Source organism: Prauserella endophytica, assembly GCF_005146945.1.
GTDB classification, from domain to species: Bacteria; Actinomycetota; Actinomycetes; order Mycobacteriales; family Pseudonocardiaceae; genus Prauserella_A; species Prauserella_A endophytica.
Genome location: NZ_SWMS01000026.1, coordinates 1 through 98,141, shown reverse-complemented (window position 1 = coordinate 98,141; position 98,141 = coordinate 1). Strand labels below are relative to the sequence as shown.

Annotated in this window: 94 protein-coding genes and 1 pseudogene; 28 read left to right on the top strand and 67 right to left on the bottom strand. The window is 72.4% G+C overall.

The annotated features are described in order from the left end of the window. Positions 1-109: 109 nt before the first annotated feature. Positions 110-613, bottom strand: a complete 504-nt coding sequence (locus tag FCN18_RS31925; RefSeq protein WP_112267136.1) for a polyadenylate-specific 3'-exoribonuclease AS — start codon at positions 611-613, stop codon at positions 110-112. A 21-nt stretch (positions 614-634) separates the two neighbouring features. Next, positions 635-1,396, bottom strand: a complete 762-nt coding sequence (locus FCN18_RS31920) for a lysophospholipid acyltransferase family protein (protein ID WP_112267138.1) — start codon at positions 1,394-1,396, stop codon at positions 635-637. A 186-nt stretch (positions 1,397-1,582) separates the two neighbouring features. On the opposite strand from FCN18_RS31920, the gene FCN18_RS31915 reads away from it, so the two are divergent. Further along, positions 1,583-2,344: an alpha/beta hydrolase gene (locus FCN18_RS31915; protein WP_113643974.1), complete on the top strand. Its 762-nt coding sequence runs from the start codon at positions 1,583-1,585 to the stop codon at positions 2,342-2,344. Then, on the top strand, positions 2,341-2,877 hold the full coding sequence (locus FCN18_RS31910) for a hypothetical protein (RefSeq protein ID WP_112267142.1): 537 nt from the start codon (positions 2,341-2,343) through the stop codon (positions 2,875-2,877). The genes FCN18_RS31915 and FCN18_RS31910 overlap by 4 nt, the downstream gene beginning before the upstream one ends. Positions 2,878-2,927: 50 nt before the next feature. Here the strand turns inward: FCN18_RS31910 and FCN18_RS31905 are convergent, their stop codons facing one another. From FCN18_RS31905 to FCN18_RS31875, 7 genes are read right to left on the bottom strand one after another with little or no spacing between them, the layout of a single operon-like run. After that, a complete protein-coding gene (locus FCN18_RS31905; RefSeq protein ID WP_137096814.1) occupies positions 2,928-3,809 on the bottom strand; it encodes an NUDIX hydrolase in 882 nt (293 codons plus the stop codon). A 9-nt stretch (positions 3,810-3,818) separates the two neighbouring features. After that, positions 3,819-4,775 (bottom strand): ROK family glucokinase, encoded by a 957-nt coding sequence (locus FCN18_RS31900; protein ID WP_112267146.1) that lies wholly within the window; start codon positions 4,773-4,775, stop codon positions 3,819-3,821. Between the two features lie 9 nt (positions 4,776-4,784). Further along, positions 4,785-5,198 (bottom strand): hypothetical protein, encoded by a 414-nt coding sequence (locus FCN18_RS31895; protein WP_137096813.1) that lies wholly within the window; start codon positions 5,196-5,198, stop codon positions 4,785-4,787. After that, the gene (locus tag FCN18_RS31890) at positions 5,195-6,337 is read right to left on the bottom strand and encodes an ArsA family ATPase (protein WP_137096812.1); all 1,143 of its coding nucleotides are present in this window, start codon (positions 6,335-6,337) and stop codon (positions 5,195-5,197) included. The genes FCN18_RS31895 and FCN18_RS31890 overlap by 4 nt, the downstream gene beginning before the upstream one ends. Position 6,338: 1 nt before the next feature. Beyond that, a complete protein-coding gene (locus FCN18_RS31885; protein WP_112267152.1) occupies positions 6,339-6,779 on the bottom strand; it encodes an SRPBCC family protein in 441 nt (146 codons plus the stop codon). 26 nt (positions 6,780-6,805) lie between these two features. Continuing rightward, complete coding sequence (locus tag FCN18_RS31880; protein WP_137096811.1) at positions 6,806-7,594, bottom strand: metallophosphoesterase family protein; 789 nt, start codon at positions 7,592-7,594, stop codon at positions 6,806-6,808. A 9-nt stretch (positions 7,595-7,603) separates the two neighbouring features. After that, on the bottom strand, positions 7,604-8,017 hold the full coding sequence (locus FCN18_RS31875; RefSeq protein ID WP_206078021.1) for a polyketide cyclase / dehydrase and lipid transport: 414 nt from the start codon (positions 8,015-8,017) through the stop codon (positions 7,604-7,606). A gap of 108 nt (positions 8,018-8,125) precedes the next feature. On the opposite strand from FCN18_RS31875, the gene FCN18_RS31870 reads away from it, so the two are divergent. Further along, on the top strand, positions 8,126-9,922 hold the full coding sequence (locus tag FCN18_RS31870; RefSeq protein ID WP_112267156.1) for an AMP-dependent synthetase/ligase: 1,797 nt from the start codon (positions 8,126-8,128) through the stop codon (positions 9,920-9,922). Positions 9,923-9,991: 69 nt separating this feature from the next. Here FCN18_RS31870 and FCN18_RS31865 read toward each other — a convergent pair whose 3' ends face one another. Further along, positions 9,992-10,720 (bottom strand): TetR/AcrR family transcriptional regulator, encoded by a 729-nt coding sequence (locus tag FCN18_RS31865; protein WP_112267158.1) that lies wholly within the window; start codon positions 10,718-10,720, stop codon positions 9,992-9,994. A 90-nt stretch (positions 10,721-10,810) separates the two neighbouring features. On the opposite strand from FCN18_RS31865, the gene FCN18_RS31860 reads away from it, so the two are divergent. Beyond that, positions 10,811-11,794 carry an ATP-binding cassette domain-containing protein gene (locus FCN18_RS31860; protein ID WP_113643966.1) on the top strand — a complete coding sequence of 328 codons (984 nt, stop codon included), beginning with the start codon at positions 10,811-10,813 and terminating at the stop codon, positions 11,792-11,794. Continuing rightward, a complete protein-coding gene (locus tag FCN18_RS31855) occupies positions 11,791-12,606 on the top strand; it encodes an ABC transporter permease (RefSeq protein ID WP_112267162.1) in 816 nt (271 codons plus the stop codon). The genes FCN18_RS31860 and FCN18_RS31855 overlap by 4 nt, the downstream gene beginning before the upstream one ends. A 52-nt stretch (positions 12,607-12,658) precedes the next feature. On the opposite strand, the gene FCN18_RS31850 is transcribed toward FCN18_RS31855, so the two are convergent. The 8 genes from FCN18_RS31850 to FCN18_RS31815 form a co-directional block, all read right to left on the bottom strand. Further along, entirely contained in the window at positions 12,659-14,581 is a 1,923-nt protein-coding gene (locus tag FCN18_RS31850) for a peptidoglycan D,D-transpeptidase FtsI family protein (RefSeq protein ID WP_112267164.1), read from the bottom strand. A gap of 89 nt (positions 14,582-14,670) precedes the next feature. After that, entirely contained in the window at positions 14,671-15,345 is a 675-nt protein-coding gene (locus tag FCN18_RS31845) for a septum formation initiator (RefSeq protein ID WP_228714234.1), read from the bottom strand. Then, positions 15,345-16,301 carry a 16S rRNA (cytosine(1402)-N(4))-methyltransferase RsmH gene (gene rsmH / locus FCN18_RS31840; protein ID WP_137096809.1) on the bottom strand — a complete coding sequence of 319 codons (957 nt, stop codon included), beginning with the start codon at positions 16,299-16,301 and terminating at the stop codon, positions 15,345-15,347. Before rsmH ends, FCN18_RS31845 begins: the two co-directional genes overlap by 1 nt. Positions 16,302-16,496: 195 nt before the next feature. Further along, positions 16,497-16,928, bottom strand: coding sequence for a division/cell wall cluster transcriptional repressor MraZ (mraZ, locus tag FCN18_RS31835; RefSeq protein ID WP_110338725.1), 432 nt, complete (start codon positions 16,926-16,928; stop codon positions 16,497-16,499). Positions 16,929-17,610: 682 nt separating this feature from the next. Further along, a complete protein-coding gene (locus FCN18_RS31830; RefSeq protein ID WP_137096808.1) occupies positions 17,611-18,351 on the bottom strand; it encodes an ESX secretion-associated protein EspG in 741 nt (246 codons plus the stop codon). Then, positions 18,348-18,950, bottom strand: a complete 603-nt coding sequence (locus FCN18_RS31825; RefSeq protein ID WP_112267172.1) for a PE-PGRS family protein — start codon at positions 18,948-18,950, stop codon at positions 18,348-18,350. Before FCN18_RS31825 ends, FCN18_RS31830 begins: the two co-directional genes overlap by 4 nt. Next, a complete protein-coding gene (locus FCN18_RS31820; protein WP_137096816.1) occupies positions 18,947-19,537 on the bottom strand; it encodes a DUF3558 family protein in 591 nt (196 codons plus the stop codon). The genes FCN18_RS31825 and FCN18_RS31820 overlap by 4 nt, the downstream gene beginning before the upstream one ends. 4 nt (positions 19,538-19,541) lie before the next feature. Next, positions 19,542-19,907, bottom strand: a complete 366-nt coding sequence (locus FCN18_RS31815) for a hypothetical protein (RefSeq protein ID WP_112267174.1) — start codon at positions 19,905-19,907, stop codon at positions 19,542-19,544. 261 nt (positions 19,908-20,168) lie between these two features. Here FCN18_RS31815 and FCN18_RS31810 point away from each other — a divergent pair, with 261 nt between their 5' ends. The 3 genes from FCN18_RS31810 to FCN18_RS31800 all read left to right on the top strand — a co-directional run bounded on the left by FCN18_RS31810 (position 20,169) and on the right by FCN18_RS31800 (position 25,087). Beyond that, positions 20,169-21,239, top strand: coding sequence for an AAA family ATPase (locus FCN18_RS31810; RefSeq protein WP_112267176.1), 1,071 nt, complete (start codon positions 20,169-20,171; stop codon positions 21,237-21,239). A gap of 120 nt (positions 21,240-21,359) precedes the next feature. Beyond that, positions 21,360-22,592, top strand: a complete 1,233-nt coding sequence (locus FCN18_RS31805; protein WP_228714235.1) for a DUF58 domain-containing protein — start codon at positions 21,360-21,362, stop codon at positions 22,590-22,592. Beyond that, positions 22,589-25,087, top strand: a complete 2,499-nt coding sequence (locus tag FCN18_RS31800; RefSeq protein ID WP_137096807.1) for a transglutaminase family protein — start codon at positions 22,589-22,591, stop codon at positions 25,085-25,087. Before FCN18_RS31805 ends, FCN18_RS31800 begins: the two co-directional genes overlap by 4 nt. A 157-nt stretch (positions 25,088-25,244) precedes the next feature. Here FCN18_RS31800 and FCN18_RS31795 read toward each other — a convergent pair whose 3' ends face one another. From FCN18_RS31795 to FCN18_RS31785, 3 genes are all read right to left on the bottom strand, one after another. Next, entirely contained in the window at positions 25,245-25,649 is a 405-nt protein-coding gene (locus tag FCN18_RS31795) for a DUF3040 domain-containing protein (protein ID WP_112267180.1), read from the bottom strand. Between the two features lie 209 nt (positions 25,650-25,858). Next, a complete protein-coding gene (locus FCN18_RS31790; protein WP_112267182.1) occupies positions 25,859-27,100 on the bottom strand; it encodes a DNA polymerase IV in 1,242 nt (413 codons plus the stop codon). 106 nt (positions 27,101-27,206) lie between these two features. After that, positions 27,207-27,968 (bottom strand): class I SAM-dependent methyltransferase, encoded by a 762-nt coding sequence (locus FCN18_RS31785; protein ID WP_112267183.1) that lies wholly within the window; start codon positions 27,966-27,968, stop codon positions 27,207-27,209. 83 nt (positions 27,969-28,051) lie between these two features. On the opposite strand from FCN18_RS31785, the gene FCN18_RS31780 reads away from it, so the two are divergent. The 3 genes from FCN18_RS31780 to FCN18_RS31770 all read left to right on the top strand — a co-directional run bounded on the left by FCN18_RS31780 (position 28,052) and on the right by FCN18_RS31770 (position 31,397). After that, a complete protein-coding gene (locus tag FCN18_RS31780; RefSeq protein WP_112267185.1) occupies positions 28,052-28,957 on the top strand; it encodes a ParA family protein in 906 nt (301 codons plus the stop codon). A gap of 1 nt (position 28,958) precedes the next feature. Further along, positions 28,959-29,762 (top strand): Fpg/Nei family DNA glycosylase, encoded by an 804-nt coding sequence (locus FCN18_RS31775; RefSeq protein WP_112267187.1) that lies wholly within the window; start codon positions 28,959-28,961, stop codon positions 29,760-29,762. 576 nt (positions 29,763-30,338) lie between these two features. Further along, complete coding sequence (locus tag FCN18_RS31770) at positions 30,339-31,397, top strand: quinone-dependent dihydroorotate dehydrogenase (RefSeq protein WP_112267189.1); 1,059 nt, start codon at positions 30,339-30,341, stop codon at positions 31,395-31,397. Here FCN18_RS31770 and FCN18_RS31765 read toward each other — a convergent pair. The 7 genes from FCN18_RS31765 to rimO all read right to left on the bottom strand — a co-directional run bounded on the left by FCN18_RS31765 (position 31,363) and on the right by rimO (position 38,055). Next, a complete protein-coding gene (locus FCN18_RS31765) occupies positions 31,363-32,751 on the bottom strand; it encodes an allophanate hydrolase-related protein (RefSeq protein ID WP_228714233.1) in 1,389 nt (462 codons plus the stop codon). The genes FCN18_RS31770 and FCN18_RS31765 overlap by 35 nt on opposite strands. 157 nt (positions 32,752-32,908) lie before the next feature. Continuing rightward, positions 32,909-33,898 carry a phage shock envelope stress response protein PspM gene (gene pspM / locus FCN18_RS31760; protein ID WP_112267193.1) on the bottom strand — a complete coding sequence of 330 codons (990 nt, stop codon included), beginning with the start codon at positions 33,896-33,898 and terminating at the stop codon, positions 32,909-32,911. A 22-nt stretch (positions 33,899-33,920) separates the two neighbouring features. Next, positions 33,921-34,769: a PspA/IM30 family protein gene (locus FCN18_RS31755; RefSeq protein ID WP_112267195.1), complete on the bottom strand. Its 849-nt coding sequence runs from the start codon at positions 34,767-34,769 to the stop codon at positions 33,921-33,923. Between the two features lie 200 nt (positions 34,770-34,969). Next, entirely contained in the window at positions 34,970-35,425 is a 456-nt protein-coding gene (locus FCN18_RS31750; RefSeq protein ID WP_170200628.1) for a helix-turn-helix domain-containing protein, read from the bottom strand. A 94-nt stretch (positions 35,426-35,519) separates the two neighbouring features. Further along, a complete protein-coding gene (locus tag FCN18_RS31745) occupies positions 35,520-35,981 on the bottom strand; it encodes a CinA family protein (protein ID WP_112267199.1) in 462 nt (153 codons plus the stop codon). After that, the gene (gene pgsA, locus FCN18_RS31740) at positions 35,981-36,532 is read right to left on the bottom strand and encodes a CDP-diacylglycerol--glycerol-3-phosphate 3-phosphatidyltransferase (protein WP_112268261.1); all 552 of its coding nucleotides are present in this window, start codon (positions 36,530-36,532) and stop codon (positions 35,981-35,983) included. The genes FCN18_RS31745 and pgsA overlap by 1 nt, the downstream gene beginning before the upstream one ends. Positions 36,533-36,612: 80 nt before the next feature. After that, positions 36,613-38,055 (bottom strand): 30S ribosomal protein S12 methylthiotransferase RimO, encoded by a 1,443-nt coding sequence (gene rimO / locus FCN18_RS31735; protein ID WP_112267201.1) that lies wholly within the window; start codon positions 38,053-38,055, stop codon positions 36,613-36,615. Positions 38,056-38,118: 63 nt separating this feature from the next. Here rimO and FCN18_RS31730 point away from each other — a divergent pair, with 63 nt between their 5' ends. Next, positions 38,119-38,634: an amino-acid N-acetyltransferase gene (locus tag FCN18_RS31730; RefSeq protein ID WP_112267203.1), complete on the top strand. Its 516-nt coding sequence runs from the start codon at positions 38,119-38,121 to the stop codon at positions 38,632-38,634. Positions 38,635-38,739: 105 nt separating this feature from the next. Then, a complete protein-coding gene (locus FCN18_RS31725; protein WP_112267205.1) occupies positions 38,740-39,180 on the top strand; it encodes a phospholipase in 441 nt (146 codons plus the stop codon). 80 nt (positions 39,181-39,260) lie between these two features. Here the strand turns inward: FCN18_RS31725 and FCN18_RS31720 are convergent, their stop codons facing one another. Continuing rightward, entirely contained in the window at positions 39,261-41,768 is a 2,508-nt protein-coding gene (locus FCN18_RS31720; RefSeq protein WP_112267207.1) for an FtsK/SpoIIIE family DNA translocase, read from the bottom strand. Positions 41,769-41,885: 117 nt separating this feature from the next. On the opposite strand from FCN18_RS31720, the gene FCN18_RS31715 reads away from it, so the two are divergent. Continuing rightward, complete coding sequence (locus FCN18_RS31715; RefSeq protein ID WP_112267209.1) at positions 41,886-42,719, top strand: lysophospholipid acyltransferase family protein; 834 nt, start codon at positions 41,886-41,888, stop codon at positions 42,717-42,719. A gap of 41 nt (positions 42,720-42,760) precedes the next feature. Further along, positions 42,761-43,741: an EamA family transporter gene (locus FCN18_RS31710; RefSeq protein ID WP_113643955.1), complete on the top strand. Its 981-nt coding sequence runs from the start codon at positions 42,761-42,763 to the stop codon at positions 43,739-43,741. A 198-nt stretch (positions 43,742-43,939) separates the two neighbouring features. Here the strand turns inward: FCN18_RS31710 and FCN18_RS31705 are convergent, their stop codons facing one another. The 5 genes from FCN18_RS31705 to thyX form a co-directional block, all read right to left on the bottom strand. Continuing rightward, on the bottom strand, positions 43,940-45,637 hold the full coding sequence (locus FCN18_RS31705) for a ribonuclease J (protein WP_112267213.1): 1,698 nt from the start codon (positions 45,635-45,637) through the stop codon (positions 43,940-43,942). Continuing rightward, a complete protein-coding gene (gene dapA, locus FCN18_RS31700) occupies positions 45,634-46,659 on the bottom strand; it encodes a 4-hydroxy-tetrahydrodipicolinate synthase (RefSeq protein ID WP_137096805.1) in 1,026 nt (341 codons plus the stop codon). The genes FCN18_RS31705 and dapA overlap by 4 nt, the downstream gene beginning before the upstream one ends. 132 nt (positions 46,660-46,791) lie before the next feature. After that, positions 46,792-48,333, bottom strand: a complete 1,542-nt coding sequence (locus FCN18_RS31695) for a serine/threonine-protein kinase (RefSeq protein WP_137096804.1) — start codon at positions 48,331-48,333, stop codon at positions 46,792-46,794. Between the two features lie 58 nt (positions 48,334-48,391). Continuing rightward, a complete protein-coding gene (locus FCN18_RS31690; protein ID WP_137096803.1) occupies positions 48,392-48,787 on the bottom strand; it encodes an ACT domain-containing protein in 396 nt (131 codons plus the stop codon). Between the two features lie 3 nt (positions 48,788-48,790). Next, positions 48,791-49,543 (bottom strand): FAD-dependent thymidylate synthase, encoded by a 753-nt coding sequence (thyX, locus tag FCN18_RS31685; protein ID WP_137096802.1) that lies wholly within the window; start codon positions 49,541-49,543, stop codon positions 48,791-48,793. 124 nt (positions 49,544-49,667) lie between these two features. Between thyX and FCN18_RS31680 the strand changes: the two genes are divergently transcribed. Both FCN18_RS31680 and FCN18_RS31675 read left to right on the top strand, forming a co-directional pair. Next, positions 49,668-50,195, top strand: coding sequence for a toxin-antitoxin system HicB family antitoxin (locus FCN18_RS31680; RefSeq protein ID WP_112267224.1), 528 nt, complete (start codon positions 49,668-49,670; stop codon positions 50,193-50,195). Between the two features lie 2 nt (positions 50,196-50,197). Then, positions 50,198-51,118 carry a DUF4097 family beta strand repeat-containing protein gene (locus tag FCN18_RS31675; protein ID WP_112267226.1) on the top strand — a complete coding sequence of 307 codons (921 nt, stop codon included), beginning with the start codon at positions 50,198-50,200 and terminating at the stop codon, positions 51,116-51,118. 71 nt (positions 51,119-51,189) lie between these two features. Here the strand turns inward: FCN18_RS31675 and FCN18_RS39280 are convergent, their stop codons facing one another. Beyond that, positions 51,190-51,426 carry a hypothetical protein gene (locus tag FCN18_RS39280; RefSeq protein ID WP_158303202.1) on the bottom strand — a complete coding sequence of 79 codons (237 nt, stop codon included), beginning with the start codon at positions 51,424-51,426 and terminating at the stop codon, positions 51,190-51,192. A gap of 151 nt (positions 51,427-51,577) precedes the next feature. On the opposite strand from FCN18_RS39280, the gene FCN18_RS31670 reads away from it, so the two are divergent. Beyond that, positions 51,578-54,388: a helix-turn-helix transcriptional regulator gene (locus FCN18_RS31670; RefSeq protein ID WP_158303201.1), complete on the top strand. Its 2,811-nt coding sequence runs from the start codon at positions 51,578-51,580 to the stop codon at positions 54,386-54,388. A gap of 48 nt (positions 54,389-54,436) precedes the next feature. After that, complete coding sequence (locus FCN18_RS31665) at positions 54,437-55,819, top strand: MFS transporter (RefSeq protein WP_137096800.1); 1,383 nt, start codon at positions 54,437-54,439, stop codon at positions 55,817-55,819. On the opposite strand, the gene FCN18_RS31660 is transcribed toward FCN18_RS31665, so the two are convergent. Further along, the gene (locus tag FCN18_RS31660) at positions 55,809-57,011 is read right to left on the bottom strand and encodes a winged helix-turn-helix domain-containing protein (protein WP_407675804.1); all 1,203 of its coding nucleotides are present in this window, start codon (positions 57,009-57,011) and stop codon (positions 55,809-55,811) included. The two genes, FCN18_RS31665 and FCN18_RS31660, sit on opposite strands and share 11 nt — an antisense overlap. A 68-nt stretch (positions 57,012-57,079) precedes the next feature. On the opposite strand from FCN18_RS31660, the gene FCN18_RS31655 reads away from it, so the two are divergent. Next, complete coding sequence (locus FCN18_RS31655) at positions 57,080-57,640, top strand: GNAT family N-acetyltransferase (protein WP_112267232.1); 561 nt, start codon at positions 57,080-57,082, stop codon at positions 57,638-57,640. Positions 57,641-57,667: 27 nt separating this feature from the next. Here FCN18_RS31655 and FCN18_RS31650 read toward each other — a convergent pair. Continuing rightward, a pseudogene (locus FCN18_RS31650) lies at positions 57,668-58,054 on the bottom strand (GtrA family protein); the annotation flags it as partial. Between the two features lie 218 nt (positions 58,055-58,272). On the opposite strand from FCN18_RS31650, the gene FCN18_RS31645 reads away from it, so the two are divergent. After that, positions 58,273-58,788, top strand: coding sequence for a hypothetical protein (locus FCN18_RS31645; RefSeq protein ID WP_112268262.1), 516 nt, complete (start codon positions 58,273-58,275; stop codon positions 58,786-58,788). Between the two features lie 107 nt (positions 58,789-58,895). Here the strand turns inward: FCN18_RS31645 and FCN18_RS31640 are convergent, their stop codons facing one another. From FCN18_RS31640 to FCN18_RS31590, 11 genes are all read right to left on the bottom strand, one after another. Further along, the gene (locus FCN18_RS31640; RefSeq protein WP_137096798.1) at positions 58,896-59,345 is read right to left on the bottom strand and encodes a tetratricopeptide repeat protein; all 450 of its coding nucleotides are present in this window, start codon (positions 59,343-59,345) and stop codon (positions 58,896-58,898) included. Between the two features lie 7 nt (positions 59,346-59,352). Further along, complete coding sequence (dapB, locus tag FCN18_RS31635; RefSeq protein ID WP_113643946.1) at positions 59,353-60,108, bottom strand: 4-hydroxy-tetrahydrodipicolinate reductase; 756 nt, start codon at positions 60,106-60,108, stop codon at positions 59,353-59,355. After that, the gene (locus FCN18_RS31630; protein ID WP_137096797.1) at positions 60,105-61,478 is read right to left on the bottom strand and encodes a M16 family metallopeptidase; all 1,374 of its coding nucleotides are present in this window, start codon (positions 61,476-61,478) and stop codon (positions 60,105-60,107) included. Before FCN18_RS31630 ends, dapB begins: the two co-directional genes overlap by 4 nt. 92 nt (positions 61,479-61,570) lie before the next feature. Then, positions 61,571-63,838, bottom strand: coding sequence for a polyribonucleotide nucleotidyltransferase (locus FCN18_RS31625; protein WP_112267236.1), 2,268 nt, complete (start codon positions 63,836-63,838; stop codon positions 61,571-61,573). A 229-nt stretch (positions 63,839-64,067) separates the two neighbouring features. After that, complete coding sequence (rpsO, locus tag FCN18_RS31620; RefSeq protein WP_110338799.1) at positions 64,068-64,337, bottom strand: 30S ribosomal protein S15; 270 nt, start codon at positions 64,335-64,337, stop codon at positions 64,068-64,070. An 84-nt stretch (positions 64,338-64,421) separates the two neighbouring features. Continuing rightward, positions 64,422-64,976: a 2'-5' RNA ligase family protein gene (locus FCN18_RS31615; RefSeq protein WP_112267237.1), complete on the bottom strand. Its 555-nt coding sequence runs from the start codon at positions 64,974-64,976 to the stop codon at positions 64,422-64,424. Continuing rightward, the gene (locus FCN18_RS31610; protein ID WP_112267239.1) at positions 64,973-65,452 is read right to left on the bottom strand and encodes a helix-turn-helix domain-containing protein; all 480 of its coding nucleotides are present in this window, start codon (positions 65,450-65,452) and stop codon (positions 64,973-64,975) included. Before FCN18_RS31610 ends, FCN18_RS31615 begins: the two co-directional genes overlap by 4 nt. A gap of 132 nt (positions 65,453-65,584) precedes the next feature. After that, positions 65,585-66,550: a bifunctional riboflavin kinase/FAD synthetase gene (locus FCN18_RS31605; protein ID WP_112268264.1), complete on the bottom strand. Its 966-nt coding sequence runs from the start codon at positions 66,548-66,550 to the stop codon at positions 65,585-65,587. 10 nt (positions 66,551-66,560) lie between these two features. Beyond that, positions 66,561-67,460 (bottom strand): tRNA pseudouridine(55) synthase TruB, encoded by a 900-nt coding sequence (gene truB, locus FCN18_RS31600; protein WP_228714232.1) that lies wholly within the window; start codon positions 67,458-67,460, stop codon positions 66,561-66,563. Between the two features lie 30 nt (positions 67,461-67,490). Next, positions 67,491-68,828: an MFS transporter gene (locus FCN18_RS31595; protein WP_137096796.1), complete on the bottom strand. Its 1,338-nt coding sequence runs from the start codon at positions 68,826-68,828 to the stop codon at positions 67,491-67,493. A gap of 118 nt (positions 68,829-68,946) precedes the next feature. Next, positions 68,947-70,263, bottom strand: coding sequence for an MATE family efflux transporter (locus FCN18_RS31590; protein WP_112267243.1), 1,317 nt, complete (start codon positions 70,261-70,263; stop codon positions 68,947-68,949). An 81-nt stretch (positions 70,264-70,344) separates the two neighbouring features. On the opposite strand from FCN18_RS31590, the gene FCN18_RS31585 reads away from it, so the two are divergent. Together FCN18_RS31585 and FCN18_RS31580 are read left to right on the top strand one after the other, a co-directional pair. Then, positions 70,345-71,877 (top strand): NAD(P)H-binding protein, encoded by a 1,533-nt coding sequence (locus FCN18_RS31585; protein WP_137096795.1) that lies wholly within the window; start codon positions 70,345-70,347, stop codon positions 71,875-71,877. 71 nt (positions 71,878-71,948) lie between these two features. Next, positions 71,949-72,983, top strand: coding sequence for a TRM11 family SAM-dependent methyltransferase (locus FCN18_RS31580; RefSeq protein WP_113643943.1), 1,035 nt, complete (start codon positions 71,949-71,951; stop codon positions 72,981-72,983). A 94-nt stretch (positions 72,984-73,077) separates the two neighbouring features. Here the strand turns inward: FCN18_RS31580 and FCN18_RS31575 are convergent, their stop codons facing one another. The 7 genes from FCN18_RS31575 to rimP all read right to left on the bottom strand — a co-directional run bounded on the left by FCN18_RS31575 (position 73,078) and on the right by rimP (position 80,718). Beyond that, positions 73,078-74,667 (bottom strand): alkaline phosphatase D family protein, encoded by a 1,590-nt coding sequence (locus FCN18_RS31575; protein WP_137096794.1) that lies wholly within the window; start codon positions 74,665-74,667, stop codon positions 73,078-73,080. A 289-nt stretch (positions 74,668-74,956) separates the two neighbouring features. Next, positions 74,957-75,409, bottom strand: a complete 453-nt coding sequence (gene rbfA, locus FCN18_RS31570) for a 30S ribosome-binding factor RbfA (protein WP_112267251.1) — start codon at positions 75,407-75,409, stop codon at positions 74,957-74,959. Positions 75,410-75,443: 34 nt separating this feature from the next. Further along, positions 75,444-75,740, bottom strand: a complete 297-nt coding sequence (locus FCN18_RS31565) for a DUF503 domain-containing protein (protein ID WP_112267253.1) — start codon at positions 75,738-75,740, stop codon at positions 75,444-75,446. Positions 75,741-75,810: 70 nt separating this feature from the next. After that, positions 75,811-78,660 (bottom strand): translation initiation factor IF-2, encoded by a 2,850-nt coding sequence (infB, locus tag FCN18_RS31560; protein ID WP_112267255.1) that lies wholly within the window; start codon positions 78,658-78,660, stop codon positions 75,811-75,813. A gap of 89 nt (positions 78,661-78,749) precedes the next feature. Next, complete coding sequence (locus tag FCN18_RS31555; protein ID WP_233520324.1) at positions 78,750-78,992, bottom strand: YlxR family protein; 243 nt, start codon at positions 78,990-78,992, stop codon at positions 78,750-78,752. A gap of 140 nt (positions 78,993-79,132) precedes the next feature. Further along, positions 79,133-80,182: a transcription termination factor NusA gene (gene nusA, locus FCN18_RS31550; protein WP_112267257.1), complete on the bottom strand. Its 1,050-nt coding sequence runs from the start codon at positions 80,180-80,182 to the stop codon at positions 79,133-79,135. Next, positions 80,179-80,718, bottom strand: a complete 540-nt coding sequence (rimP, locus tag FCN18_RS31545) for a ribosome maturation factor RimP (protein WP_112267259.1) — start codon at positions 80,716-80,718, stop codon at positions 80,179-80,181. Before rimP ends, nusA begins: the two co-directional genes overlap by 4 nt. A 100-nt stretch (positions 80,719-80,818) precedes the next feature. Between rimP and FCN18_RS31540 the strand changes: the two genes are divergently transcribed. Beyond that, on the top strand, positions 80,819-81,766 hold the full coding sequence (locus FCN18_RS31540) for a ferritin-like domain-containing protein (protein ID WP_228714230.1): 948 nt from the start codon (positions 80,819-80,821) through the stop codon (positions 81,764-81,766). Positions 81,767-81,895: 129 nt separating this feature from the next. Here the strand turns inward: FCN18_RS31540 and FCN18_RS31535 are convergent, their stop codons facing one another. The 5 genes from FCN18_RS31535 to FCN18_RS31515 form a co-directional block, all read right to left on the bottom strand. Continuing rightward, positions 81,896-82,555, bottom strand: a complete 660-nt coding sequence (locus FCN18_RS31535) for a hypothetical protein (RefSeq protein WP_407675805.1) — start codon at positions 82,553-82,555, stop codon at positions 81,896-81,898. Positions 82,556-82,628: 73 nt separating this feature from the next. Next, the gene (locus tag FCN18_RS31530) at positions 82,629-83,657 is read right to left on the bottom strand and encodes an aminotransferase class V-fold PLP-dependent enzyme (protein ID WP_112267260.1); all 1,029 of its coding nucleotides are present in this window, start codon (positions 83,655-83,657) and stop codon (positions 82,629-82,631) included. A 10-nt stretch (positions 83,658-83,667) separates the two neighbouring features. Continuing rightward, on the bottom strand, positions 83,668-85,173 hold the full coding sequence (locus FCN18_RS31525; protein WP_137096793.1) for a PH domain-containing protein: 1,506 nt from the start codon (positions 85,171-85,173) through the stop codon (positions 83,668-83,670). Further along, on the bottom strand, positions 85,170-85,685 hold the full coding sequence (locus FCN18_RS31520) for a PH domain-containing protein (protein WP_228714228.1): 516 nt from the start codon (positions 85,683-85,685) through the stop codon (positions 85,170-85,172). Before FCN18_RS31520 ends, FCN18_RS31525 begins: the two co-directional genes overlap by 4 nt. A 20-nt stretch (positions 85,686-85,705) precedes the next feature. Next, positions 85,706-86,653 (bottom strand): threonine ammonia-lyase, encoded by a 948-nt coding sequence (locus tag FCN18_RS31515; protein WP_112267264.1) that lies wholly within the window; start codon positions 86,651-86,653, stop codon positions 85,706-85,708. A gap of 71 nt (positions 86,654-86,724) precedes the next feature. On the opposite strand from FCN18_RS31515, the gene FCN18_RS31510 reads away from it, so the two are divergent. Next, positions 86,725-87,654, top strand: coding sequence for a LysR substrate-binding domain-containing protein (locus tag FCN18_RS31510; protein WP_112267266.1), 930 nt, complete (start codon positions 86,725-86,727; stop codon positions 87,652-87,654). Here the strand turns inward: FCN18_RS31510 and FCN18_RS31505 are convergent. Together FCN18_RS31505 and FCN18_RS31500 are read right to left on the bottom strand one after the other, a co-directional pair. After that, complete coding sequence (locus FCN18_RS31505) at positions 87,608-88,744, bottom strand: CapA family protein (RefSeq protein ID WP_137096792.1); 1,137 nt, start codon at positions 88,742-88,744, stop codon at positions 87,608-87,610. The two genes, FCN18_RS31510 and FCN18_RS31505, sit on opposite strands and share 47 nt — an antisense overlap. 63 nt (positions 88,745-88,807) lie before the next feature. Next, positions 88,808-89,914: an MBL fold metallo-hydrolase gene (locus FCN18_RS31500; protein WP_137096791.1), complete on the bottom strand. Its 1,107-nt coding sequence runs from the start codon at positions 89,912-89,914 to the stop codon at positions 88,808-88,810. Positions 89,915-90,031: 117 nt separating this feature from the next. Between FCN18_RS31500 and FCN18_RS31495 the strand changes: the two genes are divergently transcribed. Continuing rightward, positions 90,032-90,973: an AraC family transcriptional regulator gene (locus tag FCN18_RS31495; protein ID WP_112267272.1), complete on the top strand. Its 942-nt coding sequence runs from the start codon at positions 90,032-90,034 to the stop codon at positions 90,971-90,973. A gap of 36 nt (positions 90,974-91,009) precedes the next feature. Then, the gene (locus FCN18_RS31490; RefSeq protein WP_113644020.1) at positions 91,010-91,762 is read left to right on the top strand and encodes a maleylpyruvate isomerase family mycothiol-dependent enzyme; all 753 of its coding nucleotides are present in this window, start codon (positions 91,010-91,012) and stop codon (positions 91,760-91,762) included. Between the two features lie 6 nt (positions 91,763-91,768). On the opposite strand, the gene FCN18_RS31485 is transcribed toward FCN18_RS31490, so the two are convergent. The 4 genes from FCN18_RS31485 to FCN18_RS31470 form a co-directional block, all read right to left on the bottom strand. Continuing rightward, positions 91,769-93,319, bottom strand: a complete 1,551-nt coding sequence (locus FCN18_RS31485; RefSeq protein WP_137096790.1) for an AMP-binding protein — start codon at positions 93,317-93,319, stop codon at positions 91,769-91,771. Positions 93,320-93,454: 135 nt separating this feature from the next. Beyond that, positions 93,455-93,913 (bottom strand): MaoC family dehydratase, encoded by a 459-nt coding sequence (locus FCN18_RS31480; protein ID WP_137096789.1) that lies wholly within the window; start codon positions 93,911-93,913, stop codon positions 93,455-93,457. Then, on the bottom strand, positions 93,910-94,788 hold the full coding sequence (locus tag FCN18_RS31475; protein WP_113644019.1) for an amidohydrolase family protein: 879 nt from the start codon (positions 94,786-94,788) through the stop codon (positions 93,910-93,912). Before FCN18_RS31475 ends, FCN18_RS31480 begins: the two co-directional genes overlap by 4 nt. Before the next feature lie 14 nt (positions 94,789-94,802). Beyond that, positions 94,803-95,711, bottom strand: a complete 909-nt coding sequence (locus tag FCN18_RS31470) for an SDR family NAD(P)-dependent oxidoreductase (RefSeq protein WP_137096788.1) — start codon at positions 95,709-95,711, stop codon at positions 94,803-94,805. Between the two features lie 102 nt (positions 95,712-95,813). On the opposite strand from FCN18_RS31470, the gene FCN18_RS31465 reads away from it, so the two are divergent. Beyond that, positions 95,814-96,239 (top strand): MarR family winged helix-turn-helix transcriptional regulator, encoded by a 426-nt coding sequence (locus FCN18_RS31465; RefSeq protein ID WP_137096787.1) that lies wholly within the window; start codon positions 95,814-95,816, stop codon positions 96,237-96,239. Here FCN18_RS31465 and polX read toward each other — a convergent pair. Then, complete coding sequence (gene polX, locus FCN18_RS31460; RefSeq protein ID WP_137096786.1) at positions 96,219-97,949, bottom strand: DNA polymerase/3'-5' exonuclease PolX; 1,731 nt, start codon at positions 97,947-97,949, stop codon at positions 96,219-96,221. The two genes, FCN18_RS31465 and polX, sit on opposite strands and share 21 nt — an antisense overlap. Positions 97,950-98,141: the final 192 nt, after the last annotated feature.

Below are 98,141 nucleotides of genomic sequence, written 5' to 3'. Positions count from 1 at the left end.
CCACGCCATCCAAGCCGACCTCGCCAACCTCACCACTTGACCTCTATAGGAGCATCCTTCACTGCGTTGAACGCAGTGAAGGTGGCCTTCACTGCGGACGGGTGGGCGGTCAGGCGGCGGGGAAGCCCTTGCGGCGGCGGACCTCCTCGATCACGCGCCAGCGTTCGAGGTTGTGCCGCGCGTCGGCGAGCGCGTCGTGCGCGTCCGCGGGCGGCGAGGGCAGCCGCGGCTTGCCGACGTCCTCCCAGCGCTGCCGGAGATCGCGGGTGAACCGGGGCAGCTGCCGGGGCAAGGCGGGCATCGGTCCCCACAGCTGGGCGAGCGCCACGTGGTCGTACGCGGCGAACCACGCCCACAGCTCGATGCCGCCGGGCGGGGAGCCGAGGAACTCGAGCAGGTCGGTACGGATGCGCTCCCGGCTCCGCCAGGCCGGGTCGCCAGGCGAGGGCAGCTTGTCGAGCACGTTCTCCCGCACCCACGGACCGGCCTTGCCGGGGTCGAACTCGGTGGACACGGCGTAGAACTCACGGCCGGAGGTGTCCACGACACCGATCGACACCAGGTCGATCGTCACGCCGTCCTCGATGAACTCGGTGTCGTAGAAGAATCGCACCGCAGCACGGTACTCGACCGCTCAGCCTGCCTTGCTCTGCGGGAGCCGGGCGGCGTCACGGGCGTCGGGCTGCAGCGGGACCGCGGGCCGCACCCCGGCGGCCTCGGCGGCGAGCAGTTCCTTGGCCTTCGCGGCGTAGATGTCCACGTACTCCTGACCCGACAGCTCCATGAGCGCGTACATGATCTCGTCGGTGATCGAGCGCTCGACGAAGCGGTCGCCGGAGAGGCCCTCGTAGCGGGAGAAGTCCAGCGGCTTGCCGAAGCGGATCTCCAGCCTGCGCGGCCGCCACATCTTCGAGCCGATGGGGTTCACGGACTCGGTGCCGACCATCGCGACCGGGATCACCGGCACGCGCGCCTCCAGCGCGATGCGCGCGACACCCGTCTTGCCCTTGTAGAGCCTGGCGTCCGGGGACCGCGTGCCCTCCGGGTAGATGCCAAGCAGGCGGCCCTCCCGCAGCAGCCGGATCGCCGTGTCGAGCGCGGCCTGCGCCGCCGAGCCGCCGGAGCGGTCGATCGGGAACTGGCCGACGCCGGTGAAGAACCACTTCTTGAACCTGCCCTTGAGCCCGGGCTCGGTGAAGTACTCCTGCTTGGCGGGGAACGTGACGCGGCGGGAAACGTAGAGCGGCATGAAGAACGAGTCGGCGACCGCGAGGTGATTGCTCGCCAGAATCGCGCCGCCGGTCTCGGGGATGTTCTCCAGGCCGGTGACCTTGGTCGGCCAGAAGAGCCGCAGCAGCGGCCCGAGCAGCACGTACTTCATGAGGCGATACAGCACCGCGTCAAGCCCTCCTCCACGAAACCCGGCCGCTCTGCAGCCTACGAACCCGCGCTGGCGAGGCACAACAGCGGACACCCGCTTGCTCGATCCCCGCGACAGATCTCACAGCCAGGCCGGTGCCCCACAGCCGCCGCCGCGCGTGCGAACATGGGACCACGAAGCTCGACGGGAGGGCGATCGGGCATGCCTGTGCTCGCCGGCGCGGAGCCGTTCTCGCACACCGACTCGACCGAGGTCGGCGTGCTCCTGTGCCACGGTTTCACCGGCTCCCCGGCGAGCATGCGTCCCTGGTGCGAGTATCTCGCGGAGCAGGGCTTCACCGTCCGCTGCCCCCTGCTGCCGGGGCACGGGACCACGTGGCAGGAGTGCAACCGCACCCGCTGGCCCGACTGGTACGGCTGCGTCGACGCCGAGCTCACCGAACTCACGGGGATCTGCGAGTCGGTGTTCGTGTTCGGCCTGTCGATGGGCGGCACGCTCGCGCTGCGACTGGCCCAGCAGCGCGGCGACGCGGTGGCGGGGCTCGCGCTCGTCAACCCGTCCGTGCTGACGTTGCGGAAGGACGCGAGGCTGCTGCCCCTGCTGGCGCGGGTGCTGCCCTCGGTCAAGGGCCTCGGTGGCGACATCGCGAAGCCGGGCGTCACCGAGCTGGCGTACGCGCGCACGCCCGTGAAGGCGACGGAGAGCCTGAGCCGGCTGTGGAAGATCGTGCGGCAGGACCTGCCCAGGGTGACCCAGCCGCTTCTCCTCATGCACTCGGTCGTTGACCACATCGTGGAGCCGGTGAACTCGAGGGTCATCGCCGAGGGGGTGCGCAGCACCGAATTCGAGGAGGTGCTGCTGCGCGACAGCTACCACGTGGCGACGCTCGACAACGACGCCCCGTTGATCTTCGAACGCAGCGCCGAGTTCGTACGGACGGTCAGGCAGGTGGGTGCCCGGTGAACAGAGCTGGTGGCTCCGACGGCCCGGAGGACGTGGACGCGACCTTCGAGGAGATCATCGCGGACCTGCGCGCCGAGGGCTTCGGCGTGGAGGCCGTGAGCGACCCCGAACCCGAACGCAGAGACTCCCGGCAGGCGACCGAGGCCGATCCCCGGCCGGAGTCAAAGCCGGAGCCCGAGCCACGCCGTCCCGCCACGGAGGATCCCGCGCCCGCGGGCACGGGCTGGCGCGACAGCGGCTCGGACTGGGACGAGACCATGCTCGGTCCCGACCCGGCCGGCGACGACGACGAGCACTACGTCCCGCCGGAGCCGCCGCCGCTGCCGAGACCGCGCAAGGGCGCGTTCGTGGTGCTGCTGTTCTTCGTGGTGGGCCTGCTGCTACTCATCGCTCCCCAGCTCATCGGGCTGACGAGCACGCTGGGCACGCCGCTCGGCATGCTCGCACTGGCCACCGGCATCGCGTTGCTGCTGCTGCGCGTGAAGCAGGGCCCGCCCGACGGGGCCGACCCGTCCAACGGCGCCCAGGTCTAGTAGTCGCGAATCCGCGACGCTGGACGGAGGGCTCAGGCCGCCACGAAGCGCTACACCGCGCAGGTGTCGAGCAGGGTCCACAGCGCCGAGGGGCCGATCACCCCGGCGCCTTCCGCGCGAACCCGGTCCCTCAGCAGCCGGTCGGCGGTCACCACCAGGACATGGTCACGGGGCCGATCGCGCAGCAACGCCGCCGTGGTCGCCACGATCGCGCTGTCGCCGTCGTGCTCGGCGGAGACGACCTCCACCGCGTCCACCGCAGCCGTCTGCCTCGCCTGGCCTTCCACGACCAGCACGATCCTGGGCCACCAGACCCACAGGCCATCGTGGTCCAGATCGAGGTCGGTGGCCTCGACGCCGGAGCTGCCCAGCACGGCGAGCCGGTCGCGCAGGCGCCCGGCCGCGGCGGCCCGGTCGCGCCACCAGCCGTCTGGACGGGCGCCCATCACGTTGGCGGCGTCGACCACGAGCACGAGCTCGCGGTCGAGCTGAGCGCGCAGGCTCGGCCAGGCGGCGGCGAAGTTGCGGTGCAGCGGGTAGCGCTCAACGTCGTCGGGGTCGACCCAGTCCAGCGCGGTGCTCTCGGCGTTGGCGACCCGGGGCCGCACCGAGCCGTCCACCGTGGCGAGCACCGTCGTGTAGCGCCACGTGCCGTGGTCCTCGGCACGTGCGGAGAGCACTCGCACGGAGCCGGCGGGCACGGCGGTCTCCTCCTCGGTCTCCCTGGTCGCCGCCTGCGCGGGCGTCTCGTCGGAGCGGATCGCCCCGCCCGGCAGCGCCCAGGTCTCGCCGTGGTGGGTCCAGCCCGCGCGGTGCTGGAGCAGCACACCACGCCGCGGGTCGGTCAGCAGCAGACCGGCGGCGCCGTGGAGCCCCCAGTGCCGCTCCCCGCACACACAGCTGACGAACCCGTCGCCGTCACCGAGCAGCATTCCGCCAGCCTAGTCATACGGGCCGGCGCTTTCCTCCCTCGCGAGGGTCGCGGCCCCGACGATCGCGGCCTCGTCGCCGAGCTGGGCCGTCCTGATCCGGGCGAGCGGGCGGTGCCCCGCGCCCGTGACGGCGTGCGCGTAGTGCTCCCGCGCCTCGTCGAGGAACAGCGGAGCCGACTGGGAAACCCCGCCGCCGATCACGATCACCTCGGGGTCGTAGACGTCGGCGACGAGCGCCAGGCCCTCCCCCAGCCAGCGGGCGAGCTCCGCCATCGCGAGCTGCGCCACCGGGTCGCCGTCGCGCGCGGCTCCCGCGACCCTCCGGCCCGTGACCGATCCGGGGTCCCCGGCGATCTCCCTCGCCAGCACGGTGGAACGGCCGGGGTGGCGGGCGAGGAACTCGATCGCCGTCGCCGCGAGCGCGGTGCCGCTGCAGTAACGCTCCCAGCAGCCGTACTTGCCGCACGAGCACGGCCTGCCGCCCGGCACCACGCACAGGTGCCCCAGCTCGGGCGCGACGCCGTGGGCGCCCCGGAAGATCCGGCCGTCGAGCAGCAGCCCCGCGCCGATCCCGGTACCGAGCGCCACGAGCGTCACCACGCGTGCGCCGCGCGCGGCGCCGAAGCGGTGCTCGCCGAGGGTCGCCGCGTTGGCGTCGTGTTCGAGGGTCACGGGCAGCCCGACACGCTTGGCGATGCGGTCGCCGACGGGGGCCGCGCGCCAGGCGAGGTGCGGCGCGAACAGCACGCCGCGACGGTCCGGCCGCACGAACGCCGCGACCGCGAGCCCGACCGCGCCCACCTCGTGCCGGTTGCGCAGCTCCTCGATCACCGAGGTGACGGCGTCCTCCAGCGCCACCTCACCGCTGGGCGTGCCCGTCCGCGCGGTGTCCAGCAGGGCGCCCTGCTCGTCCACGACCCCGGCCCGCACGCTCGTGCCTCCGACGTCGACGCCGATCGCCAGCATCCGGAACTCCTACTGCTCCCACTGCTCGCGCTGGCGCACGGCCACACGCTGGACGCGGACCGCGCCGTCACCGGGCGGCTCCGGCCTGGGCTCGGGCTGGAAGCCGGGCATGTGCACGCCCTCCTGCGGCTGCCAGCGATCCGCGAGCACGGCGCGCAGCAGTGCCACGAGCTGCGCGGCCTCCTCCAGCACGCGGGCGGCCAGCTCGGGCCGCTCACCACGCACCACGGCCACGACCGCGCACAGCGGGCACCACGTGCAGCCGCCCTGCCCGCCGGGGTGCTCGCCCCGCTCCCCCTGCTCGGCGTCTCCGTGCCCGGCGGCGATCACGCTCTCCAGCCACGGGGCGGCCCGGTCGATGACCAGGTCGACGAGCAGCCGGATCTCCTCGGCAAGGCGGGCGCCTTCGTCGTTGCCCGTCATTCAGGTCCTTCCAGGTGCACAAGCAGCCCTCGGGAGTCGGACTCGGCGTCGGCGATGCGGCACTGCCGCAGCGCCTCGGGCAGTGCGACGAGCCGCCGGAAGCCGTCCACGGTGATGGCCAGGTCGTCGTCGATCCGGGCCAGGTCGACGACGGTGTCCCTGGTGAGCGGCAGCGCCACCCGCAGTGAGTACCCCGTGTCCGTCTCCGACACCGTCAGCAGCGGCGCGAGGCCGTCCCCCGCGCCGGCGAGCGGCGTGGCGTCGCCGTAGAGCTCGTGGGCGATCTCGCGCAGTGCCGCAAGTCCCACCGGCTCGGCGGCGCGGTGCTCCACCGAGCGCAGCATGCCCTCGCCGAGCACGGAGCGCGCCAGCTCGGCGAGCACCTCCTCCTGCTGTGCCCTGCGCGTACGCAGCCACGACGCCGCGCCACCGCGCCACAGCCCGGGAGCGGGCATCAGCCGGTTGGCGATCAACCCGTCGACGTGGATGCCGCGCAGCGCGAGCGAGGTCAGAGTCCTGCGGGTCTCGGCCACCACCACGCGCTCGGGCGTGAGCACAAGCCGCACGCTGGTGACCGTCGGATCGGTGAGCAGCGTGCGCAGCGACTCCAGGTGGGTGGCGAGCCGCTCGACCGACCGGGCGAGCCCGGACAGCCGCGTCTTCCAGCCGTACATCCGCGTGAGGTACCCGGAGACCGCCTCGGGAAGCGCGAGCAGCCGCAGTGTCTCCGCCGTCGGTCCGCAGTCGACGATCACGGCCTCCCACGGCCCCGTCTCGGCGAGCCGCCGCACCTCGGTGAGCGCGAGCAGCTCGTCGACGCCGGGCAGCACGGTCAGCTCCTCGGCGTCGAGGCTGTCGAGGCCCGCGCCGGTGACGAGTGCGGAACGCAGCTGCGCCCGCAGGGTCTGCCAGGTGCTGTCCACGAGCGACCGGGAGTCGATCTGCGCGGCGTGCAGGCACGTGTCCACCTCGGCGGGCTCGCCGCTCAGCGGGCCGCCGAAGGCGTCGCCGAGCGAGTGAGCGGGATCGGTGGAGACGACGAGCGTCTTGCTGCCCCGGCCCGCCAGCGCGGCGGCGGTCGCCGCCGCGAGGGTCGTCTTGCCGACGCCCCCCTTGCCCGTGAACAGCAGGACCCGCACGCTACCCCTTGCCCTCGACGCGGCGCTTCAGCTCCTTGAGCGCCGTGTCCATGATCATTTTCTCGGCCTTGCGGCGCAGCAGGCCGATCATGGGCAGCACCAGCTCGACGGAGAGCGTGTAGGTGACCTTGGTGCGCTCACCGTGGGGCTCCAGCAGGTAACGCCCGTTCTGGGCCTTCTGCATCTGCCCCTTCACGAGGTGCCAGCTCACCGAGAGGCCGTCGGCCGCCCAGTCGTACTCGAGCGTGTAGACGTCCTTCACCGGGCCGGAGTCGAGCGTGAACCTGACCTGCTTGGCGCGGCCTTCGTCATCGGTGGCGAGGACCTCGGTCTCGCGGACGGCCTTGGCCCACTCCGGGTACGCGGGAAGGTCGGCGATGACCGCCATGATCTCCGCTGGCGCGGCGTCGACCTCGATGGACTGCGTGGACTGCTCGGCCATGGGCGTCAGCGTAGCGGTACGCCGGGCTACCAGCGCAGCACGTACGGGCGCGCCGTGTGCTTGAAATGGCCGACGTTGCGGCATTCGGTGCGCCCGGCGCGGGACCGGGCGGCGAGCGGCTGGTGGACGTGCCCGAACAGCGACCATCTCGGCTGCTCCGCCGTGATCAGGCCGAGCAGCGCGCCGGAGCCGAGTTCCGCGCGGCGGGCGACGACGTCGTAGGTGAGCTCCGGCAGCGCGGGCGGGATGTGGCTGCACAGTACGTCGATGCCGCGCAGCTCGGCGGCGGCCTTGTCGAACTCCTCGGGCGTGCGCAGGTAGGGCCGCCAGATCCCGTTGCGGCGGGGCACGACGCCGTCGGGCAGCAGCGCCCCGCCGATGAAGCCGAAGCGCAGCCCGCCGATCTCCACGACCTCGCCGTCGGTGAGATGGATCCCCGGCCCGGCGAACTCCGGCCACAGGGCTGGCGCGTCGACGTTGCCGGGCACCGCGTAGGTGGGAGCGGTCATGGCGCCGAACAGCTCGGCGTACTGCTCGCGGATCGCCTCGTCCACGGCGCTCGCGGGATCGTCGAGGCTCGCCCACAGCGACCGGGAGAACGCGACCGTCTCGTCGCGGGTGCCCTCGCGCCGCAGCCTGGCGAACGTGCGCACGTTGTCGGCGCCGAAGAGCGCGCCGAGGATTCCCTTGCCGTGGTCGTGGTAGTCGACGAAGTCGAGCAGATCGCCGAGCACGACGAGAGCGTCGGCGCCGTCACCGGCGCGGGCGAGTGCCTCCGCGTTGCCGTGCACGTCGGAAACGACATGAACCCGCACGTCGACAGCCTACCGAGCGGCGGGAGCGCGGGGCGGCACGCCCGGCTCGCGACCGTCCTCGAGCAGCTGCTTGAGTTCCAGCGCGATCGCCTTAGCGGCCCGTGCCCTGCGGTCGAACTCCCGGCGCAGCTCCCGAGGGCGCAACCGGGCGGGACTCGCGGGGGTCGCCCTGAGGAAATAGTGCAGCAGCGTGCCGTCCAGCACGGGCTCCAGCCACACCTCCATGGTGCCGACGAGCGCACCGCGCACCGTCCAGCGGAGGCCGGCGTCGCCGCGGTCGGTGTAAACTTCGAGCACCAGGTCGGGCCAGTATCTCGACCACGAGCGGGGGGCGGCGAACGCCGCGGCGACCGTGCTCGGGGGCACCGCGAGGAACGTTTCGTCAACGATGTCCAGCGCGGGCGCGTTATCGGATGCCAACACGGGTGCAGAATGACATGCTCACCCGATCACCGGGACCCGCCCATGGTCAAACGGACATATTGGGGCTAAGTTGACCGGCGAGTAACACAGTGGGACACGGAGGTTCACGTGCGCGAGTACAGCGCCCCCGCCAGCCGGACCGTCGCCGACGACGAGAACGCCTCGGACGTCGTGTGGGCCAACGCGGAGCGGTTCGGCGAAACCGTGAGTTTTCGGCGCCAGGTCGACGGCTCGTGGCGCGACGTCACCGCGCGCGAGTTCGCGGCCGAGGCGCTGGCCGTCGCCAAGGGCCTGATCAAGGCCGGGCTCAAGCAGGGCGACCGCGTGGGGCTGATGTCGAAGACCCGCTACGAGTGGACCCTGATCGACTTCGCGATCTGGGCCGCCGGCGGGGTCACGGTCCCCATCTACGAGACCTCCTCCGCGGAACAGGTCCACTGGATCCTCTCCGACTCGGGCGCCAAGGCGGTGTTCGTCGAGACGGCCGAGCACGGCAAGACGCTGGGCGAGGTGCGCGGCAGGCTGCCGGAGCTCGACCACGCCTGGCAGATCGAGGGCGACAAGCCCGCGGTCGGCGAGCTGAGCTCGCTCGGCGCCGACGTGTCCGACGACGACGTGCACACCCGCCGCCGCTCCGTTCGCGCCGACGACGTCGCCACCATCGTGTACACGTCGGGCACCACGGGCAGGCCCAAGGGCGTCACGCTGACCCACCGCAACCTGCTGGCCGAGGTCCGCGCCGACATCGCCGCGTTCCCGCAGCTGATGGGCGCGGGCAACTCGCTGCTGCTGTTCCTGCCGCTGGCCCACATCCTGGCGCGCGCCATCGCCCTGACGGCCTTCACCTCCCGGGCCACGCTCGGGCACACCGCCGACATCAAGGACCTTGTCGCCGACCTCGGCACGTTCCGGCCGACGTTCGTGGTGGCCGTGCCGCGTGTGTTCGAGAAGGTCTACAACGGCGCGAAGCTCAAGGCCCACTCCGAGGGCAAGGGCAAGATCTTCGACGCCGCCGAGGCCACCGCCGTCGCCTACAGCGAGGCGAGGGACGCGGGCGGTGCCGGCCTGGGGCTGAAGATCAAGCACACGGTGTTCGACAAGCTGGTCTACACCAAGCTGCGGGCGGCGCTGGGCGGCCGGTGCGTCGCCGCCGTATCCGGCGGCGCCCCGCTCGGCACCCGGCTCGCGCACTTCTTCCGCGGCATCGGCGTGCCGGTGTTCGAGGGCTACGGCCTCACCGAGACCAGCGCGGCCGCCAACGTCAACACCGAGGACGCGTTCAAGGTCGGCACGGTCGGCAGGCCGGTCGCGGGCACCTCGGTGCGGATCGCCGACGACGGCGAGGTGCTGCTCAAGGGCGACATCGTGTTCGGCTCCTACTGGAACAACGAGCAGGCCACCGCCGAGTCGCTCGAGGACGGCTGGTTCCACACCGGCGACCTGGGCGAGCTCGACGACGAGGGCTTCCTCAAGATCACCGGGCGCAAGAAGGAGATCATCGTCACGGCGGGCGGCAAGAACGTCGCGCCGTCGGCGCTCGAGGACACGCTCAAGGCCAACCCGCTGATCAGCCAGGCCATGGTGGTCGGTGACCAGCGCCCGTTCATCGGCGTGCTGGTGACGATCGACGAGGAGTTCTTCCCGGCCTGGAAGTCGCAGCACGGCAAGCCCGAGGGCGCTTCGGTGTCCGACCTCGCCGACGACCCGGACCTGAAGGCGGCCGTGCAGGCGGCGGTGGACGAGGCGAACAAGCTCGTGTCGCACGCGGAGTCGATCAAGAAGTTCACGATCCTGCCCAACGACTTCACCGAGGCGGGCGGGGAGATCACGCCGAGCCTGAAGCTCAAGCGCAACGTGGTGAGCAAGAACTACGCCGCCGCGATCGACTCCCTCTACGCCAAGTAGGACCCACTGCAGTGAAGGCCACCATCACTGCGTTGAACGCAGTGATGGTGGCCTTCACTGCGGTTGGGGTCACTCCGGGAGGGTGGCCTCGATGCCGGCGAGGATCCGGTCGAGGGCGCGTTCAAAACGGCTCTCCGCGTCCTGGTGGGGCGCCTTGGCCTCGGCGATCAGGCGGGCGAAGTACGGGTACTCGCCGCTCTCGATGACCGACTCGACGTAGGGCGCCATCGCCCGGTGCACCTCCTCGTCGTCGGCGTCGCCGAAGAACTCGCGGGTCGCCAGTTCGCTCTGCACGTAGCCGTCGACCCAGGTGTTGACCAGTGCGATGGTCTCGAACATGTCGTCGATGCCGAGGCCGAGACCGTCCAGGATGGACATCGAGCGCTCGAAGCCGCGCAGCATGTTCGGTCCCATCGCGGGCCTGCCCGACCACACGCGGGGCAACCACGGGTGCGCGAGCAGCGCCCGCCGCTGCCCACGCGCGATGTCGCCGAGGTCTCGCTTCCAGTCGCCGCTGGGCTCGGGCCACTCCTCCCTGCCGAATATCCGGTCGGCCATCAGCTCGACGAGCGCCTCCTTGTTCGCGACGTACCGGTACAGGCTCATCGCCCCGGTGCCGAGGCGCGCGGCGACCTTGCGCATCGTGACCGCGGCCAGCCCCTCCTCGTCGGCGATCTCGATGGCCGCGTCGGCGATCTGGTCCCGGCTGTAGGCGGGTGCGGGTCCACGCGTGCGCCGCTGCTGGTCGCCCCACACGCGGACCAAAGCCGACAGCCGTGCCTCGCCCGTGCCTGCCACCCGTTCTCCTTCGGCGAAACTCAGTTGCGTACGTCGTACTCGGTTGGCTACCTTTGTACTGCGTACATCGTACTCACTTCAGGGGTCTTCATGGGGAAACACACGGGTGACGCCGTCGTCGTCGCCGAGGGACTACGCAAGAGATTCGGGCAGACGCAGGCACTCGACGGGCTCGATCTGACCGTGCCCGCCGGGCAGGTCTACGGGCTGCTCGGCCCGAACGGGGCCGGCAAGAGCACGTCGGTGCGCGTCTTCGCCACGCTCACCAGGCCCGACGAGGGCCGGGCCACCGTGGCCGGCCACGACGTGGTGCGCGAGGCCGGCGCCGTCCGCCGTGAGATCGGACTGGCCGGGCAGCACGCGGCGCTCGACGAGCAGCTCACGGGACGGGAGAACCTGCGCATCTTCGGCAGGCTCTTCCACCTCGGCACCAAGCGAGCCAGGGAGCGGGCCGACGAGCTGCTCGAGCGCTTCGACCTCGCCCACGCGGCCGACCGGCTGGTCAAGACCTACTCGGGCGGGATGCGCCGCAGGCTCGACCTCATCTCGAGCCTGATCGTCTCTCCCACCGTCCTGTTCCTCGACGAGCCGACCACGGGGCTGGACCCGCGCAGCCGCAACGAGATCTGGGACACCGTCCGCGACCTCGTCGGACAGGGCACCACGGTGCTGCTCACCACGCAGTACCTCGACGAGGCCGACCAGCTGGCCCACAACATCGCCGTGATCGACACCGGCAAGGTGATCGCGTCGGGCACTCCCGACGAGCTCAAGGCGCGGATCGGGGGCCGGATCGACGTGACCGTGGGCGATGCCGCCGAGATCGCCGAAGCCGCGCGGGCGCTCGCCGTGCTCGCCGGCACCGGCGCCGAGCCCGACATCGACGCCGACCGCGGGCTGCTGAGCGTGCCGGTGGGCGCCGACTCACTGGCGCTGCCCGACATCGTGCGGCAGCTCGACCAGGCCGGGGTGAAGGCGGTGGACGTCGGCATCCGCAAGCCGACGCTCGACGAGGTGTTCCTGACCCTCACCGGCAAACCCACCACCACGACCCCCGAGGAGACGGCCCGATGACCGCGCCCGCGACCGCGTCCCCGTTGCGCACCGGGCTCTCCGACGGCCTCGCCGTCATGAGCCGCAACCTGCTCAAGCTCAAGCACCAGCCAGGTCAGATCGCCGCGACGTTCGCCTTCCCGCTCGTCTCGGTGGTGCTGTTCGGCTACGTCTTCGGCAGCGCCATCCCCATTCCCGGCGGCGGGAACTACCGCGAGTACCTCATGCCCGGCCTGTTCGTGATGAGCACCGTGTTCGGCGTGATGGGCGCCCTGACGGTGATCGCCAAGGACAACGGGCTGGGCGTCATGGACCGCTACCGCTCCATGCCGATGGCCCGCTCCGCCGTCCCGTTCGGACAGACGGCGGCCGATCTGGTGATCGCGGCGGGCAGCCTCGTCATCATGGCGGCGTGCGGCCTGCTGTTCGGCTGGCGGGCGCACAACGGCATCGGCGCGACGCTCGCCGGGTTCGGGCTGCTCCTGCTGCTGCAGTACGCCGTGTCGTGGCTCGGCGTGTTCCTCGGCTCGCTGGCGAAGAACGAGGAGACCGCGGCGAGGATCGGCCCGCTGATCATGCCGGTCACGATGATCTCCAACATCTTCGTGCCCACCGATGGCATGCCGGCCATCCTGCAGGCGATCGCCGACTGGAACCCCGTGAGCGCGGCGACGGCGGCCTGCCGTCAGCTGTTCGGCAATCCCGGGCTGCCCGTCGGCGACGTCGCGTGGCCCATCGCCAACCCGGTGCTCGCCACCGTCGGCTGGTGCGTGCTGCTGCTGGCGGTGTTCGTCCCGCTGTCGATCCGCCGCTTCCGCACCGCGGGACTGTAGGGATTCGGGAACGGCCCGGCATTCCTCGGGGATGCCGGGCCGTTCCCTTCGTTCAGCCGGCCTGGATCAGGGGCACGACCGGAGCCTGCTCGTCCGACAGCGGCAACTGGTAGCGCTGCGCCAGGTACGAGGCGATCTCGTGGAACAACGGCGCCGCCGAGGAGCCCTCCGGCAACGTCGTGTCGGGCGCGTCGAGCCGGATGCCCACCACGAACCGGGGGTCGTCGGCGGGCAGCATGCCGGCGAAGGTGATGTTGTAGAGGTGGTTGCTGTAGGCGCCCGTCTCGGGGTCCACCTGCTGGCCCGTGCCGGTCTTACCGGAGATCTGGTAGCCCTCCAGCGCCGCCTGCGGAGCGGTGCCCCGGTGGTAGGTGTCGCCGTCCTGCGTCACCGCCCGGAGCATGTCCTTGACCGTGTTGGCGGTCTCGGTGCTCACCACCCGCGACGACTTCGGCTTCGGCTCGGGCACCCGCGTGCCGTCCGGCGTGATCTTCGCGCTCACGATCCTCGGCTCCACGCGCACGCCGCCGTTCGCGATCGCCTGATACATGCTCGCCATCTGCACGACGGTCATCGACAGGCCCTGTCCGATCGGCAGGTTGCCGAACGTCGTGCCCGACCACTGGCTGCGCGGCGGCACGTAACCGGGGCTCTCGCCGGGCAGGCCGATGCCGGTGCGCTTGCCGAGCCCGAACTTCCGCAGCATGTCCAGGTACCGGTCCGGCCCGAGTTCCTCGGCGAGCATGAGCGTGCCGACGTTGGACGACTTCGCGAAGATGCCGGTGGCCGTGAACGGCTGGGTCCCGTGGTCCCACGCGTCGTGCACGACATGGTCGGCGACCTCGATCGAGCCAGGGACCTGCAAGACCGAGTCCGGCTCCACGATGCCGTGCTCGATGGCCGCCGCCGCGGTGACGATCTTGTTCACCGAGCCCGGTTCGAACGGGGTGGTGACCGCGGTGTTGTTCATCAGCTCCGGGTCGAGCGAGCCAGCGTTCGGGTCCAGCGTCTTGTCGTTGGCGAGCGCGTAGACCTCGCCGGTCTTGGCGTCCATGACGATCGCGCTGCCGCCCTGCGCGTCGGAGGCCCGGACGTACTCCGCGAGCTTGTTCTGCAGGTCGTACTGCAGGTCGGAGTCGATCGTCAGCTCCAGGTCCGAGCCCGGGGTGGCCGGCTGCAGATCCCGTTCGGTGCCGGGGATCACGACGTTGTCGTTGCCCTGCGCGGTGTCGACGATCTGCCGCCCCGGCGTGCCGGCCAGGTCGCTGTCGCGCATGTTCTCCAGGCCGGATAGTCCGTGGATGTTGTGCTTGGACACGTCCGGGTCGTCGGTGCGCCAGTTCGCGTAACCGACGAGGTTCGAGGCCAGCTCTCCTCCGGGGTACTCCCGCTTCGCCCGCTTCTCGTAGCCGATCTCCGGGTACTTCGCCTTGATCTCGTCGGCGATCGACGGCTCGACGCCGTCGACGAGATAGGTGAAGCTGGCGTCCTTGTGGAAGTCGGCCAGCAGCTCGGACTCGGTGGTCTTGTCCGGCAGCTTGGCGGCGATGAACTTCGCGATCTCGGCGACCCGCGTGCGGTAGTTCTCGCCCGACTCGGGGTTCTCGCGCGCGAACTCGTCCCACGTCTTGCGCATCAGCCGCAGGTTCGCCCACAGCATGCGCGTCTCCACGCTGAACGCCAGCTCCTGCCCATTGCGGTCCACAATGGACCCACGCTGGGCCGGGATGTCGATGGTGGTCGTGCGCTGCCGCTCCGCCTTCGCCGACAGTGCCTCGGCCTGGAAACCCTGCACCTGCACGAGCTTGAGGCCCGCCGCGACGAGCAGGACGACCAGGAAGATCCGGCCGACGACGAAGCGCCCTCGGTTACCGCCGTCGATAACGGGCGCGCCCCCTCTGCGCGCCCTGGCCGAGTAGGTGCGGCGCGTGCCGCCCCTACCGGCTCCTCCTCGCGATCGTGCCTGACCTGGCATCAATCCCCTCCGGTCGTCGCCTGCTCCTCCTGCGGCTAGCCGGCCGCGGCGTTCTCCGCCTGCCCGCCGGTGCCCTGGTCCTGCCCTGCCTACTGGTCCCGGCCCTCGTCCGGGCTCTGCCCCTGCTGCCCCTGCTGCCCTTGCTGGCCCGGCCGCGGACCGGCGGAGGCCGGGTCGGGTTCCGGCTCGGGTTCCGGGGCGGGGGGCGGCGCGGGCGCGGTGGCCTTGGTGGGCTCGCCGACGACGCGGATCGAGCCGTCCTCGTTCACGACGATGCGCGCCGGGTTGCCGCCGGGCACCATGCCGAGCGCCTTGGCACGCTCGGCGAGCGAGGACGGCGACTCCGCGCTCGCCACCTCACGCTGTAGCTGCTCCGAGTACTCGGCGAGGTTGGCGTTGCCCTGCCGCAGCTCCTCGAGCCGGTAGGAGTCGGCGATGGCCTGTGTGGACAGTCCCAGCGTGGTCGCCACACCCGCGGCCATCAGCGCCATCAGCAGCAGCACGAAGGACGCGCGCGAACGCGGCCAGCGCAGGCGCAGCCGCGGGCGCGGCCCGCCATCCTCGGGGGCGGCCTCACGCCGCAACTCCCGTGCTCGCTGGGCGCGCCGCGCGTAGGCGCGCTCAGCCGCCGAACTGCGCCGCCTCGGCGCGCCGCCGACCTCGGGAGCCTCGGGGACCGCCGTCGTGGTGGCGCGCATGCGCTGCCGGGTACGGGACGCGGACTGGGTGCGTGTGCGTGTACGTGTGCGTGCCGGCGCGGTCATCAGGCATCCGCTCCAATCCGTTCGGCGGCGCGCAGCCGCACCGAGGCCGCTCGCGCGTTGTGTTCGATCTCCCGCTCGTCGGCCTTCTCGGCACCGCGAGTCAGCAGGCGCAGCTCGGGGCCGTGGCCAGGCAGCTCCACCGGGAGACCCTCCGGCGTGCGCGAGGACGCCTTCTCCGCGAACGCGCGCTTCACGATGCGGTCCTCCAGCGAGTGATAGGACTCGACGACGATCCGCCCGCCGGGCGCGAGCGCGTCGATCGCCGAGGGCACGGCGGCCCTCAGCGTGTCCAGCTCGCCGTTGACCTCGATGCGCAGCGCCTGGAACGTGCGCTTGGCGGGATGCCCTCCCGTGCGCCTGCTCGGCGCGGGCACGGTGTCGTAGAGCAGCCGGACGAGCCGTTCGCTGCGCTCGAACGGCTCCTTCTCCCGCTCCGCGATCACGGCCTTGGCGATGCGGTGGGCGAAGCGCTCCTCGCCGTAGTCACGCAGGATCCGCGTGAGGTCGGCGAGCGGGTAGGTGTTGAGCACGTCCGCGGCGGTGCGCCCGGACGTCGGGTCCATGCGCATGTCGAGCGGCGCGTCGCGCGCGTACGCGAATCCCCGTTCGGCGAGGTCGAGCTGCATCGAGGACACCCCCAGGTCCATCAGTACACCGTCCACATGCGACAGCCCGTGCTCCTCGAGCACCTCCGGCAGCCGGTCGTAGACGGCATGGACGAACTCCACGCGGTCGCCGTGCCGGGTGAGCCGCTCGCGAGAGCGCTCGAGTGCGTTGGGATCGCGGTCCAGCCCGATCAGGCGCAGCGCCGGATGGGCCGTCAGCAGCGCGTCGGCGTGCCCACCGAGCCCGAGCGTCGTGTCGACGAGCACGGCCTCGCGGTCGGAGAGCGCGGGCTCGAACAGCTCGAGGACGCGGTCGAGCAGGACGGGGAGGTGCGCGGTGCCGTCGTTCACGGGCCCCGCCCCCTTTCGCCTCACCCGCCCCGTTGTCCTCGTCCGGTGCGGATGCCGTCAGGTTGCGGACCTGATACCGGGGAAGGTGCATCAGGGCCGCAGCCTGACGGCATCCGCGCCGGAACTCCCTCGTTCCGCCGGCACGGCCGGGGATACCCGCACCTGGAGACCACGCGGGTGTCCGGCCTGCCGCCGCTAGAACACGCCGGGCAGGATCTCCTCCTGCGCCTTGGCGTAGCTGTCCTCGTGCTCCTCCAGGTAGCCCTGCCACGCTTGGGCGTCCCAGATCTCCAGCCTGGTGATCGCGCCGATCACCACGCATTCCTTGTTGAGCCCGGCATAGCGCCGGAGCTCGGACGCGATCGCGATGCGCCCCTGCCCGTCAGGGCGTTGCTCGTCGGTGCCCGCGAACAGATACCGCTGGTAGGCACGCACCGACTCGTTCGTGAAAGGCGCCTCGGCCACCTTGCGGGCCATCTGCTCGAACTCCGCGCGCGGGAAGACGTACAGGCAATGATCCTGTCCCTTGGTGATCATCAGCCCACCCGCCAGCGCGTCACGGAACTTCGCGGGCAGCGTGAGCCGCCCCTTGTCGTCCAGCTTCGGGGTGTGGGTGCCGAGGAACATCGGCCACCACCTCCCCTACCGACCAGCGCCGAACCCACGTGCCCGCGGATTCCGCCGAGATCGGCCACGAGGCTTCCCTTCCGCCCCACTGGCCACCACCGTACCCCACTTTTCACCACAGTCAACGTCGAAACAGCTCGATCGTGGACTTTCACGCGGCGTTTACGCAGGTCACTGCGGTGGGGCCCGAGTGGGGTGCGGTGGGGGGAGATCGCCGCCGCGGGTGAGGGAACACGTGTGCCGCGACCCCGTCAATGCCCTCGAGAGCCCGTCCGTGGCGGAAAGTGGGGGCGGTGGGGAGCAGTGGTGGAGGGAGGTGGGTGACGTCCTCGCATCGGGCAGAGTCCGCAGACACCGCGCCGGAGAATGGCCACGGCCAGGTTCACCGTCCGTAGCATCCCGCCACGTGACGAGTGCCCATCCACCCCGAGGGGCCACGGGGCAGGACTGCTGCCCAGCTCATCGGCAGCCCTCTGCGCCGCGGCACTGGCCATGACCGCCTGCGCGCCGGGCGAGGCACGCCACCCGCCGGGACGACGACGTCCGGCGACGCTGCTGACGGTCGACACGCTGGGCCGGGCCGGGCTGGACCAGCTGGGGCCCTGGCCGAGCAGCTGCCGACCGGCCTGGAGCGGGCACTCGCGTAGCGCCCGCCGGATTCGGGTCCTGAGGTGACCGACGACTACGCCACCAGGTCCGCGAGCCGCGCGGCGAGGCGCTCGCGGTCGGCGGGTGCCACGCTCATCCAGTCCTCGTCGCCCCGGCCCGGCGCGACCGTCCCGAGGTAGGCGCCGACATCGGTGACGAACCAGCTCACACCACCGAGCCTGCGCAGCCGGTGCCCTTCGCGCACCCGCACCGAGAACTGGCCCGCGCCCAGCACGGGCCGCGCCTGGATCGCGAGCACCTCGCGCAGCTGCTTCTCGTAGGCCGCCGAGCCCGCGGCCTTCCCGTACACCGGGTCCTGCGCCGCCGGACCCAGCACGGACGCGGGCAGGCTCACGCCGTAGCCCGGTCCCGGTTCCAGTTCGGGCAGCACCCCGACGGCGGCGGAGAACAGCTCGCCCTCGCCGATGGCCGCCAGGCCGATGGTCTGCCGCGGCTGCACGGCGAGCACACCCCGCCTGCCGCGCGCGGCGGCCACGGCCCGCACCGGCTCCGGCTCCGCGAGGTCAAGCAGCGCCTCGCACTCGACGTACACCGACGCGCCCGCCAGCAGTTCGAGCCGGTCGAGCAGCTGCCCGTCGGGCTCGCCGCCGGGGAGGAGCCCGCGCTCGGCGAGGTTCTCGTGCACGGCACGGCGGATGTCGCGGCGCTCGCTGTCGGTGCGCCCGACGCTCGGCACGAGCAGCGGCGCCGGCGGGGCACCGTGGCCGAGATCGGACCAGAGGATGTCGAACGCCGAGGCGGATACGCGAATCACATCGGGACCGGCTTTCCCTGCTGACCCCGGTGTCCCCCGCCTCCCGTCAACGGGGGCGGCGCGGTGAACGACGAGGACGGCACGGCCGCCCGCAGCGCGGCGTCGCGCGCGTAGAGGACGTCGATCGCCTTCTGTCGCGCGGCCTCGGCCTCCTCCCGGCGGGCCGACAGCGTGTCGGAAAGCCCGGCGAGCGCGGCGAGGTCGCCGGTGGCGACGGCGTCGCGGATCATGCCCGCGGGGTCGTACGACACCGGCTCCGGCATCTCCGCCCGCGCCCGCGCGGCGGCCTCGGCCTGGCTGCCCACGGCCTCCCCCAGCGACGCCGACACGGCCGCGGCCTCCTGGGACCAGCCCGCCGCCTTGCCCAGCACCGCGCGCAGAGCGTCCCCGCCGGGGCCGCTCCACGCCTCCTCGCTGCCCGCGGACATGCCTGCGAGCGCGTCACCCGCATCCCGCAGCGCGCCGGCCAGCTCGGCCCACTCACGGCCGATCTCGCCGGCCTCGGCGGGTTCGTTGCCCGACTCGACCTCGGCCTTGAGCGCCTCGTGGCTGTACCACTCGTAGCGGCGGCCGGTGCCCGGTATCGCGCGCCCGCTCATGACAGCCCTCCCGGCAGTTTCGGCTCGATCAGCCCGGCCACCGTGTCCGCCCGCGTGCACGCCTCGGCGGTGCCGGTGAAGTTGGTGTTGGTGACGTCCACGTGCACGCTGGCCGACTCGCCGGTGCCCAGCAGCACGGCACACGTGCCGTCGTCGGCCTCGTGGTCGGCCACGCGCAGCGCGTCGTGGGCGCCGATGCGCACCTGCTCGGCCGTGCCCTCCTGCCCGGTCCGCAGTGCGGCGAGGCCGGAGGTCTCGTCGATGGTGATCGTCACGCCGTAGGAGCCCGGTTCGGTGTAGTCGCAGGCCCGTGCGCCGCCGAGGGACTTCTGCTCGCCCGTCGTCGTCAGTCCCGCGGTGGAGCGCTCCGCCGGGGACAGCAGGCCGCAGGGGTCGAGCGCGGCGGGCTGCGTGGGCGACATGGACGGCGTGGACGGCGTGGACGGCGTGGACGGCGTGGACGGCGCCGACGTCGGCGCCAGCGTTGAAACACCGTCGGTATGAGCGGGTTCGCCAGCGACCCTGCCGCACGCGGCCGCGAGGAGTACAAGGGGGACAAGGGAAAGAAGGGAGCCGGGGACACGCATTCGGTCAGCCGCCACCCACGCAGTCCACGCCGTCGGCCGCGGCCTCGTCCTCGGTCTGGTAACGCTCGAGCGCCACGGTGATCTGCGCCTTGAGGTCCTCCAGTTCCCTGCCGAAGCGGGTCAGCGAGTCGGCGGCGGAGTCCTCCCCGCCGAGGCCGTACTCGGCCATGAAGTCGCCGACCTCACCGGCGTACCCCGCGCCGAGCGGAACCGACCGGCCGAGCACCTTGGCCTGCCGCACCAGCTGTCCCACGACGTCCTGCAGCTCGCTGAGCCGCTTGAAGGCGTCGCCCGCCAGTTCCGGTGACACGGCGAACGCCTCCGCCGGCACCGGCGACACCCTCGGGGCCGCCATGTCCAGGTCGGTCATCGCGTTGCGCCTCTCCGTAGTCGCCTGGTTCCGGTTCGGAGCATAGGTCAGAACCGAGGGTCATCGGGACGCGTCGGCCCTGCTCACCTGATCGGGCCAACGGCGCTGGTGACCATGCGTGACCGCAGGGTTGAATCATGGAGTTCGCCCGCGTTTGACACACTTCGTGGGAGGCTTGTCGAGGGCGAGAACAACGCCCAGTCCCACGAATGATGACCACACGTTCGTGGCGCGCGCGAGGGTATTGGCACAGGAGGTCGTGTGACGTCGAGAGCGCAGTCTGCCGCCACCGCCGAGCTGAACGGCGAGCAGACCACCGAACACGTGCGGTACCCAGACGGCTTGCATGTCAACGGGCAGGGGCCGGCCGGGCTCGATGAGCTGCACGAGACCGTCCGGCGCATCGCGGCCAACGTCGAGCGGGTGCTCGTCGGCAAGCCCGAGGTCGTCCGCATCGCGTTGGTGACGCTGCTCGCGGAGGGGCACCTGCTGGTCGAGGACGTGCCGGGCGTCGGAAAAACCTCGCTCGCCAAGGCGCTGGCCCGCTCGATCGACTGCACGGTGAGCCGCGTCCAGTTCACGCCGGACCTGCTGCCCAGCGACATCACCGGCGTCTCGATCTACAACCGGCAGGCCGCCGACTTCGAGTTCCGGCCCGGCCCGGTGTTCGCCAACATCGTGGTGGGCGACGAGATCAACCGCGCCTCGCCGAAGACGCAGTCGGCCCTGCTGGAGTGCATGGAGGAGCGGCAGGTCACGGTGGACACCACCACCTACCACCTCGATGAGCCGTTCATGGTGATCGCCACCCAGAACCCGATCGAGATGGAGGGCACCTACGCCCTGCCCGAGGCGCAGCGCGACCGGTTCACCGCCCGCGTCTCGATCGGCTACCCCGACCCCAAGGCCGAGCTCGCGATGGTCGACGAGCACGCCGGCCAGAACCCGCTCGACCAGCTTGAGCCGGTGTCCGACGGCGCGACCGTGCACCGCCTCATCGAGACGGTGCGGAAGATGCACATCGCGCCCGAGGTGCGGCAGTACGCCGTCGAGCTGGCCGCCGCCACGCGCCAGGTGCCGGAGCTGCGGCTCGGCGCGTCGCCGCGCGCGACACTGCAGCTCGTCCGCGCCGCCCGCGCGCAGGCCGCGCTGTCCGGCCGCGAGTACGTGGTGCCGGACGACCTGCACGCGGTCGCCATCCCGGTGCTCGCCCACCGGCTCGTACTCACCACGGAGGCCCACGCCGCACGCCGCTCCGCGACCGACGTGATCCGGGGCGTCCTGCACCGGGTACCCGTCCCGCACGGCGGCAACGGGCTGGGCCACCGCTAGCCCAGAACCCGGACGAACACCGTGACCAGGTCATCTCCCGACGATCCTCAGCGGTCGCGCACGCCGAAGCGACAGGCCCCCTGGCGCACGCTCTCCGGCCTCACCACGAGGGGCCGGTGTCTGCTGGCCGCCGGGGTCGCGGCCGCCGTGTGCTCGGCCGTGCTCAACGAGCGCGACCTGCTGCGGGTCGCCGTGTTCGTGATCGCGCTTCCCCTGTTCGTGGCGCTGCTGGCCTCCGCGTCGAAGGTGCGGATCGGCGCGTCGCGCACGCTGCTGCCCGAGCGCGTTCCCGTCGGCGGGCACGGCGAGGTGCAGCTCGACATCTGGCGCAGCGGGCACCTGCCCGCTGGCGACGTGCTGCTCGAGGACGGCATCCCGTACGCGCTCGGCGCGCGGCCCCGGTTCGTGGTCGAGCGCCTGCCCCAGCACCGGTCCGTGGCGCTGCGTTACCCGGTGCAGCCCGCGCTGCGCGGAGTCCAGCAGATCGGCCCGTTGCGGGCGACGATCACCGACCCGTTCGGGCTCTGCGAGTTCGAGCGCGAGCTGATCTCGCACTCGCGGCTCATCGTCGTGCCCAGGGTGGTGCGGCTGTGGGGGCTCCCGATCGGCGCGGGGATCGGCTCCGGCGACGACGGCAGCATCCGGCTCCACGCCGGCCAGGGCGAGACCGACGTGATCGTGCGGCACTACCGGCAGGGTGACGACCTGCGCAAGGTCCACTGGCGTTCGACCGCCCGGCGCGACGAGATGATGGTGCGGGTCGAGGAGCGGCCGTGGCGCGGCGGCACGACGGTGCTGCTCGACCACCGGGCGGCGGCCCACCACGGCACCGGGCCGGCCGCGAGCCTGGAGTGGGCGGTGGAGTTCGCGGCGAGCGCGTGCCTGCACCTCGGCCGCGCCGGGCACCGCGTCCGGCTGGTGAGCGAGCACGGCCGCATGCTCGCCGACACCCCTGGCGGCGGCGGGCCGAACCACGACAACGTCGTGCTCGACGCGCTCGCGGCACTGCAGCCCGCGCACGAGCGCGACCTGACCACGGGCTTCGACCCGGCACAAGGGCAGGAGCTCATCGCCGTGCTGGGCACCATCAGCAACGACTCGGTGCACGAGCTCACGAAGTACCGGCCGCGCGGCACCCGCAGCCTCGCCGTGCTGCTCGACACTCCCGCGTGGACGAGCGGGGTGAGCGCTCCCGAGCACCGGGCCGCGGCCACGGACGAGTCGGCCGCGCTGCTGCGGGCCGCGGGCTGGGGCGTGGTGATCGCGACGCCCCGCACGTCCATGCCGCAGGTGTGGTCGGAGCTCTGCCGGACCGTCTCCCCCGGCGCGTCCCTGATCGGCGGCCCCGCATGACAGCGACCGCCCCGCCCCGGCCGCACGCCCCGCCGCCCACACCGCCGTCGGAGCCGCAGCAGTCGCTGTCGGCGCACACGGTGCTCACCCCCGCGCTGGCGGGGCTGGCCACGGTCAGCGCGGCGACCTCGCTCACGGGCGTGATCCAGGGCCTTTCGTGGCTGGGCTACCTCATCGTCGTGACGCTGCTCGTCGCGTGCACCGGACTGGCGCTGCGGACCCTGCGCGCCCCTGCGCCGCTCGTCGGCATCGCGCAGCTGCTGGTGCTGCTGTTCCTCGTCACCGGCGTGTTCACCCGCACCGGGCTGCTGGCGATCATCCCGGGGCCCACGGCACTCGTCGAGCTGAACGACGTGCTGGTCGCGGCGTTCGAACAGATCCGCACCGGCCTGCCGCCCGTGGAGGCGACCACGCCGATCCTCTGCCTGGTCACGATCGCGATCGGGCTCGTGGCGATCCTGGTCGACACGCTGGCGGTGTCGGCCTCGGCGCCGGCCGCGACCGGGCTGATCCTGCTCTGCGTCTACGCGGTGCCCTCGGCGCTGGCCGGCGACCTGCTGCCGTGGTGGACGTTCGCGTTCGGCGCCGCCGCCTTCGCCGCGCTGCTCGCCGCCGACGGCAGCCACCGGCACCGCACCTGGCGCAACCGCACCACACCGGGGCTCGGCGCCTCCCCCGGTTCCGCCTCCGCGCCGGTCGCCGTTGTGGCCGCGTCGCTCGTCGTGGGGCTCGTGGCCGGCTCCACCGTCACCGCCATCGGCACTCAGGGCAGCCTTCCGGGCTCGTCCTCCGGCGGCCAGAACGTGCCAGGCGGGCTGGGCGTCAACCCGTTCACGTCGCTGCGCGGGATGCTCGACCAGGGTTCCAACGTCGAGCTGTTCCGCGTGCGGGGCCTCGGCGACGACCGGCGGCTGCTGCGGGCGTTCACGCTCGACACGTACCGGCCCGGTCAGGGCTGGGGCCTGCCCGACGGCCCGATGCCGCCGGGTGTGCCCGCGAACGGCCCGCTGCCCGCGGCCCCCGGCGACGACGGCACCGGCGAGAGCCGGGAGATCCGGATCGAGCCGGTGAACTGGTTCGACCTGTGGCTGCCGACCTACGGCGCGCCACGCGGGCTGCGCAACATCTCCGAGGGCTGGTACTACGACCGCACGAGCGGCACGATCTTCCGCGAGCGCAGGCAACGGCCGGCGCCGTACGTCGAGATCGCGTCGCTCGAGGAGCCGTCCAAGGCGGAGCTGCGGGTCACCGATCCGCAGACCGAGGAGCTGCCACCGGTCTACACCACCGCGGACGAGGTCGACCCGCGCGTCACCGAGCTCGCCCAGCAGCTCACCGCCAACGCCACCAACAACTTCGACAAGGCCGAGGCGATCTGGCGCTACTTCAGCGCCGAGAACGGCTTCGTCTACGACACGCAGACGGCGCCGGTGAGCGATCCCGACGCGCTCGCCGACTTCGTGCTCAACGGCAAGCGCGGCTTCTGCGAGCAGTACGCGTCGTCGATGGCCGTGATGCTGCGGGCGATCGGGATCCCGTCGCGCGTGGCGATCGGGTTCACCACCGGCTACCCGACGGACAACGGACGCACGATCACCTCACAGGACGCGCACGCGTGGGTGGAGGTCTACTTCGGCGACCGTGGCTGGGTCAGCTTCGACCCGACACCGCTGTCGGACGGCCGCGGCTACGTCCCGCCGTACCTGGCGCCCGAGGACACCCAGAGCGAACCGACCCCGTCGGCGCAGGACGACGTGCCGACCGCCCAGTCGAGCCAGCAGGCCCCGCAGAACCAGCTGCCGGAGCCGCAGGCGCAGGGCGGCGAGGGCCAGACCGAGAAGCCGTTCTACGCGGCGCCGTCGTGGTCGGGCTGGGGCACGCTCGTGTCGGTGGTGCTGGCAATGCTGCTGACGGCCGCGGTGCTGGTGCTCGGCAGGCGGATGACGGGTGGACGGCACGCGCCGGCGGGCAAGCCGGTGCCGGGCTGGCTCGCCCCCGTCGCGGGCGCGTTCTGGCTGTTGTCCCTGCTGCTGCTCGCGTGGCAGTGGCACTGGGCGGCGGGGCTCACCCTGCTCGTGCTGGCGGGTCTGGGGCTCACGCCGTCGCTGCTGCGGGAACTCCGGCGCAGACGGCGCCTGCAGACGATCGAGGCCAGGGAACCGACCGCGGCGAACGCGGCGTGGGACGAACTGCTCGACGAGTGCGCCGACCGGGGCATCGAGATCCCGAAGAGCGACACGGTGCGCCTGGCGGCGCAGAAGGTGGCGCAGCGACACCATCTCGACGAGCGGGGCAAGAACGACCTGCGGACGGTGGTGGGCGTCGTGGAGCGGTCCTGGTACAGCCCGGCCGCCGGCGAGAACGATCCGGAGTTCGCGCGCGCGTTCCAGAGCCTGCGCGAGGGCCTGCACCGCACGGCGCCGATGTCGTGGCGGGGCAGGCTCTTCCCCCGCTCGCTCTTCCGCCGCGGCACCCCCCCGCTGACGCACGGCTGACTGTCCCCCAAGGCCACCTTTGTTGCGTTGAACGCAACAAAGGTGGCCTTGGGGGCCTGTGGGCATGGAGCGGGCACGGAGCGAGTGGGTGCGTACACGCGTAAGCAGGGTGCCGCGAGCGCGGCACCCTGCTTACGTCAACGCTGTGCGAGCGGAGCTAACGGTCCTCGAAACGCTGCCGGAAGCGTTCTTCCATGCGCTGGGTGAAGGAGCTGCGGCGCGTCGGTTTGCCGCCACCCCCGCCGCCCGCGCTCTTGGCGTCCTTCTCACCCGGCTCCCCCCGGGCTCGCATGGCAGTGACGGCAAGCAGAACCCCAAAGAACATCACGAGGAACCCGAGCACGCTGATCAACGGAATCTCGGCGACCCGGAAGGGCACCACGACGCCGAGCACCAGCAGCGCGACGCCCACCGCGAACAGGGCGATGCCCTGGATGCGCCTGCGGCGCGTGGGGCGACGCATCTTGGCGCCACGTACCGTGGATGCGAACTTGGGGTCCTCGGCATAGAGCTCGCGCTCGATCTGATCGAGCAGCCGCTGCTCATGCTCGGAGAGTGGCATCTTTCCTCCTCCGGCACAGCGTTGTCTCCGACCCCACTGGTGGGCGCCGGACCTTCGCAACGTCGTGGACCCAACGACCCCCCGTTCGGGGTGTCCCCACCAGGATACGAGCCCCGCGCTCCGACGACTACCCGATCTCGCATCAACCATGGAGAGATTTGCACCAAAAGCCCGGCTGGGGCCATCCACCCGGGTGAAGGCGACGAAGGTCACCCCTCTTCGGGTGACAACAGCGACGCAGGCCGGATGGCCCCCGCGCCGAACTTGGACCGGGCGACGTCGGCGGCGATTTCCGCCTCCCGCCAGCGCGGGGCGGGTGCCTCGAGGCTCAGCTGCTCCCCCGCGCCCTCCGCGGCGAGCCCCTCGACGCGCACGCCGATGAGCCGCACCGCCGCGCCCGACGACGCCTCGGCCAGCAGCGCGGCCGCCGTGGCGTGGATCTCGCGGGCGACGTCGGTTGCCGAGAGCAGCGTCCGCGCCCTGGTGATCGTCCTGAAGTCGGCGAACCGGACCTTGATCGACACGGTGCGCCCGCGCACGCCCTTCGCCCTGAGCGTGGCCGCGACCCGCTCGGACAACCGCAGCAGCTCCCGGTTGAGCAGCGCGCTGTCGTGCTGGTCGGTGTCGAAGGTGTGCTCGGCGCCGATCGACTTCTCCTCGGACTCCGGCACGACGGCCCGGTCGTCCCGGCCGTTGGCGAGCGCGTGGAGGTGCTCACCGAGCGCGGAGCCGAGGCTGCGCCGCAGGCGGTCGAGCGGGGCCTTCGCGACGTCGGCGATCGTGTCCAACCCGTGTCTGCGCAGGTTCTCCTCGGTCTTCTTGCCCACGCCCCACAACGCCGACACCGGCAGCGGGTGCAGGAAGTCCAGCGTCTGGGCCGCGGGCACCACGAGCATCCCGTCGGGCTTGGCCATGCCGGAGGCGAGCTTGGCGACGAACTTGGCCCGCGCGACCCCGACCGAGCACGTGATCCCGTGCTCGGCGGCCACCCGTTCGCGGATGAGCGCCCCGATTCCCGCCGGGGTGGTCGCGAGCCGCCGCAGCGCCCCGCTCACGTCCAGGAACGCCTCGTCCAGGCTCAGCGGCTCCACGAGCGGCGTCAGCTCCCGGAAGATCGCCATGACACCGCGGGAGACCTCGCTGTAGGCGCCCCGGCTCGGCGGGATCCACACCGCCTGCGGGCACAGCCGCCGCGCCGCGCCCACCGGCATCGCGGAGCGCACGCCGTAGCGGCGCGCCGGGTAGTTCGCCGACAGCACCACCGAGCGCGGGCCCGCGCCCGCGACGATCACCGGCCGTTCGGCCAGCTCCGGCCTGCTCCGCAGCTCGACGGCCGCGAAGAAGGCGTCCATGTCGACATGCAGCACACCGCAGCCGGTGTCGTCCGGTGTGGTCTCCCCCGTGGCGCGGAACCGCTCGAACCCCGCGGGCAGCGCCGCGTTTCGTCCCATGCGGGCAGGCTAGCCGGACCCACCGACATTCAGGTCGTGTCCCACGATCCTCCGCCGTCGCGAGCGGAGATCGGCGTGGACGCGGCGCGACGGAATCGCCGGGAACCTAGGCGGGGCGCCGCGCCAGCGCGTGCAACCTGCTCGCGATGTCGCGCAGCGGCGGCGTGCCAGCGGCGAGGGCCTCGAAGTCCGCCACGTCCTGTTCCCACGACGCGACCGCGTTCACCGGCTCGGCGGAGAGGCTGTGCACCACGTCGGACACCACGCCGTCGCCCTGCAACTGGGCGACCTCGAGGCCGGCACCCGCGAGCAGGGCCTCCAACCCGGTCGTGTCGAACCGGCGCAGCAGGGTCTCCGCGTCGTCGGTGAGCACGCCGTCGGGGTCGGTCAGCAGCTTGCGGGCCTCGGCGAGCCTGCCCGCCAGCGCGCGGTGCAGCGCGGCGGCGTGCCGGTTGGCGACCAGCACCGAGACCGCCCCGCCCGGCGCCACCACCGCGGCGAGCGCCGAGATCGTCACCGCCGGGTCGTCGACCACCTCGAGCAGCCCGTGCGCGAGCACGAGATCCGCGGAACCGGCGGGCACGCGGGCGCCGAGCGCGTCCGAGTCGTCGGCCACCACCGTGATCCGGTCGGACACGCCCACCTCGGCGGCCCTGCGTTCCAGCGTGGCCAGCGCGTTCGGGTTGGGCTCCACGACGGTCACGAGGCAGCCCTCGTACGCGAACGGGACCGCCCAGACCCCGCTGCCTCCGCCCACGTCGATCACGCGCGGCTCGGCAGCGCCCCGGTCACGCGCCGCGCGCAGCTCCGCCTCCAGCACCTTCCGGACCGCAGCTGAGGTGTGCCCGGCCGACGTCTCCGTTCGCATGGTCGGCAGCGTAGTTGGGCCGCTCGGGCGCACTCACCTCGACCGGCCACGATCGCGCTCCGGATACGACTACGCTCGCAGGCGTGCACACGGTGGCCGTACTGAGCCTCAAGGGAGGCGTCGGCAAAACGACGGTTGCGCTGGGTATTGCCTCGGCTGCGCTCCGCAGGGGAGCGAGGGCGCTCGTGGCGGACCTCGACCCACAGGGCAACGCCACCGCGACGCTGGACCCGCCGATGACCGAGGCGACGCTCACCGATGTGCTGGAGACCCCCCGGCTCGCGGTGATCAGGCAGGCCCTTGCGCCGAGCGGCTGGAGCGACGAGCTCGACGTCCTCGTCAGCTCCGAGGACCTGGAGCTGCTCAACGAGCCCGGCCCGGACAGCCGCCGGATGGACAACCTCGCCCGTGCGCTCGACGAGCTGACCGCGTCGCCGCCGGGCGACCCGTACCAACTGGCGATCCTGGACTGCCCGCCCTCGCTGGGCAGGCTGACCCGCTCGGCGCTCATGGCCGCGGACAGCGCGCTGCTGGTCACCGAGCCCACGATGTACGCCGTCTCGGGCGCTGAACGGGCGCTGGAGGCCATCGAGGCGATCCGCGCGGAGCACAACCCCCGGCTGCGGCCCGCGGGCGTACTGGTGAACCGCCTGCGGGTGCGCTCCTACGAGCACCAGTACCGCGTGCAGGAGCTGCGCGAGTCGTTCGGCAGGCTCGTGATGCCGACGGCGATCCCCGACCGGCTGGCGATCCAGCAGGCGCAGGGCGCATGCGTGCCGATCCACGAGTGGAAGTCGCCGGGCGCGCAGGAGATCGCGCTGACGTTCAACATGGTGCTCGCCAAGATCCTGCGGTCGAGCCGCGCGGGCAGGCACCGGCTGGCCGACGAGGAGCCCGAGCCCGCCTCAACTCCCGCCGAGCCCTCGCAGAACGAGACCACCTCGCAGTTCCCCGTGCTGCGCGAGCTCGCCGAGCGCGAGATCGGCTGAGATGCCCGAGGGCGACACCGTCTTCCTCACCGGGAAGAAGCTCGAACGGGCACTCGCCGGGCAACGGCTCACGCGCACCGACTTCCGGCATCCCGCACTGGCGACCACGGACCTCTCCGGACACGACGTGCTCGGCGTGCGCACCGTCGGCAAGCACCTGTTCCTCCGCTTCTCCGGAGAGCTGAGCCTGCACAGCCACCTCAAGATGGACGGCTCGTGGCGGGTGTTCGCGCGCGGCGCGCGGTGGAACATGCCCGCGCACCACGCGCGCGTGGTGCTGACCACCGAGACCACCGAGGCGGTCGGCTTCCGCGTGCACGACCTCGTACTGCTGCCGACAGACGAGGAACGGCGGCTCGTGGGACATCTCGGACCGGACCTGCTCGATCCGGAGTGGACGGACGAGCACGCGGCGATCGCCGCGCGGACACTGGCTTCCCGGCCCGAGCTGGAGCTCGGGCTCGCGCTGCTGGACCAGCGGGTGATGGCCGGGGTCGGCAATCTGTACAAGTGCGAGATCTGCTTCCTGCTCGGCGTCACACCGTGGACGCCCGTTTCCGAGGTCGACCCCGCCGAGACGGTGGCGCTGGCGCGGAAACTGTTGCGTGCCAACGCCTGGCGCTACGACCAGAGCACCACCGGCGAGACAGCGCGCGGCAGGCGCAACTGGGTGTACGAGCGCACCCGGCAGGGCTGTTTTCGCTGTGGCGGCCGGGTTCGCGTCGCCACGCAGGGAGCGGGCGTGCAGGGCAGGCCGACGTGGTACTGCCCGAACTGCCAGCGCGGACCCGCCCCCGCGCGTTAGCCCGGCGTCGTGCCGACCTCGAGCTGCCGGCCCCACGGCCTTGACCGGCGGCGCGCCGACCTCGCTCCCATCGCACTCGTGGCGTGTCCCACGCCGAACGTCCGCACCGGACACACGCTGAACGGGGAGTACCTCTCGGTGGCCACGACGCTGGGCCTGCGGGCGGCGTTCCTCCAGGATACCCGCACGGACGCGCTACCGGCCGCGATCGACGGCGTCGCGTGCGACACGGGAAAACCTGTTGCCGGGCAAGGGTTGCCTCGCTTAGCGTTGCGGCACACGAGAAAGGAGGTGGTCCGAAGTTGAATAGCTACAGGACTCGTGAGGTGGCTGTCCGCTGACGGGCAGCACACGGACCACCTGGGCAGGCTGACCGCGAGCGCGGTGCCCGCCCGAAGTACGTGTGCCTGGCAGTGAATACCAGGCAGTCACCGGCCCCCTGTCGCTTCCGGGTTCCGGTCCGACCCGGGCCCGAACGGCTGACGACGTTCGGGAGTCGCGCAGGGGGCTCTTTCACTTGCGGCTCACTCTCCGGGGCCTGTCCGGCCCCGCAGCGCGATCAGGCAGCATGGTCGCGTGCTCTTCGACAAGATCGCGCGGCCGGCGCTCTACCGGCTCGCCAAGTCCGATCCCGAGGTCGTGCACGAGCGCACGGTGCGCGCGCTGGGCAGGCTCGGCGCCGTGCGGCCCGCGCTGGCCGCCCTGCACCGCGTGTACGCCGTCGACGCCCCCGTGACCGTGTTCGGGATCCGCTTCCCCAACCGGGTCGGCCTCGCCGCCGGGATGGACAAGGACGGCCGCGCGCTGCACGCCTGGCCGGCGCTCGGATTCGGCTTCGTCGAGGTCGGCACCGTCACGCGGCTCGCCCAGCCCGGCAACCCCAAGCCCCGGCTGTTCACCCTCGCCGCCAGCGACGCCGTGATCAACCGGATGGGCTTCAACAACGCAGGCGCCGAGGCGCTGGCACGGAGACTCGCCGAGGGCGGCAAGCCCCGCGTCCCGCTGGGCATCAGCATCGGCAAGTCCAAGGTGACCCCGCTGGAGGACGCCGTCGAGGACTACCGGGCGTCCCTGCGGGCGCTGCACCCCTACGCCGACTACGTCGCCATCAACGTCAGCTCGCCGAACACTCCGGGGCTGCGGGAGCTGCAGGACCGTTCGGCGCTCGCCGAGCTGCTCGCCGAGCTGAGGGGCACGGCGGCGACACTCGCCGAGGAGGCGGGCACGACCGCGGCCCCGCTGCTGGTGAAGGTCGCCCCCGACCTCACCCACGAGGCGCTGGCCGAGCTACTGGAGGTGTGCCTCGAGCACGACGTCGCCGGGATCATCGCCACCAACACCACGCTCGGCCGGGAGGGCCTCGCCCCCGCCGACGCGCGCGTGGCCGAGGAGGCGGGCGGGCTGTCGGGCCGGCCGCTCGCCGAGCGAGCCAGGGAGGTCGTGCGCTTCGTGCGCGAGGAGACGGGCGACCGGCTGCCCGTGATCGGGGTCGGCGGGATCTCCGGGCCGGAGGACGCGCGGCGCATGCTCGACGCGGGCGCGAGCCTCGTGCAGGTCTACACGGCGTTCGCGCTGCACGGCCCCGGGCTGGTCCGGCGGATCAACCGGACGCTGGCCGGGGAGCCGGCACGGTAGGCCGCTGTGTGCTCAGATAGCGCAGGTAGGCGCGCCAGCAGCGGTACGACGTGATGTCGGTGCCTTCCGCGGCGGCGACCGCGTCACACAACACCGCGACCGCGTGCGCCCCGTCCTCGAGTTCCACGCTGCCGAGCGTCAGCGGCGCGGGCAGCCCGGCGAGGAACTCTCCGAGCCCGGCGGGGGAGATCAGCCACCGCTCGGCGAGCAGGGCCGCGCCGTCCCGCTCCGCGCGCAGGACGCCCGGCTGCGGCGGCGTGCCCGGCAACGCGACCATGCGATAGCGCGGCGCCGTCTCGACGAACCCGGTGAACCGCGCGCCCACGCCGGTGAGCTCGCCGTTGCGCGGCTGGCCGCGCAGGTAGGCGCCGAACACGATCAGCCCGATCCCCGTCGACGGGTACGGCGTGTCGGCCTGGATGCCGCTGAGCAGGCCGACCACGTCGATGCCCACCTGGTCGTCGAACGCCCTGGTGACCACGACGGCGCCGCCCGCGCGCCCGTCGGGGAACCCCACGGCCGCCGTGTCGAGGATGCTCGTGAGCTCGGCGGGTGACGGCGTGGTGCCGGTGGTGGGCAGGCACAGGGCATCGTGGCCGCGCAGGATCGTGGCGGGACGCTCGGCCCACTCCCGCGCTCGCTCGGCGAGCGGGATCTCCTCCACGACGGCTCCCGCGGCACGCAGAGTGTCGACGGTGACCGCGAACGAGGAGCGATCCACCGTGGACAGCGCGGCGAGATCGGCGCGGGAGGGCACCGCGATGCGCGGGTGCTCCCCCGCGCTCAGCCGCACCGAGGCGGGCCACTCCCGGCTCGCCGGGTCGCTCTCGTCTGGCCCGGTCAGCGCCGCGAGCACGAGCTGGCCCCGCTCGACGTCACGGGCCAGCACGGTCAGCCCCGAGTGCCCAGGCACGAGGCCCCGCGTGGGGCGCAGGGCCACCAGGCCACGGCAGTCGGCGGGCAGCCCGGTGCAGAGGGCCGCGTCCAGCACGTCGAGCGCGGGCGCGGCGGAGACTCCCACCGGGTCGGCGGTACCGAGCACCACCGCCCCGGCCCGCGCGAGCCGCTGGGCGAGCACGGGATCGTCGCCGATGCCCACGAGAACACCCGCCAGGGCCGGCGACTCACCGGCACGCAGGCGTTCGTCCACGGCTTTCGCGTCGACGAGAACGTCCTCCCGGGAACGGACGCTCAGCCACGGCGCGGAACCGCCGGAACGGGCGAGTGCCTCGAAGGCCGCGATGGCCCGCTGATAGGAACTGACCGGCGGAAACGACACGGTCTCTTCCTCGGTGAGAAACGGGTTCACGCCGCTGTCCTTTCCGCCGACGCCCAGGCAACCACGATTACCCACGTCCGGATGAAATCAATCCGGGCCGTTCTCGGTGCGGTTACCGTCCGAGGCTAGGAAGAGGCGTTTCCGGAATCGTGTCGGCGGCGTTACCCGACTATTTCCCGTGGTTACGCCTCCGCCATTCCGGCGGCGATTCCCCGTCGGGGCGGAAGCGTCGTCAGGACAGGTCGCGCAGCGCCAGCGCGAGCCCGGCGAGGCGGTCGGTGGCGTCGGTGAGCGCCTCCTTGGCGGGATGCACGCCCCCGCTGCTGGCGGCGACCGCCCGGCCGGCCGCGGCGACGAGCCCGCCGTAGCCCTCGACGCCGTCGTCGAGCTGCTCGGCCAGCGTGCGGATGGCGGAGTCCAGCGGCTGCCGCTCGCTCGCGGGCGCGGAGGCCCTCGCGCGCTCGATCGACTGGATCCGGCCCGCGAGCGCCCGCAGGGTCGCCGAGGCCTCGGCGGCGGTGTTCCGCGCGTCCTCGACGGACAGCTCGGGCACCGATGCCGGGGCGCCGTTCGCGGGTGAGGCCAGCTGGCCCAGCAACTCGGCGAGCGTCGCCTCGCTCTCCGCGAGCCGCTCCATCGGCTTGCGCGCGGCGGAGTTCGCCGAGGGCAGCCGCGGTGGCTTGGTGGAAGCCACCGCGGGCACCTCGGTGCGGTTGAGCTGGCGGAGCTTCACGCCGGACCGTACCGCCAGTACGCCGAAGATCACGGCGCTGGTGAGGCCGCCGAAGGCGCCGACGAAGCCCTCCTCGCCGCCCGTGACGCCGTAGAAGCCACCGACGGCCCACAGCACGCTCAGCAGCGTGATGATGGTCCAGAGGGTGAGCGCCTTGGAGGTCCTGCGCTTGCGGCGCTCCAGCTTGGCGGACGGCTCGTTCCAGCGCGTCCACTTGTCGCGCATGTCGGCGATCGCCGCCACCTCACGAGGCAGCAGCGGCGCGTCCGCCGAACGCGTCGGCTTGGACGGCCGCGTCGGCTCCTGTGGAGCGCTCTCCCGCTCCTCGCCGCCGTCGCGGGACTGGCCCTGCTGCTGCGGCGGAAGGTACTTCTGGAGCTTCTCCTGCGCCTTCTGGGCGTAGTCGGGCAACCGCTCGATGTGCTTCTCCAGCTTGGCGTTCAGCTGGCTGAAGTCCCGCCTGCCCGACTTGCCCGATCCCGCGGCCATGATCCCAGCCCGGCCTTGCCGCTCAGGCCTGGTTCTTCTGGCGCTCGGCCTCGACCCGCGCCTGGATCTCCTTCTGGACATCCGAGCCCGAGGACGCCGGTGCCGCCGAACCGGACGACGCGGAGCCGTCGGTCACCTGGGCCACCGACTCGCCCTTCATCGACGCGCGGATCTGCTCGAGGCGGTTGTGCCCGGCCAGCTGCGTCGTGGAGTGCTGCACCTCGAGCATGCGGCCCTGCACGGAGTTCTGCGCGAGCTCCGCCGAGCCGAGCGCGGTGGTGTAGCGCTTCTCGATCTTGTCGCGGATCTCGTCGAGCGACGGCGTGTTGCCCGGCGCGGCCAGCTCGGTCATCTGCGTGAGCGAAGCCGACACCTGCTCCTGCATCTTCGCCTGCTCCAGCTGCGAGAGCAGCTTGGTGCGCTCCGCCAGCTTCTGCTGCAGCATCGAGGCGTTGCGCTCGACGGCCTGCTTGGCCTGCGCCGCCGCCTGCAGCGACTGGTCGTGCAGCGTCTTGAGGTCCTCGATACTCTGCTCGGCGGTGACGAGCTGGGCGGCGAAGCCCTCGGCGGCGGTCTCGAACTCCTGCGCCTTCTTCTCGTCGCCCTTCGCGCGCGCCTCGTCGGCGAGGACGAGCGCCTGGCGGGTGGAGGACTGCAGCTTCTCGACCTCACCGAGCTGCCGGTTGAGCTTCATCTCCAGCTGCCGCTGGTTGCCGATCACCGAAGCCGCCTGCTGGGAGAGCGCCTGGTGGTTGCGCTGCGCCTCCTCGATGGCCTGCTGGATCTGCACCTTCGGGTCGGCGTACTCGTCAACCTTCGACGAGAACGCCGCCATGAGGTACTTCCAGAACTTCACGAAAGGGTTGGCCATCTCCTCCGCCTGCCTTCTCACGTCCCACGAGCTGTTGATCCGGTGCTGTCACCGTTCGCCGTGTCCTGGCAACGTGCGACCCCCGGTGTTGGGTTCCATCGTGTCAGGTCAACGGCCGTGGTTCCAGGCGACCCCGGGGGAATTCAGGGATGGCCCTGACCCGACCCGGGGCACGGTCCGGATGCCGCCCGTTCCGCAGGTCACGCGGCGAGGACGGCCTTGGACTTCGGCGGGTGGATGGTGGTCCGCAGCGTCGGGGAGAGCCGCAGGTCGGCGAGGTCGTTGCCGCCGACGTTCGCCACGATCCGGCCGCCCTCGAACCCGCTGTCCGAGCTCGTGGCCTTGGCGCTCGCGCGATCCCCGCGCTCGGCGGGCTCCACCGGCTCGCCGGGCTGGCCCATGGCGGCCGTGTCGACCTTGTCCAGCGCGGACACGTCCGCGGCGACGTTGTGCAGCAGCTCACCGAGCGGCAGGTCCAGCGCCTCGCAGATGGACGCGAGCAGCTCGCTCGACGCTTCCTTCTGGCCCCGCTCGACCTCCGAGAGGTAACCGAGGCTGACCTTGGCGGCGCGGGAGATGTCGCGCAGCGTCCGGCGCTTGGTGGTGCGGGCATGACGGAGCCGATCACCGATCGCCTCGCGCAACAGCACGGTCATCACGCGCCTCCCTTCAGCTACTGACCACGTTACCGAGACCAGCCGACAGAACGCAGGTGTTGACACGTGCGTCCGCCAAGGGCGAACGCGTGGATCAACCCAGTTGTTCCCCGAGCAGGCCCAGCGCGGCGGTCACCGACGCCCTTCGCACGGCGTCGCGGTCACCGGACATCCGCAGCGTACGCGCATCGAGCACCCCTTCGCCCGCCACCGCGAGGTGCACGGTGCCGGGCGCCACCCCGTCCTGCGGATCGGGCCCGGCGACCCCGGTGAGCCCCACGCCCCAGTCGGCGCCGCACCGTTCGCGCGCGCCCCGGGCGAGCTGCGCGGCGACCTCCGGGTGCACGGCGCCGTGCTCGGCCAGCAGTGCCCCGTCCACCCCGGCGAGCGTCCGCTTGAGATCCGTGGCGTAGACGATCAGCCCGCCGCGCACGGTCGCGCTCGAACCCGGTACCTCGGTCAGCGTGGCGCACACCAGGCCGGCCGTCAGCGACTCGGCGGTCGCGACGGTCTGCCCGCGCCGGATCAGCGCGGCGACCAGCTCCCGCGCCTCCATCAGCGCGAGCTTCCCGCACGCAGCCGCAGCGCCCTGACCACGTAGTCGAGGCCGGTGGCGACCGTGAGCACGAGCGCGATGCCCATGAGCCCCCAGCACACCGGGTCCGCCCACGCCCCGAGCGGGAGCAGGTAGGCGCCGATCGCGACGCTCTGGGCCAGCGTCTTGGCCTTGCCGCCCCGGCTCGCCGGGATCACGCCGTGCCGGATGACCCAGAATCGCAGCAGTGTGACGCCCAGCTCTCGGACGGCGATGACGATCGTGACCCACCACGGCAGCTCGCCGAGCACACTCAGCCCGACCAGCGCGGCGCCGATGAGCGCCTTGTCGGCGATCGGGTCGGCGATCTTGCCGAAGTCGGTGATCAGGCTGTACCTGCGTGCGACCCAGCCGTCGACCCGGTCGGTGAGGGCGGCGACGGCGAACACGGCCGTGGCGACATAGCGCCACGCCGGGTCGGTGCCGTCGGCCGTGAACAGCGCGAGGACGAACAGGGGGACGAGGACCAGCCGCGACAGGGTCAGCAGGTTGGCGACGTTGAGCGTCGGCACGTTCGCGACCGCCGGGGTGGACGCGACGTCGGCGGTGCCGCCGACCTCGGCGTCCCGATCGGCGCCGCCGGCCTCGGCGCTCACGGCGCCCTGTCCGCGACCGGCTCGAGTGGCCGGACGATCAGGTCGACGCCCGCGCTGTCCACCACCTCGCAGCGGAGCAGCTCGCCGGCCTTGCAGCTACCGGCGTCCAGCACGACGCACTCGCCGTCCACCTCGGGCGCCTGGTGCGCGGCGCGGCCGGTGACCTCGTCGGCCTCGTCGGCGATGGTCTCCACGAGCACCTCGACCACCGTGCCGATCCGGTCCTCGGCACGCTGGGCGGTGAGCTCCTCGACCAGCGCGGACACCCGGCCGACGCGCTCGGCGATGGTCGCCTCGTCGAGCTTGCCGTCGAAGCCCTCGGCCTCGGTGCCGTCCTCGTCGGAGTAGCCGAACACGCCCACGGCGTCCAGCCGCGCGCCGGTGAGGAAGCGCTCCAGCTCCGCGACGTCGGCCTCGGTCTCGCCGGGGAAGCCGACGATCACGTTGGTGCGGATGCCCGCCTCGGGCGTGTACTCGCGGATCTGGTCGATGAGCGCCAGGAACGAGTCCGTGGAGCCGAAGCGCCGCATGCGGCGCAGCACGGCCTCGCTGGAGTGCTGGAAGGACAGGTCGAAGTAGTCGGCGACGCCCGGCGTGGTCGCGATGACCTTCACGAGGTCGGGCCGGGTCTCGGCGGGCTGCAGGTACGACACGCGCACGCGGTCGATGCCGGCGACGGCGGCCAGCCGCGGCAGCAGACCCTCCAGCGCACGGGTGCCGCCGAGCTCGCGGCCGAGATCCTTGCCGTAGGACGTGGAGTTCTCGCTGACGAGGAACAGCTCGCGCGCGCCCTGGGTGGCGAGCCACTCGGCCTCCGCGACGATCTCGTCGGGGTGGCGGGACACGAAGGACCCGCGGAACGACGGGATGGCGCAGAACGAGCAGCGCCGGTCGCAGCCGGACGCGATCTTCAGCGCGGCGACCGGCGAGTCGTCGAGCCGGGAGCGCAGCACGCGTGGGCCCCACCCGGCGTGGCCGGGCACGGCGACCTGCTCGGCCGCGGCGGGCCGCTCGACAGGGCTGATCGGCAGCAGGGTCCTGCGGTCGGCGGGCGTGTGCGAGGCGATCGAGCGGCCCTCGGCGATGTCGGCGAGCCGTTCCGCCAGCTGCGGGTAGTGGTCGAAGCCGAGCACCGCGTCGGCCTCTGGCAGGTTGTCGGCCAGCTCGCGGCCGTAGCGCTCGGCCATGCAGCCGACCGCGACCACCTTGGCGCCCGTGTCCGCCGCCGCGAGCAGGGTGTCCACCGAGTCCTTCTTTGCCGCCTCCACGAAGCCGCACGTGTTGACCACGACGACGTCGCTGGCCTCGGGGTCGGCGGAGAGCTCCCAGCCGCCCGCGGCGAGCCTGCCCGCGAGCTCCTCGGAGTCGACCTCGTTGCGGGCGCAGCCGAGGGTCAGCAGGGAGACGCGGCGGCCAGGCGAGGAATCAGCGGAAGACACCCGACCAGGGTAACGAGGAGACCCTGGTCGGTGGTGCGGAGCCCGCCCGCTAGCGTCTGGAGGGTGGAGTCCCCGCTCATTCGCCGCGCGCGCGTCGCGGACGTTCGCAAGATCAAGGCGCTGGTCGACTCCGACGCGGGCAAGGTGCTCCTCGAGAAGGAGCTCGTGACCCTCTACGAGGACATGCAGGAGTTCTGGGTCGCCGAGCTGGCCGGCGAGATCGTCGGCTGCGGCGCCCTGCACGTGCTGTGGGAGGACCTCGCCGAGATCCGCACGGTCGCCGTGGAGCGCTCGATGCGCGGCAGGGGCCTCGGGCACCTGCTGGTCGGCAGGCTCGTGGAGCTGGCGAGGGAGCTGGGGGTGCCGCGGATCTTCGTGCTGACGTTCGAGACGGAGTTCTTCGCCAAGCACGGGTTCCGGGAGATCCACGGCACGCCCGTCCCGCGCGAGGTCTACGAGGAGATGCGCCGCTCGCTCGACACCGGCGTCGCGGAGTTCCTGGACCTGCCGTTCGTCAAGCCCAACACTCTCGGCAACACGCGCATGCTCCTTGACCTGACCGCGCCCACCGGTGCGTAGTCGGTAATTCACCCACTGTTCCCACCTTCGGAGGTGGTGGCGGCAACCGGCGGCACCCGAAGCTGATCAAGCCTGTTTCCTGCCTGCTCAGCGAGGGAGCCTGCCATGGCCACGTCAGTCCTGCGCCGCACTCTCCGTGGCGCCGTCGGATCCACCGCCGTCGCCGCCGCCCTGTTCGTCGGCGCGGGAACGGCGCCCGCCGTCGACGTCCGGGAGGTGACCGACGAGTACCTGTTCGAGCTGTCCCTGTCGCAGTTCGGCACCACGCGCGCCACGGCACCGCATGCCGACGTGCTCGACTGGTCCTCGGACGCGTGCTCGTGGTCACCGGACAGGCCGCTGGGCTACGACTTCACCCCCGCCTGCCACCGGCACGACTTCGGCTACCGCAACTACAAGAGGCAGAGCCGGTTCACCGAAGCGAACCGCAAGGCGATCGACGACAACTTCTACAGCGACATGAAGACGATCTGCGCGGGTCGCTGGCAATGCGACGGCGCCGCGTGGACCTACTACCAGGCGGTCCGCAAGTTCGGCGCCAGCTGACCCCCCGCCCCTGCAGTGAGGGCCACCTTCACTGCGTTCAACGCAGTGAAGGTGGCCTTCACTGCAGATGGGCACTCTGGCTAGTCCAGGTCCTCGTCGTCGTCGGCGGGGCCGGGGTCGCCGCCTCGGATGAGGGCCAGCGTTCCGGGCAGGTCCTCGGGCTTGACCAGCACGTCGCGCGCCTTCGACCCCTCCGACGGGCCCACCACTCCCCGGGTCTCCAGCAGGTCCATGAGCCTGCCCGCCTTGGCGAAGCCGACGCGCAGCTTGCGCTGCAGCATCGAGGTGGACCCGAACTGCGAGGTGACCACGAGCTCGGCGGCCTGCAGCAGCACGTCGAGGTCGTCGCCGATGTCGGCGTCGATCTCCTTCTTCTCGCCTGCCTTCGCCGCGGTGACACCGTCGGTGTACTCGGGCTCAGCCTGCTCCTTGGTGAAGTTGACGATCGCCGCGATCTCCTCGTCGCTGACGAACGAGCCCTGCACGCGGGTCGGCTTGCCCGCGCCCATCGGCAGGTACAGCGCGTCGCCCATGCCGATGAGCTTCTCGGCGCCCGGCTGGTCGAGGATGACGCGCGAGTCGGTGAGCGACGACGTGGCGAACGCCAGCCGCGACGGTACGTTGGTCTTGATGAGGCCGGTGACGACGTCCACCGACGGCCGCTGGGTGGCGAGCACGAGGTGGATCCCCGCGGCACGGGCCTTCTGCGTGATGCGCACGATCGCGTCCTCGACGTCACGCGGCGCGGTCATCATGAGGTCGGCGAGCTCGTCGACGATCGCCATGATGTAGGGGTAGGGCCGGTACTCGCGCTCGCTGCCGGGCGGAGCGGTGATCTCGCCGGAGCGCACCTTCTTGTTGAAGTCGTCGATGTGGCGCACCCGGTTGGCCTGCATGTCCTGGTAGCGCTGCTCCATCTCCTCCACGAGCCAGGCAAGCGCGGCGGCGGCCTTCTTCGGCTGCGTGATGATGGGCGTGATGAGGTGCGGGATGCCCTCGTACGGCGTCAGCTCGACCATCTTCGGGTCGATCAGGATCATCCGGCACTCCTCCGGCGTCGCCCGCGCGAGCAGCGACACCAGCATGGAGTTGACGAAGCTCGACTTACCGGAGCCGGTGGAGCCCGCCACGAGCAGGTGCGGCATCTTGGTCAGGTTCGCGGTGACGAAGTGTCCCTCGATGTCCTTGCCGAGGCCGATCACCATCGGGTGGTTGTCCTTGGCGGCCTTGGCCGAGCGCAGCACATCGCCGAGGCGCACCATCTCGCGGTCGGAGTTGGGCACCTCGATGCCGACGGCCGACTTGCCGGGGATCGGCGCGAGCAGGCGCACGTTGTCGGTCGCGACGGCGTAGGCGATGTTCTTGGTGAGCGCGGTGATCTTCTCGACCTTGACGCCGGGGCCGAGCTCCACCTCGTAGCGGGTCACCGTGGGGCCACGGGTGAACCCGGTGACCTGAGCGTCCACATTGAACTGCTCGAGCACGCCCGTGATCGCCTCGATCATGGCGTCGTTGGCCTTGCTGCGGGCCTTCGGGGCCTCGCCGAGCGTCAGCAGCTCCGGCGAGGGCAGCGTGTAGTCGCCCTCGACGGCGCGGGTCACGGCGAGCGCGGGCTGCTCGGGCTTGCTCCGGGGCTTGCGCTCCGGCACCTCGGCCGCCTTGGGCTTCGGCGCGGGGTCCGGGACGGGCGAGGCGGTCAGGTCGTCGAACAGGCTCGGGTCCTCGGCGCTGGTGTCCGCGCTGGCCTGGCGGCGCCGGGAGGGCTTGCGCAGCCGCACCGACGCGGGGTCGGCCTCGGCCACCGGATCGTGCCGGGCCTGCCGCTGGTTCTCCTCCTCTTCGAGGTCGGCGGGGTCGACACCCCACTCGCGGAGGCGGCGCGGGATCTCGCGCACCGGCGTCGCGGTGAACACGAGCACGCCGAACGCCAGCGTGAGGATCAGCAGCGGCACGGCCACCCAGATCGTCACGCCGCGGGCCAGTAGGTCTCCGGAGAACCAGCCGAGCCAGCCGCCCGCGTACATCTGGTCGCCGTGCTCCTGCGGGCGGGCGTTGAACAGGTGCAGCAGGCCGAGGATCGACAGGGTCACCAACAGCGTGCCGACGACCATTCGCGGCCTGGTCTCCGGTTTCGCCTCGGAGCGCATCAGCGCGACGGCGGACACCACGAGCGCCAGCGGGACCGCGACGGCACCGGCGCCGAAGACGCTGCGCATGCCGACGGTGACCCATTCGCCGATCGGACCCGCCGCGCGCCAGAAGACGCCGACGGCGGTGACGAGACCGAGCGCGATCAGGCCGAGCGCGAGTCCGTCCCTGCGGTGCTCGGGTTCCAGCTCGCGGGTGCGGCCGACCGCGCGGGCGAGGCCGCCGATGCCCTTGGCGAGCAGGTTCCAGCCGCCCCGGACGGTCTTGGCGAACGCGCCACCGGACGAGCCTCTGCTCTTGCGGGGCGGCGGCTTGCGGACCGAGGGGCGCGAGCGCGACGAGGACGACGGCCGCGACCGGCTCGCGCCCTTCGCGGGCGCCTTGCCTCTGCTGCCGCCACGTGCGGTGCTTCTCCCCTTTGTCACCGACCCGCTCGCCATGTCTCTACGGTAACCGCCACGCCACGGCAATCACATGTGCCACTCACGCCACCCGCGAAACATTTCCGGTGAGAGGCGCTCGCAACCACGTGTCACACCCGTGACATCCTTCACCCCATGGTGGCCCTGCACCCCGAGGAGAACACGACGACACGCCCCGACCGGGACGGCGCGACGCCGGCGATCTGGCGGGCGATGCTCGCGATCGACCAGCGCGTGGTCCGGCTGGCCGGCAAGCTGCGCGTGACCGGTGCCGTGCCCCGCTCCCTGCGCGGCAGGCCGCTGCTCATGGCGGCCAATCACATCGGCGTCTTCGACGCGTTCGTGCTCATGGCGGCGTGCAGGCGCATCGGCGTCGCCCCTCGGTTCCTGCTCGCGGGCGGGCTGCTGGACGCGCCGGTGCTCGGCCCCGCGCTCAAGGCGAGCGGTCACCTGCGGGTCGACCGGGGTTCGGCGTCGGCGGTGGAGCAGTTCGCCCACGCCGTCGAGGCGATGCGCACCACGCGCGCGCCGATCATCGTCTACCCCGAGGGCCGCATCAGCCACGACGCCGGGTTGTGGCCGGAGCGGGGCAAGACCGGTGCCGCGCGGCTCGCGCTGGCCTCCGGCGTGCCCGTGGTGCCGATCTCCCAGTGGGGCGCCCACGAGGCGGTCTACTGGGGAACGGAGCGGGTCGAGGGCGTCGCCGACGTGCTGCCGCTGCTGCGCTCGGGCCTCACCTCGCCGCTGCGCAGGCCGACGTTCAAGGTCCACTTCGGCGCTCCCGTCGACCTCTCGGAGTTCGCGGCGAGCAGGCCGGGCGACGCCGTGAAGGCGCACGCGGCCATCATGCGCGCCATCACCGACGGTCTCGTCCCCCTGCGCCGGGACGAGCCGGACGTCCCGCGGTTCTTCGACCCCACGCGGCCCACCGACACCCGCAGCCCGTGGCGGCCGTCACCGACGCCGTAAACCAGGCGAAATCTGTCGGTTCCCCGTCTTAAGGTCCGGGTGTGTCCGCCGATGTCTCCGCCAGCTCCACCACCTTCGTGGCCCGCCGTGGCCGCGGGACCGCACTGCTCCTGCTGGCCTCGCTGTCTTTCGGCAGCTCCGGGGTGATCGGCAAGCCCGCGATGCTCGCGGGCCTCGCGCCCGAGCAGGTGGCGACCGCCCGGATCGGGCTGGCCGCGGTGGTGCTGCTCGCGGGGGTGGCGCTGGTGCGGCCGAGCCTGCTGCGCGTGCCGAAGGGCCAGTGGCGGCTGCTGCTCGGGTACGGGTTGCTCGGGGTCGCGGGCGTGCAGCTGTTCTACTTCATCTCCGCGTCCCGCATCCCCATCGGCGTCGCGATCCTGCTGGAGTTCAGCTCGCCCGTGCTGGTGGCGCTGTGGGTGCGCTTCGTGCGCAGGGTGCGGCTGCCGTGGCCGATGTGGATCGGCATCGCGCTCGCGCTCGGGGGGCTGGCGATGGTGGCCCGCGTCGGCGAGGGCCTGCGGCTCGACGCGATTGGCCTGCTCGCGGGCGTGGGGGCGGCCCTGTGCTCGGCGGCCTACTTCCTGCTCGGCGAGCACGGCGTGGCCAACCACCACCCGCTCGGCATGGTCACGTGGGGCATGGTCATCGGCGCCGTCGCGGTGTGCGTGGTCTCGCCGCCGTGGACGCTGCCCGCCTCGGTGCTGGCGAGCCCGGCCGAGCTGGGCCCGTGGCGGCCCCCGGTGTGGGCGCTACTGCTGGCGGTGGCCCTGGTCTCCACCGTGCTCGCCTACCTCGCGGGCATCTCGTCGCTACGCCACCTCCCGGTCGCGGCTGCCAGCGTGCTGGCGCTGGTGGAGCCGCTCGTGGCCACCGCAGCGGCGTGGCTGCTGCTGGACGAGGCGCTGACCTGGGTCCAGCTGCTCGGCGCGGCCGTGCTGCTCGGTGGCGCGCTCCTGGTGCAGCTCACCTCGCCGGGCAAACAGCAGCCCACGGCGGGCGAGCCGCTCCCTCTCGAGAGCTAGCCCGGCGGCACCCGCGAGGGAGGCGCGCAACCGGCCGCGCCCGCGAGACTTCCAAGGCAAGGCAGGACAGGCAAGACAGGCAAGGACGACGACCGACTGGGGAGGTCACCATGAACAATCCGACCCGTGCCGAGCAGCGCCGCGCCCGCCGCGCCCTGCTGGTGCAGCTCGCGACCGTGGGGCTGGCGCTGCTCGCCGTCAGACGGAGATGACCGTGGGCACGATCATCGGCCGCCGCCGGTAGGTGTCGGCCACCCACCGGCCGACGACCCTGCGCACCGCCTGCGCGATGCGGTGGGTGTCGGTGATGCCCTCGATCTCCGTGCGCGAGAGCTCCATCTCCACGAGCGATACCGCGGCGTCGAGCGCCTTCGGGTCGTCGGAGAACCCGCGCCCGGACACGGTCGGAGGGCTCACCGCCCGGCCCGTCGCCGAGTCCACGGCCACGTTGATCGCGATGAAGCCGCCCTCGCCGAGGATGAGCCGGTCGGACAGCGTCGACTCGCCGACATCGCCGACGGAGAGCCCGTCGACGTACACGTAGCCGACCTCGACGCGCCCGGTGGTGGTGGCCTTGCCGTCGACGAGGTCCACGACGACTCCGTCCTCGGCGAGCACCACGTTCTCCGGCGCCACTCCGGTGCGCACCGCGAGCGCACCGTTGGCGCGCAGGTGCCGCCATTCGCCGTGCACCGGCATGACGTTGCTCGGCCGGATGGCGTTGTAGAGGAACAGCAGCTCACCGGCCGAGGCGTGCCCCGACACGTGCACCTTGGCGTTGCCCTGGTGCACGACGTCGGCGCCGAGCCGCACCAACCCGTTGATCACGCCGAAAACGGCGTTCTCGTTGCCGGGGATCAGCGAGCTGGCCAGCACCACCGTGTCTCCCGAGCGGATGGAGATCTGCCGGTGCTCGCCCCGCGCCATGCGCGACAGCGCCGACAACGGCTCCCCCTGCGAGCCCGTGGACACGAACAGCACCTTGGTCTCGGGAAGGTTCACGGCCTCGTCGAGGCTGATCAGCAGGCCCTCCGGGATGTTCAGCAGGCCCAGCTCGGCCGCGATGTCCATGTTGCGGACCATCGACCTGCCGACGAAGGCCACCCGCCTGCCGTGCCGCACCGCGGCGTCGAGCACCTGCTGGACGCGGTGGACGTGGCTGGCGAAGCACGCGACGATCACGCGCTGGCGCACCCGCGCGATCACGTCGTCGAGCACGGGCCCGATGTCGCGCTCGGGCGTCACGAACCCGGGCACCTCGGCGTTGGTCGAGTCGACGCACAGCAGGTCCACGCCCTCGTCGCCGAGCCGCGAGAACCCCGCGAGGTCGGTGAGCCTGCCGTCGAGCGGCAGCTGGTCGAGCTTGATGTCACCGGTGTGCAGCACCAGCCCCGCCGGCGTGCGGATGGCGACGGCCAGTGCGTCGGGGATCGAGTGGTTGACCGCGAAGAACTCCAGGTCGAACGCCCCGACCGTGCGCCGCTCGCTCTCGGTGACCTCCACCAGCTGCGGGCGCTGCTTGTGCTCCTTGCACTTGGCCGCCAGCAGCGCGAGCGTGAACCTCGAGCCGTACACCGGCAGGTCGGGCCGCAGGCGCAGCAGGAACGGGACGGCGCCGATGTGGTCCTCGTGACCGTGGGTGAGCACGAGCGCCTCGATGTCGTCGAGCCGGTCCTCGATCGCCCTGAAATCGGGCAGGATCAGGTCCACGCCGGGCTGGGCGTCCTCGGGGAACAGCACGCCGCAGTCGACGACCAGCAACCTGCCGTCGTACTCGAAGACGGTCATGTTGCGCCCGACCTCGCCGATGCCGCCCAGCGCGACGACACGCAGGCCGCCCTCCGGCAGCGGCGGTGGTGCGTTGTTCGGTCCGGGTCCAGATACCAGTTCCGTCACCGATGAATGGTCCCAACGCTCGTGTGTGTGGTCGGTGCGACGTACGCCGCCGCCGAGTCGGCCTGCGCGACGCGCGAGCCGGCCCAGTCGCTCGTCGGGTGCGCCTCCAGCGGGACGCCGGCCGCGGTGAGGTCGGCGGCGATCGCCTGGATCTGCTCTTCGACGGCGGGCACGATCGGCAGGCGCGGCTCGCCGACGTCGTAGCCGCGCAGCCGCAGGGCGGTCTTGCTGAACACCACGCCGCCGACGCGGGAGAACGCCCGGTACACGGCGAGCATGCCGCGGTGGTTGGTGCGCGCGGTGGACGTGTCGCCGTCCTCGTAGGCCTCGATCATCGCGCGGATCCGGCCCGCCACGACGTGGCCGATCACGCTCACCACGCCTGCCGCGCCCACGGACAGCCACGGCAGGTTCAGCGCGTCGTCGCCGGAGTAGTACGCGAGGTGCGTGTTGGCGATGACCTCACTGCCGGCGAGCAGGTCACCCTTGGCGTCCTTGACGGCCACGATGCGCGGGTGCTCGGCGAGCCGCCGCAGCGTGTCCACCTCGATGGGCACGATCGAGCGAGGCGGGATGTCGTAGAGCATCATCGGCAGCTCGGTCACGTCGGCGACGGCCGTGAAGTGGGCGTACAACCCGGCCTGGGTCGGGCGGGAGTAGTACGGGGTCACCACGAGCACGCCGTGGGCTCCCGCCTTTTCGGCGGCCTGGGCCAGCTCGACGCTGTGGGCGGTGTTGTAGGTCCCGGCGCCCGCGATCACGGTGGCGCGGTCGCCGACGGCCTCCACGACTGCCCTGATCAGGTCGGCCTTCTCGGCGTCGGTCGTGGTGGGACTCTCGCCCGTGGTGCCGTTGAGGACGAGCCCGTCGTTACCCAGCTCCAGCAGGTGCACGGCGAGCTCCTGCGCCCGCTTCAGGTCGAGGGCACCCTCGGCGTCGAACGGGGTGACCATGGCGGTGAGCACCCGGCCGAAGGGTCTGCCCGGCGCGGCGGTCGGCGGGGTGGACGGTGCGATCGACATGCTGCTGACGGTACCTCCTCAGGCCCCCGGTGAGTGCGCCGACCGCGCCGATCGAGGGCCCTGCGACGCGGATCGCGACGGCAGGCGGAGGATCGCCCGTCTCACCGGTCCGGGACGGGAATTCCTCCTGGTCTAGTTGACCTGGTTGGTCTGATAACCGTTGAGCCGGCCGTCGTTCGCGCCGACGACGAAGCAGTAGATGTAGCGCACCGGGTCGCTGGTGCTGTCCTCCGGCGGCTTCGCCCACTCGGCCCGGGACGGAACCACCGCCTGGTACTTGAGGGAGGACCGTGCCTCCGGCCGGATGCGGTTGGAGTAGAAGGCCACCGCGCACTTGGCCTCGGCGAACGCGTTCAGCCGCTCGGGGCCGGGATAGTCGGCCGCGTCAGCGCCCTCCTCGTCGGAGAGCCCCACGGGATACGAGCTCTCGTACAACTGGGCGTCGTGCTCCTCGTCCTCGCAGTCCACCCAGTTCTGGCTGCTGATCGAGCGGCCGGCGCCGATCGGGCTGTTCACGCACCAGTACGAGCTGCCGTCGAAGTAGTAGCTCTCGATGTCGCCGCCCTCGCCGTAGGTGAGGGTCGGCGCCATCGCCTCGTCGACCGAGGGGCTCCACACGGGCTTGCCGAGGAAGAAACCGCCCGCGAGGAGGGCGACGGCCGCCACCGTCCCGCCGACGAGCAGACCCTTGCGCTTGCCCTTGCGCACCGGGGGCCGCTGCTGGGCGAAGGCCGTTGGCGGGCCCATCATGGTCGGCGGCTGGCCGCCGTTCGGGTAGAGCGCGGTGTGCTGCCCGCCGGGCGGGGTCGACGGCGCGTAGCCGGGCTGCTGCGCGGCCATGCCCAGCAGTCCGCGAGCCTGTTCGGCGGTGATGCGGGCCTCGGGCGTGGAGATCAGCATGCCCATGATCGCCGACGCGAGCGGTCCCTGCGCGTGGGTCAGGAACGGCACGTCGTGCATGATCGCGTGCAGGGTCGCCGCCGTGGTCGAGCGTTCGAAGGGCAGCGAGCCCTCCACAGCGAAGAACAGCGAGGCGCCGAGCGACCACAGGTCCGAGGCCGGCAGCGCCTCGCGGCCCGCGACCCGCTCGGGGGCCATGAACGCGGGCGAGCCGACGAGCATGCCGCTGGTGGTGAGCCGGGGGTCGTCGACGGCCTGCGCGATGCCGAAGTCGGTGAGCTTCACGCGCCCGTTCGCGCCGACCATGATGTTGCCCGGCTTGACGTCGCGGTGGACGATCCCGGCGGTGTGCGCGGCCTGCAGCGCCGAGAGCACCTGGTCGCCGATCGCGGCCACCTGGTGCGGCGGCAGTGGTCCCTGTGACCTGATCACGTCCGACAGCGTGGGCGCCTCGACGAGCTCCATGACGATGAACGTGGAGTCACCCTCGCCGATCACGTCGTACACCGTGACCACGGCGGGGTCGTTGAGCTTCCCGCCGGTGCGCACCTCGCGCAGCACCCGCTCCTGGAAGACGCCGGCGTCCTCGGCGCCGTCGGGCAGACGCAGCTCCTTGATCGCGACGTGCCTGCCGATCACGGTGTCCTCGGCGCGGTGCACGACACCCATCCCGCCGCGGCCCAGCTCGCTCAGCAGGCGGTACCGGCCGGCGATGACGCGCGGCACCGCGGTCGCCTGCGTGGTCTGGATCTGCCGGAGCTGCTCGTCGGTCACCGCTTGTGTCCCCTCGTCGTGTGCGCCCAGATGTTAGCGGGCGGCCGATCACGGGGTGTCAGACTCCGTGAACCTCGTGCCCTGCGGCTTTGAGCGCGATCACGGCGCGGCCGAGGTCCGGCGCCTTGACGAGCACGTGGTCGGTTTCGAAGGTGGACAGGCTGAACAGCGCGACCCCGGCCGCGGCGAGTTCACTGGAGAGCGCGGCGATGATGCCGGTGAGCGTGAACGCGAGCGGCCCGCGCACGGTCAGCAGCCGCCAGTCCGCCTCCACCTCGGCGTCCTGGGGCGCGACCGCGGCCGGGCACACCACCGACAGCTCGGTGGCGGTGCGGGTGAGCGAGACCAGTTCGCCGTCGATGGGGTCGAGCAGCTGCGACGGCAGTGCCGCCGTCGCGTCCAGCCGGGCGACGGCGTACTCGCCCGGCTGGACGTCGATCACGAGACGGCGCACCCGTCAGCCCTCGAGGACCTTCGGGCTCGAGGCGACCTCGGTGCCGTCCGGCAGGGTCGAGATCGTGAAGTCGGCGAAGACGTTTTCCGCCGCCTTCTGCAGCTGCCGCAGGCATTCCACGGCGAGCGCGCGGATCTCGACGTCGGCGTGCTCGGTGGCGCGCATGGCGATGAAGTGCCGCCAGGCGCGGTAGTTGCCGGTGACGACGATGCGCGTCTCGGTGGCGTTGGGCAGCACCGAGCGGGCGGCCTGGCGCGCCTGCTTGCGGCGCAGCGTGGCGCTGGGCGCGTCGGCGAACTTCTGCTCGAGCCCGGCGAGCAGCTCGGTGTAGGCGTCCACGCTCGCCTGCGCGGCGGCGACGAACTTCTCGTGCAGCTCCGGGTCCTCGGCGATCACGTCGGGCTCCACGAAGGCCGCGTCGCGCTCGGGCACGTAGCGCTGCGACAGCTGCGAGTACGAGAAGTGCCGGTGCCGGATCAGCTCGTGGGTGAGCGAGCGCGAGATCCCGGTGATGTAGAAGCTCACCGAACCGTGTTCCAGCACCGAGAGGTGACCGACCTCGATGATGTGGTCGATGTACCCGGCGTTGGTCGCGGTCTTCGGGTTGGGCTTCTTCCACGACTGGTAGCACGCCCTGCCCGCGAATTCGGCGAGCGCCTGCCCGCCGTCCGCGTCCGTCGACCACGGCACGTCCTCCGGCGGGAAGAACTCCGTCTTCGCGATCAACCTCACCGTGGGTGACACCGTCTCGGCCACGTCCGACTCCCTCCACCTCTGCGACTGCGGGCAGCGTATCTCCCGCGCCCGACAATCCCGGTTGACGTCACCAGACGCCACGGCGACAGTTGCGTGATGTCAGAAGTGGCGTCATAGTGGTGTCATGGATTTGACGCCGTACCTCGACCGCCTCCGGGAGGACCTGAGCACCGCGGCCTCCGCTGGCGACGAACAGACGCAGCGCGCGGCGGCCGTGCTGGCGGCGGCGCTGGAGCCCGCCGCGAGGCTGACGCTGATGAACGCACTGGCCGACCTCGCCGCCGAGGTCACGGCCAACCTGCCGGACCAGGTGGTGGAGGTCCGGCTCGACGGCCGCGACGTGCGCGTGGTCGTCACCGGGACCGCGCCGGAGTCGCCCCGTGGCCCCGGCACGCCACCTCCCCCGCCGGCGCCACCTACGCCGCCGTCCGCCGACACCGGGGACATCAGCCGCATGACGCTGCGGCTGTTCGAGCAGATCAAGTCGCAGGCCGAGCAAGCGGCCGCGGCGCAGGGGGTCTCGCTCAACACGTTCGTCTCGCAGGCCGTACAGGGTGCCCTGCAGGGCACCCACCAGCACCAGCAGTGGACCGGGCCGAAGCACCGCGGCGGCGGTAGCCGGTCCCACCTCCACGGCTGGGTGGAGGGATGACCATGACCGAGCAACCACAGGACGCGCCCGAGGAGCTGGTGCGCAGCCAGACGTTCGACGCCGAGGGCCCGCTGGAGCTGGACCTCGACGTGACGGTGGGCCGCGTGGACGTCCGCCTCGGGGAGGGCGACGTCCTCGTCGAGATCCGGCACGATCCGTCCGCGCAGGCGCCGTGGACCGAGGGCGTGTCGAGCCTGCTGAGCTGGGTCGGGGAGCGCTTCGGGGGCCAGTTCGGAGGCGCGTTCGGCGCCGACCTCACCGGCTCGCCGAGCGACGCGGTGGAGCAGAGCCGCATCGAGAAGACCGGCAACCGGCTCGTGGTGAAGGGGCCCAGACCGCTGCCGCTGCGCAACACCCCGCTCGCGGTGACCGTGCATGCGCCGGAGGGCTCGCACCTGAACGTCCGCACGGGTACCGCGAACGTGACCGCGACCGGCACCGCGGGACGGGTCGACGTCTCCACCGGCTCGGGTGCGGTGGACCTGGAGGGCGCCGAGGGAGCGGCGACCGTGCGCACGGGCAGCGGCGCGGTGAAGCTCGGGCCGTTGCCCGCGGGACTGCAGCTGCGCTCGGGCAGCGGTGACGTCGAGGCGAGGTCCCTGCCGGGTCCCGCGACGCTGGCCACCGGGACGGGCGACGTGTGGCTCGGCGAGGTGGCCGGCGAGGTGCTGATCCGGACCAGCAGCGGCGACCTGTCCGTCGCCGACGCGGCGGCGGGCTCGATCGAGGCGATCACGGGCTCGGGCGACGTCCGCATCGGCGTCCGCGGCGGGGTCGCGGCCGAGATCGACCTGTCCTCGGGCGCGGGCCGGGTGTCGAGCGAGCTCGACGTGGCGGACACGCCGCCGGAGGGCGCGGTACCGCTGACGATCCGCGCCCGCACCGGCTCCGGCGACGCCATGATCACCAAGGCGGCCAGCTGACCGGCCGGGGGTGAGGAAACGGCGGCCCGGCCGTGACGGCCGGGCCGCCGCTCAGCGTTAGAGGGTCCTGTTCACGAGACGGACGGGAAGGCGCGTGCGCCGGGCGCGCCCGAGCGCGTGACCGTTCCGCTCGTCGCCCGCACCGGTAGAACCCGCGGGCACCGGTTGGACACCAGCGCCCGCAAGACGACGCGCTGCCTGCCGAGCGCGCCCGCCTCGCGCTCGCGCTCCATGATCGCGGCCAGGAGGCCCTCGCCGGGCGTGCTCGGGCCGAGCCAGGCGGCGCAAGACGACCGGCTCGCGACCACCCGCAGCAGGTTCCCCAAAGCGGGAGCGAGGGAGCTTCACTTCCGGAAAACGGGAGTAAAGCTCCCTCGCTCCCATCCAGCCGGGGCGCGAAAGGAGCCGTCACCACGCCGCGGCGGCGCTACGCTCGGCGTGGTCATGTGCAGTCAGGTCGTGAGCCCGGTCTTCGCGGGCCGCCGCGAGGAATCCGCCCGGCTCGCCGCGGCGTTCGCCATCGCGACGGCGGGCGACCCGGCCACGGTCCTGATCGGAGGCGAGGCGGGCGTCGGCAAGTCCCGCCTGGTCGAGGAGTTCCTCCGCACCGGCCCAGGGAACGTGCTCGTCCTGTCCGGCGGCTGCCTCGACGTCTCGGGTGACGGACTGCCGTTCGCCCCGTTCGTCGCCGCGCTCCGCGGACTGCCCGGCGAGCTCACCGGCACCGAGCGAGAGACGCTCGCCCCGCTGCTGCTCGCCCCCGCCCCGCGCTCCGGCGACGACGCGCGCCTGCGCCTGTTCGAGGGGCTGCTCGCGCTTCTGGCCCGGCTCGCGGCAGCGCGGCCCGTGGTGCTCGTCCTCGAGGACATCCACTGGGCCGACCGCTCCAGCCGCGACCTCATCGACTTCCTGGTGCGCAACCAGCGAGCCGCCCCCGGGACGCTCCTGCTCGTCACCCACCGCTCCGACGAGCTCGGCCGCGCCCACCCGGTGCGCGCGCTGCTCGCGGGCCTCGGCCGCGTGCCGTGGGTGGAGCGGCTGGAGCTGCGGAGGCTGACCAACGCAGCCGTCGTCGCCCAGGTCCGCGGAATCCTCGGCGACGAGCCCGATCCGGAGTCGCTGCGGGGGATCATCGCGCGCAGCGACGGCAACCCGCTCTTCGTCGAGGCGCTGGTCGACAGCGGTCCGGGGACCACGGTTCCGGCCTCGCTGGAGGACCTGCTGCTCGCGGGCGTCGAGCAACTGCCGAAGGCGGGGCGGGAGGTGCTGCGGGCCGCCGCCGTCGGCGGGGCCAGGGTGCCGCACTCCGTGCTGGCCGCCGTGCACCACGGCGACGTCACCGACGCTGTCCGCGCCGCCGTCGACGCCGGGACGCTGCTCGTCGACGGCGACGACTACGTGTTCCGGCACGCGCTGATCCGCGACGCCGTCCACGCGAGCCTGCTGCCGGGCGAGCGGGTCGCCCTGCACGCCCGCTACGCCGCGGTGCTGGCCGGCGTTCCCGGCGCGCACTCGCGGCTGGCCCACCACCTCTCCGCCGCGGGCGACGCACCCGGCGCGCTCGCCGCCGCGTGGGAGGCGGCCGGCTCCGCCCGCCGGTCGCTGGCCCACGCGGAGGAGCTCCGCATGCTCGAACGCGTCCTCGAACTCTGGCCCGACGTCTCGGACGGCGCCGAGCGCATCGGCCACGACCGGGCGGCGGTGCTGGAGCACGCCGCCCACGCCGCCGCGCTGGCCGGGGAGCCGGAACGCGGCGAGCGGCTCGCCACCGCCGCACTCGCCGAGCTCGACCGCGGCACGCACGCCGCCCGCGTGGCCCTGCTGCTCGACCTGCGCGCCCGGCTGCGCGGACGGCTCGGCACGGGCGGCGCGCTCGACGACCACCACGCCGCGGTCCGCCTCCTCCCGGCCGGGCATCCGACTCGCGGCGCCCTGCTGAACTCGCTCGCCGAACACCTGCTCGTGGTGCCGCTGCCCGACGAGGCGCGGCACGCGGCCGAGCTCGCGCGGGAGGAGGCCAGCGCGGCGGGCGACGACGCCACCGAGGCCTCAGCCCTGATCACGCTCGCGGTGCTCGCCGCCCGGATCGGTGACCTCGACGGCCAGCTGCCGCTGCTGGCCAAGGCCCGCGCGCTGGCGGAGAGCGCGGGCGCGGACGGGGTCCGGCTGCGGTCACTGCGGTTCGAGGCACACCTGCTCCAGGCCTACGGCAGGCTCGCCGAGTCCGAGGAGGTCGCCCGCCGCGGACTGGCCGCCGCGCACCAGGCCGGGCTCGCGCGGTCGGCGGGGCCCGAGCACGCCGTCGACCTGATCGGCACCCTGCTGCTGGCCGGGCGCTGGGCCGAGGCGGCCGAGTCGCTCGACCACGCTATGGAGCTCACCCAGCAGGGCACCACCCACACGAACCTGCTGGCCTACAAGGCCTACCTCGCGCTGCACCGCGGCGAGCTCGACACCGCGGCCGATCTCGCCGCACGGGCGAAGGCACACAGCACCGGGTCGGCGCCGCCGCCGACACTGTTGCTCGTGCCCCGGCTCGAGGCCGAGCTGGCTCTCGCCCGTGGTGAGCCCGCCGAGGCGGCGAAGATCGTCCCGCCCGCGCTGGAGTTCCCCCATCTCGCGGTCTCGTCCCGCTTCACGTGGCCGCTGCTGGTGGTCGGCGCGCGCGTGGCGGGCGCGGCCGGAGACCTCGCGCTCCTCGGGACGCTGATCGGCCAGGCGGCCGGCACCCGGATCGCCGGACCGGTCCAGGCGGCGGAGGCGCGCACGTTCGAGGCCGAGGCGGCGCGGGCCCAGCAGCAGCCCGACCAGGCGCTGTGGGAGACCGCGGTGGCGGCGTGGGAACCGCTCGGCCACCCGCTGCACCTGGCGACAGCGCTCCTGGGTCTGGCCGAGGCTCGGCTGGCCACGGGCGCCGGGCGCGACGCGGCGGTGGTCCCGTTGCGCAGAGCCGCAGAGCTGACCGAGGCCCTCGGCGCCCGGCCGCTACACGACGCTGTCACGGCGCTGGCCAGGCGAGCCCGGATCGGCCTTCCCGGCGAGGACGGCACCGGCGAGCAGCCCCGATTCGGCCTGACCGCGCGCGAGCTGGACATCCTGCGACTCGTGGCCGAAGGCCTGAGCAACCGCGAGATCGGCGAGCGGCTGTTCATCTCACCGAAGACGGCGAGCGTGCACGTGTCGAACATCCTCGGCAAGCTCGGCGTCGCCAACCGCGTCGAGGCCGCGGCCACCGCCCACCGGCACGGTCTGCTCGGCACGCCGGAATAGGGCTCGTGCCTCATGCGCGGGCGGGCACCTTAGCCCGACGCTCGGGTCATGGCCGAGACACCCACCACCGAACCACGCACCCGCTGGAGCGCCGTCGCCGCCGTCTCCCTTGGCGTGGTGCTCGTGGCACTCGACATGACCGTGGTCGCGGTCGCCCTGCCCGCACTAGGTGCCGACCTCGGCGCCGAACCGGCGCTCACCCAGTGGGTGCTGCTCGCCTACTCCCTGCCGCTGTTCGCCTTGAGCGTGCCGGCCGGGCGCTGGCTCGACCGCGCGGGGCCGCTGCCGGCGTTCGTGCTGGCGGTCTCCGGTTTCGGCGTCGCGAGCGTGCTGATCGCCGTGGCCCCGACGATGGGCGTGCTGCTGCTCGGCCGCGCCGTGCAGGGCGTGTTCGGCAGCCTCGTCAACGTCGTCGCGATGCCGATCGTGGCGGCGTCGGTCCGTCCCCAGCACCGGGCGCGGGCGATGAGCATCGTGCTCACGCTCATCCCGCTCAGCGGCGTCGCGGGCCCCGCGCTGGGCGGCCTGCTCGCCGACGCCTACGGCTGGCGCTCGGTGTTCCTGCTCAACGTGCCGATCGTGCTGGCCGCCGTGTGGGCGGGCGTGCGGGCCATCCCCTCCCGGCTGCCCGGTCGCGAGGGCCTGCCAAGGCCGGACCTGCGGTTCGCTCGCGAAACGTTCGTGCTCGGCCTGGCCGGGACGGCCCTGTTCCTGACGCTCGACCTGCTCGGACGCTCGGCGGGTGCCGCGCTTCCCGCGCTGCTCGGCGCTGTCACGGTCGTGGCGCTCGCCGCGTACACCCGGCTGCCGGAGTCCCGGCCGGTCCGCGGGCTGCTGACCCGGCGCACGCTGCGGCTGCCGTTCCTCGCCCTGCCGCTGATTCTCACGGGCGTGGGCGCGCTGAACTTCCTCGTGCCCTACTTCCTCACCGAGGTGCGGCACGCCTCGCCAGCGCGGATCGGTGTGGTGTTGCTCGCCCTCTCCGCGGGCATGGCCGTGTCCTCACCCATCGCCGGGGTGCTGGCCGACCGCGTCGGCAACCGGCCCGTGGCCTTCGCAGGCACGGTCGTGGTGCTGGCGGGCACCGTCAGCCTGCTGTTCACCGACGGCGACACGAGCGGCCTCGACCTGGCGTTGCGGCTGGCGCTGGTCGGAGTCGGCAACGGGCTGTTCGCCGGCCCCAACGCGGCCACGGTGCTGGCCCACACCCCACCCGAGCTGATGGGCACCTCCAGCGGCATCAGCGCGCTGCTGCGGACGCTCGGCTTCGCCCTCGGTCCCGCGCTCGGCGCCATGCTGTGGACGAGCGTGCCCGGCGCGGCGGGCGGCTTCACCGCGGGCATGACCGTCGTCGCGGCCGGGGCCGTCGTCGCCACCACCGCCACCGCGTGGTCACTCCGGCAGCGTGACCGGCGTGTCGTCAGCGCGTGAGCCTCCCCAGTGTCGTCGCGAGATCACCCCGCTCCCCCACCTCGACGCCGCCGAGCCCAAGCCAGCCGGCCATCAGCGAGAGCTCGGCGGCCAGCTCAGCGGCGACCCGCGCGTGGTCGGCGCTCGGCTCGGCGAACGCGCCCGGCACGCGCAGCACGCCGGCCGCCCGGTCGGCCTTGAGGTCCACGCGTGCGACGAGCTCGCCGTCGAGCAGGAACGGGAACACGTAGTAGCCGTGGACCCGCTGGGGCTCGGGCACGTAGATCTCGATGCGGTACCGGAAGCCGAACAGCCGCTCGGTGCGCGCCCGTTCCCAGATCAGCGGGTCGAACGGGCACAGCAGCGCCCGCCCGGTGATCGCCCTCGGCGCCTTCGCGGCGGCGTGCCGGTATGCCTGCTGCCGCCACGACTGCACGCGCACCGGCTCCAGCGTGCCTTCCTCGACGAGCTCCGCCACGGCCCGCCTGGTCACCTCGGGCCCGAGCCGGTAGTAGTCCCGCAGATCGGTCTCGGTCGCCACGCCCAGTGCCCGTGCCGACCGCTCGACGAGCTGCCGCGCGCCCTCCGCCGCGTCGACCCGGTGCGCCAGCACGTCCGGCGGCACCACCCGCTCGGTGAGGTCGTAGAGCCGTTCGAAGCCGCGTCGCGTGCCGGTGGTGAGCTGGCCCATCCCGAAGAGCCACTCGCAGATCTTCTTCACCTCCGAGCGGTCCCACCACGCGCCCGGCGTCCGGCCCGACTCGCCGACGATCTCCTTCTCGATCGCGCCCGCGCCCACCGGGCCCAGCTCCTTGACCACGGCCAGCACGTCGTCGACCAGCGACGGCGACCGCTCGGCGAGCCTGCCGTAGTTGCGCCACCAGCCCTGCCGCTTCGCGCCGGAGTGCAACAGCGGCCAGTCCCCCACCGGCACCAGGCTCGCCTCGTGGGCCCAGTACTCCACGAGCAGCCTCGGCTTGCGCGCGCTGTGGGACCACGCCGCGTCGTCGATCAGCGCCGGGTCGTACGCGCCGAGCCGCGCGAACAACGGCGCGTAGTGGGCCCTGACCGCGACGTTCACCGAGTCGAGCTGAATGAGCTGCACTCGCGACAGCACCCGCGCCAGATGTCGCCTCGTGGGCGGCCCCGGCGGGCGCGGGTCCGCGAATCCCTGCGCGGCCAGCGCGGTGCGCCGTGCCACGGGCAAGCTCATTGTTCTCACGGTCAGCCATGCTGCCAGGACCCTCCGACACTTTCCGCGCGAGCCGCTAGCGTGCGGGTATGAGCACCGCCGCGGTCCACCTCGCCACCATCGCCGACGCCGCCGAGATCGCCCGCATCCAGCGGGTCACGTGGCACGCGGCGTACGCGGAGCTCCTCGGCCCCGCCGCGCTCGACATGCTCGACGCGGACGAGCTGACCCAGCACTGGCTGGAGGCGATCGAGCACCCCGGCAGCGACGTCTACCTCGCGCTCGAGGGCGAGTTCGCGGTCGGCTTCTGCGCCGCCGGCCGGGCACCCGAGGAGGAGATCGCCGCCGCCGACGGCACGCTGCCGGCCGACGCCGCCCGCACCGGGCTGATCGCCACCGTGCTCGTCGAGCCGCGCTGGGGCCGCCGGGGCCACGGCGGTCGCCTGCTGGCGGCCGCGGCGGCCGGGTTGCGCGAGCGCGGAGCCGAGCGCGGCGTCACCTGGGCCGCGCAGTCCGACCCGGCGTCACTGGCGTTCTTCCGGGGCGTGGGCTGGCATCCCGACGGCACCGTCCGCACCCTCGACACCGGCGAGCGCACCGTGCGCGAGCTGCGCCTCACCGGTTCGCTCGACCTTCGGCTCCGCGACTGAGCCGCGAGGCTCGCGGAAGACAACCCAGCGCATCACGCTGTACATGAACACGCCCTCACAGCCGCCAGCGAGCAGCCGCGCGAGGTGGTAGTCGAGACCGAGCGCCGTGAGCCCCGCGCCCACGCCGAGGATGAACGCGACATAGTTGACCACCACCGCGATGGCGTACAGCACAGCCTGCCGCCCGACAGGGGCGTGCGAGCGGAAGTTGAAGGTACGGTTGAGCACGAACGCCAGCCCGAACGCGATCGCGTAGGCCACGCTCACCGAAATGGCGATGGGCAGCTCCAGCCCGCCGTGCAGGAGCGTGAGCAGGAGCAGGTCCACCCCGAACGTGCCGCTGTTGATGAGCGCGAAGCCGAGGAACGTCGGCGGGACGATCCGGGAGAGACCGAAGGGCAACCGGGACGTCACCGCCGAGCAGAAGACGGCGAAGCGGTGCGCGATCCGGGAGGCGGAGGGGTGCCGAGGGGCGGACGTGGCCACTGCGCTAGGTTGCCAGCCCAAGGTTTCCGGACACTGACGATCAAGTGAGCGTCCGGGGCACGCACTCCTTGAAGATCAAGCAAAACTCACTCGGGCGACACACGTTCGCGCTACCGTGAACCGATCACTTTTCCTGGAGGCTCTTGGTGCTTGCCTGGCTGGCTCTCACGCTCGGAGTCGCTTTCGGCTCCGCCGTGGTCCCGGTCATCAGCATCGAGGTGTTCGTCATCGGGCTCATGACCAGTGAGAACGGCATCCCGTGGCTAGCCGTCGGCGCCGCTGTGGCGATCGGCCAGATCGCGGGGAAGCTGCTGTACTTCCTCGCCGCGCGCGGCTCCATCCGCCTCCCGGACATGCTGCACCGCAGGCTCCACCGCGAGCGCCCACCATCGGCCCGCCGGTACCGCTGGCACCTGCGGACCAAGCGGCTGCGGGCGTGGCTGGAGGCGCTGCGCGAGCGCTGCCACCGCCATCCGCACTGGATGAACGGCACCTACGGCATCAGCGCGATCATCGGTCTCCCGCCGTTCATGGCGACGAGTGTGCTGGCCGGCCTCGTGCGGATGCGGATGGCGACATTCGTGGGCGCCGGGCTGCTCGGCCGGTTCGTCCGGTTCAGCGTGCTCGCCGCGTCACCCGCGCTGTTCGCCAACCTCATCTGACCCGTTCCAACCGCAGTGAAGGCCACCATCACTGCGTTGAACGCAGGCATGGTGGCCTTCACTGCAGGCATGGCTGCCGTGGCGCGAGGCCCACGTCTGACCCCTCGCTAGGCCCGGTCGGCGGCCTCGAGCTCGATCGCCTTGCGCATCGTCGCGCGGGCGCGGCGGCGGTCGCCGGCGATGTCGTAGGCGTGGGCCAGCCGGTACCAGCGCCGCCAGTCCTCCGGCTCGGCCTCCACCTCGGCCCGCCGTTCGTCGAACCAGGCGTCGGCCGCCTGACGGTCGACCCGGCCGGACGGCCTCCTCGGCAGATCCGACACGTCGGGAAGGCCACCCTCGGCGTCGAGCCTGCGCGCGAGCCGCTGCACCTGGTTGCCCGACCGCCAGGTGGTGACCAGCATCCACACGCCCAGCAGCGGCAGAACGAGCACCGCCACGCCGAGCAGCACCGGCACCGTCTCCCCCGTGCGCAGCAACGCGACCGCGCGGCCTGCGAGCAGCACGAGGTACACGGCCACCGCGACGGTGAGCGCGATGGCCACATTGCGAGCCCTCACCGTGCGCTCACAGGTCCAGCACGTGCTCGAGGCCGACGGTCAGCCCCGGCCGGGAACGGACCGCGCGCACACCGAGCAGCACGCCGGGCATGAACGACACGCGGTCCATCGAGTCGTGCCGGATCGTGAGTGTCTCCCCCTCGGCGCCGAACAGGATCTCCTCGTGTGCGACGAGCCCGGGCAGGCGCACGGAGTGCACGCGGACGTCGTCGACGTTCGCGCCGCGCGCGCCGGGCCGCTCCGACGTGGTGGCGTCGCTGCCCGGTGCGAGCCCGGCGTCGGCGCGGGCCTGCGAGATCAGCTGCGCCGTGTGCGCGGCCGTGCCGGACGGGGCGTCGGCCTTGCGGTTGTGGTGCAGCTCGATGACCTCGGCGGAGGCGTAGAAACGGGCGGCCTGCTGGGCGAACCGCATCGCCAGCACCGCGCCGAGGGCGAAGTTCGGCGCGATCAGCACGCCGAGGTCGGGCTTGGCGCCGAGCCAGCCGGTGACGGTCTCCAGCCGCTCGTGGTCGAAGCCGGTGGTGCCGACGACCGCGTGGATGTCCGAGTCGATCGCGAAGCGCAGGTTGTCCATCACCGCGTCCGGGTGGGTGAAGTCCACGACCACCTGGGCCTTGGCGTCCACGAGCGCTGCGAGGTCGTCCCCGGCGTCGACGGCGGCGACCAGCTCGAGGTCGGCCGCCCCTTCGACCGCGTTGACGGCCTGCGCGCCCATGCGGCCCCTGGCGCCCAGCACGCCGACCCGGATCAGTTCCTCACTCATGCGATCACCTCGTGCAGTTCCTTCGGCAGGTCGTCGTCGTGAGCGTACGGTCCGACCACGACGGCGGTCGTCGGGCCACCACCGGGCCTGCGCAGCAGCGCACGGGCGAGCGCGGCGACGTCCTCGGCGGTCACCGCGTCGATGCGCGCCACCGTGTCGGTCACGCTCAGGTAGTGGCCGTAGTTGAGCTCGTTCTTGCCGAGCCTCGTCATCCGGGACGCCGTGTCCTCCATGCCGAGCACGAGACCGCCGCGCAGCTGGCCCTTCGCGCGAGCCACCTCGGCCTCGGTCAGCCCATCCTCCGCGACCTCGGCGAGCACCTGGCGGGTCACTGCGGTCACCTCGCCCAGCCGCTCCGGCTGGCAACCGGCATAGACGGCGAGGTGGCCGGTGTCGGCGTAGCTGGCCACCGACGAGTAGACCTGGTAGGCCAGCCCACGCCGTTCCCTGATCTCCTGGAACAGCCGCGAACTCATGCCGCCACCCAGCGCGGCGTTGAGCACCGAGAGCGTGAAGCGGCGTTCGTCGTGCCTGCTCAGCGCGGGCAGGCCGAGCATGACGTGGGCCTGCTCGGTGTCGTCGGAACGCAGCACGAGCTTGCGCGGCGTGCGCACGCGCGCTCTGCCCTGGCGCGGCGCCACCGGGGTGCCCGAACCGGACAGCCGGTCGCGCAACGCCTTGCGTACCAGGCGGAGCACCCGGCCGTGCTCGACGTTGCCCGCCACGGCGAGCACCATCTTCGGCAGCCGGTAGCGGCGCTTGTAGAAGCCGCGCAGCGCGGCGGGCGACATGCCGGTGATCGACGCCTCGGTGCCGAGCACGGAGCGGCCCAGCGCGTGCCCGTCGAGGATCGCCTCCACGAATGTGTCGTGCAGCAGGTCCTCGGGGTCGTCGTCGCGCATGGCGATCTCCTCGAGCACCACGCTCCGCTCGGTGTCCACATCGGAGTCCGCGCAGCGCGCGTCGAACACGACGTCGGTCACCAGGTCGACGGCCAGCGGCAGGTCCTCGTCGAGCACCTGCGCGTAGTAGCAGGTGTGCTCCTTCGCGGTGAAGGCGTTGAACTCGCCGCCCACCGCGTCGATCTCCTCGGCGATCTGAGTCGCGTCCCTGGAGCCGGTTCCCTTGAACAGCAGGTGTTCCAGGTAGTGCGCGGCACCGGCGACGCTGGGCTGCTCGTCGCGCGAGCCGATGCCGACCCACAGTCCGACGGTCGCCGAGCGCACACCCGGAACGCTCTCGGTGACCACCCGCAGCCCTCCCGGCAGCACGGTTCGCCTCACCAGCGAACCGCCCGCACCGTCCGAAACGGACTCGAGGGTGCGGGTACTGCCCACGGGCTGCTCGTGCCCGGGAATCCTTCGTGCCATGGAACCTTTGCTCGCGTCGAGGAACGGCCCGCTTCCCGTGCTCAACCGGGAAACGGGCCGTTCGTCACAGTTGTTCGGCTACCGCGTGGGCCTTACTTGGCGGCGGTGTCCTCGGCCTTCTCCTCGGCCTGCTCGGCCTCGGCCGGCTTGCCGCCCTCGGCCTGCTCCTCCTCGTCGTTGACGAGGACGAGGCTGATCTTGCCGCGGTTGTCGATGTCGGCGATCTCCACGCGGAGCTTGTCGCCGACGTTCACGACGTCCTCGACCTTGGCGATCCGCTTGCCGTTGCCCAGCTTGGAGATGTGCACGAGGCCGTCCTTGCCCGGCAGCAGGGAGACGAACGCGCCGAACGCGGCCGTCTTGACGACCGTGCCGAGGAAGCGCTCGCCGACCTTCGGCAGCTGCGGGTTGGCGATCGCGTTGATCTTGTCGATCGCGGCGGTCGCGGACGGGCCGTCGGCGGCGCCGACGTAGATCGTGCCGTCGTCCTCGATGGAGATGTCGGCGCCGGTCTCCTCGGTGATCGAGTTGATCATCTTGCCCTTCGGGCCGATGACCTCGCCGATCTTGTCGACCGGGATCTTCACGCTGGTCACGCGCGGCGCGTACGGGCTCATCTCGTCCGGCTCGGCGATCGCCTCGGCCATCACCTCGAGGATCGTCAGCCGCGCGTCCTTGGCCTGGTTGAGGGCACCGGCCAGCACGTCGGACGGGATGCCGTCGAGCTTGGTGTCGAGCTGCAGGGCCGTGATGAAGTCCTTGGTGCCCGCGACCTTGAAGTCCATGTCACCGAAGGCGTCCTCGGCGCCGAGGATGTCGGTCAGCGCGACGTACCGCGTCTCGCCGTCCACCTCGTCGGACACCAGGCCCATCGCGATGCCCGCGACCGGCGCCTTGAGCGGCACACCGGCGTTGAACAGGCTCATCGTGGACGCGCAGACCGAGCCCATCGACGTGGAGCCGTTCGAGCCCAGCGCCTCCGACACCTGCCGGATGGCGTAGGGGAACTCGTCCCGCTTCGGCAGCACCGGCACGAGCGCCCGCTCGGCGAGCATGCCGTGGCCGATCTCGCGCCGCTTCGGCGTGCCGACACGGCCCGTCTCGCCCGTGGAGAACGGCGGGAAGTTGTAGTGGTGCAGGTAGCGCTTGGTCGTCTCCGGCGACAGCGTGTCGAGCTGCTGCTCCATGCGGAGCATGTTCAGCGTGGTGACACCCAGGATCTGGGTCTCGCCGCGCTCGAACAGGGCCGAGCCGTGCGCCCTCGGGATCACGGCCACCTCGGCGGCCAGCTGCCGGATGTCGGTGATGCCGCGGCCGTCGATGCGCACCTTGTCCCGCAGGATGCGCTGGCGGATCAGCTTCTTGGTCAGCGCGCGGAACGCGGCACCGACCTCCTTCTCCCGGCCCTCGAAGGCCTCGCCCTCACCGATGCCGACCTTCTCCAGCACGGCGGCCTTGACCTCGTCGGTGGCGTTGTCGCGGTCCTGCTTGCCCGCGATGGCCAGCGCCTTGGTGAGGTCCTCGGTCGCCACGGCGGCGACGGCGTCGTAGGCGTCCTGCTGGTAGGCGGGGAACAGCGGGAAGTCGCCGGTCGGCTTGGCGGCCGCCTCGGCGAGCCGCTGCTGCGCCTCGCACAGCACGCGGATGAACGGCTTGGCCGCGGCCAGGCCCTCGCCCACGACCTGCTCGGTCGGCGCGGTGGCGCCCTCGCCGATCAGGTCGAGCGTGTTCTCGGTGCCCTCGGCCTCGACCATCATGATGGCCACGTCGTCACCCACGATCCGGCCGGCGACAACCATGTTGAAGGTGGCCTTCTCGAGCTGAGCCCAGGTCGGGAACGCGACCCACTGGCCCTCGATCAGCGCGACGCGCACGCCGCCGATCGGACCCGAGAACGGCAGGCCGCCGATCTGGGTCGACGCGGACGCGGCGTTGATCGCGAGCACGTCGTAGGGGTCCTCGGGGTGCAGGCTCTGCACCGTGATGACGATCTGGATCTCGTTGCGCAGTCCGTCCGCGAACGACGGGCGCAGCGGCCGGTCGATCAGGCGGCAGGTCAGGACCGCGTCGGTGGAGGGGCGGCCCTCCCTGCGGAAGAACGCGCCGGGGATACGGCCCGCGGCGTACATGCGCTCCTCGACGTCCACGGTCAGCGGGAAGAAGTCGAAGTGCTCCTTCGGCTGCTTCGAGGCCGTGGTGGCCGAGAGCAGCATGGTCTCGTCGTCCAGGTAGGCGACGACCGAGCCGGCGGCCTGCTTGGCCAGCCTGCCCGTCTCGAAGCGGACCGTGCGCTTGCCGAACCGGCCGTTGTCGATCACGGCTTCCGATTCGTGCACGGTGATGCCGCTTGCTTCTGTCATGGGTGAATTACTCCTCGTATTACCTCTCGGACGGCGTACAGCCCCCACCCGTCGGGGGCGACGCTCGAGGTACGAGGCCGGTCATCGATCGAAGCCCTCGGGGATGTCCCGGGAGCCACTACCGAGGACCGGCTGTGGCGTCCTCGCGCGCGCTGCGTCCGTCCTGTACTTCTCTTGCTTCTTGTACCGAGGGGGAGCGACCCGGCGGGTCACTCCCCCTCGGAGCTCGTCAGCGGCGGAGGCCGAGTCGCTGGATCAGCGACCGGTACCGCTCGACGTCCACCTTCATCACGTAGTTCAGCAGCCGGCGACGACGGCCGACCAGCAGCAACAGGCCGCGACGGGAGTGGTGGTCGTGCTTGTGCACCTTGAGGTGCTCGGTGAGGCCGATGATCCGCTTGGTGAGCAGGGCCACCTGCGCCTCGGGCGATCCGGTGTCGGAGTCGTGCACGCCGTACTCGGACAGGATCTGCTTCTTCTCCTCGGTGGACAGAGCCACTCGCATACTCCTTGGTTATGTGCCGTGTAGGTAAGGACAGTCTCGGCCGCCACGGACCGCAGCCGGACTCAACTATCGAGGGTATCAGGAGGGCTCCCCGTCGACCGGTCGGCCGAGCGGGAACCGCACGACCGTGGTGTAGGCGGGCCCCCGTTCGCCCGGGTCGCTGCGCATGAGCACGGCTTCGTCCGCGATCCACTCCGGACTCCGGTACTCCGCGAGCAGCCGCGCCCACGCCACCAGCACCGCCGGTGCGTGCCCCCTCGCCAGCGTGAGGTGACCGTGGAAGGCCTGTTCGGCTGGAACGCTCTCGCCGGGCCTGACCGCCTCGGCCAGCTCGCCGAGGCCGCTCCCCCGTACCCCTGTCCAGAGTACCCCGCGGAACGTGCCCCCGGCTTCCAGCCGGAGGACCGGGGCCGAGCGGCCGGCCAGCCGCCGCCGAAGCCAGTCCGTCCTGGCCGCGATGTCGTCGAGGCCGTAGAAGCCGAGCGTGACGTGCCAGCTCTCCGGCGCCGCCCAGCGCAGTCTCCGCGAACCGGGCCCCTTCGGGTGCCGGGCCAGCTCCGCCCGCAGCGAGGCCAGCACCTCCTGCGGCGGCACCAGCGCGCTGAACAGGCGCGCGACGCCGGGCTCGCTCACCCCGACTTGCCCGCCCTGCGCAGCAGGTCGGCGATGGCGGGGAAGTCGGCGTCCAGCAACTCGGCGGCGTCGAGGAGGCTCTCGTCCTCCGCGACCTCGCGCAGTGCGGCGAGCACGGTCTGGTCGTCGGGAACCGCCCCCACGGGGAAGTTGTCCCTGCTCACGGTGGGCCGTGCGGTCTTGACGTCCTCGAGCGCGGCCCGGATGGCCTCCTTGCTGCCCGCCGCGACCTCGGGGGTCAGCACCTTGCGCTCGAGCATGATGAGGCGGGACAGCACCACGGGGTTGCCGATCTTGGCGCGGCGACCGCTCATCACCTGGCTCAGCATGGGCGCGCTGATGCCCAGCACCTCCGCGAGATAGGCCTGCGACACGTCGAAGGCGACCACCAGCCTGCGCACCCGGTCACCGAGTGGTTCCCCGTACCACTCACGCTGCAACGCGATGTTGCGCTGGACGATCCTGTGGTCCTCCACTGTCAGCCTGCTCCCCTCGGCACTTCTGTGCAGACCTCGTCGGCGGTTCGTGAAAGCATCTTGCCAGGTCGGGTCCGGCGGCCGGGCCGGAATGGACCAGCCGTTCGCATTTGCACCCGGCCGGGGAGCGGCTCAGGCGATACCGAGCAGCTCCCGCGTGCGGGCCACGTCGTCGCCGATCTGCGCGACGAGCCCCTCGACGCTGTCGAACCTGACCTGCCCGCGCAGGCGGGCGACGAAGTCGAGCGCCACGTGCTGGCCGTAGAAGTCCTCGTCGACGTCGAGCACGAACGCCTCGACGGTGCGCTCCCGTCCCGAGAACGTCGGGTTCGTGCCCACCGACACGGCACCGGGCAGCCTCTCGTCCGGCTTGGTGGAGCGGATGAACCAGCACGCGTACACCCCGTCGGCGGGGATCGCGGCGAAGCGTGGGGCCGACAGGTTCGCCGTGGGATAGCCCAGGTCGTGCCCCCGCCCGTCGCCGCGAACGACGATGCCCTCGAGCCGGTGCGGCCTGCCGAGCGCCTCGGCCGCGGCGGCGACGTCACCGGCGTCGATGCACGAGCGCACGTAGGTGGAGGAGAACGTGATCTCGCCGTCGTCCTGCGCGTCACCGGGCAGCGTCCGACCCTGCAGCTGCGCGCCGTGCGCCACGAAGCCGAACCGCCTGCCGAGCGTGCGCAGGGTCTCGACGTTGCCGGCGGCCTTGTGCCCGAACGTGAAGTTCTCGCCCACGATCACCGCGGCGGCGTGCAGCTTGTCGACGAGGATCTCGTGCACGAACTCGTCGGCGGTCAGCCGCGACAGCTCCGGCGTGAACGGCAGCACGGCGAAGACGTCGACGCCCAGCTCCTCGACCAGCTCGGCCTTGCGCCGCAACGTGGTCAGCTGCGCCGGGTGGCTGCCGGGGCGCAGCACCTCGGACGGATGCGGGTCGAACGTCAGCACCACGCTCGGCACGTCCCGCTGCCGGGCCGCCTCCACGGTCCTGCTGATCAATGCCTGGTGCCCCCGGTGCACCCCGTCGAAGACCCCGATCGTGACGACGCACCGACCCCAGCCACCGGGCAAGTCCGTCAAACCCCGCCAACGCTGCACGGTGCCCACCCTATGCCGGGGCGAGCACGACGACCGGGCGGGTGACGTCCCGCGCGTCGGCGGCGAGCGCGAGCACGTGGCCGCCGGGATCGAACACCCCGTAGGTGCCGGCGATCCCGGCCGCGGGGATGGCCTGCCCGTGCCGCACGGCCCTCGCGGTGGCGGCGTCGACGTCGCGCCGGGGGAATGCCGCGGCGACGGCCTCGTCCAGCGTCAGCGAAAGGCCGGGTTCGGCCTCGATCGACTCCAGCGTGCGCGCGGCCGCGAGCGTGAACGGTCCGACCGTGGTGCGGCGCAGTGCCGCGAGGTGCCCGCCGACGCCCAGCCCGGCACCGAGGTCCCGCGCGAGTGCCCGCACATAGGTGCCGGACGAGCAGTCGATCATCACGTCGAGCTCGATCCGACCGGTCTCCCGGCGCGTGGCGAGCAGGTCGAAGCGGTACACGGTGACGGGGCGCGGCGGGAGGTTCACGTCCTCTCCCGCACGGACCCGCGCGTAGGCGCGCTTGCCGTCGACCTTCACCGCGCTCACCGCGCTGGGCACCTGCTGGATCTCGCCGGTGAGCTCGGCCACCCCCGCCGCGATCGCCTCGTCGGTGACGCTCGCGACCTGCTCGGGAGTGGCCTCGGAGAGCGGCTCGCCCTCGACGTCGTCGGTGGTGGTCGCCGCGCCGAGGGCGAGCGTGGCCAGATAGGTCTTGCGGTCCAGCGCCAGGTGCCCGAGCAGCTTCGTGGCGCGCTCGATGCCGAGCACGAGCACTCCCGTCGCCATCGGGTCGAGTGTGCCGGCGTGGCCGACCTTGCGGGTGCCCATGATGCGGCGGGCCCTGGCGACCACGTCGTGTGACGTCATCCCGCTGGGCTTGTCGACGATCAGCAGGCCGGGAGGCGGAGGAGGCGGTTTGGGCACGGCCGCACACTGTAACGAAACGCCGTCACCTCACGCCGGGGCGGCCACCCGGTCCCGCTGGGGCGCGCGCACGTCCCACGGCCGCCTGCGCAACCGCACGGGCACCGGTTCGCCACGCTCCTGCGCCGCGAAGACCGCCGCCCGCGCCCGCCGGTACCACACGGCCATGCGCCACGTCCCCACCGCGAGCACGGCCACGACCGACAGCAGCGCGATCCGGAAGTTCCCGCCCGTCGCCTCCAGCAGCACCCCGATGAGCAGCGCGGTGACGGTGGTGGCGACGAAGCCGCCGACGTTGACCACCCCGGTCGCCGTGCCAACGCGGGGCAGCGGGTTGTAGTCCCTGGCCAGCGCGAAGCCGATGGTCGAGACCGGACCGCCGAAGGAGAGCACGGCGAACGCGGGCACGAGCAGGCCAAGCGGGATGCGGCCGGGCCAGCTCAGCAGTACCGCCCACGTGGCCGCGGACGCGGCGAGGAAGCCGAGCACGATCGGCATGCGGGCCTCGGGCCTGCGGCCGATGAGCCCGCCCACGAGCGGCCCGCCGATCATCGAGCCTGCGACGAACACCACGAGCAGCGAGCTCGCCGTGGTGGCGGCGTAGCCCTGCCCCTGCACCAGGAACGGCACACCCCACAGCAACACGAGCACGTTCTGGCTGAACATCGTGGAGAAGTGCGTCCAGAAGCCGAGCCGGGTGCCGGGTACCCGCAGCGCCGTGAGGACCTGCCCGCCGACCTCGCGCATCGAGACGGCCTCGGACTCGGTGGTGCGCGCGACCGGGCTGTCGTGGACGCGGCACTGGACGACGGCGACGAACAGCACGGTCACGAGCCCGGCGGCGAGGAACGTCGGCAGCCAGCCCGGACCGGCGAGCAGCAGCGTCAGCGGCAGCGTCGCGGCGAGGTTGCCCAGGAAGCCCAGCGCGCTGGTGAACGCCGTGACGAGCATGTACTGGCGGGCGGGAAAGTGGTTGGCGGCGAGGCGGAGCACGGAGACGAACGTGAGCGCGTCGCCGACGCCGAGCACGCCGCGGGCGAGCAGCCCGAGCGCGTAGGTGTGGGCGACGGCGAGCAGGATCTGCCCCGATCCGAGGAACAGCAGCGCTGCCGTCAGTACGGCGCGCGGTCCGAACCGGTCGACGAGCACTCCGGTGGGGATCTGCATGGCGGCGTAGACGCCGACCTGCAGGACGGTGAAGGTGCCGAGTGCGGCGGCGCCGACGCCGAAGCGGTCGGCGGCCTCGAGTCCCGCGACCCCGAGCGAGGTGCGGTGGAAGACGGCGAGGATGTAGACGAAGGCGGCGGTCAACCAGATCAGCCACGACCGCGCGCTGGCTCGCGCGGCCGCCGGACTCCGGGACGGCAAGAAACCCCCTTGGTGTTCGTGATCACGGACAGGCGAAAGGGACGGATGCCGTCCCAGTTACTGGTATCGGCTAACCAATGGCCGTTCATACCGTCCCGCGCGGTGCGATTGGCCACACTCACACGCGCACCGCGCCCTCGACGGCCCAGTTGCCAGAGCGCCAGCGCACGAGCACGAACCCGAGCCGCAGCAGCATGAACAGCGACAGGCCCGACCAGATCCCGACGAGTCCCCAGCCGAAGCCGAGCGAGGCCCAGATCAGCGGGAGGAAGCCGAGGATCGCGCTGGCGAGCGTGGCGTTGCGCAGGAACGCGGCGTCTCCCGCGCCGAGCAGGACGCCGTCGAGCGCGAACACCACGCCGGCGACGGGCTGCAGCGCCACGAAGAACCACCACGCACCGGGCATCTCGCCGAGCACGCCGGGATCAGACGTGAAGGCGTGTGGCAGGACCTGCGACAGGGCCGCGAAGACCACGCACAGCGCGCAGCCGAGAATCAGCCCGTACAGCGTGATCTGCGCGGCCACGCCCCGCGCCTTGCGCCCGGAGCCCGCGCCGAGCGCGGCGCCGACGAGCGACTGCGCGGCGATCGCCACCGAGTCGAGCACGAGCGACAGGAACGTCCACAGCTGCAGCACCACCTGGTGGGCGCCGACGGCCTCGGTGGACGTGCGGGCCGCGACCGTGGCCGCGGACAGGAAGCACGCCTGGAAGCCGAGGCTGCGCAGCACGAGGTCGCGGCCGAGCTTGAGCTGCGCCCACATCACCGACGGGCGCGGGCGCAGCCTGGCCCGTTCCCGCGCCAGCGCCCCGAGGAACAGCGCGCCGGAGACGGTCTGCGCCACGACGTTCGCGACGGCCGAACCCTCGAGGCCCATGCCGGCGGGGTAGACGAGCAGCGGGCACAACACGGCGGAGAGGCCGTTGCCCGCGAGGACGTAGCGCAGCGGCCGCACGGCGTCCTGCACGCCGCGCATCCAGCCGTTGCCCGCCATCGTCACGAGGATCATCGGCGTGCCGCAGAGCGCGATCCGCAGCCACGAGACGGCCTCGGCGGTGATCGCCTCGTCGCCCGACATCGCGCGCGCGACCGGTTCGGCCAGCAGCTGGCCGAGCCCCAGGATCACGCAGCCGACCGCGAGCGCGAGCCACGTCGCCTGCACGCCCTCCTCGACCGCCTCGGCGCGGCGCCCCGCCCCGTGCAGCCGCGCCGTGCGGGCCGTGGTGCCGTAGGACAGGAACGTCAGCTGCGTGGAGACCAGTGACAGCAGCACGCCCCCGAGCGCGAGCCCGGCCAGCGGCAGCGCGCCGAGATGCCCGACGACAGCCGTGTCCACGAGCACGTACAGCGGCTCGGCGGCCAGCACCCCGAGCGCGGGGACGGCGAGCCCGAATACCTTGCGCGCGGGGACGCGTTCGTCGAGCGTGCTTGCCACGCGCCGAGCGTAGCCAGTGGGTACGACAACCGGTCATCCGACAGATGCCGTGCCGGTAGCGCCGTTCCTACCGTCACGGGCATGAACGAACCGAGGACGATCCTGGTGAGCGGCGCGACCGGCACCGTGGGGCGGCACGTGACCGCCGGGCTGACGAGCCGAGGCGTGCGCGTGCGCGCCCTGACTCGCGACCCCGCCGCGGCGGACCTGCCCGCCGGCGTCGAGGCCGTGCCGGGCAGCCCGTTCGACCCGGCGGGGCTGGAACCGTGGCTGGACGGCGTGTCCGGGGTCTTCCTCATGCTGCCCCGCTTCGCCGACATCGCCGCCGTGCGCGAGACCGTCCGCGTCATCGCGCGGCACGCCGAGCACGTGGTCTTCCTGTCGTCGGGCGCGGTGCGGGACGGCGTCCCCGCGACCGGGCAGAGCGGTGCCATCGCCCGGGCGCACGCCGAGGTGGAGGAGGCGATCCGGGACTCCGGGATCGCGTGGACGTTCCTGCGCCCGTACCGGTTCGCGGCCAACACCCTGCACTGGGGTGAGGCCATCCGGGCCGGTGCGCCGGTGCCGGTGGTCCTGCCGCACGTACCGGTCACGCTCCTGGACGAACGCGACATCGCCGCCGTCGCCGTCCACGCGCTCACCGAGGACGGTCACGCCGGCGCCCGCTACGAGCTCACCGGTCCCGAGCCGCTGACGCCCGTGCGGCAGCTGGCGATCATCGGCGAGGTCACCGGGCGCCGCATCGCCTGGACAGAGCGGCCGGCCGAGGACTGGATCCGCACGGTCCTCGGCCGGGCCGCCACCGACGCCGAGGTGGCCGGCATGCGCGCGAGCATCGAGGACTCGGCGTCGTCGGTCACCGACACGATCACACGGGTCACCGGCAGGCCCGCGCGCACGTTTCGCGAGTGGGTGTCCGAGCACACGCACGAGCTCACCGGCCCACTGCCGGAGTTGAGGCGGGACGACGCGGGCTTCGTCCTGGCCAGCACCTGGCGGGTCGCGGACCCGGCGCGGCAGCGCGCGGCCGCGGCCGCCGCGCTCGACGACTGGCGCGACCGGCCGTGGCCGCCAGGGCTGCTCGCCCACAGCGTGCTGCTCGGCACGGACGGCCACACCCTGCTCCACTATTCGCAGTGGACGGACTCCGGCGCCGTCGAGGCCTTCCGTCGCGCTGGCCGGACGCGCCGCAACGACGACATCGACGCCGTCGTGTCCGGCATCGAGCGCCTCACGGCGACCGGCTACCGGCGCTACCGCAGCGCCGTGCCCGACCGCCCGATCGAACCCGGGATGGTGGTGCTCGTATCGTTCGCGACCGAATCGGCCGCGGTCGGCGCGCGATTCGTCGATGCGCTGCTGACCCGGCATCCCGTAAACACCGGTGAGCGGCCTCCGGACGGCATGGGCGGCAACCACTTCCACCTCGCGGTCGACGGCAGCCGCGTGCTCAACTACGCCGAGTTCACCGACGAGGCGGCACATCAGCGGGTCGTGGACACCCGACTCCGCGCCGGCGACGACGTCCCCGGACTGATCGCGGGCACACCGGGGCTTACGCCACTCGGATTCGAGCGGTTCCTGCCCTACGGCACCCGGTACGGACGCGGCTGAGCCCGCCACGCTCGCGCGTCCCCGCCCTGCCCGGGCGGGGACGCCGCGGGTCGCTGGCTAGTCTCTATCCGATGCCCGAGTACGCGATCCTGATCCTGCCGTCGGCCAACCGCGTCTACACCGAGACGTCGAGCCGCCTGCTGTGCGCCGAGCTGACCGTGTTCGGCGAGACGGTGGTCTCGACGGACGTGGCCGACGTCGGCGTGCGCACGATCGGCGGCGCCGACTACGTCACGTTCACCACCTCCTCGGCGCTGACGGGGGACGACGTCGCGGCGCTGTCGAACCTGTCGTCGGCCTACGTGCTGTTTGAGGTCGCGGGCGAACTGCTGCGGCCGCTGGCGCTGGCCCCGCGCGACCGGTTCGACTCCGACCTGCTGACGATCCAGAAGTACACGGGCAAGACCAACGAGCTGTTCACCAAGCTGCTGCTCAACCTCACCGTGCTCGCCACGGACCGTCCTCGCGCGCTGCTCGACGGGCGCCTGCACGTGCTGGATCCCTTGTGCGGCAGGGGAACCACGCTCAACCAGGCGATGATGTACGGCTACGACGCCACGGGCCTCGACGTCGACGGCAAGGACTTCGACGCCTACCAGCAGTTCATCAAGACCTGGCTGCGCACCAAGCGGATCAAGCACACCGCCGACGCGACCTCCTTGCGCCGCAACAAGGTCCGCCTCGGCAGGCGGCTCGACATCTCCTACGCCGCCACCAAGGAGGAGTACAAGGCGGGCGATACGCGCACGCTCACCTACCTCAGCTGCGACACGCTGCACACCGACGAGCTGCTACGCCGCGGCTCGGCCGACGTGGTGGTCACCGACGCGCCCTACGGCGTGCAGCACGGCAGCCGGACCCAGGACGCGGGCCTGGCGCGGAGCCCGAGGGACCTGCTCGCCGCGGCCGTGCCGGTCTGGACCAGGGTGCTGCGCACCGGCGGCGCACTGGGCATCTCGTGGAACACGCACGTGATCACGCGCGACGAACTGGCGGCGATCCTCACCAAGGCGGGGCTCACGGTGCGCGAGGGCGGCCCGTTCGATGGCCTGGCCCACCGCGTGGACCAGGCCATCGTCCGCGACGTGCTGATCGCGCGGAAGTGACGGGTGATCGCCCCCAGGGCACGCTGGTAGCGCACTGGGTCGCGGCGGTGGCCGGAGACGGGCGGGCGCGACCAGAGTGCCCCTGTGGGCGGTGTCAGTCCTCCACGTGCGCGACGCCGGGCCTGCCCGCCTCGACGTAGACGCTCGCTCGCGTGGTGACCGGCGCGCCGGGTGTGGTCACCTGGCCGAGCACGCGGTAGTCGGTGCGCAGCCGGCCCGGGGTCAGCTCGCAGCGCATGTACCCGCGCTGGGCGTTGTGGAAGCGCATGTGCGGGTTCTCCCGCAGCCAGGTGTGGCCGAGCGTGTCCATGTCCTGGCCGTTGCCGCCGGAGCTGACCGACGTGCCGAGGAATTCGGTGCCCACGGCGGGCGCGTCGGGGTCGTCGAAGTCGACCTTCAGGTCGGCGGCGACGCTGCGGTGGGCGTCGCCGGTGAGCACGACGAAGTTGTCGACCTTCCGGCGCCGCACCCCGTCCAGGAGGTCGCGCCGTGCCGCCGCGTAACCGTCCCAGGTGTCCATGCCGAAGCCCCGCTCCTCGCCGTCGAGGTGGTCGGCCTGCATCATGAACACCTGGTTGCCGAGGAGGTTCCACGTCGCGCGCGAGCGCTCGAGGCCGCGCAGCACCCAAGCCTCCTGCTCCTCACCGAGCATCGTGCGCGTGGGGTCGAGCCGGTCGGCGCAGCCGCTGCGCAGGCCGTCACCGCACGCCTGGTCGTCGCGGTACTGGCGGGTGTCGACCATGGTGAACTCGGCGAGCCTGCCGTAGGGCACCCGGCGGTGGAGCCGCATGTCCGGCCCGTGCGGGCGCTGCACGCGGCGCAACGGCTGGTTCTCGTAGTAGGCCTGAAACGCAGCCGCCCTGCGCTGCAGGAACACCGCGGGATCCTGGTCCGGCTCGGTGTCGGCCTGAGAGACGTCGCCGGCCCAGTTGTTCTCCACCTCGTGGTCGTCGAGCACCACGAGCCACGGGGCGGCCGCGTGCGCGGCCTTGAGGTCGGTGTCGCTCTTGTACTGGCCGTAGCGGATCCGGTAGTCGGTGAGCGAGAACGTCTCGGCCGCGGGCAGGTGGCCCCGGCCGATGCTGCCCTGGCCGCCGCCCTCGTAGATGTAGTCGCCGAGGTGCAGCACCAGGTCCAGGTCCTCCTCCGCCAGGTGCCGGTAGGCGGTGTAGTAGCCGTCCGGATAGCTCTGGCAGCTCACGACGCCGAAGGCGAGCGACGAGAGCGCGGCGCCGGCCCACGGCGCGGTCCTCGTGCGCCCGACCGGGCTCAGCTCGCCGCCCGCGCGGAAGCGGTACCAGTACTCGCGGTCGGGGCGCAGTCCCTCGGCCTCGACGTGCACCGAGTGCGCGAGCTCCGGCGACGCCTGCTGTGTCCCGGCGCGCACCACGCGGCGGAAGCGCGGGTCCTCGGCGATCTGCCACGCGACGTTGACGGCCTTACCTGGCATGCCGCCCGTTCCGTCCTCGGCCACCGGGTCGGGCGCGAGCCGGGTCCACAGCACGACACCCGAGGACGTGGGCTCCCCCGAGGCGACGCCCAGCGCGAACGGGTCCTCCCGGAACCGCGGGGTCGCCCACACCGGGCCCGAGGACGCCCCGGCCACGGCGAGCGCCGTGGCGAGCGTGCCACCGCCCGCGAGTGCCAGGAAGCGCCGACGGTCGAAGTCCGATTTCTCAGCCATGTCTCTCCCTCTGCCGTGGCGGATCCGGCTCATCCAGCCAGGGCAGGGCAACGCGAAGACCAGCGCCGCCGGAACGGGACGTGACGCGGCGGCCAACCTTCGGCGCCGTCGGCACGGACGAGAAGCGGGCAGCCGTGGTGCATCACGCTCCCGCGGTGAAGGCCACCTTCACTGCGTGGAATCGGGCACAGCGGCGCGCAGCGTCTCCGTCCGGGCGGTGGAGGGAGGCGGGCGGGCGCAGGCAAGGCGGCCTTCACTGCACGGCGGCCCGGGAGCGAGGCGGGGCTCGCTACTCGTCCTCGGCCTTCTCCTCGCGGGGAACGCGGTAGGGGTCGGCATCGCCCGCGGGCTTCGCGCCGGTCGCCTGGCGCGCGACCTCGGCGTCGGCCTCGCGGGCCCTGGCGAGCAGCTCGTCGATGTGGCGCGCGTCGGCGGGCACGTTGTCGGGAACGAACGTCAGCGTCGGCGTGTAGCGCACGCCGGTGCCCTGCCCGACCTTGGTCCGCAGGACGCCGCGGGCGGACTCGAGCGCCGCCGCAGCACCGGCGAAGTCCGGCGCGGAGTCGAGGTTCTCGCCGAGCACCGTGTAGTAGACGGTGGCGTCCCTCAGGTCACCGGTGATCTTGGCGTCGGTGACGGTCACGTTGCCGAGACGCGGGTCCTTGACCTCGTGCTCGAGCGCGGACGCGACGATCTGCGCGATCCGCTTGGCCAGCCTCCGTGCGCGAGCCTGATCGGCCACGACGCACCCCCTTACTCGTTTCGCAAACCAGCCACTAGTCGTCATCCGGGCCGAGCAGCCGGCGGCGGGCCGACAGCAGCTCCAGCTCGGGTCGTGCCGCGACGAAGCGTTCACACGCGTCGAGCACGTCTCTCACATGCTCGCCGTCCGCCGCCACGACGGCCACTCCAACCAGCGCGCGCCGGTGGAGATCGAGGTGGCCCGCCTCGGCCACGGACACGTCGAAGCGCTTGCGCACGTCGGCGAGCAGCGGCCGCAGGGCGGACCGCTTCTGCTTCAGCGACCGGATGTCGCCGAGCAGCACATCAAGCTCAAGGGAACCCACGAACACCGGTCGTCACCCCTCGCACGAGAGACCGCTGGGCGGGGACTCGCGTCCCCGCCCAGCCGATCCGTCCACGTCACTCGCGCGGCTTCTCGCGCTGCTCGTAGGTCTCGATCACGTCGTCGACCTTGATGTCCGAGAACCTGCCGAGCGTCAGACCGCACTCGTAGCCGTCCCGGACCTCCACCACGTCGTCCTTGAACCGGCGCAGCGAGTTGACCGGCAGGTCCTGGGCCACCACGACGTTGTCGCGGAGCAGGCGCGCCTTGGCGTTGCGCCTGATCTGGCCCGAGACGACGAGGCAACCGGCGATCGTGCCGTGCTTGGAGGACTTGAAGACCTCGCGAACCTCGGCGCGGCCGAGCTCGACCTCCTCGTACTCCGGCTTGAGCATGCCCTTGAGGGCCTGCTCGATCTCCTCGATCGCCTGGTAGATCACCGTGTAGTACCGGACGTCGACGCCCTCGCGGGTGGCCCGCTCGGTCGCCTTGCCCTGTGCCCGCACGTTGAACCCGAGGACGATCGCGTCGGAGGCCGTCGCGAGGTCGATGTCGCTCTCCGTGACGCCACCAACGCCGCGGTGGACGACGTTGAGCTCGACCTCGTCACCCACGTCGATCTGCATGAGCGACGCCTCGAGGGCCTCGACGGTACCCGAGTTGTCACCCTTGATGATGAGGTTGAGGGTGTTGGTCTCCTTCAGCGCGGAGTCCAGGTCCTCCAGGCTGACGCGCTTGCGCTTGGCCGCGTTCTCCGCGTTGCGGATGCGGGCCTGGCGGCGCTCGGCGATCTGCCGGGCCACCCGGTCCTCCTCCACCACGAGGAACGTGTCACCGGCGCGCGGCACCGAAGTGAAGCCGATGACCTGCACCGGACGCGACGGCGTCGCCTCGGTGACGTCGCGGTTGTACTCGTCGACCATGCGGCGCACACGGCCGTAGGCGTCGCCGGCGACCACGGAGTCGCCCATGCGCAGCGTGCCGCGCTGGACCAGCACCGTCGCCACCGGACCGCGCCCGCGGTCGAGGTGCGCCTCGATCGCGACACCCTGGGCCTCCATGTCCGGGTTGGCCCTGAGGTCCAGCGCCGCGTCGGCCGTCAGCAGGATCGCCTCGAGTAGCCCGTCGATGTTGATGTTCTCGCGCGCCGAGATGTCGACGAACATCGTGTCGCCGCCGTACTCCTCGGCAATGAGGTTGTACTCGGTGAGCTGCTGCCGGATCTTCTGAGGGTTCGCACCCTCCTTGTCGATCTTGTTGACCGCGACCACGATCGGCGCCTTGGCGGCCTGCGCGTGGTTGATGGCCTCCACCGTCTGCGGCATGACGCCGTCGTCGGCGGCGACCACGATCACCGCGATGTCGGTGGCCTGCGCACCGCGGGCACGCATGGCGGTGAACGCCTCGTGACCAGGGGTGTCGATGAAGGTGATGAGCCGGGGGTCGCCCTCCAGCTCGGTCTCCACCTGGTAGGCACCGATGTGCTGGGTGATGCCACCGGCCTCGCCCTCGTGGACCTTCGTCTTCCGGATCGTGTCCAGCAGGCGGGTCTTACCGTGGTCGACGTGACCCATGACGGTCACTACCGGCGGCCGGACCTGCAGGTCCTCCTCGTCACCGGCGTCCTCGCCGTAGGTGATGTCGAAGGCCTCGAGCAGCTCGCGGTCCTCCTCCTCGGGGCTGACCACCTGGACGTTGTAGTTCATCTCCGTGCCGAGCAGCTCGAGCACGTCCTCGGAGACGGACTGTGTCGCGGTGACCATCTCGCCGAGGTGGAACAACACCTGCACCAGCGAGGCCGGGTTGGCGTCGATCTTCTCCGCGAAGTCGGTCAGCGAGGCACCCCGCGGCAGCCGGATCGTCTCGCCGTTGCCCTTGGGCAGGCGGACGCCACCGACGCTCGGCGCCTGCATGTTCTCCATGTACTCCTGGCGCTTCTGCCGCTTCGACTTGCGGCCCTTGCGCGAGGGACCACCGGGACGGCCGAACGCGCCGGCCGCGCCACCGCGGCCACCGGGCCCGCCACGGCCACCGGGACCGCCGCGGAAACCGCCGCCACCGCCACCGCCGGCGGGAGCGCCACCGGGGCCGCCGCGGAAACCGCCGCCGCCACCGCCGCCACCGCCGCGGAAGCCGCCACCGCCGCCGCCACCACCGCGGGGTCCGCCGCGGCCGGCACCGGCGCCACCGCCGGGTCCACCACGGCCACCGGGGCCACCGCGGCCACCGGGACCGCCCGCGGGACGGGCGGGACGAGTCGGCATCATGCCGGGGTTCGGGCGCGGCGGCATGCTGCCGGGGCTCGGCCGGTTGCCACCGGGAGCACCGCCACGAGGGCCGCCCGCCGGGCGGTCGCCGCCGGGACGCGGGCCACGCTCACCCTGCTGGCCTCCGCCGGGACGCGGCGGGGCCGGGCGCGGAGCCGGCGAACCGGAGCCGACGCCGAACGGGTTGTTGCCCACCCTGGGCGGCCTCGGGCCCGGCTTCGGACCGGGCTTGGGGCCCTGCGGCTTCGGCGGAACGACCGAGCCGCCGGAGGGCTGCTGCTGTTGCTGCTGGGGCTCCTGCCTGGGCGGAGCCGCCTTCGCCGCCGGGGCCTGCTCTTCCGGGCGCTGGGCCGGAGGCTTCGGGCCCGGCTTGGGACCCGGCTTCGGAGCCGGGGGCCCTGGGCGCGCCTGCTGCTGCGGCCCGGACGGCTTCGCGGCGGGCGCGGAGCCGTTCCCACCGGCAGCGGACGACCGCCCACCGCGGCCACCCTTGCCTTCCCTGGCGGCGAACGCGTCGCGCAGCCGACGGGCGACGGGCGCCTCGACGGTGGACGACGCTGACTTCACGAACTCGCCCTGCTCCTTCAGCTTGGCGAGTACTTCCTTGCTCGTGACACCGAGCTCTTTCGCGAGCTCATGCACGCGGGCCTTGCCTGCCACTGCTCTCCTCAACTGATGAGGTCTGACAGGCAGCACCCGCAGACCTCGTCCTATCGTCGCGCGTTCATGGCTTCAGCTTCACGGCTGACTCATGACGGGTCGACCTGCTTCCTTGTTCCGACTCGGACCCGGGAAGGTCCCGTGTCCTCACTCTTCGCGAACCGCTCCAGGTGTTGCCGCAGGCCCTCGGCCTCGAGCGGCCCCTGGACCCTGAGGGCCCTGGGAAACGCCCGCCGCCGTTCGGCCTTGGCGAGACACCCCGGATCGAGATGCAACCAAGCACCGCGTCCCGGGAGGCGCCGACGTTCGTCGACGACCAGTGCCCCGTCCACCGCGACCACGCGCAGCAGCTCGCTGATCAACGCCCGCCGTCGACACCCCACACAGGTACGGATCGGTGTCTCTCCGTGACCCTGGCGTGCGGAATCCGACCGCGGGCGCTGCACCACTTCCCAGTTTAGCCCGTGGCCTGTCACTCAGCCGAACCGGTTGCCGCCGCGTGTGGCGACTCGTCCGGCGTGACCGGCCGCTGGCCGGCGCCCGCCTCCGGAGCCGCGTCGCTGCGGATGTCGATCCGCCATCCGGTCAGCCGCGCGGCGAGGCGCGCGTTCTGCCCTTCCTTGCCGATGGCCAGGGACAACTGGAAGTCGGGGACGACGACCCGCGCCGTCTTGGCGCGCTCGTCCACGACCTTGACCGACACAACCTTCGCGGGCGAGAGCGCATTCCCGACGAAGCGGGCCGGGTCGTCGGAGTGGTCGATGATGTCGATCTTCTCACCACCGAGCTCGCTCATGACGTTGCGCACACGCGCGCCCACCGGACCGATGCACGCGCCCTTGGCGTTGACGCCGGGGACGGTCGACCGGACGGCGATCTTCGACCGGTGCCCCGCCTCACGTGCCACGGCCGCGATCTCCACCGTGCCGTCGGCGATCTCGGGGACCTCGAGCGCGAACAGCTTGCGGACGAGGTTCGGGTGCGTGCGCGACAACGTGATCTGCGGGCCCCGCGCGCTGCGCGACACCCCGACCACGTAGGCCTTGATCCGGCTGCCGTGCTGGTAGGACTCGCCGGGCACCTGCTCGGCGGCGGGCAGCACGCCCTCGGTGTCACCGACCTGGACGATCACCATGCCGCGGGCGTTGGCGCGCGCGTCACGCTGGATCACGCCGGCGACGATCTCGCCCTCCTTCGCGGAGAACTCGCCGTAGGTCTTCTCGTGCTCGGCGTCCCGGAGCCGCTGCAGGATCACCTGCCGCGCGGTGGTGGCGGCGATCCGGCCGAAGCCCTCGGGCGTGTCGTCCCACTCCTCGGCGACCTCACCGTTCTCGTCGAGGGTGCGCGCGAGCACGCGGACGTAGCCGGTCTTGCGGTCGATGTCGATCTTGGCGTGGGGCTGGTGGCCCTCGGTGTGCTTGTACGCCGTGAGGAGGGCGGTCTCGATCGCCTCCAGCACCGTGTCGAAGGGGATGTCCTTGTCGCGTTCGATCGCGCGCAACGCCGCGATGTCGACGTTCACCTCGACTCCTCCTTCGGTCCCGCGTTCTCGTCGATCTTGCCGCAGGCGTCGGCTTCCAGCAGCTTGAGCTCCTCCGCCGGGGGTTGCTTGAACTCGATCTCGATGACCGCCTTGGCCACGTCGGCGTAGCGGACGTCGCGGACGGTCCCGTCGACGAGCACCCGCGCCGAGTTCTCCCCCGCCTCGCCGACTCTGCCGACGAACTCGGCGCCCTCCGTGGGAGTGACGCGGACGAGGCGGAACTTCGCGCGGCGCCAGTGGCGCCGGGAGGTGAGTGGGCGGTCGACGCCCGGTGAGGTGACCTCGAGGGTGTACGCGCCCGCGATCAGGTGGTCGTGGGCGTCGAGCACCGCGGAGACCGCCCTGCTGACCTCGGCGACCTCGTCGAGGCCGACCCCGTCGTCGCCGTCGACGACGACCTTGACCAGCTTGCGCCTGCCTGCCTGCTGCACGTCGAGCGCGTCGAGATCGAAACCCGCGGCCGTGACGGCCTCGGCCACGACGGGCTCCAGCCGGCTGGCGAGTTCGTTGGGCACCGTGATGCTCCTGTTGTCCTATTCGAAGTGGTGGTCCAGCTTATCGTGCCGGGGCCGGGTCTCGCCGACCAGCAGGCACCGCCTGGCAGGATGGCTCACCGTGACCTCCCGTGCCCCGCTGAACCGGCGTGCCCTTCTGCGTGGCGCGGCGCTGGCCGCCCTGGCGATCCCCGTGGCGGCCACCGCCTCCGCCTGCGACACCGGTTACGACGACAGCCCCGACCCGCTGCTGCCCCTCCTCGAGCAGGCCGAGGCCGACGCCGCCGCGGCGAGCGCGCTCGCCGGATCGGACCCCGGCGTCGCCGAGCTCGCCCGCCAGGTGGCCACGGCGAGGACGACGCAGGCCGACGCGCTGCGCACCGAGGTAGACCGGCTCAACAAGCCGAGGCCAGAGCAGAGCACCCCGCCGTCGCGGAGCGTGGCCGACGTCGCGGCGCTGGCGCGGCGCCTCGCGGACGCGCGCGAGCGGGCCGCCGGGCTGGTGCCGGGGTTGCCGGCGTACCGCGCGGGCCTGGTCGGCTCGGTCGCGGCGGGCTGCGCCGCCGTGCAGCAGCTGGCGCCCGAGCTGGGGGCCGGGCAACCGGGCGAGGTGGAGCGGCCGTCGACCGGGTCGCTTCCTGCCGAGGCGGTGGACGCGCTGCAGCAGGCGCTCGCGGCCGAGCACGCGGCCGTGTGGGTGTACGGGCTCGTGAGCGCGTTCCTGCCCGCCGACTTCGAGAAGGGCCTCGGCGCGGGCGCCGCCGCGCACCGCGACCGCCGCGACGCGTGCGAGCGGGTGCTCACCGGCGCGGGCGCCGACCCACGACCGCCCGAGCCCGCCTACCCGCCGCCGGAGCCGGTGACCGACGAGGCGTCGGCGACCAGGCTGGTCGTCACGGCCGAGACCGACGCGGCCTCGGCGTGGCACGGCGTGCTGGAGCGCACCGACGACGCCGCGCTGCGCAGACTCGCCACCCAGGCCCTGATCGGCTCCGCCACCCGCTGCACGAGCTGGCGGATGGAGGCGGGCGAGCAGCCCGCCGCGGTGGCCCTGCCCGGCCGCACGTGACCCCACCCCGGCACCGGCCTGCCCCTACTCCGCGCCGCGGTGCTGTTTCAACGCAGTGAAGGCCACCATGCCTGCGCTCAACGCAGTGAAGGTGGCCTTCACTGCATTCGGGCGGGCCTGGTGGGTGGGTCAGGCGTGGGCGTCGGCCAGCCGGAGGGCGTCGGTGCCGATGCGCGCCAGCAGCTCGTCGTCGGTGTGGTCGGCGTAGAAGGCCGCCTCCACGATGGTCACCTCGGTGCCCTCGGCGCGGGACTCGTACTCGCCCTGCGCGACGTTCGGCGCACCGGGCAGCGACACCGTCTCGTCGCGGACGAGGTCGTTGACGTTGCCCGTGCCGTCGGTGTCGGTGACGGCCTTGAGCTGTTGCGCCCCGCCTGCGTCGGGCATGGTCACCACCACCACGGACACGAGCGCGCGGGCGTCGCCGCTCTCCGTGGTGTAGAGCGCGCGGGACACCTGCTCGCACGGGTGGTCGGCGAACCAGTCCGCGACGTCGCCGTAGGAGTTGCCGGCGCAGTCATCCGACACCTCGGGGCCCGCGACGGTGGTGTAGTCGAACTCGCCGCTGGTGAGCGGGTCCTCGGCCGCCTGCGTCGGTTCGGTGGGCGGCGGCTCCTCCCCCGGCGAGCGGACGAACCACCACACGAGCCCGGCCACGAGCGCGACGGCGACCAGGCCCGCGCCCCGCAGCAGCCTGCTCGGCCCTCCGCCACGGCTCGGCTGCTGCGGAGACTGCCGGAGTTGCCGCTGGGGTGGTGGCGGCGGATACTGCTGCCGGACCGCGCCCATCGGCGCGGTGTCGCTCACTCCGGGGTTGTACCGCTGCTGTCCAGCCACGCAACCGGACGGTAGTCGACGCGCGTCACGCCAGAGCGTCCAGCACCCGCTCGACGTCCTCGACGGTGTTGTAGAGGTGGAAACCGACGCGAATCCGGCCCGCTCGCAGGCTCGCCCTCACCCCCGCCTCGCTCAGGCGCGGCCCCGCGTTCTCCACGGCCAGTGCGACGATGGCGCTGCCGGCGGGCGGCAGGCCGAGCCCGGACCGGAGACGGTCGGCGAGTCCCGTGCAGTGGGCGTGGACGGCCTTGCGGTCGAGCGAGGTGAGGTACCGCAGCGACACCGCGGCACCGGCGAAGCAGAGCCAGGCCGGGGAGAGGTCGTAGCGGCGCGGGCCCTCGGCGAGCCGCAGGGGCAGCCCGTAGACGGCCTGCCAGGGGTCCTCGCCCGCGTACCAGTTGGCGGCGACGGGCACGCCGCGCTCCAGCACGCGCGGGTGCACGGCGAGCCACGCGGCCCCTCGCGGCGCGAGCAGCCATTTGTACGAACCACCGACAACCCAGTCGGCCCACTCCAGTTCCAGCGGCAGCCAGCCCGCCGCCTGGGTCACGTCGAGCAGCACGGGGACACCGGCGGACGCGGCGGAGTCGCGCAGCGCGGCGAGGTCCACCAGGGCGCCGTCCGCCGACTGCGCCACGCTCACGGCGACGAGATCGTGTCCCTCCACTGTGGACGGAAGGTCGGCGAGGGGAACCTCCCGAACGGTGACGCCGCGGTGCCGATGCGCCGCGAACGGGAAGGTGACGCTCGTGAACTCCTGCTCGGCCACGAGCACACTGGCGCCGTCCGGAAGGCCCGCGGCGACCACCGAGATCGCCTGCGACACGCTCCCGCCGATGGCGACCCGGTCGGCTGGCACGCCGGTGAGCGTCGCGAACCCCTCCCGCGAGGTGTGCACGGCGGCGTCGAAGTCGGGCGGCGCGTCCGCGCCGGTCCGCCAGCGCGCGACCGTTTCGGCGACGGCGTCGGCGACGTGGGCTGGTGGGATGCCGATGCTGGGCGTGTTGAGGTAACCGGGCGGGACGTCGAAGTCCGCGTCGAAGGCATGCCGCATGCCACCGACACTAGCCGCGTTCGAGGAAGGGACCGAAGAGATCGGGAACGGCCGACTCGGCGAAGGCGAGCCCGTCGCTCTCGCCGACGTCGTGGACCGAGTAGGCGCCCGTGCCGGCCGCGGTGGTCGCCGTGAGGGTCAGCAGGCCCTTGCGGCGCTGGAAGATCGACTGCCGGGCCGTCCAGCCGATCACCCCGCGGCGTTGCAGCGCGACCGTGCCCCGGCGCACCGTGCCGCTGCGTGCGACGAGGTAGTCGCCGGTGAGACCGTGGCCGAGGTTGCGGTAGGCGTCGATCGCGAGCACGACGGCGACCGGGACGAGCACGACCGCGCAGATCCACGCCAGGTGCAGCAGCACCTCCACCGAGAGCAGCCAGCCCAGCACGAGCAGCGGCGCCACCACCGCGGCGACGCACGCGAGGCCCCAGCGGATCCGCCTGCCGCGCGCCGCGACCGGGTGCGGCCGCAGCCGGACCGCCGAGGTCGGCGACACGTCCTCACGCAGAACCTCCGCCGCCACACGGTCCGCCACGTGCCTCGGCGCCGAGGGCAGCAGGGTCTTGTGGTCGGTCTTCTCGCTCTCCTTCTGCTTCGCCAGGCCCGTCGCGACGGCGTCGACCCTGGCCGCGCCCACGAGCCGGTTGCCGAGCGGCTCGACGAGCTCGACGCCGCGCAGCCGCCGCTCCTCCAGCGAGATGGAGCGGGACGTGAGCAGTCCCCTGCGCACCCGCAGGGTGCCGCCGGGTTCCCGTTCGAGGCGGTACTGCCACCACATCTCCACGAACAGCCCGGTCGCGCCGATGACGCCGACGACCATGCCGATCACCACGAGCACGAGGATGGCCGCCACCAGCGGCAGGTCCCGCATCCGGTCGATCGTCCAGGTGATCACGCCCTCCTGCAGGCCGAACCATTCGGCCACCTGGAGCACGGCGCCGAACGCCGCGACGCCGAGCGTGGGCGTCACGAAGGACATCGGCGCGAAGCGGACCCAGCCGAGGTCGATGGCCGCAAGCACACCGTTGCGGCGACCGTCCCCTGTCCCGGAGGGGGTGCGGTCGAGCAGCTCCGTCCGCAGCCGCTCCCCCTCGGCCTTGCTCACCGGGTACAGCGCCAGCGAGGTTCCCGTTCCGGTCTGCTCGCCCGTACCGATCTTGACGGTCACCAGGCCGAAGAACCGCAGCAACAGGTTCGCGGTGAGGTCGACGCTGCGGATGCGCTCGCGGGAGAGCGAGCGGCGCGAGCGCACGAGGATGCCCTTGTGCAGCTCGACGCGGTCGGTCAGCACGCGGTAGCGGGTCTTGTGCCAGCGCAGGTGGTCGGCGAGCGCCACCACGCCGACGATCAGCAGCGCGGCCGGCACGATTATGGCCAACGCGAGCCGGGGCGAGGTCGCGCCGCCGACACCGATACCGGTCGGCACCCCGGCGACGACGCACACGCCCGCGGCGTTGAGGGTGTTGACGATGACGGTGCGCCGGTCGAGCCGTTGCCAGGCGACCTCGGAGGTCGTCACGTGGCATCACCGGGTGTCGCGTGCGTGGTCTCGGTCAGCTGCCGCACGAGGTCCGAGGCCAGCTCGTGGTCCAGACCGGGGATCTTCACGGCGCCCTTGGCCGATGCGGTGGTGACCGTGACGGTCGCCAGCCCGAAGTACTGCTCCAGCGGCCCGCGCTGGGTGTCCACGGTCTGGATGCGCGACATCGGCGCCACGCGCCACTCCTGCCACACCGCGCCCGTGCGGGTGTAGACGGCCTCGTCGGTGACCTCCCAGCGGTGCACGCGGTACCACCACAGCGGCATGCCGATCGCGAGCGGCACGATCACCACCATGATCGCCACCGCGGGAGCGAGCAACCAGAACCGCGCTCCCGGCAGCAGGATGCCGAGCACCACGAGCACCAGCACGGGAACCGCCCAGAACACGAGGATTCCGGCGCGCCACCACGCCACGGCCCTGCGGTCGACCTGATTGCGCGGAGGGCGCAGCCGCAGCCGGGCGCCCTCCCCCTGAGACGTCCCCGACACCCGATTCCTCCCGGTTCCCCCTACGAGTGGCTGGAGGTTAGCACCTCCGCCAGTGCTGGGAGTGCGATGTTGCGGCCCGACACCACGACCACGACCGGGTGCTCCGTGTGGACCTTCCCGGCCAGCACCGCGGCGAGCGCGGCGGCGCCCGCGCCCTCGGCGACGAGGCCGTGCGCGCTCGCGAGGTGCCGCAGCGCCGCGTGCAGTTCGGGCTCGGTGACGGTAAGCAGCTCGTCGACGTGCTTGGCGACGAGGTCGATCGTCACCGAGCCCGGTTCGAGGTTCGCGGCGATGCCGTCGGCGAGCGTGGGACCGACCTCGATCGGCACCTGGTGGCCCGCGCGCACGGCCGCCGCCATGGAGGGAGCGGCGGCGGACTCGACGCCGACGAGCCGGACGTCGTCGCGGCCGGCCGCCCACAGCCCGATGCCGGAGATCAGCCCGCCACCGCCGACGGCGCAGACGACCGTGAGCGGGCCGGAGGTCTGCGTGGCCAGCTCGTGGCCGAGCGTGCCCTGGCCGGCGATCACGTCGGGGTCGTTGTACGGGGACACGTACCGGGCGCCGCGGGCGGCGAGTTCCAGCGCGTGTGCCTCCGCCTCGGCGTAGGAGGATCCGGTGCGCACCAGCTCGACGTCGAAGGCCCGCAGGGCGGCGACCTTCGCGGGTGAGGCGTTGCCGGGCACCACGACGGTGGCGCGCCTGCCCAGCCGCGTGGCGGCGAACGCGACGCCGAGCCCGTGGTTGCCGGCCGAGGCGGTGACCACGTGGTCGTCCTGCCCGGCACCGGCCAGCGCGGTGAGCGCGCCACGCACCTTGAACGAGCCGGTGGGCTGCATGGTCTCCAGCTTGAGCGCGGGACCGGCCGGCGCAGTCACGAGCGGGGTCGGCGGCAACGTCGCGCGGACGATCTCCCACGCGCGCTCGACGTCCTGCGGAACCGGGGTGCGTACCTCACGATGTGCCATGTGCTCAGCCTGCGCCCGGCGGCAGGGTCGCTACCAGGGCGGGCTTCTACGGCTGAGCGTAAGCTTTCGTTGTGCTCGATCCTCGTCGGCTACGGCTGCTGCGCGATGTCGCGAGAACCGGCTCCATCGCCGGTGCGGCGCAGCGGGACGGCCGCACGGCCGCGGCGGCGTCGCAGCAGCTCGCCGCGCTGGAGCGGCAGACCGGCGTGCGGCTGCTCGAACGCGGCGCCCGCAGCGTGCGGCTCACCGAGGCTGGCCGGGTGCTGGCGGAGCACGCCGACCGGGTTCTGTCCGAACTGGACAGTGCGGAGCAGGCGCTGCTGTCCGTGGCGGGTCTGCGCGGCGGCAGGTTGCGGGTGTCGGTGTTCGGCACGGCGGCCGGTTTCACCGTCCCGGCGCTGGGCGCGTTCCAGCGGCGCCATCCCGGAGTGGAGCTGACGTTCGTGGAGCTGGAGCCCGAGGAGGCCGTGCCGGCCGTGCGCGCGGGCGAGGTGGACCTTGCCGTGACGCACCAGTACGCCCAGCTGCCCAAGCCGGACCTGCGCGGGCTGCGGCAGACGCCGCTGCGCAGCGAACGGCTGCTGCTCGCCGTGCCCCCGAGCCTGCGCCCCGGCGACGAGAGCCCGGTGCGGCTGCGTGACTACGCGGGCGCGCGGTGGATAGCTCCCCGTCCGGTCGCCGGTTTCCAGGCGGTGGTGGAGCTGACGTGCCGGGCGGCGGGGTTCGAGCCGAAGGTCGGTTTCCGCACGGACAACTTCGACACGATGCGGACCCTCGTGGCCGCGGACTTCGGCGTCGCGCTGGTGCCGGAGCCGGCGGCGGTGCCGACGCAGGGCGTGACGTTCCTCGAGGTGGCCAGGCCGACGCGGCTGGCGCGGGAGGTGCACGCGACCACGCGCGCGGGCAGCACCTCACCAGCCGTCGAGCAGCTGCTGGAGTTGCTGGTGGAGCGGGTCAGCGCCCCGGGCGGGTCAGCCCCTCGCCGGCGGCGCCCCGGCTGAGCACGATCTCGTCGGTGCGCCGCAGCGCCTCGGCGCGGCGGGCGTCCGGCGCGGCGGCGGTGAGGTCGGTGAGCCGGATCGGAGGGCCCAGCTCCACGAGCGTCGGGACGTACTCGGCGGAGGTGACCCGCCAGGTCCCGTCCTCGCGCGTGAACTCGAACCGCGACGCGATGCCCTCCTCGGACACGCCCTTCGGTTCCTCGTGCCGGGCCACCGAGTTGCCGTGGCCGTAGGCGACCCACTTGTCGCCGATGCGCTCGATGGGCTGCACGACGTGGGCGTGGTGGCCGAGGATCAGGTCGACGGAGCCGCCGGTGAGCAGCTGTTCGGCCAGCTCCCGCTGCTCCTGTGTCGGATCGTGGACGTACTCCTCGCCCCAGTGCAGGCTCGCGAGCACCACCTCGGCGCCGGCCTCGCGGGCGGCGCGCGCGGCCTCGGTCACGGCCTCGGCGTCGAGCGGGTTCGACATCCACGGCTTGCCGTCGGGCAGCTCGAAGCCGTTGAAGCCGAACGTGAACGAGACGTGGCCGACCTTGACGCCCCCGACGTCGTAGACGAGCGGGGTCGCGGCCTCCCGCTCGGTGCGGGCGGAGCCCGTGTGCCGCAGCCCGGCCTCGTCGAGCGCGTCGAGCGTGTGCGTGACGCCCTCCTCGCCCTGGTCGAGGACGTGGTTGGAGGCCGTGGAGCAGCCGTCGTAGCCGACGTCGGCGAGGTCGCCCGCCAGCTCGGGCGGCGAGCTGAACTGTGGGTAGCCGCTGTAGGGGCCACCGTCAAGGGAGAGCGGCACCTCCAGGTGGCACAGGGCGAGGTCGGCGCCGGACACGAGCGGTCGCACGCCCTCGAAGAGCGGTCCGTAGTCGAAGTCGTCGGCTTCCCCGCCCGCCTCGGCGGCGGCCTGGTCGGTCAGCGGCGGGTGGATGAGCACGTCACCGGTGGCGACGACGCTGAACGACTCCGGCCGCGCACTCGTCGACGGCGGCGCGCTCGCCTCCGGTGACGGCTGGACGGGCTTCTGCTCGGCGGGCGGGGAGCTGCAGGCGCCTGCCACGAGCGCCACGCCCAGTACCGCACACGCGGCACGACGCATCATCGATCAGCCTTTCGGGGACGGCGTCGCCATCCTGCCCGGTTACCCCGCGTGATCAGGACGTGGTCAGGTGAGCGTCTGCCACCAGGCCTCGACCTGCTGGGCGCCTCGCTGGGCGGCGACGTCGATCCGCTCCCCAGGACGTGGGATCGCCATGGTCACTCCCCGTGCCTTGGCTTCCTTCCACGCCCGGTCCACCGGGTCGGTCCAGCCGTGCGGGGCCAGGTTGAACGTGCCCCAGTGCACCGGGACGAGCAACCCGCCGCGCACGTCGACGTGGGCCGCGACCCCTTCCTCCGGGAGCATGTGGATGTCGGGCCAGCTGGGTGCGTAGGCGCCGATCTGGATGAGCGTCGCGTCGAACGGGCCGTGCTCGCGCCCGATGTCGGCGAAGCCGGGGAAGTAACCGGTGTCGCCGCTGTAGAAGACCCGGTGCCGGGGCCCGGCGATCGTCCACGAGGCCCACAGCGTGTTGTTGCGCTTGAAGCCCCGTCCGGAGAAGTGCTGGGCAGGCGTGGCGACCAGCCGCACGCCCGCCACCTCGGTCTCACCTCCCCAGTCGAGCTCGACGATGCGGGACTCGGGCACCCGCCAGCGCCGCAGGTGGGCCCCGACGCCCAGCGGAACGACGAATGGCGCGTCCTGCAACCTCGTGAGCCTGCGCACCGTGGGCATGTCGAGGTGGTCGTAATGGTCATGAGAGATCACGATGGCGTCGAGCCGGGGCAGGTCCTCGAGCCGGTGCGGCACCGGGTGCAGACGGCGCGGGCCGAGCAGCCGCGACGGTGACGCGCGGTCGCTCCACAACGGATCGAGCAGCACCCGCACTCCGTCGAGCTCGACGAGCGTCGAGGCGTGGCCGAACCACGTGAGGTGCAGCCCCTCCGGGGGTGGGGTGCCGTCCGCGGCCAGCAGCGGCACGGTGCCTGCCGGGCGCCGCTGCCGCCCGCCGAAGAGGAACTCGCGCAGCGCGGCCTTGCCGCTGCCGGGCGGCAGCCAGCGCGGCGGAGCGGTGTTGCGGAACGCGCCGTCGCGGTACTGCGGCGAGTCCAGCAGCGACTCCGCCACCGGACGGCCGCCGAGCGCCGGAAGTACCCCTCGGGCGGCCAGCGCCGTTCCCACCGCGACGAACGTGCCCACTCCCGCGGCCACCACCGCGCGGATCCTCGCCATGTGCCAGTCCTTTCCCCTCGCCTGCCGGAATCAACGCGTGATCGGCGCGAGGTGTTCCGGCCGCTGCCCGGTCACGACTTCCGCCGCTACCCTCGCCCCCCGGCTACTCTCGATCCCATGGACGCGCTGGGCCGCCTGCTCGACGGGCCGAGGGCACACGGCGCCTTCGTGCTGAGGGCACTGCTCGACCCGCCGTGGTCGATCCACGTGCGGGACCGGTCGCCGCTCACGCTCGTCGCGGTGGCGACGGGCGAGGCGTGGCTCGTGCCCGGCGACGGCGAGGCGGTGCGGCTGCGGGAGAACGACATCGCCCTGGTGCGCGGGCCGGAGCCGTACACGGTCGCCGACGACCCGGCCACCGAGCCGACGGTGATCGTGCATCCCGGGCAGCGCTGCACGACGCCGGACGGCGAGGAACTGTGTGAGGTGCTGCGGCTCGGGGTGCGCACGTGGGGCACCGGGGGTGACACGACGCTGCTCGTCGGCGCCTACGAGCTGCCGGGGGCGATCAGCCGGCGGCTGCTCGCGGCGTTGCCGGAGCGCCTGGTGCTGCCGCACGCGGAGTGGGAGTCGCCGCTGGTCCCGTTGCTGGCGGCCGAGATCGGCCGGGAGGAGCCGGGGCAGACCGTGGTGCTGGACCGGCTGCTGGACCTGCTCGTCATCACGGCGCTGCGGACGCATCTCGCCCGTGCGGACGCGGCGGGAAGTGCCTGGTACCACGCGCACAGCGACCCGGTGGTCGGCCACGCGCTCCGGCTGCTGCACGACAACCCCGCGCTGCCGTGGACGGTCGCCACGCTGGCGGCGAAGACGGGCGTGTCGCGGGCGGTGCTGGCGCGGCGGTTCACCGAGCTCGTGGGCGAGTCGCCCATGGCGTACCTGACGGGCTGGCGGCTTGCGCTGGCCGCCGACCTGCTACGCGAGCCGGACACGACCGTCGACGCGGTGGCCCGCAAGGTGGGCTACGGCAGCGCCTTCGCGCTCAGCACGGCGTTCAAGCGGGTCCGCGGCGTCAGCCCGCAGCAGCATCGCGACAGCACGGTGAGCTCCGTCGGCTGAGCGGGAAAGTCGGTGCCCGGTGCCATACTGCCGATCATGGACGTGGCCTCGTGGATCAGCGCGCTCGACGAAGCGGGCACCAGGCTCGCCGACACCGCGGAACGCACGGGTCTCGACGCCGACGTGCCGCCCTGTCCCGGCTGGCGGGTGCGGGACGTGCTGCGGCACACCGGCGGCGTGCACCGCTGGGCCACCACGTTCGTCGCGACCGGCCGCACCGAGCCGCTCCCGCTCGCCAACGCCGAGGACATCGTCGACGAGCTTCCCGGCGACGAGGAGCTGGTGCCGTGGTTCCGCGACGGGCACGCCGCGCTCGTCGCCGCGTTGCGCGCGGCACCGGAGGATCTGCAGTGCTGGACCTTCCTCAAGGCCGCGTCCCCGCTCGCCCACTGGGCGCGCCGCCAGGCCCATGAGACGACGGTTCACCGCGTGGACGTGGAGTCGGCGGCGGGCGCGGTGACCCCGGTGGACCCGGGCCTGGCCGCCGACGGCGTCGACGAGCTGCTCGCCTGCTTCGGCGTGCGCTCGCGGCGGCTGCGCCTCGACCCGCCGCGCACGCTGCACGTCCACGCCACCGACACCGGCGACCACTGGACGGCGCGGATCAGCACCGAGCGCGCGGTGGTGACCCGTGCCGAGCCCGAGGACAGTGCCGACAGCACGGTGCGCGGACCGGCCGAGCTGCTGTACCTCTCGCTGTGGAACCGGGCGCCGCTGCGCGGGCTGGAGGTCACCGGCGACGACACGGTCGTGGAGAAGTGGCCGCAGATCCACGCCATCCGGTGGTGAGACTCCTCAGCCGCGTTCCTTGAGCACGCGGCGCAGGATCTTGCCCGTCGGCGACTTGGGGATGGTGTCCACGAACTCGAGCGCCCGCACCTTCTTGTACGGGGCGACCCGCTCGGCGACCCAGCGGAGCACGTCGTCGGCCTCCACCCCCCGACGCGCCACGACGAACGCCTTCGGGGCCTCGCCGCCCTCCGCGTGCGGCACGCCCACCACGGCGGCGTCGAGCACGCCGGGATGGCTCAGCAGCACGGCTTCCAGCTCCGCCGGGGCCACCTGGTAGCCCTTGTACTTGATCAGCTCCTTGAGCCGGTCGACGATCCAGAACACGCCGTCGTCGTCGACGCGGGCGATGTCGCCGGTGTGCAGCCAGCCGTCGGTGATGGTGCTCGCGGTGGCCTCGGGGTTGTCGAGGTAGCCGAGCATCACCTGCGGCCCGCGCACGAGCAGCTCGCCGTCCTCGCCTGGTGCGACGTCGGTGTCGGTGCCCGGCTGCACGAGCCGCGCCTCGGTGTTCGGAGACAGCCTGCCGACGCTGCCCGCCGGGGTGGTGGCGAAGGCGTCGTCGTACACCTGGTGGGTGCCGGGGCTCGCCTCGGTCATGCCGTAGCCCTGGCGGATGCGGCAGCCGAGTCGTCGCTCGGCGCGCTCGGTGACCTCGACGTCGAGCGGGGCGGCGCCGCAGAAGGCGTACCGCAGCGCGGAGAGGTCGTAGTTCTCCACGTCCGGCGCGTTCGCCAGCGCCAGCACCATCGGAGGCGCGAAGTAGGCGCGGGTGACGCGGTGCTCGGCGAGCGCCGCGAGGTAGGCGTCCGGCTCGAACCTCGGGAGTGTCAGCACGGTCGCGCCGCCGAGCAGCCCGGAGTGCAGGATGATCGTGAAGCCGTAGATGTGGAAGAACGGCAGCACGGCGGCCTGCACGTCGCCGGGCCCGACCCGCCAGCCCGCCCGCGTCTGCACGAGGTTGGCGACGAGGTTGCGGTGGGTCAGCCGCACGCCCTTGGCGGCGCCCGTGGTGCCGCTGGAGAACGGCAGCACGGCCACGGCCGTTTCCGGGTCGAGGTCGAGCCGCGGTGCGGCGTTGCCCCCGGCGAGCAGCTCCGCGAAGGGGCGGGCACGCTCGTGCTCGCCGAGAACGTAGACGTGCTCGATGCCGTGCTCGCGGGCGACGTCGGCGGCCTTTTCCGCGACGGGCTCCGCCGTGACGAGCACCTTCGCGCGCGAGGCTCGCAGCTGCTTGCCGATCTCGCCTGCCGTGAGCACGGGGTTCATCGGCGTCACCGCCGCGCCCGCGCCGAGGGCGGCGTGCACCGCGAGCGCGTAGCGCGGCTGGTTGTGGCTGAGCAGGCCGACGACGTCGCCGGGGCCCACGCCGAGGGCGGCGAGCCCGCCCGCGCCCGCCTCGGCGCCCTCGGCCAGCTCGGCGTAGGTGAGCGTCTCCCCCGTCACGCCGTCGACGAGAGCGGGCTTGTCGCCGTGGCGCCCGGCCGTGCCGAGCACCAGCTCGGTGAGCGTGCCGCCGGGGATCTCCACATCGGGAAGGGGACTGCGGTAGATCAAGGTGACTCCTCGTCGAGCCGGGGGTGTCGGGAACGCAGAACTCGCGGTCCTGAACGGGGAACTCGCGGTCGGGAGCGGGGAACTCGCGGTCGGGAGCGGGGAACTCGCGGTCGGGAGCGGGGGACTCGCGGGTGGTCAGGCGTAGAAGCGGAACACCAGCTGGGCGACGCAGGCGGGCTTGTCGCCGTTCTCGATCCCGACCACGACGTCGACGGTCAGCTGCAGGCCGTTGCCCGCCACCTCCTCCACGTCGGCGAGCTTCGCCGACAGGCGCACTCGCGAGCCCGCGCGAACGGGCGAGGGGAAGCGGACCTTGTTGAGCCCGTAGTTGACCTTCGTGGTCACGCCCTCCACCTCGAGCAGATCGGTCCACAGTGGAATGATCAGCGAGAGCGTGAGGTACCCGTGCGCGATCGTGCCGCCGAACGGACCCTCCTTGGCCTTCTCGGCGTCCACGTGGATCCACTGGTGGTCGCCGGTCGCGTCGGCGAACGTGTCGATGCGGTCCTGGCCGACCTCGATCCAGTCGCTGACCCCGAGCTCGGTTCCGGCCAGCTTGGCGACCTCGTCGAACGTGACCTTCAGAGTCTTCACAGTCGTCGTTCCTCCTCCAGGCCGAGCGCGCGCACGGCGTTGTCCTTGAGAATCTTGGGCCGCACGTGCGGTTTGATGTCGAGCTTGCCGAAGTCGGCCAGCCACCGGTCCGGCGTGATGAGCGGGTAGTCGGAGCCGAAGAGCACCTTGTCCTGCAGCAGGCTGTTGGCGTAGCGCACGAGCTGCGGCGGGAAGTACTTGGGCGACCAGCCGGACAGGTCGATGTAGACGTTCGGTTTGTGCGTGGCGACGGCCAGCGCCTCGTCCTGCCACGGAAACGAGGGGTGGGCCATGATGATCGTCAGATCGGGAAACGCCACGGCCACCTCGTCGAGCAGCATCGGGTTCGACAGCCCGAGCTTGATCCCTCCCCCACCGCGCATCCCGGCGCCGATGCCTGTCTGTCCAGTGTGGAACAGCGCGGGCACGCCGAGTTCCTGCGCCACCTCCAGCAGCGGGTAGGCGCTGCCGTCGTTGGGCGCGAAGTCCTGCAGACTCGGGTGGAACTTGATGCCGCGCATCCCGTGGCCCGTCACCAGCTCGCGGAATCGCCGCGCGCCCGCCGCGCCCTTCGCCGGGTCTACGCTCGCGAACGGGATGAGCACGTCCGCGTGCTCGGCCGCGGCACGGGCGATCTCCTCGTTCGACAGCGGCGGGTGGCCGGTTGCGGCCTCGATGTCGACGGTGAAGACGACGGCGCCGATGTTGCGCTCGCGGTAGTGCGTGGCGATCTCCGGCAGGGTCGGCGCCCGGTGGTCGGCCGAGAAGTACTTGGCCGAGGCCTCCAGGAAGTCGTCCGGCAGGGAGAGGTGCCCGTGCACGTCGGTCTCCACGTGCACGTGAACGTCGATGGCGTCGAGCTTCGTGTGGTCCATGGTGTTCACTCTGCTCACTGTGAGGGCGGTTCGGGCAGTTTCTCGCCGACGCTCTCCGGTTCGGCGCCGACCGTGGTGGGCCACGCCAGCGCGATCGCGTCGGCGCTCCAGCCGCCGTCGGCGTAGGCCGAGGCGAGAAGCTTCGGATGTGACCACAACGAGAGCCGGTCGCCGCCGATACCGATGCACTGGCCGGTGACGTCCTTCGCGGCGTCCGAGGCGAGGAACGCGACGAGGCCAGCCGCGTCCTCGGGGCTGCCGAAGGCGAGCGCCTGCCGGGCGAAGCGCGGCATCGGCTCCCCGGCGCGCATCGCGTCGACGTAGCCCTTGAGCGCGGGGGTGGTCTCCGTCATGGCGGTGGCGGCGACGGGGATGACGGCGTTGACGGTGATCCCGGCGCGCGCGAGCTCCATCGACCAGGTCCTGGCGAACGCGGCGATGCCGGCCTTGGCGGCGGAGTAGTTGGTCTGGCCGAAATTGCCGCGCTGACCCGCGGGCGAGCCGACGAGCACGAGCCGCCCACCCTCGCCCTGTTCGCGCATGCGTCGCACCGCCGCTCGCGCGCAGGTGAAGGTGCCGCGCAGATGGACGTTGATCACCGTGTCGAAGTCGTCGTCCGACATCTTCCAGAGCACCTTGTCCCGCAGCACGCCCGCGTTGGTGACGAGGATGTCGAGCCTGCCGAACTCGGAGACCGCACGTGAGACCAGCGCCTCGGCGGCCTCGGTGCCGCCGACGGCGGCGACCTCGGCCACGGCCGTGCCGCCCGCCTCGGTGAGCTCCTTGACGGCGGCCTCGGCGGTCGCGGCGTCCACGTCGTTGACCACGACGCGCGCACCCGCCGCGGCGAGTTCCTTGGCGTAGGCGAGACCGAGCCCGCGACCACTGCCGGTCACGATCGCGACCTTCCCGGTCAGGTCCATCGTTGACGCCTCCTTGATGTCAGGTTTCCTGATATAAAGGTGTACTCATTAACTGTTATGTTTGTCAATGGTTGTCTTTGCCAACTGACCGGGGAGCAGGAGATGACGCAGGAACCTCCGCCCGTTCCGTCGGGCCGGATCGGCTACCTGCTCGCGCGTGCGGGCGGCCGGGCGATTCGCAACCTCAACCGCGCGCTGGAGCCGTACGGCCTGCGCAGCAGGCACTACACGGTGCTGTCCGCCTCGGCCGAGCACGGTGGGCTCTCCCAGCGCGAGCTGGGGCTGGTGCTCGGCGCCGACCCGAGCGCGGTGGTCGCGCTCGTCGACGACCTGCAGCGGAAGGGCCTCGTGCGGCGGGACCCGCATCCGGAGGACCGGCGGACCCGCCTCGTCGTGGTCACCGAGGAGGGCGCCCGCACACTCGCCGAGACGCGGAAGCTGGCCCGCGGTGTTGACGACGAGCTCCTCGCGGACCTCGGCCCGGCCGAGAGGCGCACGCTGGAGGAACTACTGCTGCGCCTGCGCTGAGCCGAGGAACTCCCGCAGCCGCTCCAGCGGCCAGGTGTTGATCACGTCGTCCTTCGTGAGCCAGCCGCGCTGCGCCGTGCCGGCGCCGTAGCGCACGAAGCCGAGATGGTGCACCGCGTGCGCGTCGCTGTTGATGGCGAACCGCACCCCGAAGCGCTTGGCGAGCAGAATGTCCTCGTCGCGAAGGTCGAGCCGGTCGGGCGCCGAATTGATCTCCAGCGCGGTGCCGGTGCGGGCACACGCCCGGAACACCTCGGCGAGGTCGACGTCGACGGGCCCTCGCCTGCCGATGAGGCGCGTGGTGGGGTGGCCGATGACGTGCACGCACGGGTTCTCGGCCGCCCGCACCAGCCGCCGCGTGATCGTCGCGCGGTCCTGCGTGAAGTGGGAGTGGATCGAGGCGACGCAGAGGTCGAAGCCGCGCAGGAACGACTCCGGCCAGTCCACCTCGCCGTCGGGACCGATGTTCAGCTCGGTGCCGTGCAGCAGGCGCATCCCCGCGACCGTGCCGTCGAGCTTCCGCACCCGCTCTCGCTGGGCGAGGATCTTCTCGTCCGACATGCGCTGCATGGCCATGTCCGGCGCGTGGTCGGTGATCGCGTAGTAGGCGTAGCCGCGCGCGGCCGCCGCCCGCACCATGTCCTCCAGCGAGGCGACACCGTCGGTGAGGTCGGTGTGGGTGTGCAGGTCGCCGAGCAGATCCGTCTCGGTCACCAGCTCCGGCAGCTCGCCGCGCTGGGCGGCCTCGATCTCGCCCCGGTCCTCGCGCAGCGTGGGCGGGATCCACGGCAGGCCGAGGCGGTCGTACACCTCGTCCTCGGTCTCGGACACGATCAGCTCACCGGAGGCGGCGTCGAACAGGCCGTACTCGGAGAGCTTGAGCCCGGCGTGCACGGCCAGCACGCGGGTGCGCACGTTGTGGGCCTGCGAGCCGGTGAAGTACTGCAGTGCCGCGCCCCACGCGCTGGGGGGCACTACGCGCAGGTCGACCTGGAGCCCCTCGGCGGTGCGGATGGAGGTCTTCTTCTCCCCCGCCACGATCACCTCGGCCACCAGCGGCAGCTCGCGGAACGCGCGCATCAGCGGAGCCGAGTCATGGGCGGCGGCGAGCACATCGACGTCGCCGATGGTCTCCCGGAACCGGCGCAGCGACCCGGCGTGCTCGCACCGCTCGCAGCCCGGCACGGCCGAGAGCACGGCGACGATCTCGTCGGCGACCGCGAGGGCGGCGTCGAGCAGCACCCGTCCGCCCGACTGCCGCAGCAGCTCCACCCCGCGCAGGATGTTCTCCTCCGTGCGCAGGCCGAACCCCTTGAGCCCGCGCAGCCGCTCGCCGTGGATAGCGGCGACGAGTTCGTCGACCGAGGAGATGCCGAGGTCGTGGTAGAGCGCAGCGGCCTTCTTCGGGCCAAGAGTCGGGATGGCGACGAGCCTGCGGACGCCGTCGGGGATCTTCGCCCTGGCCTCCTCCACGGCGCGCACGCTGCCGGTGGCGAAGTACTCGGCGACCTTGTCGGCGATGGACTTGCCGACACCGGGAATGGCCCGCAGCGCCTTCGCGTCGAGCGTGGACACGTCCTCGTGGTGCCCGCCGATCGCGCGCGCGGCCTTCTCGTACGAGCGCACCTTGAACGCGTCGCCGCCGGTGATGGAGAGGAGGTCGGCGTACTCCTGGAACAGGTCTTCGACCTCGTCGTTCGGCCGAGCCATGCGCCCAGCCTACCCAGCCGCACTCGCTAGGGCCCGCTGCAGTGAAGGCCACCTTGCCTGCGCCCGCCCGTCTCCCTCCACCGCCCAGACGGAGACGCTGCGCGCCGCTGTGCCCGATTCCACGCAGTGAAGGATGCTCCTATAGAGGTCAAGTGGTGAGGTTGGCGAGGTCGGCTTGGATGGCGTGGTAGG

Coding starts and splice junctions, on each gene's coding strand:
- FCN18_RS31470 (WP_137096788.1), bottom strand. CDS start 95,711: ATGGACCTGACCGGGAAGGTCGCGATCGTGACCGGCAGTGGTCGCGGG.
- FCN18_RS31575 (WP_137096794.1), bottom strand. CDS start 74,667: ATGGCTGAGAAATCGGACTTCGACCGTCGGCGCTTCCTGGCACTCGCG.
- FCN18_RS31790 (WP_112267182.1), bottom strand. CDS start 27,100: ATGGGACGAAACGCGGCGCTGCCCGCGGGGTTCGAGCGGTTCCGCGCC.
- FCN18_RS31905 (WP_137096814.1), bottom strand. CDS start 3,809: ATGCTGCTCGGTGACGGCGACGGGTTCGTCAGCTGTGTGTGCGGGGAG.
- polX (WP_137096786.1), bottom strand. CDS start 97,949: ATGGCTCGGCCGAACGACGAGGTCGAAGACCTGTTCCAGGAGTACGCC.
- FCN18_RS31900 (WP_112267146.1), bottom strand. CDS start 4,775: ATGCTGGCGATCGGCGTCGACGTCGGAGGCACGAGCGTGCGGGCCGGG.
- FCN18_RS31475 (WP_113644019.1), bottom strand. CDS start 94,788: ATGGACCACACGAAGCTCGACGCCATCGACGTTCACGTGCACGTGGAG.
- FCN18_RS31825 (WP_112267172.1), bottom strand. CDS start 18,950: ATGAGCGGGCGCGCGATACCGGGCACCGGCCGCCGCTACGAGTGGTAC.
- FCN18_RS31855 (WP_112267162.1), top strand. CDS start 11,791: ATGACCGCGCCCGCGACCGCGTCCCCGTTGCGCACCGGGCTCTCCGAC.
- FCN18_RS31500 (WP_137096791.1), bottom strand. CDS start 89,914: ATGGCGAGGATCCGCGCGGTGGTGGCCGCGGGAGTGGGCACGTTCGTC.
- FCN18_RS31535 (WP_407675805.1), bottom strand. CDS start 82,555: ATGGGCGCGGTCCGGCAGCAGTATCCGCCGCCACCACCCCAGCGGCAA.
- FCN18_RS31515 (WP_112267264.1), bottom strand. CDS start 86,653: ATGGCACATCGTGAGGTACGCACCCCGGTTCCGCAGGACGTCGAGCGC.
- FCN18_RS31785 (WP_112267183.1), bottom strand. CDS start 27,968: ATGCGAACGGAGACGTCGGCCGGGCACACCTCAGCTGCGGTCCGGAAG.
- dapB (WP_113643946.1), bottom strand. CDS start 60,108: ATGAGTGAGGAACTGATCCGGGTCGGCGTGCTGGGCGCCAGGGGCCGC.
- FCN18_RS31490 (WP_113644020.1), top strand. CDS start 91,010: ATGGACGTGGCCTCGTGGATCAGCGCGCTCGACGAAGCGGGCACCAGG.
- FCN18_RS31530 (WP_112267260.1), bottom strand. CDS start 83,657: ATGCGGCATGCCTTCGACGCGGACTTCGACGTCCCGCCCGGTTACCTC.
- FCN18_RS31655 (WP_112267232.1), top strand. CDS start 57,080: ATGAGCACCGCCGCGGTCCACCTCGCCACCATCGCCGACGCCGCCGAG.
- FCN18_RS31680 (WP_112267224.1), top strand. CDS start 49,668: ATGGATTTGACGCCGTACCTCGACCGCCTCCGGGAGGACCTGAGCACC.
- FCN18_RS31720 (WP_112267207.1), bottom strand. CDS start 41,768: ATGGCGAGCGGGTCGGTGACAAAGGGGAGAAGCACCGCACGTGGCGGC.
- FCN18_RS31775 (WP_112267187.1), top strand. CDS start 28,959: ATGCCCGAGGGCGACACCGTCTTCCTCACCGGGAAGAAGCTCGAACGG.
- FCN18_RS31755 (WP_112267195.1), bottom strand. CDS start 34,769: ATGGCCAACCCTTTCGTGAAGTTCTGGAAGTACCTCATGGCGGCGTTC.
- FCN18_RS31675 (WP_112267226.1), top strand. CDS start 50,198: ATGACCGAGCAACCACAGGACGCGCCCGAGGAGCTGGTGCGCAGCCAG.
- FCN18_RS31495 (WP_112267272.1), top strand. CDS start 90,032: ATGGACGCGCTGGGCCGCCTGCTCGACGGGCCGAGGGCACACGGCGCC.
- FCN18_RS31630 (WP_137096797.1), bottom strand. CDS start 61,478: ATGGCACGAAGGATTCCCGGGCACGAGCAGCCCGTGGGCAGTACCCGC.
- FCN18_RS31665 (WP_137096800.1), top strand. CDS start 54,437: ATGGCCGAGACACCCACCACCGAACCACGCACCCGCTGGAGCGCCGTC.
- pspM (WP_112267193.1), bottom strand. CDS start 33,898: ATGGCCGCGGGATCGGGCAAGTCGGGCAGGCGGGACTTCAGCCAGCTG.
- FCN18_RS31820 (WP_137096816.1), bottom strand. CDS start 19,537: ATGCGTGTCCCCGGCTCCCTTCTTTCCCTTGTCCCCCTTGTACTCCTC.
- FCN18_RS31800 (WP_137096807.1), top strand. CDS start 22,589: ATGACAGCGACCGCCCCGCCCCGGCCGCACGCCCCGCCGCCCACACCG.
- FCN18_RS31505 (WP_137096792.1), bottom strand. CDS start 88,744: ATGATGCGTCGTGCCGCGTGTGCGGTACTGGGCGTGGCGCTCGTGGCA.
- FCN18_RS31580 (WP_113643943.1), top strand. CDS start 71,949: ATGCCCGAGTACGCGATCCTGATCCTGCCGTCGGCCAACCGCGTCTAC.
- FCN18_RS31795 (WP_112267180.1), bottom strand. CDS start 25,649: ATGCCACTCTCCGAGCATGAGCAGCGGCTGCTCGATCAGATCGAGCGC.
- FCN18_RS31895 (WP_137096813.1), bottom strand. CDS start 5,198: ATGACGGGCAACGACGAAGGCGCCCGCCTTGCCGAGGAGATCCGGCTG.
- FCN18_RS31625 (WP_112267236.1), bottom strand. CDS start 63,838: ATGACAGAAGCAAGCGGCATCACCGTGCACGAATCGGAAGCCGTGATC.
- mraZ (WP_110338725.1), bottom strand. CDS start 16,928: ATGTTCCTCGGCACCCACACCCCGAAGCTGGACGACAAGGGGCGGCTC.
- FCN18_RS31750 (WP_170200628.1), bottom strand. CDS start 35,425: ATGACCGTGCTGTTGCGCGAGGCGATCGGTGATCGGCTCCGTCATGCC.
- FCN18_RS31850 (WP_112267164.1), bottom strand. CDS start 14,581: ATGCCAGGTCAGGCACGATCGCGAGGAGGAGCCGGTAGGGGCGGCACG.
- FCN18_RS31815 (WP_112267174.1), bottom strand. CDS start 19,907: ATGACCGACCTGGACATGGCGGCCCCGAGGGTGTCGCCGGTGCCGGCG.
- FCN18_RS31845 (WP_228714234.1), bottom strand. CDS start 15,345: ATGACCGCGCCGGCACGCACACGTACACGCACACGCACCCAGTCCGCG.
- dapA (WP_137096805.1), bottom strand. CDS start 46,659: ATGTCGATCGCACCGTCCACCCCGCCGACCGCCGCGCCGGGCAGACCC.
- FCN18_RS31885 (WP_112267152.1), bottom strand. CDS start 6,779: ATGGCCGAGCAGTCCACGCAGTCCATCGAGGTCGACGCCGCGCCAGCG.
- FCN18_RS31465 (WP_137096787.1), top strand. CDS start 95,814: ATGACGCAGGAACCTCCGCCCGTTCCGTCGGGCCGGATCGGCTACCTG.
- FCN18_RS31660 (WP_407675804.1), bottom strand. CDS start 57,011: ATGAGCTTGCCCGTGGCACGGCGCACCGCGCTGGCCGCGCAGGGATTC.
- FCN18_RS31745 (WP_112267199.1), bottom strand. CDS start 35,981: ATGGAGGCGCGGGAGCTGGTCGCCGCGCTGATCCGGCGCGGGCAGACC.
- FCN18_RS31715 (WP_112267209.1), top strand. CDS start 41,886: ATGGTGGCCCTGCACCCCGAGGAGAACACGACGACACGCCCCGACCGG.
- FCN18_RS31725 (WP_112267205.1), top strand. CDS start 38,740: ATGGCCACGTCAGTCCTGCGCCGCACTCTCCGTGGCGCCGTCGGATCC.
- FCN18_RS31860 (WP_113643966.1), top strand. CDS start 10,811: ATGGGGAAACACACGGGTGACGCCGTCGTCGTCGCCGAGGGACTACGC.
- FCN18_RS31915 (WP_113643974.1), top strand. CDS start 1,583: ATGCCTGTGCTCGCCGGCGCGGAGCCGTTCTCGCACACCGACTCGACC.
- FCN18_RS31585 (WP_137096795.1), top strand. CDS start 70,345: ATGAACGAACCGAGGACGATCCTGGTGAGCGGCGCGACCGGCACCGTG.